Origin of the sequence: Streptomyces sp. LaBMicrA B280, assembly GCF_049222185.1 — a bacterium.
GTDB lineage: Bacteria > Actinomycetota > Actinomycetes > Streptomycetales > Streptomycetaceae > Streptomyces > Streptomyces murinus.
This window is the reverse complement of record NZ_JBMJCT010000058.1, coordinates 57,672-169,980: the sequence shown is the minus strand read 5'-3', so window position 1 is coordinate 169,980 and position 112,309 is coordinate 57,672. Positions and strand designations below refer to the sequence as shown.

Here is a 112,309-nt window from a genome sequence, read left to right as displayed (position 1 = left end):
GGAACCGCCGGTGAACGCGGCCACCGGGCGGCCCTGCTCCAGCAGGACGTAGGAGGTGTGGTGCGGGGTGTGGCCGGGGGTGGCGACCGCCCGCAGTTCGAGCGCGTCGTCCACCGTGACGGTGTCGCCGTCGGCCACCGGGACCCGCGCGAACGACACCCGCGCGCCGGCCGGTACCAGATAGGCGGCGCCCGTCACCCGGGCCAGTTCCAGCCCGCCGGTGACGTAGTCGTTGTGGACATGGGTCTCCACCACGTGGGTGATCCGTACGCCGCGTCGCACCGCCGCCGCCATCACCTGGTCGATGTCGCGCGGCGGGTCCACCGCCACGGCGGCCTGGCGGCCACCGGCCAGGTAGCTGCGGTTGCCGAGGCCCTCGAGCTCGATGGTGTCGATGAAGAACACGGGGACGTTCCCTTCGGTGATTACCCCCCGGGGTATGTATGGACCATAGCACGAGTACCCCGGGGGGTATTCCGTACGCGTGCCGGGGGTGTCAGAGGCGGCCGGTGAGCATGCCGCGCCAGTAGATCTGCGGCAGCAGGTACCGCTTGAAGACCCACATGTCGCGCCGTTCCTTGAAGGTGTCGATCAGCGGGAAGCTGGGCCGGGGCGTCAGGTCGTAGTCGAACTCGGCGAGCAGCATCCGGTCGCGGGCGGTCACCAGCGGACAGGAGGTGTAGCCGTCGTACCGGTGCGCGGGCGTCCGGCCCTTCATCACGTCGAGCAGGTTGGCGGCCACCACCGGAGCCTGCTTGCGCACCGCCGCGCCGGTCTTCGAGGTCGGCAGGTCGGCCACGTCGCCGAGTGTGAACACCTCCGGATACCGCGGGTGTTGCAGCGTGTACTGGTCGGCGGCGACGAAGCCCAGCGGGGCGGCGGGATCGGCGAGCGGGCTCCGCTTGACCCAGTCGGGCGCGCTCTGCGGGGGCACGGCGTGCAGCAGGTCGTATCCGATGGTCTCCGCGCGGCCGGTCGCATGGTCGGTGACGGTGATCTCGCGGCGGTCGCCGTCCACGGCGGTCATCTCCGAGCGCAGCCGCACCTCGATGCCGTACCGCTCGGCGACCCGCTCCAGGACACGGCCCCACTCGGGCACCTTGAACAGGGTGGCGTCCGGGATCACGAGGATGATCCGGATGCGGTCCAGGACCTTGCGCCTGCGCCAGTGGTCGGCGGCCAGGTAGGCGATCTTCTGCGGCGCCCCGCCGCACTTGAGCGGCGTGGCCGGGTGGGTGAAGATCGCCGTGCCGGAGCGCAGGTTCCTGATCAGCTCCCAGGTGCGCGGGGCGTACTCGGGCGCGTAGTTGCTGGCCACCCGGTCATGTCCCACCGCCTCGGCGAGACCCGGCACGGCGTCCCAGTCCAGTTGCAGCCCGGGGGCCATCACCAGGTGCTCGTAGGCGAGTTCGGCACCGCCGGAGAGGGCGATCGTCCGCGCGTCGGGGTCGACGGCGAGGGCGTGCCGGCGTATCCAGCGCACCCCGTCCGGGATGACGGACGCCTCGGCGCGGCGGGTGTCGCGCAGGGCCGCCTGACCGCCGCCGACCAGGGTCCACAGGGGCTGGTACCAGTGGCTGTCGGAGGGCTCGACGAGCGTGATGTCGGTGACGCCCGCGCGGCGCAGCCGGGCGGCGACGCTGATTCCCGCGCTGCCGCCGCCGACGACGGCGACCCGGTGCCGGCCGGTGATCTTCTCGGTGCCGGGTACGGGGCTCGCGACCATGGTGGGAGTCCTTCCTGCAGCGGTTTGGTTGTCCCCTCAAATACCCCGGGGGGTTTCCGTGACCGAAGCTATGACGGTCCCGCCGAGACGGTCAAATACCCCGCTGGGTATTTGCCTCGGAGGTAAATCCGGGTCCGGGCGGGCCTGCCGTGGACCCGTGCGAGGGGACGTGGCAGCGCGTCGCGTGGTGTGAACGCCCCGCTCCCGCGCGGACGTCGTAACGTCCGGGGCGTGCGTGTGCGGGGTGCGGAACCGAGACCGCCGACGAGCGCCCGGCCTGTCTGGACAGGTCTCCTCGTCGCCGCGCTCGTCTGCGCCGTCCTCACCGCCGCGCTCGGCGGCTGCCCCCGGATGCGGGCCCTGGCCGGGTCCGCCCTCGGCACGCCGCATCGGCCGTTCGCCACGGCGGCGCCCCGGGCCCTGGCCGGGCCCCGGGCCGTGGCCGCGTCCCGGTATACGGCCGCAGGAGTGCGGGAGGCGGCAGGCCCCAGGTGTCACGGTGGCCGCGCGGACGTCGCGGTGCCCCCGGCGCCTGCCCCGTCTCCGCGCGCCCACGCGTGCGCCTCGAACGGCACGGGCCAGGGCGCGCTGGTGAGCGCCCCGCCACCGCCCTCGGAGCCGCGAGTGCCCGGGCGGGTGCCCGACGGTCGTCCGGAACCGCCGCTCAGGGTCTAGGGAGTTCCCGGCCGCGGGCTGCCCGTACGGGGCGCCCGCTCGGCCGTCGCGCGCCCCCGAAACCTCCCGCGGCACACCAAGGAACTCCCATGCCCGCTCACGCTGCCCGTGGCGGCCGGACGTCCGGTTGGCTCCACCGGCGTCTCGGCCCCGCCGTCCTCCTCTGCTACCTGCTCGCCCTGCTCGTCCCCGGCCCCGGGGCCCGGCTGCGCGAAACCGCGCCCGGCCTCTTCGGCACGCGCCTCGACGCGTCGGCCGTCGCGCTGTTCGTCATCCTCTTCGCCGCCGCCTTCCAGGTGCCGCCGGGCCGCGTCCTGGCCGCCGTCCGGCAGCCGAAGGCCGTGCTCGCGGGCCTCGCCGCGCATCTGCTGACCCCCTTCGCCCTGGCGCCGGCCACCGCCCTGGTGCTGTACGGCGCCGGGCTGCGGGGACCGGCCGGCGGCCTGTCGACCGCCGTGGCGTTGATCGCGGCGGCGCCCGTGGCCGCCGCCGCGACGGTCTGGATCGGCCGGGACGGCGAGGTCACCGCCCTGCTGGCCGTCGTCCTGCTGTCCGCGCTGCTCAGCCCGCTGACCATGCCCACGACACTGGGCGTGCTGGGTCATGTCCTGCCGTCGGCGGGCCACACCCGGGCACTGGTGGACAGCGCGGCCGGGCAGGCGCGTGCGCTGCTCACCGGTGCCGTCGCCCTGCCCTGCGCGCTCGGCCTGCTCGCCCGGCGGTGCGTCCCCGCCGCCGTCTCCGGCCGCCTGCTCGCCGGGGCGCCGCTGGTGGCGATCGCGGCGATGCTCGCCCTGACGTACGTCAACGCCACCGCCGCGGTCCCGGTGCTGCACCGGGAGCCCTGGACGGCCGTCGCGCTCTGCGCCGTCGTGGGGTGGGGTGTGTGCCGGTCGGCCTTCCTCGTGGGTTCGCTCACCGCCCGCGCGCTGCGGGTGCCGCCCGGCGCCGGGGTCACGGTCACCCTGGCGTGCGGCATGAGCAATGTCAGCGTCAGCACGGTCGTCGTCGTACAGGCACTGCCCGGGCAGCCGCACGCGCTGCTCGTCGCCCTGGTGTACGGCCTGGCGCAGAAGGTCTCGGCCCGGCACGCCGTCACGAAGGGGGCCGCCGCGCCGTCCTACCGGACGGTCGGCGAGCGGCGTGCCGTTCCGTGACCCGACGGCCGACGCCGGGCGGGGCGGCGGAGAACTGGACGTCGACCGGACCCCGGCGGGGGGCCTCCCGTCGGTGCGGACGATGCCCGCGATCCCTGGCGGACGCGCCGGGGACTCTGGCATCATCCCCACGCACCACCTGCACAGCCACCCCATAAGTTGCCCGGCCTTTCGCAGGAGGCTCCCCCATGAAGGTCCGCTCGACCCTGACCGCGCTCGCGCTGGTCGTCGCTCCCGGTGTCGCCGTGCTCGGCACCGCGACGGACGCCTTCGCGGTCACCAAGATCAGCAACGCCACCGCGACCCAGATGTTCCGCGACGCGGGCATCACCTGGTCCTCCTCCGGCGGCTGCTCCGACCGCAACAACTCGACCTGTACGTCGTTCGACCAGCTCAACCTGACCACCGCCCAGGGCGCCGTGACCCTCAAGCACGCCAGCGGCTGCGCCCTGAACATCACCGGCGGCACCGAGACCGGACACGCCTCCGGCACGTACTCCCACTGGAACGGCTACAAGCTCGACTACGGCAAGAACACCTGCGTCACCAACTACATCAAGAACAACTTCACCTACTCCGGCCTGCGCGGCGACGGTTACCCGATGTGGACCGCGGCCTCCGGCAACGTCTACGCGGACGAGGGCACCCACTGGGACGCCCTGTACTACAGCTGCGGCGGCTGCTGACACCGTGCCGGCCGGTATCCGGGCGACCGCCGTCGTCCGGGTCCCGCACCCTCAACCTGGCGTCGGCTAAAGCCCGTTGGTGTCGTCCTGCGTCTCGGCCAGCAGGCCGAGGATCGCCTCGACGACGACCGCGGGAGCCGGACCCGCGTCCACGGCGCCGCCCCGCTCACCGGCCTCCAGCGGTTCCAGCGTCGCCTCCTGCGACTCCAGCAGCGCACGCGGCATGAAGTGGCCGGAACGCTCGCTCATCCGCCGCCCCACCTCCTCGTGCCGGGCCGTCAGATGCACGAAGAAGGCGTCCGGACAGGCCGCCCGCAGGACGTCCCGGTAGCGGCGGCGCAGCGCCGAGCAGGGCACCACACCGCCGGTCGCCGCGCGCTCGCGCTCGCGCAGCCAGCGGCCGATCGCCTCCAGCCAGGCCCCCCGGTCGGCGTCCGTCAGCGGCACGCCCGCCGACATCTTGGCGACGCTCTCGGGGGAGTGGAAGTCGTCCGCCTCCGCGAACGGAACACCCAGCCGCCGCGCGAGCAGCCGGGCCACGGTGGTCTTGCCGACCCCGGACACCCCGATCACGACGACGCACGGCGGCCGCCGCCCGGGGTCATGGTCCATCGGGCCGCCCATGCTCCTCACGACCGCCCGTCGTCCGCCGCCGTACCCAGGACCGTCTCCTCGTGCAGCAGGGCCTCCCTGGTCACCGGGCCGGGCCCGTACGCGTGCCGGGGCGCCGGTCCGTCCGAGCCCGCCGGGTACTCCTCCAGCGGGACGAGGTCCCGCTCCCACGCCGTGAGCACCGGGGTGAGCACCCGCCACGCCTCCTCCGCCTCGTCACCGCGGATCGACAGGGCCGGATCGCCCCGCAGCACGTCCAGCAACAGCCGTCCGTAGGCGGGCAGTTCGGCGGGCTCCAGCTCGGCCGTCAGCTCCAGCTCGGCGAGATGCCCGGCCCGCGCGCCGGTGCCCATCAGATCCAGGGTCAGGCCCTCCGGTTCCAGACCGAAGCGCAGCACATTGGGCTCCACCTCCCCGGTGTGCCCGAACGGCAGATGCGGCACCTGCCGGAACCGCACCGCCACCTCCTTGCGGTCCCCCCGCAGCCCCTTGCCGCTGCGCAGCCGGAACGTCGTGCCCGCCCAGCGCCAGTTGTCCAGCTCCAGCTCCACCTCGGCGAAGGTCTCGGTGCCGCGCCCGGGGTCCACGCCCTCCTCGTCGGCGTACGAGGGCACGTCGCGGTCCCCGATCCGGCCCGCGGCGTAGCGGGCGCGCCGGGTGCGGTGCACCACGTCGTACTCGGTCAGCAGCCGCACGGAGCGCAGCACATCGACCTTGCGGTCCCGCAGGTCCCGTTCGCCGAGGGTGACCGGCGGCTCCATGGCGACCAGGCAGAGCACCTGGAGCAGATGGTTCTGCACCATGTCCTTCAGGGCGCCGACCCGGTCGTAGTAACCGGCCCGGCCCTCCAGCGCGAGGCTCTCGTCCCAGACGATCTCCACCTCGGCGATATGGGTGCTGTTCCACAGGGGTTCCAGCACCCGGTTGGCGAGCCTGCTGCCCAGCACGTTCTGCACCGTGGTCATGGCCAGGAAGTGATCCACCCGGAACACCGCCTGCTCCGGCACCAGTTCGGCCAGCCGCGCGTTCAACTCGCGTGCGCTGTCCAGGTCTTCGCCGAACGGCTTCTCCAGTACGATCCTGCTCCCGGCCGGCAGTCCCGCCGAGCGCAGCGCGGAGACCACCCGGGGGAAGAGCGAGGGCGGCAGCGCCAGATACAGCGCCACGGGCTCGGCACCGCCGACGAGCGCCCGGACGTCCTCCTGGTCGGTGACATCGGCCCGCTGGTAGTGCGCCGACTCCACGACCGCCCGCCGGGCCCCGGCCGGAAGGCCGTCGCCCTGCCGGTCGAGCCAGTCGCCGATCCACTCCCGGAACCCCTGTGTGGTCAGTTCCTCGCGGCTCGCCCCGGTCAGCCGGAACCCCTCGCCGAGGTGCCCCGCGGCGTGCAGGGCGGCGAGCGCCGGCATGAGGAAGCGCCCGCTGAGATCCCCCGTCGCACCCAGGACGACCAGACGCTCGATCATCCGCGGCTCGCCGCCGTCGCCCGCTGGAGGTTCACGCCGCTCGCGATGATGCCGATATGGCTGAACGCCTGGGGGAAGTTGCCCATGAACTCTCCTGTGGTGGGGTGGATCTGCTCCGACAGCAGCCCGACCGTGCTGGCCCGCGCGCACAGGGACGCGTACAGCTCCCCGGCCTCCTCCAGGCGGCCCTGCCCGACCAGGTTGTCGACCAGCCAGAAGCTGCACAGCACGAACGCGCCCTCGTCACCCGCCAGTCCGTCCGGGGCCTCGTCGTGCAGATAGCGGTACAGCAGCCCGCCCCCGGCCGAGAGCCGCTGTGCGACGGCCTCCGCCGTGGCCACCATCCGCGGATGACCGGCCGGTACGACCTCACGCGTCGGCAGCGCCAGCAGGCTCGCGTCGAGGACACCGCCGCCGGACAGATGGGCGCTGAGGCTGCCCGACGTCTCGTCCCAGGACTCCTCCAGGATGGTGCGGCGCACCTTCTCGGCCGCCGCCCGCCACTGGTCGATCCGGCCGGGCAGGCCGTGCCGCTCCCCGATGCGCACGGCGCGGTCCAGGGCCACCTGGCACATCCCGGCTGAGTAGGTGAACGCCCGTCCCTCGCTGCGCACTTCCCAGATCCCCTGGTCGGGCTGGCGCCAGGCCCGCTCCGCCGCGTCGGCGAGTCCGGCCAGGCCCGCCCACAGCGCCGGCTGGATCTCCCCGCCCGAGAGCAGCCACTGGTCGGCGCAGTCGAGGATCTCGCCGTAGACGTCGTGCTGGCGCTGGTCGGTCGCCCCGTTGCCCCAGCGCACCGGGGCGGAACCGCGATAGCCCGCCAGCTCGCCGTCCTCCACCTCGTCCGGCACCGTGGCGCCCTGGAGGGTGTACATGATGCGCGGCTGCCGGCTGTGCTCGAAGGCGTCGAGGACCCAGCCGAGGAAGGAGTCGGCCTCGCCGTCGAAGCCGATGCGGCGCAGCGCGAACACGGCGTACGCCGCGTCCCGGATCCAGGTGTAGCGGTAGTCCCAGTTGCGGATGCCGCCGATCGGCGCGGGCAGCGAGGAGGTGGGCGCGGCCACCAGCGAACCGCTGCCCCAGTCGTCGCACATCTTCAGGGTGAGCGCGGCCCGTCGGACCAGGGCCGCCTGCGGACCGGCGTAGTCGCAGTGCCGCATCCAGCGGTGCCAGGCGTCGGCGGTGCCCTTGAGCATGGCGTCGGTGTCGAAGCGGTGGTGCCGGTGGAAGCGCCCCCAGGACAGCACCAGGTCGAGGCGGTCGCCCTGCCGGAGGTCGTGGGTGCTGCGCAGAGCGGTCAGGGGGCGGTTGGCGCGCAGATGCAGGCGCAGGCCCGGCTGCCGGTGGGGCCGTACCTCAAGACCGCTGAACAGCGCCTGCGCCTGCCCGCCGCCGCGCGGCTCCAGTTCGGCCCGCAGCCGTACGTGCCCGTCCAGGACGACGGCCGAGCGCACGAGTTCCGCCCGCCCGGCCGGCATGTCGTCGGTGAGGTCGGCGCCGGATCTGAGGGCGAGCGCGTCGGTGAGCCGCACCAGGCCGGTGCGCGAGCGCAGTTCGGTGACCAGCACCCCGGTGTCGGGCTGATAGTGCTGCCTGGCCTCCACCAGATCCTCGGGCGCCACGGTGAAGTGGCCGCCGCGCGCGTGGTCGAGGAGTTGGCAGAAGACGGCGTCCGAGTCGAAGCGGGGCAGGCACATCCAGGGGATGGAGCCGTCCAGGCCGACCAGCGCCGCCGTGGTGCCGTCGCCGATCAGGCCGAGGTCCTCCAGCGGGAGGTGGCCGTCCCGTCGGCGGACGGGCCGGAAGGGCGGATCGGGATCGTACATGCGGCCTCGCTCCTCGGACCTTCTCGGACCTGCTGTGAGCCGAACCGTGCTCCGGACGGTGCTCCGAACCGTGCTGCCGGACCGGGCCGCCTCACTCGTCGAAGGAGACCAGCACCTTCACGGTGTCCTCCAGCTTCTTGTCCGACACCTCGAAGGCCCGCTCCATCTCGCTGAAGGGGAAGCGGTGGGTGGTCAGCCGGGTCGGGTCGACGCGCTTGTTCCGCAGCACCCGCAGCAGCCGCTCCATGCGGAGCCGCCCGCCGGGGCACAGGCCGGTCGCGATCGTCTTGTCGGCCATGCCGACGCCCCATTCGACGCGCGGGATGTGCACGAACTCGCCCTGGCCGAAATAGCCGATGACGGAGATCGTGCCGCCCGGCTTGGTCACCTTGACCGCGGTCTGGAAGGTGACGTCCGCGCCGAGTGCCTCGATGGCGGTGTCCACGCCCTGCCCGTCGGTCAGTTCGTGGATCCGCTCGACGACGTCCTCCTTGGCGAAGTCCACGATCACGTCCGCGCCGTAGAACCGGGCGAGTTCCTGCCGGCTGGGCACCGACTCCACGCCGATGACGAGGCCCGCGCCCCGCAGCCGCGCCCCGGCCGTGGCCATCAGTCCGACCGGGCCCTGCGCCAGCACCGCCACGGTGCCGCCGATCGGGATGTCGCCGTGCTCGGCGCCCATGAAGCCGGTGGACAGCATGTCGGCGCAGTAGACCGCCACGTCGTCGGGGATGTCGTCGGGAATCCGCGCCAGGTTGGCGTCCGCGCCGCTGACATGGAAGTACTCGGCGAACACGCCGTCCTTGAGATTGGCGAACTTGAAGCCGCCGAGCGCTCCGCCGGACTGCGAGGGGTAGCCGTTCTGCGCGGCGAGGTCGCCCCAGTCGGGGGTGATGGCCCCGGCCAGCACCCGGTCGCCGGGCCGGAAGTCCCTGACCTCACCGCCCACCGCGTGCACCACGCCGACGCCCTCGTGACCGAGGGTCAGATTCGTCCGGGGGCCGATGCCGCCCTGCACGGTGTGCGAGTCGGAGGTGCAGATCAGCGCCTTGGTCGTGCGCACCACGGCGTCGGTGGGCCCCGGTTCGGGAACGGGCTTGTCCATGAAGCCGACGCTCCCGATCTCCTTCATCACGAATGCCTTCACCGGCTTCCGCCCTCCTGTCGGACGCCCGACCTCGCCTCACCGTATGGATCCCGCACCGCTTCCGGCGGCGGCCGGTGGCGGGCCCCGCACACCGCGATCACCGTCTCACGAGGCTCTGGGGAGCGCGCGGCGACCGGCGGCGGTGTTGATGCGTTCCGGTGAAAACGGGGCCACGTCGGGCGCCGGATCCGCCGTGCTCCGGCGCGGCGGCCGCATCGTGGTGACTCCGTCGTGCTGTGCGCGGGGCGGAGGGCGGAGGGTTCATGTCCGGCAGTGCCGCAGGGCGCGCCTTCATCGGTTCGTTCACGTCGGCGGGTGGGCCGGGGATCGTCGTGGCCGACATCGATCCGCGCACCGGGGCGCTGACCTGGGCGGGCGCCGTGAAGTCCGTCGCCGACCCGTCGTACCTCGCCGTCGGCCACGGGGAGGCGGGCCCGGTCCTCTACGCGGTCTCCGAGACGGTCGCGGGCGCGGTGGCCGCCTACGACGCCACCGGGGCGATGCCCCGCCCGCTCGGCGAGCCGGTGCGGGTCGGCGGCGACGAACCGACCCATCTCGCCCTGGCCCAGGGGTATCTGCTGACCGCCAACTACGGCTCGGGCAGTGTCAGCGCGCTGCCGCTGACCGCCGAGGGCGTGCCGCTGCCGCCGAGCGCGGTGCTGCACCACGAGGGCTCGGGACCGCACCCGGAACGCCAGCGGTCCCCGCACGCCCATCAGATCGTCCCCGATCCGTCGGGCCGCTGGGTGCTCGGCGTGGACCTCGGCACCGACTCCGTGCGGATCTGCGCACTGGACGAGCGCACGGGCGCACTGCGCCCGCACGGCGCGACCGCGCTGCCGCCGGGCACCGGACCCCGGCATCTCGCCTTCCACCCCGCGGGCGACCACGCCTACGTCCTCGGGGAACTCCGGCCGACGGTGACCGTGTGCCGCTGGGACGCCGCCGCCGGGGAGCTGCGCACGGTCGGTGAGACCCCGCTCTTCCCGGACGGCACGGATGTCCCGGTGCAGCCCTCGGCCCCGGTGGTGGCGGCGGACGGCCGGTATCTGTGGGCGGCGGTGCGCGGCACCGACACCGTGGCCGTCCTCGCCCTCGACGCCTCGGGCGAACGGGCGGCACTGGTGACGGCCGTGCCGTGCGGTGGCCGCTGGCCGCGCGACCTGGTGCTCGATCCGGCGGGCCGGCACCTGTACGTGGCCAACGAGCGCTCGGGCGAGGTGACCTGGCTCGACCTCGACACCGCGACCGGCGTCCCCAGCCCCGCCGGATCGCTGCCCGTGCCCGCCGCCAGCAGCGTTGCCTTCGGCTGAGGGCACTTCGTACGAGTCCGTACGACGACGAGGGAAGAGAACGAGGGAAGAGGATGGCCGAGCGACAGGGCGAGAGAGAACGCATCGTGGTCGGGGTGGACGGCTCGGAGGGCTCCAAGCAGGCCCTCAACTGGGCGGTGCGCCAGGCGGAACTCACCGGCGGCTGGGTGGAGGCGGTGATCGCCTGGGACGTCCCGCAGTTCCACGGCGCCCTCGGCTGGATGCCGCCCTCCAGCTCCGACGAGGCCGCCCTGGAGGGACGGGCCCAGAGCGAGGTGACCTCCGCGGTGGAGGAGGCCGTCGCGGCACACCCCACGGTGCAGGTCAGCACGGTGGCGCGCTACGGCACCCCCGCCAGTGTCCTCCTCGAAGCCTCCCGCGACGCCGCGCTGCTCGTGGTCGGCAGCCGGGGCCTCGGCGGCTTCAAGGGACTGCTCCTCGGCTCGGTCGCCCAGCACTGCGTCCAGCACGCCCACTGCCCGGTCCTCGTCCTCAGGGGGCAGGAGGAGTGAGGCGGGACGGGGCACCCGGGAGGCCAGTGGGCCACCGTCGGCGTGTTCCGCTCAGGCCGAGGGGAAGAGCTGGTCACGGACCCACGCGGGGTCGGGGTTGACGTACGGGCGGCCCGACACGACCACGGTCGGCACGGTCTCGTCGCCGCCGTTGGCCGCCCGTACCGCCGCCGCGCCGTCGGGGTCGCGCCAGATGTCGACCCAGTGGAGCCGGCGGGCGCCACGGCCCAGGCGCAGCCGCAGACGGAGGCAGTAGGTGCAGCCGGGACGCCAGTAGACGATGGGCCGGCCGTCGGTCTCACTGCGCCGTGCGGCTTCCGACGCGCTGATCGAACGCGGGTAGACCAAGGGGGAGTTCAGAGCGGCGAGGAGGACGAACACCGCCACGACGGCCACGCCGACGCCGGGGTCGCCCACCCGGAACGGCCCGGTCGCCGCGACGGCTCCGCAGAGCACCAGCAGAATCGGCAGGGTCCAAGGGCGCCTCATGGTGACGCAGACTATCCGCAGGGGGGAGGGGCGGGCGCGGCCTCTTCCGCGCCGCGGGGGGACGGCCCGAGGGGGCGGGCGGTGAACCTCGCTCGGATCCCGGATCCCGGATCCCGGCCCTCCCGGCACCCAGCCCCCGCCCGTCAGCCCTCGCCCCCCTCCTCGTCGTCGCGATGCACGACACCGTCCTCGTCGAGCCGCGGGTGGATGCGCTCGGGGCCGTGGTCGCTGGTGTCGGACGGGCGCGGGCCCTCGGGGCCGTCGGGCCCCCAGCGCAGCATGCGGCGGGTGCGGATGATCCGGTACGTGATGTCGAGGACCTCCAACTGGTTGACCCGGCCGGAGCGCAGCCGCTCGGAGGCCTCGGCGTAGGCGAACAGCACCGGGTCGGCGCCGGGGTCGGCGGCCGTCACGGTGCGGGCGTCGACGAGCCGGTCGGCCTCCACGGGGATCAGGCCGCGGGTGCGCGGTTCGAGCCAGGTCAGGTAGAAGTCCAGCGATTTACGGGCGCCGAGCGCGGTGGTGTGCGGACGGCTCGCGGGTTCCCAGCCCTTGCCGTCGCGTTCCGCGACCGTGAACGTGGTCGGCAGCAGGACGACGTCCGGGTGGGTCTTCCGGGCCCGGCGGGACTCGCGCAGCACGGCGTCGGGGAAGCGGGAGCCGACGTACACGAAGTCGCGCAGCGCCAGCCGCTCGGTGGCCCCTGCCGGGGTGAGGGGCGCGTCCGGGTCCAGGACCAGACCGGCGTCGACCTCGGGCTCCCGGCTGCCGTGGCTCCAGTCGGGGGAGAGGGGCTCCGGATCGGTCGGGCGCGGCAGTTCGATACCGCCCGCGCCGGAGCCGGCCCACTCCTCGGCGCGCACGATCCGGTAGCGCGTGTCCAGCACGGTGAGTTCGTCGACGGGCTCGGTCTCCAGCCGGGCGACCGCCGCGAGCAGGGCACGGCGCTCCGCCCTGTCCTTGGCCTCGTCCTTGGCGCGGAACCACAGCCGGGAGTACAGGCTGTCGCGTGAGATCTGCGGGAAGGGAGCGGTGATCGAGGTCACCGCCCGCCAGCGCTGCCCGTCCTCGGCGCGCTGGGCGACCACTCCGAACAGGGGCCCGCGCACGGCGACTTCGCCCGCGCTGAGCACGGCGTCGAGGGCGTCGGCCTCCATGGCGGCCTCGACCGGCTCCACCGGAACGCGCACGACCACCGGCCGAACCCCGTCCGGACTGACATTCCCAAGGTCCATGCCCCCATCCTGCCGAGCGGACGGTACGGCCAGCGCGGTTTTTGGTGAAATACCGCTCCCCGTGCGGAAAACCAGCCATCCGTGGGGGATCGGCCGCCGCGAAGTGACGGACCCCGGTCGCGTCGGCAGGGCCTGCCGGGAACTCCCCTCCCCGCAGGCCCCCTTCGGCCCCCGTTCGACGCCCGCCCGTCAGAACTGCTCGACGAAGTACGGCTCGACGGTCATCCAGCCGTTGCCCCGGGCCCCGTAATACGTGCCCTGGTTGCTCTGGGCCAGCGTGTACCAGGAGTCCACGTAGTCGGGGTCGTCGGTCCACCAGTCGTCCGGGATGGCGTCCAGGATCGCGTTCACCAGCGGGATGTAGGTGCCCTGGTCGGTGATGGTGAGCAGCGCCGTCGCGATCGCCTTGGCGAGGTCCCGGTAGTTGGTGCTGCCGTCCTCCTCCATCATCACGGCGTCGGCCAGGTTGTACTTGTAGTTCGACCAGTTGACCAGGATCTGGTTGGGCTTGTAGACGGTGCCGTCGTAGTCGAGGTACGGCATGTCCACGGGGTCGACACGGACCTTGCCGTCCTGGCCGAAGCCGCTGACCAGGGTGTAGATCTCGGCGGCGCCCTTGATCCAGGGCTCCTCGTCGTCGGACAGCTCGACCGCCGTGATCTTCGTGGTCCAGTAGCCCGCGGTGGCCGCGGCCTTCGGCGTGGCCGCGGTGCGCGCGGTGTCCACCGCGACGGGCGCCGCCGACCGCACACCGTCCTTGACCAGTTCCGCGCGCAGGACGTCCATTCCGGCCGCCAGCGCCTTGGAGCTGTCGACGTCGACGACGTACACCGGGTGCGCGGGGGTGGTACGGGCGTCCAGCCGGTGGGCGCGGCCCCGGTTGTCGTAGGCGGTCACGGTGGTGGCGTCGTCGTCCGAGACGGCCGCGGCCACCCAGGGGGCGGTGCCGGCCGCCAGCGCGGCGCGCATCGACGTGTCCCCGAGGCGCAGCTGGAGCAGCGGGCCGGTCTTCGCGTCCAGGCCCTTGGCCTGGGCGATCTGCCGGTCGGCGGCGGTGAGTTGGGACTTCAGCGTGCCGTCGGCGCGCTGGGTGACGGGCACCTCGTGCGCGTTCAGGGCGGCCGTGCGCAGCCGTGTGTTCCAGGAGGCGTCGCCGAGCGAACGCGCGATGGCGCGGGCTGCCCGGTCCTGGGCGGAGGTGACGGCGGACGCGGTGGCCGAGTGGGCGTGCGCGGCGCGGGCCGCCGCCGGGGCGGGGGCCGGGAGATCGGAAGAGCGTCGTGTAGGGGAAGTCGTGGACGGGGTGTGCGCGGAGGCCGACGGGCTGGAGATCGACGAGTCGCTGCTCACCGGTGAGGCCGACCCGGTGGTCAAGCGGCCAGGCGATCCGGTGATGTCCGGCAGCTTCGTGGCCGCGGCGGCGGTGAGGGTGCCGCGTCTTCGGGTGGGGCGAGGTCTCACGAGGATCGATCCTCCGGGTGGGGAGTGGTCGGTGACACGTGGTCGGGAGGTGGTGCCGGAACGGGGCCCGCAGAGGGTCTATGCGGGTAGATGATTCCCTCGTAATAATGACGGGGGCATGACACTCCGCACAAGGTTTTCACAGGCTGAACAGATGAACTTCCTTGCCGTACAAGCAATGTGATGAGACGTCAGGCAAGGCGATGGCTGCCTGGGCCTTGGCCTGCGGGCGTGGTCGGGCGGTCCTGCGGGTGGGTCAGCGGATCGGCCGCAGCATTTCGGCGCGGACCCGGAGGGTCTGCCGGGCGGCGTCCTCCAGGTCGACGTACGACGTGGTCATGTAGGCGACACGGGCCACGGTGTTGCCGTCGGCCCAGGCGCAGGCGGGGTAGGTGAGCGCCTGTCCGTCGGCCCAACTGCGGCTCAGGTACTCACAGCTGACCCCGGCGGGGGAGGCGGCCGGGGTGAGGTCCCTGGGCGGGGCGACCACTTTCACGGTGCTGGTCGTGGAGCCGCGCTCGGCGAGCAGACGGGCGCGCAGCGAGGCGGTGTTCCTGAACCGGCCGTACAGGCCGGTCACCACCACATCGTCGTAGTCGGCGCCCTTCAGTCGGTACGACGCGACGACGCCGCGTGCGGCTTCGGCGTCCAGGCTGAGCCGCCAGCTCCGCGCCATGGTCCGGCCGGCGGTCGCGGAGTCGTTCCGGCGCAGCTCGTACCGGCCGTCGAGCAGCGTGCGGGGAACCGTCAGCGTGGACGTGGCCCGTGGGAAACTCCGGTCGAAGACCTTCCCGGACAGCGCGACCGCCGCCAGGATCGCCACGATCAGCAGCAGGGCCCCGCCGATGGCCGCCGCCACGAGGGCGGCCGGTCTCTTCCGCGGCGGGGGCAGGGGCGGTGCGCCCCAGGGGTCGAGGGGCGCCGACCGCGGCGCCGAAGGCATGGACACGCCAGAAAGATACTCGATGTGATCATGGAGTCACGCGCGCCGGCCGGTGGAGCCGCGCCAGTGCCGGATCTCCAGCGCCGCCGCGACGTCGAGCGGATGCTCGGCGAGGGGGCGGGGGAGCAGCCGGTCGGCGCGGCTGAGGCGGCGCAGCAGGGTGTTGCGGTGGGTGAACAGCCGGGTGGCGGCCCGCGAGGCGTTGCACTGCTCGGCCAGGAAGGCGCGGACCGCGTCGGTGAGGTCGTCCGGGGCGTGCTCCAGATCCCCGAGGGTGCGCTGGACGAAGCGGTCGGCGCGCTCCAGGTCCTGGGAGAGCAGGGCGACGAGTTCGACCTCGTCGTGCGAGGCGAGGCGCTGGGCGGAGGCGAGCCGGGCGAGCATCCGCTGGGTGGTGAGGGCGTCCAGGTGGCTGCGGCGGAAGCCGTTGACGCCCAGCGCCGGTGACCCGAGCGCGACCCGCACCGCGGGCAGCCGGTCGAGCCCGGCCCGCACCCGGTCGGTGTCCGGCCGCCCGGTGAGCCACACCCAGCGGGTGGCGTCGCTCGCCATGACGCTGAGCAGGTGCGCGGGACCCGCCGCGGCGGCCAGAAGGTCGGCGGCGCGGTCGAGTTGGCGCAGCTCCGCCTCGGGGACGTCGGTCCAGACGACGGCGGCGGTATGGGTGGCGTCCAGCGGATAGCCGAGGCGGCCCTCGGCGCGCTGACGGGTCATGGGCGCGCCGTCCAGGAGCAGCGCGACGGTCTCCCGGCGCTCGGCGTGGGTGCCGCTGGTCAGCTCGGTCAGCTCGGTGTTCATGCGCGCGGACACGGCCGCGACGGTCCGGTCGACGAAGTCGGAGATGGAGCGCAGGGACACATCGAGCAGCTCGGCGAGTTCCTCGTGGTCGCCGGTGAGCGAGCAGGCGATGCGCGTCCACACGCGCACGGCCACGCTTTCGCCCGCGCGATAGGAGTCGAGCGCGGGCTCGGCCAGCCCGCGGCGCACGATGTCCCGGGCGATGGCGCGGGTCGCCTCGCTCTCATGGGCGGGCACGGGCGCGCCCGGCGCGTTGATGTTGGCGGCGGCCCAGTGCAGCAGATTGGCCCGGTTGGCCCGCCGGATGCCGGCCGAGAGCACCGGATCGTCGGCGATCGGCTTGCGCGGCTCACCGGCCAGGGTCGCCGCGTCCAGCTCGGCCAGCCACTCGGGCCGGGGGGTGAGGGCGATCTCGGCGCCCTGCCGGATCAGCTTCCGGATCCGGGGCGACGGCGGACTCCACGACATGGCAGGCAACGTAGCAGTGCACCATGCACAAGTGGAGGGCGAATCCTGGTGCGAACTGCCTCTAGGCGTGGGCCGTGTTCCTTCCGACCATGGAGCGATCCACCGCCGCTGTGAGGGAGCCGCCCATGTCCTGCGAAACCGACGCGCCCGCCGTCGAACACCTGGACGTCCTGATCGTCGGCGCCGGGATATCCGGCATCGGCGCCGGCCACCATCTGAGGACCGGGCTGCCGGACAAGAGCTTCGCGATCCTGGAGGCGCGCGCCGACCTCGGCGGCACCTGGGACCTGTTCCGCTACCCCGGCATCCGGTCGGACTCCGATCTGCACACCTTCGGCTACGAGTTCAAGCCGTGGCGGGACGCGGAGTCGATAGCCGACGCGCCGCAGATCCTCGCCTATCTGCGGGAGACCGTGCGCGAGAACCGCCTGGAGTCCCGCATCCGCTACCACCACAAGGTGCTCGGCGCCTCCTGGTCGAGCGAACGGGCGCGCTGGACGGTCGAGATCGAGCGCACGGACACCGGCGAGCGGACGACGCTGACCTGCGGCTGGTTCTTCTGCGCGATGGGCTACTACCGTTACGACGCCGGGTTCACCCCGCACTTCGAGGGGCGGGAACGTTTCCGCGGGGCGATCGTGCACCCCCAGCAGTGGCCCGAGGACCTCGATCACGCGGGCAAGCGCGTCGTGGTCATCGGCAGCGGCGCCACGGCGGTCACCCTCGTGCCGTCGCTGGCCCGCACCGCCGCCCGGGTGACGATGGTCCAGCGCACCCCCTCGTACATCATGCCGGTGCCCCGCAAGGACCTGATCGCCAACGCGCTGCGCGGGCTCCTCGGCGACCGTCGGGGATACGCGCTCGCCCGGCGCAAGAACATCGCCCGGCAGCGCGCCGTCTGGTCCTTCTGCAAGCGGCACCCGAAGGCGGCGCGCCGGATCATCCGCTGGGTCAACACCCGGCAACTGCCCGCGGGCTACCCTGTCGACGAGCACTTCAGCCCGCCGTACGACCCCTGGGACCAGCGGCTGTGCGCGACCCCGGACGGCGACCTCTTCAAGGCCATCAGGAACGGCAGCGCCTCGATCGTGACCGACCGGATCAGCACCTTCACCGAGCAGGGCGTCCTGCTGCGGTCGGGCCGGGAGATCGAGGCCGACATCATCGTCACCGCCACCGGACTGAACGTGCGGGCGCTGGGCGGCATCCCGCTGACCGTCGACGGAGCCGCCGTACAACTGCCCGACACCATCGCCTACAAGGGCATGATGCTCTCCGGCGTCCCCAACCTCGCCTACGCCATCGGCTACACCAACTCCTCCTGGACCCTGAAGGTCGGCCTGCTGTGCGAGCACTTCTGCCGCCTGCTGGCCCACATGAGCACGCACGGCTACGACAGCTGCCGCCCCGAACCGGCCGACCCCGCCATGCCGACCCGGCCGTTCCTCGACTTCGAGGCCGGTTACATCCGGCGCGCCGTCGACCAACTGCCCCGGCAGGGCGACCGGATGCCCTGGCTGACCTCCACCGGCTACACCGACGACGTCCGGCTGCTGCGCTCCGAGGACGTCACCGATCCCGAACTGCGCTTCGCCCGGGTCGCCGCCACCGAGCACCGCGCGGCGGCCCGATGAGCGACACCGAGGACCACTTCCCCACCAGCCGGCCGCGGCCGACGGCGGACGCCTTCACCGGCAGCGGCTCGGCGCGGGAGCGGGTCCGGGACCGCGCGGTGGGGGAACGCGGCCGGGACGCCGAGGGCGTCGCCCGCCGGCTCGGCGCCGTCCGGGCATCCGGCGACCGCGCCGCCGGACTGCGCCGGATCACCGCACCCACCGCGGTCGCGCACGGCACCCGGAACCCCCTGGCGCACCCGAGCGGCGGCCGCGCCACCGACGTCCCCGGCGCCCGGCACGCGGAGACCACCGGCACGGGCCACCCTCCCGCCCCCGGGCCCTCGATCGCCTCGTCGGACCGGCCACCCGCCTCGCCCGCGGCCAAGGCGCCCCCGTCACCCGCACCCGGACAGAGGAAGCCGCATGAGCACCGTCACCGGCAAGGTCGCCGTCGTCACCGGCGCGGGCTCCGGCATCGGCCGGCATCTCGCGGCCGAACTCGCCCGCCGGGGCGCCCGGCTCGCCCTCAGCGACATCGACGAGGCCGGGCTCGCCGGGACCGCCGCCCAGGTCGGGTCCCTCGGCGCCGAGGCGCACACCGCGCGGCTCGACGTCAGCGACCGCGCGGCCGTCGAGAGCTATGCCAGGTCCGTCGCCGAGCACTTCGGGGTCGTCCACCAGGTGTACAACAACGCCGGTGTCGGCGGAGGCGGCGGCACCGTCCTGGAGACCGACTGGAGCGTCTACGACCGTACGATCGCGATCGATCTCCTCGGGGTCGTCCACGGCACCAAGGCGTTCCTGCCCCATCTGATCGCCTCGGGGTACGGACACGTCGTCAACGTCTCCAGCCTCAACGGGATCATGGCGCAGCCCACGCTCAGCGCCTACTGCGCCGCCAAGTTCGGGGTGCGCGGGTTCACCGAGGCGCTGCGCACGGAGATGCTCGCGGGGCGCCTTCCCGTACGGGTCAGCGTCGTCCACCCCGGCGGGGTCAGGACCAACATCGCCACCGCGGCCCTCGACGCGGCCCGCGGGCAGGGCATCGAGATCCCCGCCCGGCAGCTGGCCCGCGCCCGCACCTACAACGAGAAGCTCCTGAAGATGCCCGCCCGGCAGGCCGCCACGATCATCGTCGACGGGGTGGAGGCCGGCCGGCCGCGCATCATGGTGGGCCGGGACGCCCAGGTCGCCGATCTCCTCGTCCGGCTCTTCCCGCGCCTGTCACCGAAGCTGACCGTGCTGTTCGAACGCAGGCTCTTCGGCAAGGAATGAGGGGCGGCGCCCCCGGCTGGGCGCGGGAGTACGGCCGACCGGTCCTGGCCGCCGACGCCGGACCCGCCGCATCCGAGGGGCCGGCTCCTCAGGACGGTCGACGCCCCGAGAGGGCTGCAAGGAGCCGGTCCGCCGGAAGGGCCCGCAGGGTGTGGCCCGCGTGGCCCGTGGTGGTCGTCGCGGCGAGCAGGGAGTTGAGGACGGCCTCCTCGACGGCGTCCAGGACGGCCTCGAACAGCGGGCTCAGCCCGGCGTCCGGCACCAGGGCGCCGGAGTCCGGGCGGGTGCTGAAGGCGAGCGCGTAGTCGCCGCTGCCATGGCTGTAGGCGGCGCCGACGCGGGCCAGCGCGAACACGGCGCGGCGCGCCACGCGGGTGAGGCGGCGGGCGTCGAGCGGGGCGTCTGTGGCGACCACGATCATGCAGGAACCGGTCTCCGCCGCCGGTCCCGGCGCGCCGCCCAGTCCGAGGGAGCGCGGGGTGACCGTCCGGCCCAGCACCCGCAGCGTGCCACCGAAGTTCGCCTGCACCAGGGCCCCGACGATGTACGGCCGGCCGCCCAGGTCGGTCGTGCGCGAGGACGTGCCGATGCCCGCCTTGAAGCCCAGGGCGCCGGTGCCGGTGCCCGCGCCGACACAGCCCTCGGCCACCGGGCCGCCGGAGGCCGAGTCCAGCGCGGCCCGCACATGCTCCTCGCGCACCGGGCGGGCGCGGATGTCGGACAGCCAGCCGTCGTTGCACTCGCCCACGACCGGGTTGAGGCTCTGTACGCCGGAGCAGTCGGGCCGCTCCAGCAGCCAGCCGACGAGGGCGTCCGCGACCCGGAACGCGGACAGGGTCGAGGTCAGCAGGACCGGGGTCTCCAGCGATCCGAGTTCGGTGAGCTGGGTCGTGCCGATGAGCTTGCCGTAGCCGTTGCCGGTGAACACCCCGGCGGGCAGCGGCGTGCGGGGGCCGACGGTGTCCGGCACGACGGCGGTCACCCCGCTGTGCACATCGGGCGGGCGGCGGACGGTGGCGTGCCCGACCCGGACGCCCGGCACATCGGTGATCGCGTCGAGCGGCCCGGGGGCGAACTCCCCGACGACGATGCCGAGATCACGGGCCCGGGGTGGTGCCGGGTGCGGGTGAGCGGAGGATTCCATACCGGAGGATTCCATACCGCTGGACGGTACCGCCGCCACGGGGGAACTCGGTCACGTCGGGAGAGGGAGCGGCGGCAGGGGCGACGGCCCCCGTGGCCGCCACCCCGACGCATGATCGTGCTACGGACGGAAACGCACGGACAACGATCGTTTCCGGCTAGTCGTTCGATCGTTGATTCCCCATGTCAGCGCCCGTTGCCCCCGGCGATCCCCGAGGCCCCCGCCACCGCGATGCTGACCCTGCGGCTGTACCGCTGCAGCGCCAGCTGGCCGTCGTGCGGCTCGCCCGGGTAGCCGTCCAGCATGGAGCCCAGTCCGGCGACCCGCAGGGCGCCCGCGCGGAAGAACTCGGTGGCGACGGGGACGGTGTGGTCGGCCGCGGTGTGCAGGCCCACGGTCTGGAGGTAGCGGCGCATCGGATGCAGGACGCGCACGATGTCCTCGCGCGGGAGGGGTTTGACCCAGACGGTGCCGAACAAGGGAGAGGCGGTGAGTCCGGGGCGCCTGTCCGCGAGGACGTGCCAGCGGCCGTCCGGGTCGCTGAACGTCCGGGTGAGGCCCAGGTGTTCCTCGAGACGGGCGACCGTGACGACGTTCGTGACCTCCGCCTGCTCGGCCGTCTCCCTCGGCAGCTCGGGGAACGCGTCCGCCTCGGCGGCCAGCGCGTCGGCGAGCGCGCGGGCCTCGGTGAACAGCACCTCCGTGTCGTCCGTGTCGACATAGACGACCTGGGGGCTCGTGCAGGTGCGCTGGCCGTTGCGCAGGATGTCCCGGGCCAGTGCCCGCAGCGCCCGCCCGTCCCGGCGCCGACCCGTGCGGTCGAGATAGGCGAGGGATATCTTCGGCCCCCACTCGACCAGCCGGCACCCGGACGGCAGGAACCGCGCGACCCCCTCGACCGCCTCCTCCGTCCCCCAGACCGCCACCGCGTCGGCCGGGCGGCACAGTCGGCGCAGCCACTCCGTGTCACGGGAGGAGAACCGCAGCACCACGAGCCGGGCGCGCACCTGACCCGACGGATCGGCGTCGGCGAGCGCCGCCAGCGCGTGCTGGGTGAACAGGCTCTCCCCGCCACTGGTCTTGACAACGTTGACATTGCCCGCGAGCAGGCCCTCGACGACGCTGAGGACGCCCGCGACGGCCACGTTGCGCGGAGCGATGTGCACCAATGTGCCGATCGGCTGCCACAGTTCCGCCGCACCGCCCGCGAACGCCGCCGGTGCGGGCCGGTGCGGAGCCGTGCCGCCGAGCTCCGCCGTCAACTGGGCGGCCAGCAGCCCCCGGTCGAGGGCCGCGGCGAGCCCCGCGAGGGCCGCCCGCGCGTCGGCGGCGGGAAGCGCCGTCGTGGCCGGATCGGTCAGATCGGCGAACAGCCGCTCGTACACTGGGCCGTCCCGGTCGGTGAGCGTCGCGGCGAACTTCTCGCAGGCGCCCAGGACGTGTTCGACGTCCAGCGGACCGGACAGGGCGGGCAGGACGGAGCCGAGCCGGCCGAGCCGACGCCCGGCCTCCTCCTCGTCGACCCATTCCCCCTGCCAGTAGTAGGGCGTGGTCATGGTCTGCGCGACGGTCGTCATCGAACCCCCAGAAGCTCCGCCGCGGCGACGGCGCACGTACGGTTACGGCGCACACCCGCGCGCCCATGGACCTCGAACCACGGCGTGGCGATCCCGCAGTCAGCCGGCGGACGCAGGGTGCCGAGATCGGCCATCAGGATGCTGTGGGCGGGCAGCGCCGTGATGAACGGCGACACGAACTGGAGATAGCCCAACTCGCCGTACCCCACCGGCTCCAGGGTGCGCACGTCCCGCACGACGCACCGCGCCCACACCGGCACATGGAAGTGGTGCGCCGCGCACTCGATGTACGGCAGGCAGTGCTCGACCGAGCCGTAGCAGTCCCGGATCCGCTCGCCCGGGATGCCGAGCCGCCCCTCGATCCCCTCCCGGAACTCCGCGCGCCCGATGGCCCGGTCGGCGTGGCTCTTCCAGCCACCGCCGGTCAGCACCACGGAACCCGCGGGAAGGCGCAGCGGCGGCACCCCCATCGTCCCCATCCGCTCCAGCACGGAGTGCAGCAGCGCGGGGAACCCGACGATCCGCACCGGCTCCTCGCGCGCCGCGAACTCCAGCAGCGCGTCGACACAGCCCATGGGGTCGAACTCATGGCCGACGCCGGTGTTGCGCAGCGCGTGCCGGACGGCGGCGACGGGCGCGAAGTCGCACAGCTCGTTCAGCCCGTGCGCGGCGCCCATGGTGAGCCGCGGATCCGGCTCGTACCCGAGGACGAGGTAGTTGGCGGGACGCTCGACGTCGATCAGCCCCAGCGCCTTCATCGTCCAGGCGTCCATCCGCTGCGCGGCCCCGATGGACCACGCGTCGAACCCGATCTCCGTCTTCTCACCACCCGTCCCGGACGACGTCAGCCGCAGCGCCACGGCATCGTCCTCGATCGAGCTCAGAGCGTGCCTCTTGAACAAGTTCACGTGAATATAGGGTAGTTCGGCGACCTGCTCCACCCTGTCCGGATCCGGTGCCCCCGCCTCCTTCCACAGCGCCCCGTACAGCGGGTTGCGCACGGCGTGCCAGGCGTTGATCTCCCGCATGGCCGCGACGAACAGCTCGTCGGCGGCCGCGTCGGCGCGAAAGGGGTCGGAGACGTCGCACAGCTCCTGCACCCGTGGCAGCTCCGCGGGTTCCGGCACCTCCAGGGGGCGGAAGTACTTGGCGAGGGAATCGAGTTGACGTACGAGCTCGGCGTCAGGGGTCGACGCGGTGGTCATAGCACTCCTTGGTGATCACTACGTGTGCGGACCAGAGTGAACCCGCCGAGTCTTAAATCCCGGACGCCCCCCGATGAGTTTGAGCCAGCCGCGCGTGATCTCCCCGACGCACCGGCGAAGGCCGGTTCGGGAGCCGGGCCGTTAGGGTCGGGATCATGATGCCGACCTCTGCCAGCACCGCATTCGACTCGCTCCGCCTCGACGCCGTGTCCGACCAGGAGACGCTGCGCCGGGTCTACGAACTGCCGAGCGCCGCGGCCGTGCGCAAGCAGATGACCGAACTCACCGAGGAGACCCGCCGGTTGATCGGCTGCTCGGCGCTGGTCCTGGTCGCCAGCGCGGACGCCGAGGGCAACTGCGACGTCTCCCCGCGCGGCGGGCCCGCCGGGTTCGTCTCCGTCCTGGACGACCGGACGGTGGCGATACCGGACGCGACCGGCAACAAGCGCCTGGACACCCTGCAGAACGTCATCGAAACCGGCCGCGCCGGGCTGCTGTTCGTCATCCCGGGGCGCACCACGACGCTCCGGGTCAACGGCCGGGCCTGCGTCTCCACCCGCCCCGACCTGCTGTCGCAGCTCACCGCCGTGGGAAAGCCGCCGGCCAGCGCGCTGGTCGTGGGCATCGAGGAGGTCTACCCGCACTGCCCCAAGTCACTGCTGCGCAGCGGCGCCTGGAAGCCGGAGCAGTGGCTGGCGGCGGGCGCCCAGCCGACCTCCGCCGAGGTGACACTGGCCCAGCTGCGGATGCCGGAACTGACGATCGCCGACATCGAACAGGCCGAGGCGGACGCGCTGAAGTACCGGTACGAGTAGGAAGGGCTTTACATGACGGACGATCGGACCGGCGCACCGGACAGCACCGCGGTGCGTACCGCCCTCTGGCGGGCGATGCACCTCCGGGTCGACCCGCCGCCGCACGTACTGGAGGACGAGATCGGCCTGCGGCTCGCCGCCCCCGGCGACGGCTGGCGCGAGCGGCCGGACATGGACCCGGACACCACCAGGGCGTTCCGGGCGGCCATGGTCTCCCGGGCCCGCTTCGTCGAGGACCTGGTCACCGAGCAGGCCGCCCTGGGTGTCACCCAGTACGTCATCCTGGGCGCCGGCCTGGACACCTTCGCCCAGCGCCGGCCCGGACTCGCCTCCCGGCTGGAGATCTTCGAGGTCGACCGGCCCGGCCCGCAGGCATGGAAACGCCGCCGTCTGGCCGAACTCGGCTACGGCGTCCCCGACCGGCTGCACCTCGTACCGGTCGACTTCGAGGCAGGCGCGTCCTGGTGGGAGCGGCTGACCGACGCCGGGTTCGACAGCCACCGCCCGGCGGTCGTCGTCTCCACCGGCGTCAGCATGTACCTCACCAAGGACGCCACCGCGGCCACGCTGCGCCGGGCCGCCGCGCTCGCCCCCGGTTCCACGCTCGCCATGAGCTTCCTGCTGCCCTCCGACCTCCTCGACGCCGCGGACCGCCCCGGTTTTCACGCGAGCGAGAGGGGCGCACGGTCGTCCGGGACGCCGTTCATCAGCTTCTACCCGCCCGAGGAGATGCTGGCCCTGGCCCGCGAAGCGGGTCTCGCGGACGCCCGGCACGTCCCGGGGACCTCGCTCGGCGACCGCTACTTCGCGGGCCGCGCCGATGGGCTGCGCCCGTCGAGCGGCGAGGACCTGCTGGTGGCCGCGGTCAGCGGGTCGAGATCTCGTTGACGGACAGATTGCCCCAGGTGTGGTTCGCGGCCTTCACCACGAGGCGGACGCCGGTGGTGGAGACCGCGGCCGGCAGGGGCAGCGCGGCGAGTTCGACACGCGCGTCGTCGCTCGCCCAGTCGATCGTGGCGTCGGCCGACCGGGTCGTCCACGCCGTGCCGTCCCAGGTCTGGACGTCGAGCCTGGTGATGCCCTGGCCCTGGCCGTAGTGCGTGGCCAGGACGACCTCCGAGACCGCGCGCGGACTCGGGAAGGTCAAGGTGATGGTTCCCGGGTAGGCGACACCCGTGCCGGGGCTGGCCCAAGTCGCCTGGTCCGAGCCGTCGGTGAGCGCGGCGGGCGACGTCGACTGGCCGTCGCCGAAGCTCGTGGCGGCCGTCGGGGCGGCCTCGTCGCGGCCGGTGCCCGCGGTGCGCTGGAGCCCGCCGAGGTCGGGCATGCCGGCCGGGAGCGCCGTACCGACCGCGTCCCGGCCGCCGTCGTGGGCGATGTCCAGCCCCCGCCCCAGCACAGGGGAGTCGGCCGTCGGCAGATATCCGGAGAGGTCGTCGAGCGAGGTGGCGGTGCCCGGCGCGGTCAGCCGCGCGTCGCCGGTGAGCGGCGCCTTGTCCGCCGAGGGGACCGGGCCGTCCTGGTAGAGATTGCGGTCGTAGGCGACGGCACCCGAGCCGTCGTACGGCAGCCGGGCCCCGTCGTAGATGACGTTGTTGCGGAACCTGACCCCCTGGACCGTACCGCTCCACACCTTGACCAGGCTGAACGACGCCCGGTCGGGGTTGTTCGCGATGAACGGGGTCAACGGCACCCAGACCGTGTTGTTGTAGACATCGATGTTCCTGGCATTGGTCGAGAGCGCGAACACCTGATTGGCGTCGCCCTGGCTGACGTTGTAGCGCACCGTCGCCTCGGCCGGGGCGCTCCCGGTCGACACCGCGATGAAGAAGCCGCCCTCGTTGTCGTGGCTGAAGTTGTACTGCACCAGGCTGCGATGCACGGAGGCGTCGGCGTCGAAGGCGGTGCCGTCGCTCGACAGCCCCCAGTACTTCGTGCCCGACACCTCGTTGAACCGCACCACCGTGTCGTCCGCCCCGGCCCACCAGATGCCGACATTGCCGTGGTTCTGCGCGGCCCGCGCCACCCGGTTGTGCTCGATCAGCGCGCCGCTCGCCTGCATGACCGTGATGCCGCCCGCCGAGACGTCGTGCACGGAGTTGCCCCGCACGACCACCCCGGTGCTCGGCGTCCACGGCCGGAAGTCACCGGCCGGGATGCCCATGAGGTCGGGCCACAGGGAGTTCCAGCCCTCCCGCCGCATCCACTGCGACCAGGTGACGATGCCGTAGGACCGGGTGTCGTAGACCTCGTTGTCCTCGATGGCCAGGTTCTCGTAGTACGTGGGCGTCCGCGTGCCCCGGGCGCTGACGATGATCCCACCGGCGGAGGGATTGGACGCCTGACCGCCCGACGACGCGCCCTGGATCGCGTGCACCAGGTTGTCGCGTACGACGACGCCGGTGACGGTACCCATGTCGGTGGCGCTGACCCCGATACCGATCCGGGGGGTCGTACCGGAGCCGGAGTTGGTGACCTCGAAGCCGGTCACGACGATGTCGTGCTCGTCGCTGACGCTGATCGCGGCGTCCACCGTTCCGCCGCCCTCGATCAGCGGTTTCGCGCCGCTGCCGTAGGAGGTCAGCACTACGGGGTCGGCGGCGGTGCCCGAGCCCTTCGGGCTGAGCCGCCCGGACCAGCGGCCGCCCGCCCTGAACCGCACGGTGTCCCCGGGCAGCAGGGTCTGCGCGTCGACCTTGGCCAGGCTCCGCCACGCCGTCGCCGGGGTGCGGCCGTCCGCGGTGTCGCTGCCGTCCGGGTCCACGTAGTACGACGTTCCCGCCGCGGCCGCGGCGGGGTGGGCCGGAGAGGGCGCGGGGGAGGCCAGGGCCGGGGGAGCGGCGATGCCGGTGCCCGCGCACAGCAGGACGGCCACGAGGGCCGCCCCGGGGAAGCGTCGGCCATGTGCCATGGGGGCTCCTTGGAAGCGGAGGCGGCGGAGAGGGCAGGATTTGAACCTGCGTGGACCCCCTGGGGGGTCCGACCTTGAGACACGCTCAGTGGTCCCCGATAAGCCGCTCCGGGCACCTCTCCTCGTTCCCGGCTCCGGGGCGGTGCCCCTCGCCGTTCACAGGGAAGAGACTGCCGGACCGCGCTGACGGAGCGCTGACGAGGAGCTGACGGTGCCTCTGTTCCGTCCCGGTTCCGGCCCGTTGATATGTGTAATGGCCACGAGTGTCACAGGAATGTCTCAGGGCCGGGTGCCGGGCAACCGGGCCGGCCGGGCCTCTGTCTCGATAGGCGCAAGGCCCGCTCACCGGGAGCGGGACCCGTCCCCAGGGGGAACTGATGCGCGTCCAGAAGATCTCGATGCTCGCTGTCGCCGGTGTTGCGCTCGGCCTGTCGCTCACGGCCTGCGGCGGCAGCGGCTCCGACAGCGCCTCGCCCTCCTCGGCCGCGTCGTCCACCGCCACGAGCACCACGCGCCCCAGCTCCTCCGCCTCCTCCTCGGCCTCCACCTCCGTCTCGGCCTCCACCGCGTCCTCCACCCCCACCTCCGCCTCCGGCCAGGGCTCCGCCCGCACCACGTCGGCGGCCACTGCCAAGAAGTCCGGGGTGAGCTGCACCAACCAGATCGACTACGCCGGTGACCCGCGGTCGAACGCGGAGATCAACAGCATCGGTGAGCGGACGGGTCACTGCCCCGCCCCGGAGAAGGGCGGCAAGCCCTCCGGCACGCCGAAGAAGCCCGGCGTCAGCTGCACCAACCAGATCGACTACGCCGGTGACCCCCGCTCCAACGCCGAGATCAACTCCATCGGCGAGGACACCGGCTACTGCCCGCCGGTCCAGCACTGAATTCCCCGGCCCTGACCCGAGCGGAACCGCCACGACGACGACCGCCGCCCCTCGCGGGCGGCGGTCGTCGTCGTTTCCGTGCGCCCCGATGCCCATGGAAATCAAGGGAGTCGGAGCACGTGAGGAGGTGTGTGGCCGAATCTGACGTCAACTCCGTTTGACCGCATCGCCGATTCAGGTGCTTGCGACAGCTTCTGCGCTTATCCGGTGTTCCGGAAGAAAATAATCAACTCAACGCAGCGCCCGCGTCTCCACCTGAGTCACGGCCGTCCGCCCTCGCCACACCCGCTTCCACACCTTGGAGAACCTGCGCACATGGCCGCCGAACTCGTCGTCATGGGGCTGGGGCACGTCGGGCTGCCGCTCTCCCGAGCCGCGGTCTCGGCCGGCCTGGCGACCGCGGGATACGACGTGTCCCGCCCGGTGGTGCACGGCCTCGCCGACGGCCGCTCGCACGTCGGCGGGGTCGACGACGCCGACGTCGCGGCCATGCTCCGCGCGGGCTTCCACGCCACGGACGACCCCGCGGTCCTGGACGGCGCGCAGACCGTCGTGATCTGCGTACCCACCGGACTCACGGACAAGGGCCTGCCCGACCTCTCCGCGGTCGAGGACGCGGCCGCGGTCGTCGCCGCCCACCTGCACCCCGGCATGCTCGTCGTCCTGGAGTCCACCAGCTACCCGGGCACCACCGAGGACGTCGTACGACCCCTGCTGGAGCGCGGCAGCGGACTGCGGGCCGGTGAGGACTTCCACCTCGCGTACTCCCCGCAGCGCATCGACCCCGGCAACCCGACCTGGGACGTCCGCAACACCCCGAAGATCGTGAGCGGCCGCACCGCGCTGTGCGCGAAACACGCCGTGGCGTTCTACTCCCGGTTCGTGGACCAGCTCGTCGTCGCCCGGGGCACCCGCGAGGCGGAGATGGCCAAGCTCCTGGAGAACACCTACCGCTACGTCAACATCGCCCTGGTCGACGAGGTCGCCCTGTTCTGCCATGAGACGGGCATCGACATCTGGGACGTCCTGCACTGCGCGGCGTCCAAACCGTTCGGCTTCGCGCCGTTCAGCCCCGGACCCGGCGTCGGCGGCCACTGCATCCCCGTCGACCCCCGCTATCTCGCCGCCCGCGCGGAGTCCCAGGGCTTCGCCTTCCGCACCCTCGCCGCCGCCCAGGACGTACTGAGCCGCATGCCGGACCATGTCGTGGACCGCGCGCTGACCATCCTCACCAAGACCGCGGGACGTCCCGAGGGGGCGAGAGCCCTGCTGCTCGGCGTCACCTACAAACCCGATGTGGCGGACATCCGCGAGACACCGGCACGCCAGGTGGCCGCGGGCCTGCTCGCCGCCGGAGTCGAGGTGTCGTACCACGACCCCTACGTCCCCGAGTTCACCGTCGGCGGCACACCACTGCCCCGCACCGAGAACCTGCGGGACGCCCTGGACCGGGCCCATGTGGCCATCCTGCTCCAGGACCACGCCTGTTACGCGAGAGAGACGCTGGGCCAGGCCCGCTGCGCCCTGCTGGACACCCGCGGCAAGGCCGTGGGCAGCAGAGTGACCCTTCTCTGACCTCGCACCCCCGCCGGCCCCGTCCGGCACACCCCTCCGGCCGGTCCCGCACCGGCCCCCAGAGCCCGCGCACCGGCACCGCCGTGCGTGGATGCGGCCCTGCCCGGGCGCCGCAGTTCAGCACCGCCGTAACACCATCACCATCAAGGAGAAACTTATGAGCACCGCTGCCGCCAACGAGCGTCTGGTGAAGCGTTTCGAGAAGTGGGACACCGACGGCAACGGGGTCCTCGACGCCGCCGACTTCCAGAGCGAGGCCCGGCGTATCGCCCAGAACCTGGGCAAGGACGCCGACGCGCCGGAGGTACGGGAACTCCAGGGCGCCTTCACGGGTCTGTACGAGTACCTCGCCGAGAAGGCCGGTGTCGAGGCGGGCGGCGCCATCAACCGCCAGCAGTTCCTCGACGCCACCGGGGACATGCTCTTCAATGAGGGCGAGGCCAGCTTCAACCGCGCCCTGTCGCCCATCGTGAAGGCGCTCGTCCGGCTGTGCGACGAGGACCACGACGGCCAGATCGACGCCCGCGAGTTCCAGGCGTGGCTGTCCGGTGTCGGCGTGCCGCTGTCCGATGCCGGGCTGGCGTTCCAGAAGGTCGACAAGGACGGCGACGGACGGCTGTCCGAGGACGAACTCCTGGAGGTCGTCCGCGACTTCCACTTCGGCCGCCTCGAGGTCGAACTGCTCGGCTGACCTGCCGGACCGCCCCCGGTGACACGGGGTGGCGCCGCCGGGCTCAGCGGCCGGCGCCACCGCGTGCGCGACGACACCGGTGAGGAGGCGGACGCCGGACCCGTACGGGTCCGGCCACGCAGGGGCCCCTGCACCCGACTCCGGGTACAGGGGCCCACTCGCGCGGTCAGGAACCCTGAGGGAGGCCAGGACCCTGGGTGAAGGTGACGGCCTGCTCGGGCAGCAGCTCCAGATCACGGCCGCTGACCGAACACTCGGCATGGATCAGGATGTTGTAGTGGTTCGGCAGATGGCAGGCGTCGAAACCGAGCACCGTGCCGACCACCGTGTCCCCGACACACACCAGGTCACCCCGGTCGATCACCCCGCCGCACCCCAGCTCCACGAAGCCGAGGAAGCCCACCCGGTCGATCCGGGCACCGGGGTACGGCTCCCACTGGTCCGTGCTGACCAACTCGTGCACCTCACCGCGGCGTACACAGCGCGCCGCGTGCTCCGCCACCCGCATGCCCCGGTCCGTGCGCCGGTGCACCAGCACCTTCACCAGGGTGCCGCGCACCACCCGCTTCGGGCCGTCCTCCGCCGGGTTCACCGCCCCACCCCGTGCGCGGCGGACAGGGCGCGGCCGTAGGCAGCCTCCACCAACTCCAGCGCGCCCAGCCCGCCATGCGCCCCCGCGTCGGCCGTGCCGCGCCCGGCCACGAGCTGCGCGAACTCGCCGAGAATCGCCTCGTACTCATGCCAGAGCGACCCCTTGAACGCGGTGTGCCCGGCCAGCATGTCCGCGCCCAGCACCTCCCCGTCCGCCAACTCCACCTCGATGTCCTTGAGTTCACCGGGGTACGACCAGTCAAGCTCGACCGATGCCATCGCCCCGCCACGGCCGCGCAGCCGGATCACCGCCCGGCGATCGATGCCCCGGCCGTCGCGTTCGATCGCGCACCCGGTGACGGTGAGGTCGCCGAGCAGCAGCCGTACCAGGTCGAAGGCGTTGGGACCGTTGTCGGCCAGACAGCCCCCACCGCAGCGATCGGGTTCCAAGTACCAGTCCTCGCCGCCGAGATGCTCCTCGATGCGCTCCAGGTAGCGCACCCGGACCGAACGGATCTCCCGGCCCGCGATCCGGTCCGCCAGTTCGCGGACGGCCGTGTTGTAGCGGCGGTGGAACGCCGTCATCAGCGGGACCTCACCCGCGCGCGCCAACTCCACCAGCAGGCGCCCCTCGGCCGCGGTCAGGGCCAGCGGCTTCTCCACGCACACCGGGACCCCGGCGCGCAACGCGTCCCGGCACACGGGCAGATGGACATCATTGGGGACGGCCACGACCAAGGCGTCCGGCCGGCCCTCGGCCAGCAGCACCCGATGGTCGGTGAAACGCGCCGCAGGACCGGAGAACGCCTCCAGGGTCTCCGCGCGGGCGTCGCACACGGCGGTCAGCTCCCACTCGGGGAGCCGGTCGGCGGCGGCCAGATAGTAGGGGGAGATGGCGCCGAGGCCGATGACCCCGAGGCGCAGCGGCCGGTTCATCGGCGCCCCCCGAACAGCCCGAGCCGGGCCAGCTCCTCGTACAGGTGCGGCGGCAGCGGGATGCCGTCGCGGCGGCGTTCGGCCGCGAGTTCCGCCTCCCACCAGCCCGGATAGCGCACCGGTTCGCCGTCGCGCAGCGGCGGGCAGTCGGTGAGCGCGCCGAACAGGGACCGGGTCGTGCCCGCGATGTCCGCGCCGGGACGCAGCACGCCCGGGGCGACGGCGAGGAGGAAGAAGCCGATGTCGTCGTCGCTGCCGTGCGGCCGGCCGTCCCCTTCCAGCGCCGCGGGGGCGGGCCCCACGGCCGCGCCGGAGACCACGGCGGCCAGCAGCTCCACGGCGATGCCGAGCCCGAAGCCCTTGTGGACGCCGGTCCGCGCGCTCCCGCCGAGCCAGCGCAGGAACGCCTCGCCGCGGTCGAAGGCGGCCGGGTCGGTCACCGGCTCGCCCGCCGCGTCCTCCAGCCAGCCCGCGGGCACCGGCTCGCCGCGCCGGGCGGCGACCCGCACCTTTCCGGTGGGTGCGACCGTGGTGCTCATGTCCAGCAGGAAGGGATGCCCGTCGAGGGCGGGCGCGGCGACGCTGAGCGGGTTGGTGCCGAGCATCGCGACCGCGCCGCCCGGGGGCCGTGCGATGCGCTGGCCACCGCAGTTGCTCGCGACCACACCGATCATCCCGGCGTGCGCGGCGCGCGCCGCGTGGAAACCGGCGCACCCGAAATGAGTCGCGCCGCGGACCGACACCAGGCCGATCCCGTGCCGGGAGGCCCGCGCCACGGCGTCGTCCATGGCCTCGGCCGCCGCCCACAGGCCGAGCGCCCGGCGGGCGTCCACGACCGCGCAGGCGCCCAGGTCCGTGACGGTCTCCGGTTCGGCGCGGGGATCGCAGCGGCCGGTGGCGAGCAACGGCACATAGAGGCGGCCGAGGTTGAACACACCGTGGGAGTCGAGCCCGGTCAGATCGCCGTGGCAGAGCGCGTCCGCGGCGAGCCGGGCCCGCGCGGCCGGGATGCCATGGCCGGTGAACAGGTCGGTGAGCGCGGTGTGCAGCTCGGCGTGGTCGACCAGGACGGGGGTGCGCCCGGTCGCGGCTCGGGGGGCGGGGGGTGCCGTCATCCGGATTCCTTAGGGGATGGGGGTCGGTTCTCGTACGGGTCGGTTCTCTTCGGAGCGGCTCATCGCGGGCCGGTGGCCCGGCGGCCGGCTCGCGCCACCGCCGGACGCTCCCCGTCCGCGAAGGACGTGACGAGCCGCCGTACCACCCGGGCGAAGTCCTCCAGGTCGGCGAGGTCCACGAACTCGCCCGGCGCGTGCGCGCGGTTGGCGGCGAGATCGCCGGGGCCCAGCACCACGGTGAACGCGTCCGCCAGGCCCGCCGCCCAGACGGCGTCGCAGGTGAAGCCGGGGTCGTCGGCCGGGGGCCGGGCGCCCGCCCGGGCCAGGAGCGCCTCGGCCCATGGGTCGCGGTTGTCCAGCGCGGGCAGCCCCTGCTTGTCCCAGCCGAGCCGGGTGACGCGGGCCGCGTCCCGCGCGGTGCGGGCGAACTCTCGTGCCGCGCCGAACAGTTCGGTGAAGCGGTCGAGGCCGTCGGCGAGCTGACGGGCGACCGCGGTCTTCAGCAGGTCGCCGTCGGCGGTGGTGCGGTACGACAGGTTCAGCAGCAGGGTGCCCGTGCCGTGGACGCGGTTGTGGGTGTGTCCGGTGTGCAGCCCGGCGACACACACCCGGGCACCGGGCACGGCCCCGTCCAGGCGGGCGGCGAGATGCTGGGCGAGGAAGCCGAGCAGCACGGTCGCGTTGTGCCCGGCGTCCGGGTGGTCGTCCACCGCGTCCGCGCCGACCACGGTGATCCGCGCGGTCATGGCGGCGGTCGCCCGGGGCAGCGCGCGCAGCCCGGTCGGCTCGCAGAACACATTGAGCCGCCCGTGGTGCCCGGCCTCCAGCAGCGGCCGGGTGCCATAGGTGCCGAGCGCGCCGCCCTCCTCCCCGGCGACGGCCTGGACCAGAACAGTGACGTCCCGCCCGACCGCGGGATGTCCGGCGGCGGCCGCCAGCCCGGCGAGCAGGGCGACCGCGGGCCCCTTGGCGTCGACCGCGCCCCGCCCGGTGAACCGGGTGCCGTCCCATTCCGGCGGGGTGTGACCGGCGACGGTGTCCAGGTGCACGTTGAACATCACCGTGTCCGCGCGGGCGCGTTCGGGTCCCAGGCGCAGCAGCAGACTGGGCTGAGCGGCGAGGAAGCGCGGGTCCCGGGCGGCGGCGCGCACCGTGGCCGGTACGCCGGGCCTGTCCAGGCAGTCGGCGGGCGGCGCGGCGAGCCGTACCGTGGGGAACCCGGCCTCGGCGGCGGCCGCCGCGTACCGCTCCAGGAGCTCCGGCAGCCGGGACGGCGGGTCGTCCGGGCCGGTCTCCAGCGGGCTGACGCTCGGCAGGCGCAGCAGATCGAGGAGGAGCCGGCGGTACCGGTCGGTGAACAGCGCGCTCACGCCGGGCCGTCCCCGAGGTCCCGCAGCAGCGCGACGAGCGACTGTCCGGCCCGTACGAAGAGATCGGCGGCGTCCGCACCGGCCCGGGTCAGGCCCTCGTGGGGCCGTACGGCGAGATGCGGTTCGAGGGAGAGCGCCCCCCGGTAGCCGTGGGCGGCCAGGATCCGCAGGCACTCGGCCACCCCGGCGGCGCCCTCACCGGGCAGCGTGTAGGCGGTGGAGCCGTCCGGCAGGCGCACGGCGTCCTTGATGTGCACGTGTTCCACGTACGGCGCGAGGTCGCGCAGCATGGCCGGGGCGTCGTACCCGTGGGGGACGCCGTTGCCGGTGTCGAACAGCAGCCGCAGGGCGGGGCTGTCGACGGCGCGCAGCAGGCGCAGCGCCCGGTCGGCACGGTCCCCGGCCCAGCCCGCGCAGTTCTCGTGCGCCAGCACCAGGCCCGCCCGCGCGGCACGGTCCGCGAGGACGGCGGTGCGGGTCAGCACGCGGTCGGCCCATTCCCCTTCCGGCAGGCCGTCGTTGGGGTACGACATGATCCGCAGCAGTCGGCAGCCGAGGGCGGCGCACCGCTCGGCCAGCACATCGAGTTCGGCGAGGTCCGGGCCGATGTCGCCGGTGACCGGACGCGACCAGTTCCCGATCCGGGACGCCACGGCGACCACGGTGACGCCCTCGTCCGCGAGGCGCCGGGCGAGCGCCTCGAACGCGGTGGGGGAGAGGTCGGCGAGCGCGGTGCCGTCGACATCGCGCAGCTCGACGGAGTTCCAGCCCAGCCGTCGTAGCGCGGCCAGTTGACCGTCCGCGCCGGGCGCGGCCTCGTCCCCGATGCCGGTCAGCGGTCCAAAGAGGGGGGTGCCGAGGTGTTCCGGAGGCATGTCAGCGGCTCCCGGCATGGGCCTGGTGAACTCCGCCCTCCGGTAGTGGAGTTGGGGCTACGGCGGCTGGTGTCACGGCAGTTGGCGGCACGGTGTCCGGCCGTGCCACGACGGCACAGCGCTCGCGCGCCACGCACAGCAGCCGTGCCGTCGCGCACGCGAGCGCGAAGTTCATGGCACCGGCCGCCCCCGCGGCGAAGCCCCGGTAGGCGCCCTCCAGGAAGTCGGTCAGGGCGTCGTCGCGGAAGACATGGTGCTCGGCCTCGGGGCCCGGGCCGTGGACGATGAGCTGGGCGTGGTCGTCGTCCTCGCTCAGCGGGAAGTGCGCCGTGGCCGTGCCGTCCTCGAACGCGCAGACCACGCTGCGCTGCCGGACCGCCGCGCCGAGATCGGAGCGCAGCAGGGTCGTCACCCCGGACCGGTGATCCAGCTCTACGTGGGCACCACCGAGGCCGGGCAGCACCCGGTCCGCGCAGCGCAGGTCCCAGCCGCGTGCCGCCCGGAGTTCGGCCGGACCGGCCAGGTCCAGGGCGAGCGCCAGGGAGTGGGGGATCTCCACGTCCAGCGCGGTCGGGTGCCCGTCGGTGGTCAGCGAGCGCAGGAAGCGGGGCTTGTGCTGGTCCACGGTGATACGGCGCAGGGGGCCGAGCGGCTCGTCGCGGACCAGCCGCCGCAGTCGGCCGGTGAGCCGGGAGCCGGTCCAGTGCGAGACGACCACCACGTCCAGGTCGGCCCGCTCGCGAAGCCGTACCAGGGCGTCGAGTTCACCCAAGGACGCGGCGAGGGGCTTCTCCACGACGAACCGCCGCACCCCGTGTCCGGCCAGCCGCGCGATCACGTCGTACCGCAGCCGGGGCGGGGTGCACACATGGGCCACCGCCGTGGCGGGGTCGATCCGGGCCAGGGCCTCGTCCAGTGTGCCGACGGCCGTGAGGTCACCGGGCGCGCCCGCGCTCTCCCGTGCCTCGGCGCGCGGGTCGCAGCCGACCACGGGCAGGGCGAGGAGGGGATCGCCCGTGGCCGCGGTGCGCCGGGCCAGCCGGGCGAGGGTCTTCAGATGCAGTCCGGATCCGGAGCGGCCGAGCCCGACCACGAGGGGCTGCAGCACAGGGCCTCCTGGGGAGAGAGGGAGCGAGAGGCGAACGGCATTCGCGGGACGCCCGGTTCGCCGGGCGGCGCGCACAACTCCGGCGCGCCGCCCGACTATTGCCGTTCGGCGAGGAAAGGGTCAAGCGAACCGGAACGGCGTTACCCACAAAGTGTGAAGATGATCCTTTCCTTTCTCCGTCTGCGGGAAGATCCGACTAGCGTGGCCGTTTAACAGAAACGACGGGACGGATGAGAGTTTGCCTTCCAGTGGACAGCTTCGGACGCCGGCCGGGGGCGTGACGCCGACCCCTCCGGGGACGGCCGAATCGATTCCCTTCTTCTCCCAGGCCGCCATTTTCGAACAATTGTGGCCGTCCATCGAAAAGGCGTTGGGTGACGTTTTCGACAGCGGCAAATTCAGCCATGGAAAACAGGTCGGGCAACTCGAGTCGGAACTCGCGCACTACACCGGAGCCCGCCATGTGATCGGCGTCAACAGCGGTACCGACGCGCTGGTGCTGCTGCTGCGCGCCTGCGGGCTGCGGCCCGGTGACGGGGTCCTGGTGCCGGCGTACTCGTTCTTCGCCACCGCCTCGGCCGTCGTACTCGCGGGCGGGCGCCCGCAGTTCGTGGACATCGACCCGCGCACGTACGCGCTGGACCCCGAGGCGCTCGCCGCCGCCGTCACCTCCCGCAGCCGGTTCGTGATGCCGGTGCATCTGTTCCACACCATGGCGGACATGGCGGCCGTCGGCGCCGTCGCCCGGCGGCACGGCCTGACCGTCGTCGAGGACAGCGCCGAGGCGATCGGCATGCGGCGGGGCGGGGTGCACGCGGGACTGCACGGCCGGGGCGGCGTCCTGTCGTTCTTCCCCTCGAAGACGCTCGGCGCGATCGGCGACGCCGGAGCCGTCCTCACCGACGACCCGGAGATCGCGGACACCGTCGCGGCCCTGCGCCACCACGGCAGGGGCGGCCGTACGCTGAACGACTTCCCGGCCATCTCCACCGAGAGCGCGCTGCCGGGCGCGAACAGCAAGATGGACGACATCCAGGCGGCCGTCCTGCTCGCCAAACTGCCCCTCCTGGAGGAGCACATCGCGCGCCGCGCCGAACTGGCCGCCGCCTACACCGCCCGGCTGCGGGACCTGCCCGGCATCCTCCGCCTGCCGCGGGCCCTCGCCCGGACCCCGGACGACCGCGACGTGCACTACGTCTATCTGATCGAGACCGAGCACCGCGACGCCCTGGTCGACCACCTCGAACGCCAGGGCATCGGCACCGAGGTCTACTACCCGCTGCCGCTGCCCCACCAGCCCGTCTTCGGCCACCTCGGCCACCGGCCCGGCGACTTCCCGCACGCGGAGGCCGCCGCCCGCCGCGCCGTGGCCCTGCCCTTCCACCCCGATCTGCCCCCCGGCGACCTGGACCGCGTCTGCGACACCATCGGCTCCTTCCTCGCCACGACGAGGACCACCGCATGACCACGACACCCGCCACCGCCGTCCCCTTCTTCCCGCCCGCCCTGTTCGAGGCCGACCGCGCCGAACTGATCGGCCTGGTCCGGGAGGTGGGCCTCGATCCGGAGCAACGTTTCATCCTGGGCGCACGCACCGCCGCCTTCGAGGAACTGCTGCGCGCCGACCTCGGCGCCGCCGACGTGGTCGCCTGCTCCAGCGGCACCTCCGCGCTCTCGCTTGTGCTGCGGGCCATGGACATCGGCCCCGGCGACGAGGTGATCGTCCCCGCCTTCGGCTGCGCGCCCCTGGCCTCCTCGGTCGTCGCCGTCGGGGCCGTCCCGGTCTTCGCCGACATCCGCCCGGACACCATGACCATGGACCCGGACGCCGCCGAACGGCTCGTCACCGAGCGGACCAGGGCGGTGATGCCTGCCCATATGTTCTCCGTGATGGCCGACATGCCCCGCTTCGCCGAGCTGGCCCGGCGGCACGGGCTGCGCCTGGTGGAGGACTCGGCGGTCGCCCAGGGCGGCGTGCTGCGCGGAGTGCCGGCCGGGCTGTGGGGCGAGGCGGGCGTCTACTCCTTCGTGCAGGTCAAGACGTGCGGCATGCCGGGCGAGGGCGGCGTGGTGATCACCCGGGACCCGGCGCTCGGCGAGCGGGTGCGGGTGCTGCGCAACCACGGCCAGCGGCCCGGGCGGCGGTTCGTCCACCACGCGGTCGGCGTCAACAGCCGCTTCGACGAGATCCAGGCGGCCTTCCAGACGCACCGCTACGCCGGTTTCCCGGCGCGCCTCGCCCGCCGGGCCGAGATCGCCGCGTACTACACCGAGCGCTTCACCCCGCTCGCCGACCGCGGTGTGACCCCGCCGCCGCGCGACCGCGACGGCCGCTGCTTCTACGTGTACACGGTCCTCGCCGACGCCCGGGACGCCCTCGCGGCCCGGCTGGCCGAGCACGGCGTGGCCAGCCATGTCTACTACCCGAGCCCCCTGCCCGCGCACCCCGCCTTCGCCCCGTACGCGCCACCCGGCGTCCACTGGCCCGCCGCGCAGGAGGCGGCCCGCCGCCATCTGGCGCTGCCGGTGCACCACTTGCTGACCGACGCCCAGGTCCGGCAGGTGGCCGATCTCGTGTGCGCCTTCGCCAGGGCGCACGGCTGACGGACGGCGGCCACCGGTACGCAGCGCCGGTCCCCCCGCTGCCGGCACACGGTCGGCCGCGGGCACCGGCGACACCCAGGGGTGCCGGGTACGGCCCGTACCGCACCCCCGCCCGCACCCCCCGGCCCGCCCACCCCAGATCACCCATCCCCGCGCGCCCCGCCCCCCTCGGGCGCCGACCACCCCTCCGACAGACCGACCTGAAAAGGCTCCATGACCGACAGCATCGTGGCCGGCCGTCCCACGGCCGCCACCCACGCTCCCGGCAGGCTGCGCACCTACGCGCGGCTCGGCAAGCTGGACGTGTACGACTACTACCTCGGCGTCTTCCTCGCCCTGGCCGCCGCCCTGTTCCCGCTCGACGCCTTCACCGCCCGCAAGGCGCTGGTGCTGGCGCTGTTCCTGGTCGGGGAGATCGCCGTCCTGATGGCGATGGTCGCCCTGGACGACGTCACCGGGTTCCGCGACGGCAGCGACCTCGCCAACTACGGCCCCGACAACCCCCTGCGCAGCAAGGCACGCAAGCCCCTGGTCGCCGGGGCGCTGACGGTGCCCCAGGCGCTGCGCTTCGCCTGGACCTGCGCGATGGCGGGCGCCCTGCTGTGGACGGCCGCCTCCGCGCTCGCCCCGCACCGCCCGCTGTGGGCGCTGGTCGCCGCGGGAGCGCTGTTCGTGGTGTCACTCCAGTACTCGTACGGTCTGAAGATCAGCTATCACGGTTTCCAGGAGGCGTTCCTGGTCGCCCTCGGCGCCGTGCTCGTGATCGTCCCCTACGGGCTGCTGACGGGGGAGTTCGCCGGCTTCCTGATGGTGCAGGCGGTGCTGTTCGGGTTCGGTCCGCTGATGTTCGGGGTCTACTCCAACACCAACGACGTCGAGGGCGACCGGGCCGTGGGCCGTCCCACCGTGGCCGCGCTGGTCTCCGAGCGGGGCAACGCCGTCTTCATCGGGGTGCTGTCGGCCGCCGAGTTCCTCATCGGCGCGCTCGCCTCGGCCACCGGCACGGCCCCCTGGTGGTTCGTGCTGCTGATGCTCCCCGCGACCGCGCTGCGCACCCGCCAGTACCTGACCGGGTTCGTCCGCGGCGACATCATGACGGCCCGAAGGACCGGCTTCACGGTGCACCGGCTCGGCGTGGTCCTGATGACCGCGGCCAACGTCCTCGTCGGCTGGGGGGCCACCCGATGACCCCCGAACTGGACGTCGCCGTCGTCGGCGCGGGCATCGCCGGACTGACCGCAGCCCATGAACTGCGCCGCGCCGGACTCTCCGTCCGCGTCTACGAGCAACTCCCGCACGTGGGCGGCCGGATGCGCAGCCTGCGCCACCAGGGCTGGACCGTGGACACGGGCGCCGAACAGGTCGCCTCCCGCGGCTACCGCGCCACCTGGGAACTGCTGCGCCGCCTCGGCGTCACCCCGGCCGACGTGCCCCGGGTCGGCGGCGGGGTGGCCGTCTGGCGCGGCGGCCGCGCCCAAATCGGAAGAGCGTCGTGTAGGGGCCGGACTGTCCGTCCGCGCCCGCCGCGACCTGGCCGCCTTCTCCGCCTGGTCCGGCCGCCGCGCCGCCGGTTTCGACGGCGACCGCCCCGAGCGCACCCCGCTCGGCGCCACCACCGTCCGCGAGGCGAGCGCGCGCTACCACCGCGATCTGCACGACTACCTCTTCCAGCCGGTCGCGGGCTGCTTCTTCGGCTGGGACACCGGGCGCTCGGCCGCCGCCCCGCTGGTCAGCCTGCTGCTGGAGGCCGGTGCCCCGAGCAGCTGGCGCACCTACCGCACCGGTATGGACCTCCTCGCCCGGCGGCTCGCCGCCGACACCGAGATGGTCACCGGGCGCACCGTGCGCGAGGTGGTCGACGCGGGCGGGCACGCCGTCCTGCGCTGCGAGGACGGCGAGGTCAGGGCGCGGGCCGCGGTGCTCGCCGTACCCGCACCCGCCGCGCTGGCCCTGCGCCCCGAAGTCCCCGCCGACGAACGGCCGTTCCTCACCGCCTGCACCTTCACCCCGATGCTGAAGGTCAGCTGCCTGCTGGACCGCCCGCTCGCCCCGGCCGCGCGCCGCCCGGTGCACATCCTGCTCACCCCGGCCACCGAGGAACAACTGCTGTCCGGCGTCGTCGTGGACCACGCCAAGGACCCCGGCCGCGCCCCCGAAGGCCGCGGCCTCATCACCCTCGTGGCCGCCCCGCGCCAGGTTCCCGAACTCCTGGACGCCGACCCGGACGAGGCCGCCGACCTGCTGGTCCACGCGGCCGAACGCTATGTCCCCGGCATCGGCGCCGCCCGCCGCCACCACTTCGCGCACACCTTCCGCGACGGCCTGCCCGAAGCCACCCCGGCGGCCCTCGCCGAACGCGCCGCCTTCCTGGACCGGCCGGTGCGCGCGGTGGAGTACGCCGGTGACTGGGTGATGCTCCGTCCCGCGTCCGAGGGCGCCGTGCGCGCGGGCGCGCTCGCCGCGTCCCGCGTCCTGAGCAGGCTCGGCCGGCCCCGCCCGGGCGGCCCCGATCGTCTGGAGAAGTCCGTTGCGACCGCATGACATGGGCACCCTGTTCGACGAGGCCGCGGCGGGCGGCGCCCGCACCGTGTTCCACCTCGACCGGCCCCTCGACATCGCCCCGGACGCCGGAACCCGCTGGAGCGTCCCGGAACTCGCCGACCTCGTCCGGGTCACCGCCGCCCGGCTCGCCGCCGCCGGAGTACGGCCCGGGGACCGGGTGGCGATCGTCAAGGACAACCACTGGGACTACGACCTGCTCGCCTGCGCCGCCGTCCGCGTCGGCGCCGTCCCCGCGCTGCTGTCCGCCCGACTGGAGCCGGAGACCCTGCGCACCCTGCTGGAGCGACTGCGCCCGGCCGCGCTCGTCACCACCTGCGCGCTGCTCGCCCGCTGCCGGGCCGCGAGCCCACCGGTGCGCGTCACCCTCGACGCCGAGGCGCCCGGCGCCGTCCACCTCGCCGCCCTGGACGCGGGCCGGCCTTGCCCACCGGTACGGCGGTCCGACGGCGACCCCCTCGTCATCCACCACACCTCGGGCACCACCGGGGTACCCAAGCTGGTCGTCCACTCCACCCGCACCCTCGTGCACAAACTCGCCCGCTTCGAGGCGGTGCGCTACCCGGGCATCGGCATCCGCCGGGACGACGTCCTGCTCAACGCCAGCGCCTACGCCCACGGCCGGACCTTCTGCTGGACGGCGGTGGTCCTGTCGACCCCGCCCGCCGAGGTCGTCCTGCTCACCGGCGACGACCCGGACACCGCCGACCCGCTGCTGCGCGCCCACCCGCCCACCGTCGTCGAGGCGCTGCCCGCCACCTATGTGCGGATGCGGCCGCTCACCACCCGCCTGGACCACCCCTTCCGGCGCGTCCGCCTCTACATCAGCACCTACGACGCCGTCCACCCGCCCGCCCTGCGCGCCTACCTGACCGCGACCCGCCACCCCCGCCCGCTGTGGATGCAAGGGTGGGGCCAGACCGAGACCGGCCCGCTGACCTTCCGCTTCCACACCCGGCGCGGCACGCTCGCCCCGGACGCGGAGACCACGGCGCGCCGCCTCGGCCGCCCGGTACCCGGCCGGACCCGGCTGCGCGCGGTCGACCCGGACACCCTGCGCCCCGTGCCGCGCGGCCGCCCCGGACTGCTCCTGGTGCGCACCGCCGCCCTCGCCCTCGGCTACCTCACCGAGGACGAACGCTGGGACGCCAAACGCGTCGGCGACTGGTGGTCCACGGGTGACATCGGCGTGCACCACCGCGACGGCAGCGTCAGCGTCCTGGACCGCGAGGTCGACAGCATGCCCGGCCTGAGCTGTCTGCGGACCGAGGACCTCCTGGAGGAACGGCTGCCCGAGGCCCTGGAATGCGTCGTCCTCGGCGCCGCCGACGGCGATCCGCTGCCCGTCGTGATCACCGCCGACGGCCGACTCGACCCGGGCGCCTGGAAAGAGGCCACGAACGGCCTACCGGCACTGCGTGAACCGGCCGTCCTCACCTGGGACGATGTGCCCCGCACCGGCACCGGCAAGGTCCGCCGCGCCGCCCTGGCGCGCCGCCTGACCGGCACCGGGCCCGCGGGCACCGGCCGCTGGACCTGACGGACGGCGCCTCCGGCCTCGCGCGTCAACCCCCTTTTCCCACGGCCGCGTTGTGACCGGCCGACCCCCTCGATGAAAGGAACCACCCGCATGGCACCGCCGGCCCCCGCCCGCGCGGTCTTCGGCAACGGCACCGCGCACAGCCGCGACCAGCACCGCCAACTGGAGGCCGCCTACGACCCGGTGACCCTGCCCCGGCTGGCCGCCGCGGGCGTCGGTCCGGGCTGGCACTGCCTGGAGATCGGCGCGGGCGGCGGCAGCATCGCCCGCTGGCTGGCGAGGCGGGTCGCACCGGGCGGCTCGGTCCTCGCCACCGACCGCGACCCCCGCGACCTCGTCCCCGGCCCGCGACTGGAGGTCGCCGCACTCGACGTGGCCCGCGACCCGCTGCCCGAGGCGGTCTACGACCTGATCGTGGCGCGCCTGGTGCTCCAGCACGTGCCCTCCCGCGCCGCCGTCCTGCCCCGGCTCGTACGCGCCCTGCGGCCCGGCGGACTGCTCCAGATCGACGAGATCGACGCCTCCTACGAGCCCCCGCTGCTGACCCCGGACGCGGCGGCCGAGGCGCTGTACCTCCGCTTCCTGCGGGCCAAGTCGGCCGCGATGCGCGCCGCGGGCGGCGACCCGCACTGGGGACGCGCCGTGCCCGCCGCCCTGCGCGCGGCGGGACTGACCGCCGTCGACGTCCATCTGCACATCGGCGTCCGCCACGCCCAGGACCCCGGCCTGGGGCTCCAGGCGAACCACACCCGCAACCTCCGCGACCGGCTGGTGGAGCAGGGCATGACCGACGAAGAGCTGGACCGGGTAAGGCAGTTGATGCGCGATCCCGGCTTCCGCGCCGCCTCCAGCGTCTTCTACTCGGTGCAGGGCCGGCGGCCCGGCGGGGAGGGCAGGTGAGTCCTCGTACCGCCGTACGGCCGCTGGTCGCCGCCGCCGTCGCCGACCGGTTGCTCCGGCACACCGCACCGGGTGTGCCGAAGGTGCGCCCCACGCTCGACTGGGCCGGTCCGGTCGGCATGGAACTGCCGGACGAGCGTGCCGTACAGGCCGCCTGCGGGCTCATGCACCTCCACGGCCGGGCCACCGGCGGCCCGGCCCCGCTCGCCGTCGACTACGCCTCGGTGGTGGCCGGGGTCCTCGCCGCCCAGGGCGTCACCGCCGCCGGGCTCGGGCGGGCCCGCGGACTGGACCTGCGCGCGGTGCGGACCTCGGTCGCGCAGGGGGCGCTGCTGGCGGCCGCCCAGTACCTCGCCGCCGCGACGGCCCGCGAAGGTGACGGCCCGCCCTCGGCGGCGGAGCCGGAGCCGTGCGCGGCCGGTCTCGCGACCCTGGAGACGTCCGACGGCGCCCGTGTGGAGCTGGAGACCCTCGACCCGCTGGCCTGGCGGGAGTTCTGGGCCCGGCTCGGCGCCCCGCCCGCCCTCGCGGGCCGCGGCTGGCTGCCCTTCCAGCAGCGGTTCGCCACCGCCGTATGCCCGTTGCCCGACGAACTGCGCGCCGCCGCCCGCCGCCGGACCCTGCCGGACCTGGTGGCCGCCGCGTCCGACACCGGCGTCAGCCTCCTCACCCTCGGCACCGACCCCGCCCCGGCCGTCCACCCCGAACCCTGGCGCCTCACCCCCGCACCGGCCGCCCACCCTGAACACCGGCTGCCCGCACCGGCCGTCACCCCGGCTCCCGGGCGCCGGACGTCCGGATCCGCGCACCCGGCTCCCGATATGCCGGTCCCGCCCCTGCCGCTCGCGGGCCTGCGGGTGGTGGAGTCCACGCGCCGGGTGCAGGGCCCCCTCGCCGGACACGTCCTCGGGATGCTGGGCGCCGAGGTGATCCGGATCGAGCCCCCGGGCGGCGACCCGATGCGCTGGCTGCCCCCGCTGGCCGGGGACACCTCGGCCCGGTTCACGGCCCTCAACGCGGGCAAGCGCGTCGTCGAGGCCGATCTGACGACGGCGCAGGGGCGGGAGACGGTACGCGCGCTGGCCGCCGAGGCCGACGCCTTCGTGCACAACTGGGCCCCCGGCAAGGCCGCCAGGCTCGGCCTGGACGCCGCCGACCTGCTGTCCGCCCGTCCCGCCCTGGTGTACGCCTGGGCCTCCGGCTTCGGCGACACCCTCGGCGACCGGCCGCCCCTCGGCACCGACTACCTCGCCCAGGCGCACAGCGGACTCGCCGCCGCCGTACGCCCGGCCGACGAACCCCCGGCCCCCTCCCTGATGACCCTCACCGACGTCCTCGGCGGACTGGTGTGCGCCCAGGGCGTGCTGGCCGCGCTGGCACAGCGGGAGGGGACCGGGCGGGGCGGCCGCGTCGACTCCAGCCTGGTCTCCGCCGCCGCCCTGATCCCGCGCCCCGCGCACCGGGCACGCTGGACGGCACTGGACCGCCCCGTGCGCACCGCGGACGGCCATCTGTACCTCGGCCCCGAGGCCCGCGCGCGTCCCGAGGCGGTGCGCCGGCTGCTGGACCGCGCCGGCCCGTCGGCCCTCACCACCGGCGAGTGGACGCACCGCCTGGCCGAAGCGGGCCTGACCGCCACCCCCGTCCACACCGACCTGGCCGCCCTGGCCGACGACCCCGCCTTCAAGGCGGCCGTCGCCCCACCGGACCCGCTCATCGGCCACGCCCGACCGCACGCGCCTTGGGAGTTCGCATGACCGTCGCCCCCGCCACCCTCCCCGCGGCCCGGGGCGGACACCTGGCGTGGACCTCACGCGCCGGTGTGCCCTTCCCCGACCTGGTGCCCCGGGCCCGCCGCCTGGCCTGGGTGTCCGAGGGCCTGTGCCCGGACACCGACCTGTACACGCTGTTCACCGCCCGGGTCCGCGAACACCCGGACCGCGCCGCCCTGGTGGACGCCGCCGGGACGCTGACCTACGCGGCCCTGGGCGCCGAAGTCCGCCGTGTCGCCGCCCTGTTCGCCGGATCGGGCCTCGCCGCCGGGGACGTGGTCGCGCTGCGGCTGCCCGACGGACGCGACGCGGTGGCCGCCGAACTCGCCGTGTACGCGCTCGGCGCGGTCGCCCTGCCCCTGCCCCCGGGCGGCGACGACCGCGACACCCGGGCCCTGCTGGCCCGCTCCCGGGCCCGCGCCGCCGTGCTCGCCTCCGCCCACCAGATCCGGGCGCTCGCGGACCTGCCCCACCTGGTCACCCGGTACGTCCCCGGCCCGGACCGCACCGGCGCGCTCGGCCTGCACCCGCCCCGGACCCGAGCCCCCGAGCCCTGGCGGCCGGGGCCCGTCGACCCCTACGGGCCCGCCCGCATCCTGGTGTCGTCCGGCTCCGAGACCGAGCCCAAGATGGTCGCCTACAGCCATCACGCCCTCGCAGGCGGCCGGGCCCGCTACGTCCGCGCCCTGCACCCGGACCCCGCGGTGCCGCCCCGCCACCTCGTCCTGGTCCCGCTGGCCTCCTCCTTCGGCTCCCTCGGCACCCCGGTCACCCTCGCCGTGCTCGGCGGCACCCTGATCGTGCCGTCGCGGTTCGACCCGGCGGACACGCTGCGACTGATCGCCGAGCACCGGCCCACCCATCTGTTCGCGGTGCCCACCATGCTGCGCCGCATCGCCGACCTTCCGGCCCGGCCGGGCGAGGACACCTCGTCGTTGCGCGCCGTCGTCTCCAGCGGCGCCGCCCTGCCACCGGCCGTCGCGAAGGCGTGCCGCCGCCGCTTCGGCCGCCCGGTGGTGACCGTCTACGGCTCCTCGGACGGCGTCAACTGCCATACGGCGGGGGAGAGCCGGCCCACGGGCGACAGCGTCGGCACCCCCGACCCCGGGGTCGCCCGCATCCGGATCACCGGCCCCGACGGCGGCCCGCTGCCCACCGGACAGCGCGGCCAGATCGAGGCATTGGGCCCGATGACGCCCCTGTGCTACGTCAACTCGCCCGAGCTGAACGCCCGTTACCGCACCCCCGACGGCTGGGTGCGCACGGGCGACCTGGGCCGCCTGGACGAGCACGGCAGGCTGCACGTCCTGGGCCGGCTCAAGCGCATCGTCGTACGCGGCGGCCTCAACATCAGCCTCGCCGAGGTGGAACACGAACTGGGCGGCCATCCCTGCGTCGCCGAGGCGGTGTGCGTCCCGGTGCCCGACCCCGACCTCGGGGAACGCCTGTGCGCCTGCGTCCGCCCGGCCCCCGGCACACCGGCGCCCACGCCTGCCGACCTCACCGAACATCTGCTGTCCCGTGGCCTGGGCCGCCGGAAACACCCCGAACTCCTGCTGCTGGTGGACGAGATGCCGCTCGGCCCCACCGGCAAGATCTGCTACCAGACACTGACCGCGTGGGCGGCCCGGCAGGAGAGGAACCGGTCCCTGGAGCCACCGTGATCGGGGGCTCGGTGCCCGGGCGCGGTGCCGGGGTGCGCGGGAGGCGTAGCCCATCCGGCTTCTCGGAGCCGCCGTACGCGCAGCACGGCCCTCGCCGCCTTGCGGCGGCGAGGGCCGTCCGGGATGCCGAGCGGCGGTGGATCACAGCGCCGAGGTCGTGCCCTCCCCGGAGGCGCTGCCCGCGAGCCACTGGGTCCAGTCCAGGTTGAAGTCCGCGTAGCCGTTGTCGGGGTCCGCCTTGGCGCGGGACGAGCCGGTGATGGTGACCGGGTCGCCCTGCTTGACCTGCCCGTAGAACCACTTGGCGTCCGACAGGGACAGATGGACGCAGCCGTGCGAGCCGCGCGCGCTGCCGCCGCCCGGCGTGGGGTCACCGGTCGAGTAGTGGACGTACGTACCGCTCTGGGTCAGGTGCACGTCCCAGGGCAGCGTGAGGTCGTAGTAGTTGGGGCTGCCCTTGTCACAGCTGATGCCGACGCTGCAGGAGGTCATGTGGACCTTCTCCTGCTTGTCGATGACGGCCATGATGCCGTTCCACGTCGGGTACTGGGGGCTGCCCGCGTTGATGGACAGGGTGCGCACCAGCTTGCCGTCGCGGGTCACCTTCATGGTGTGGCCGGTGACCGAGACGTCCGCGCGGACGTCGTCGCCGATCGTGAAGGTGTGCGTGTAGTCGTGCACGCCGTAGCGTCCCGCGCCGTTGCTGACGCCCTGCATGTCGGCGTCGATCTTCACCTTCGTGCCGGAGGGCCAGTAGTCCTTCGGCCGCCAGTCGGCGCGCTTGTCGCCGAACCAGTGCCAGGCGCCGGCCACCGGCTGGGAGGTGCTGACCTTCATGTGCTTCTCCACCGTGGCCCGCGCCTTGGCCGCCACGGGGTCGGTGAAGACCACCGAGATCGGCATGGCCACGCCCACGGTGGTGCCGTTCTGCGGGGTGATCGTGTCCAGCAGCATCGGCGGACCCGCGGGCTTCGTCGGCGAAGCGGAGGCGCTCGGGGCCGACTTGCCCGGCGCCTTCGCGTCACCGCCGACCGTGTTGGAGCCACTGCCGCCGCCGCAGGCGCTCGCACCCATCAGCACGGCACCCGTGACCAGTGCGATCCCTATGCTGCCCTTGCGCCGTCCCACTGCCTACCCCGCTCTCTCGTACCTTCGGCCCTGACGGGCCCGACTCCCTGCCAGACAAGGAGAAGGCGGACCTCAGTTGCGTGTCCCGCGCAAAGAGTGTCCCAAACTCCTGTGGGCCGTCCGACGGGGGAGCGGTGCCCTGCGCCCCCGTCGTCGACCCGCCGATCCCTGCCCCGGCCCGCGCCCCGCCAACCGCGCCCGCACACAGGGACGTTGGACCCTGGTACCGGAGCCCTTCGGCCTCCGGCCCCGGGTGGTGCGCGCCGGGAAAGTGGAGGCGTCAACGAAAACAGGACCTGGGCATGCCAGAGGGGACCACCATCATGGCCGTGCACGAGCACTCCCACCGCCACCCGGGCTCGCGCCTGTCGTTCCGGAAGGACCGGACCGCAACCCCGCTCGCCGTGTCGGCGGGCATCGACACGCACACCGGGCGGGCGCGCGCGCTCGCGTCCCTGCGCATCCTGACCGGGTTCGTCTTCCTGTGGGCGTTCCTCGACAAGACCTTCGGCCTCGGCTACGCCACGGCGTCCGGCAAGGCGTGGATCGACGGGGTGTCCCCGACGAAGGGGTTCCTCGGCTCCGTCGCCGTGGGCCCCCTGCGGTCGACGTTCCACGCGTGGGCCGGTGCCGGCTGGGCCGACTGGCTGTTCATGCTGGGCATGCTCGGCATCGGCACGGCCGTGACGATCGGCCTGCCACTACGGCCGGCCGCGGTCGCGGGCACCGCCATGATGGCCCTGATGTGGGCCGCCGAATGGCCGCCCGCCCGGCATCTGGCCGACGGCTCGCCGAGCATGTCGACGAATCCGTTCGCCGACTACCACCTGATCTACGCGGTGGCGCTGATCGCCGTGGCGGCCGTCGGCGCGGGCACCACCTGGGGCCTGGGCCGCTGGTGGGCCGGACTGCCGGTCGTACGCGACCACGCGTGGCTGCGCTGACCTCGGCCGCGCGTCGGCCCGGGACACTCAGCAGCCGTCCCGCTCCGGCTCGATCGTCACCTTGCTGTGGAACCTGAGCACCTGGGTGTCCGTATAGGTGTTCCTGCTGACCCGGTACCAGACACGGTCCCGCGAGCGCTTGCCGCCCACATCGTCCAGCATGACGCACCAGCGCTCCTGGCGGACCACTCGGCGGTAGGTCTCGGTGCCCCGCCGCACCTTGGTGCACACGGTCGTCGACCTGGTCGTGTACCAGGTGCGCTTCTTGCCGCCGTGCCCGGACGTGTGCCGCACCCGCTTGGATCCGGAGTGGCATTGCCTGACCAGGTGCGGCCGCGTCGCGAGCCTGCTCGTCGCCGGAACCCGCCGGGTGGTGTCCAGCAGTCCCGACACCTTCCGCGGCTGGCCGGAACAGCCCCCGAGCGCGGCCGCGACGACCAGGACCACCGCGACGAGCGCCGTCCGGCGTATGTGCTGCTGCACGTTCCTCCTCCATTCGCCCCCCGGGAGAGGACGACCGCCTGGCGCCCCCGGCCGGTGTGAGCCCCCGGGAGTATGACCGACCACCGCCAAGATTCCGAAACCCGCCCGCGGCGCACGGGCGACGACGCCGGGACGCCGGGACGCCGGGACGGGCACGGCGGGGCGGGCGCGGTGGGGCGGGCACGGTGGGGCGGGCCGTAATCCGCTTGAACGACTGTCGGACGAACGGACAGGCTTACGCGGTGAACAGCACCCTGAACCCCCGCCACCTGGACTGGGCCGATGTGGACCCCGCCCGCCACCCCTTCGACAGGGCCTCGGTATCGCGGGTGGTGCGGTCGCTCGGTCCCGCCCTCAGGGTGCCCAGCCGCCCCGACGGCTTCGCCACCGGCCCGGCGACGCGCGACTGGAGCTGGGACGTGGCCGATCCCTGGGCCGACGCCATGGCGCACGCCCTCGCCGAGCACTACGGCCACTGGACCGCGGGCTGGCGCTGGGCGCACGACGAGGGCGACTACGACGGGGGACCGGTCGGAAGCTGGTGCTGCCCGCGGCACTCGATCACCACCCCGCGGGAGACCCTCGACCGCGTCGTCGCGGCGCTGTGCGAATGGCGCGAGTGGCTGGAGAGCCTCGCCCGGTGGTTCGAGCCGTACCCGCTGGACCTGGCCGATGTCGAGGACCAGCGGATCCTGTGGGAGCGCGCCGCGCGGAACCTGATCCTCCAGGTGACCGACCGCACCGGCTGCGGCAGCGGCTGGTACGGACACTGCCGACAGGTCCTCGGCTGGTTCCTCAGCCGCTGGGACGTGGCGCCCGAAGTCGCGGACGAACTGGTCGACGAGGCGATCGGGGGACGGTTCGAGAGCTGGACCGGCCCCGCCCCGGCCCTGGTCGAGGACGTCGCGGACCGGCTCGCCGGCTCGCTGCGGCCGGAGGACCGCGCACGGCCCGCCGCCGCTCCCGTACCGGATCACCTCGAACGATGGCTCGTCGTACGCCGGTCCGTGCCCTGGCGGGACGCTTCGGACGAGGGGGAGAAGGGACCCCTGACCCCGCTGCGCGACCGCGTGGCGGAGGACATCCGGGCCTTCGACGGCGCCCTGGACCCGACCCGCGCCCAGGGCCTGCTCACCGCCCTCGAACTGCTCCGCGCCGATGCCGCGCGCGGCGCCACGTTCGACTTCGCCCTGCTCCAGAGCTGGCAGCGACATGTCCTGGGCACACCGGGTCCACCGCCGCTGCGCACCCTGCCGGCCTTCGCCAAACGAGGCCGGGAACGCTACGGCATCGCCCCGGACATCCGCGCCCGCCTCGACGCCTGCCTGGCCGAGAGCGCCCGGGAGACCGGGAGTGCCCGGGAGGCCGGGAGTGTCCGGGAGGCCGGGAGTGCCCGGGACGCCGGGAGTGCCCGGGACGCCGAGAGCCCGCTCCCTCTCACCGCCCGAGCCGCCCGCGCCCATCTCGACGTCTGCTTCTTCCACCCCTTCGACGACGGCAACGCCCGCGCCGCCCTCCTCGCCCTGCTCTTCGTCCTCGCCCGCGAAGGCGTCGTACCCGACGGCGTCGGCCTGATCCGCCGTCGCACCTACCGGGCCGACGATCCCGAGGACGCGCTGTCCCTCGCCGGGTCCATCGGCTTCCACCTCGCGGACACCCGACGCAAGGTGCGCGCCGCCGACCCGACCGCCTGATCCCCGGGCACCACCGACTCTCCTCCGGGTCCTGGACGGCCGGCGGCGCCACGTCCTCGGCATCCCCGACGGCCGCCGCCGGCCGGTCCTCACCTGAGGATCCCGGCCCGGTCTCCGGCATGGAATCGAACACCGGTGGCCGTTCCTCGACGCGTCCTGGCTTGATCAGGTACGGGCGCGACGCGGTGATCGTCTTGTGCGGCCCGCCGCGTGGCGCCCCGGCCCCTGCGAAGGTGGCGCAATGCCATCCATCGGCCCGATAAACCGTGTTCAATTTTTTATCACTGCTTCGAAGTAAGCGCGTCGGCATTCCGGAGGCACGGCCTGACCGGCCATTACGGTCCTCTGCGTGGGCGGATCCCCGAGATCCTCCCCTTCACCATTCCTCCCTTTCGCGGTCGGCGCCCCGTGCGCGTCGACCGCCCTGTCACGCAAGGAGAGGCCCACCCCGATGACCGTCGACAGCAGCCCGGAGCCCCGGACCGTATCGGCCGCACCGCAGCAGTCCCTGAGCACCGCCGCCGCCCGCAACCTCGCCACCACCACCAAGTCCGCCCCGCAGATGCAGGAGATCACCTCCCGCTGGTTGCTGCGGATGCTCCCCTGGGTCGAGACCAAGGGCGGCGCCTACCGGGTCAACCGGCGGCTGCGCCACACCCTGGGCGACGGACGCATCGAGTTCGTCCAAGAGGGCGCCACGGTCCGGGTGATCCCCCGCGAACTCGGTGAACTGGCCCTGCTGCGGGGCTTCGAGGACCTCGACGCCCTCACCGCCCTCGCCGACCGCTGCACCCAGCGCGACTTCGCCGCCGGCGAGGTCCTCGTCGAACGCGGCACGCCCGCCGACCGCATCCACATGATCGCCCACGGCCGCGTCAGCCAGACCGGCCACGGCCAGTACGGCACGGAAGTCGCCCTGGCGGTCCTCGCGGACGGCGAGCACTTCGGCGAGGAAGCCCTCCTGGACGGCGACTCCCACCACGCCTACACGGCCATCGCCCAGACCTCCGGCACCCTCCTCACCCTCTCCCGGGCCGACTTCGCCGCCGTGCACGACTCCGCACCGAGCCTGCGGACCCACATCGAACGGTTCAGCTCCGCCACCCGCAAACGGCAGAACAAGTACGGCGAGGCCGAGATCGCCATGTCGGCCGGTCACGTCGGCGAGGCCGAACTGCCGCACACCTTCGTCGACTACGAGCTGAACCCGCGCGAGTACGAGCTCTCCGTCGCCCAGACCATCCTGCGCGTCCACACCCGGGTCGCCGACCTCTACAACGGGCCGATGAACCAGACGGAGGAGCAACTCCGGCTCACCGTCGAGGCGTTGCGGGAGCGCCAGGAGCACGAGCTCATCAACAACCCCGAGTTCGGGCTGCTGCACAACGCCGACTTCAAGCAGCGCATCCAGCCCCACTCCGGGCCGCCGACCCCGGACGACATGGACGAGCTGCTCACCCGCCGCCGGGGCACCAAGTTCTTCCTCGCGCACCCGAGGACGATCGCCGCGATCGGCCGCGGCTTCACCGCCTGCGGCCTCTACCCGGACCACGTCGACGTCGGCGGACAGACCGTCCCGGCCTGGCGCGGGGTCCCGATCCTGCCCTGCAACAAGATCCCGATCAGCGAGGAGCAGACCAGCTCCATCATCGCGATGCGCACGGGCGAGGAGAACCAGGGAGTCGTCGGCCTGTGGCAGACGGGCCTGATGGAGGAGCACGAGCCGGGCCTGTCGGTGCGCTTCATGGGGATCAACGAGCAGGCGGTCACCTCCTACCTCGTCAGCACGTACTACTCCGCCGCGGTCCTCGTCCCCGACGCGCTCGGCGTGCTGGAGAACGTGCACATCGCCCGCAGGCGGGACTAGGGCCTCCCGTTCGGATCACGCCGGGCTCGCGGGCCCTGACACCGTGCCTCGGCACTGGACCCCGCTCCCTGATCCGGCCTGATCCCGACGAAGGACCCCAGAGGAACCGTTTCGCGCAGGAGGCCGCCAACCCGTCCCCACGCGGCGCGGGTTCGCCCTCCGCCGCCGCAGCAAGGAGTCGCAGATGCCCGCACCCGGGCCCCTCGGACCAACCGCCCCCGCGCAGCAGCCGCCCACTCCCTCGATCCGGGCGGCCGTCGCCACGTCCACGGAACCGGTCACCCCGCCCGCCCTCGCCGTCGGCCCCGGCCTCCGGCGGATCCTCGGCGGACCGACCGGCCTGGGCACGTCCTCGCTCTCCCTGGCCCGCGCCCTCAAACCACCGGCCCCGGACGCCAACCCGGCCCCGGACCCCAACCCGGCAGCGACACCGCACCCGGCACCGGAATCGGACCAGGTACCCCCCGTGGCCCCCGCCCTCGCCTCGGAGGCCGCCGCCTCCTCCTCCGAAGGCCCCGTCGTCCCCGGCCTCTACCACCACCCCGTCCCGGAGCCCGACCCCGTCCGTGTCGAGGAGGTGAGCCGCCGGATCAAGCGCTGGGCCGAGGACGAGGTCCAGCTCTATCCCGAGGAGTGGGAGGGCCAGTTCGACGGCTTCTCCGTCGGCCGCTACATGGTCGCCTGCCACCCCGACGCCCCCGGCATCGACCATCTGATGCTCGCCACCCGGCTGATGGTCGCGGAGAACGCCGTCGACGACTGCTACTGCGAGGACCACGGCGGCTCGCCCATCGGCCTCGGCGGCCGTATCCTCCTCGCGCACACCACGCTCGACCCCCTCCACACCACACCGGAGTACGCCCCGGCGTGGGCGGAGTCGCTCGGCTCCGACGCGCCACGGCGCGCGTACCGCAGCGCGATGGACTACTTCGTCCGCGCCGCCACGCCCTCCCAGTCCGACCGCTACCGGCACGACATGGCCCGGCTGCACATGGGCTACCTGGCCGAGGCCGCGTGGGCGCAGACCGAGTACGTGCCGGAGGTGTGGGAGTACCTGGCGATGCGCCAGTTCAACAACTTCCGCCCCTGCCCGACCATCACCGACACCGTCGGCGGCTATGAACTGCCGGCCGATCTGCACGCCCTGCCGAAGATGCAGCGGGCCATCGCCCTCGCCGGCAACGCGGCCACCATCGTCAACGACCTCTACTCCTACACCAAGGAACTCGACAGCCCCGGCCTGCACCTGAACCTGCCGGTGGTGATCGCGAAGCGCGAGCAACTCCGCGAGCGAGAGGCGTACTTGAAGGCCGTCGAGGTCCACAACCAGCTCATGCACGCCTTCGAGGCCGCCGCGGCCGAGGTCGCGGCGGAGTGCCCCCTGCCCAACGTGCTGCGCTTCCTCAAGGGCGTGGCCACCTGGGTCGACGGCAACCACGACTGGCACCGCACCAACACCTTCCGCTACAGCCTGCCCGACTTCTGGTAAAGAACGGATATTCCTGTGACCACGGAAACCACCCCCGCCCTCTCCGCGACGATCCCGGCCCCGGCGACCCCCTACCAGGAGGACATCGCCCGGTACTGGAACAACGAGGCGCGGCCGGTGAACCTGCGCCTCGGTGACGTGGACGGCCTCTACCACCACCACTACGGCATCGGCGCCGTCGACCACGCCGCGCTCGGCGACCCGGAGCACCGCGAGTACGAGAAGAAGCTCATCGCCGAGCTGCACCGGCTGGAGTCCGCCCAGGCGGAGCTGCTCCTGGACCATCTCGGTGCCATCACGGGCGACGACACCCTCGTGGACGCCGGCTGCGGGCGCGGCGGCTCCATGGTGATGGCCCACCGCCGCTTCGGCTGCCGGGTGCAGGGCGTCACCCTGTCCGAGACGCAGGCCGAGTTCGGCAACGGGCGCGCGCGGGACCTCCGTATCCAGGACCATGTCCGCTCCCATGTCTGCAACATGCTCGACACCCCCTTCGAGAAGGGCAGCGTCGCCGCCTCGTGGAACAACGAGTCCACGATGTACGTCGACCTGCACGACCTGTTCGCCGAGCACTCCCGCTTCCTGGAGGTCGGCGGCCGCTATGTGACGATCACCGGCTGCTGGAACCCGCGTTACGGCCAGCCGTCCAAGTGGGTCTCCCAGATCAACGCCCACTTCGAGTGCAACATCCACTCCCGCCGGGAGTACCTGCGCGCCATGGCCGACAACCGGCTCGTGCCCCAGACCATCATCGACCTGACCCCCGACACCCTGCCCTACTGGGAGCTGCGGGCCACCTCCTCCCTGGTCACCGGCATCGAGGAGGCCTTCATCGAGTCCTACCGCGACGGCTCCTTCCAGTACGTCCTGATCGCCGCCGACCGCGTCTGACACCCGGCCGACTGCACAGCCGCCCAGGCGGTCAGGGCCGCGCCCCCCACCTCCGGGCCCCGCCCTGACCGCCTCCGCGCTCGTCGTGTCCTTGTGACGGCCCCGCTGATCTCCTGCTCCGGTGGGCCGGCTGCACTTCGCGGCATGGACGCAGGGCCACCCCGAGGACTACCGTTCAACGGCGTCGAAGCGGACAACGACGACCTGAAGCTGCCCGCGCGGGCCAACTACGCGCATTTCACGTCCATGCAGGCACGCGACGGGGCGGTCCGCGGCCTGGACCTGCATCTGAAGCGGCTGGACGACAGCACCCGGGAGCTGTTCGGCACCGGCCTGGACCCCGATCGCGTACGCGCCTGCCTGCGGCACGCCCTGCGCGCCTCCCCGGACGCGGTGACCGCCCGGGTGACCGTCTTCAGCCGCCGCCAGGACGCCGTCCTGCGCGGCGAGCACACGGAACCGGACCTGGCCGTGACGACGACCGCGCCCCTGGACGCGCGAACCTCACCGGTACGGCTGCGGACGACGACGTACGAGCGGGACCTTCCCCACGTCAAGCACTCCGGCACCTTCGGACTCAGCCTCCGCCGCCGGGCGGTCCTCGACGGCTACGACGATGTCCTGTTCACCGACCGCGACGGCCGGATCAGCGAGGCCTCGATCTCCCCGGCCGTCCCGGTCGCGCGCATCGACGAGACGGCGCTGACCGTCGATCCCGACGTCACTGCACTACTCGTGAAGTGCTACGAGTCCAACCCCTGGCAGCCCCTCTAGCACCGCGCTAAGGACCGCCGACGGTCTTCCGCGACACCTTCCGGGCCGTCTGTTTGGCAAGCTGGCCGTATGAACAGTGCTGGTGAGCGGGGCTGCGCGGCAAGGATCCTGGTCGTCGACGACGAGCCCGAGGTGCGGTACGCCGTCGAGGACGGCCTCGCGGTGGAGGGCTACGACGTCCGCGGGGCGCAGGACGGGCCCGGCGCGCTGTCCGCCGTGACCGAGTGGGAACCCGACGCCGTGGTCCTCGACGTGATGCTGCCGGGCCTCGACGGACTCGCGGTCTGCCGACGGCTGCGGAACCTGGGCGACCGCACCCCGGTCCTGGTCCTCACCGCCCTCGGCTCGGTGCGCGAACGGGTCGACGGCCTCGACGCGGGCGCCGACGACTACCTGGTCAAACCCTTCGCCCTGGACGAGCTGGTGGCACGCGTGCGGGCCCTGCTGCGCCGCTCCACGCCCGCCGGGCCCGCGGCCGGGACGGAGCTGTCGTTCGCCGACCTCGTCGTCGACCCGGTCACCCGCACCGGGCGGCGCGGCGCCCGCGCCGTCGAGTTCAGCCGCACCGAGTTCTCCCTGCTGGAGCTGCTGCTCCGGCACCCCGGGCAGGTGCTGCCGAGGAGCGTGATCCTGGACCGCGTGTGGGGCCACGACTTCGGACCGGAGTCCAACTCGCTCGCCGTGTACGTCGGTTACCTGCGGCGCAAGCTGGAGGCCGGGGGCGAACCCCGGCTGGTGCACACCGTGCACGGCGTCGGCTACCGGCTGGACCTGCCATGAGGGGCCTGCCGCGGCGCCGCGGCGGAGGGCCGGGCGGCGGACGGCCGGGCGGCGGGTGGGGGCCGGGCGGCGGACGGCCGGGCGGCGGGTGGCCGCGCCACCGGCTGCGCACCCGGCTGACCCTCGCGGCCTCGGCCGCCGTCGCCGTCGTCGTGGTGGGGGTCTGCGCCGCCGCGTTCCTCGTGATCCGCCAGCAACTGCTGCACCAGCTCGACCTGCATCTGACCCAGTCCGCCCGGCTGGCCGCCCAGCAGTACCGGCGAGAACCGCCGGGCGTCGTCCAGGGGGAATGCCGGTACCTCGCCGCCCCGGCCTGCACCCAACTGGTGCCCGCCCGCACCGGCGACGATCCGGCAGGCCCCTATCTGCTGCCCGTCACCGCCGCCACCCGCCAAGTGGCCGCCGGTACCCGCGGCCCCTACTACAGCGAACTCCGCCTCGCCGGGCACCGCGCCCGGATGCTGACCACTCCCCTCGGGGCGGGCCGCGCCCTCCAGGTCGCGGTGCGCGCCGACACCGTGGACCAAGGGGTGCGGCGGGCCGCCGGACTGCTCGGTGCCGTCGGCGCGGCCGGGGTGGTCCTGGCCGGGGTGCTCGGCTCCTGGGTCTCCCGTACCGGCCTCGCCCCCGTCGCCCGGCTGACCGCGACCGCGGAACGCATCGCCGCCACCCGCGACGCCCGCCACCGCATCGAGCTGCCCCCGGAGCGGGCGGACGGCGACGACGAGATCACCCGGCTCGCCGCCGCCTTCAACACCATGCTCGGAGAACTGGAGAAGTCCGTGACCGCCCAGCGCCGGCTGGTGGCCGACGCCTCCCACGAACTGCGCACCCCGCTCACCGCGCTGCGCGCCAACGCCGACCTGCTCGTCCGCTCCGACCGGCTGACCGGGGCGCAGCGCGAACGGGCGGCCGGTGCGCTCGGCCGTCAGCTGCGCGAGGTCACCGTCCTCGTCAACGATCTGATCGAACTGGCCCGCGAGGAGGAGCCGGACCCGCTGGTGGAGGACGTCCGCCTGGCCTCGGTCGTCGGCCACGCGGTCGACGCGGCCCGCGACCACTGGCCCGACGTCCCCTTCCGGCTGCGGATCGCCCATGGCACGGAGCCCGTGACGGTGGCGGGCGTACCCGCGCGGCTGTCCCGGCTGCTGTCGAGCCTGCTCGACAACGCGGCCAAGTTCAGTCCGCCCGGCCGCCCCGTCGAGGTCACCCTGGCCCCGGCGACGGGAGGCGTGGTCCTGGAGATCCGCGACCACGGGCCCGGCATCGCCGCCGAGGACCTGCCCTACGTCTTCGACCGCTTCTACCGGGCCCGCACGGCCCGCGCCCTGCCCGGCTCCGGGCTGGGTCTCGCCATGGCCCGCCAGATCGCCCGCGCGCACCACGCCGACCTCACCGCGGATCAGGCGCCCGGCGGCGGCGCGCTCTTCCGGCTGCGGATACCGGACTCCGCCGCGCCCGACGGCCTCTCACAAGTCTCTTATCCCTGAGCACCACAGTGACGGACCATGAAGGCGAGGAAGATCAGGAAGACCAGGAAGAAGGTCGTCGCGCTGAGCGGCGCCCTCGCGGTGCTCGGCGTGGTCGGCACGGCCACCGCGTTCGGTGACGGCACCGCTGACCGGCAGCGCGTCGAGGTGCACGGAGGCCGGGTGACCGTGCCCGTGGCCGGCGGCCGCACGACGGTGGACACCGCGTCGCTGGCCGTGCGCGCACAGGCCGACGACGGCCGCGGCTGGCAGCTCTCGGCGCCCGCGGCGGACGGCCTGGGCCCCGCAGGGAAGGTGTCGGTGCACGGGGGCGAGGCCACCTGGCGCTATCCGTCGACGGGCTTCACCGTGACCGCGGCCGCCCGCGACGGACGCCTCGCGGTGTCGGTGCGCTCCGACCGCGATGCCACGCTGAACTGGCCGGTGACCGGCGCCGACCCGGCCACCCGGGAGCTGCAACTACCGCGCGGCGAGGGCCTGTCGGTGCCGGTGGCCGACCGGTGGTGGAACTCGTCGAAGGCCGGGCTCATCGGCAGCGAGGCGGGCCTCTCCGACGGCCTGACCATGCCGTTCTGGGGCACCAGCCTCGCCGGACGGCACGGGTCGAGCTACATCGCCGAGTCCGACATCGGCAGCACGCTGACGTTCGCCTCCACCGGCGGCCGGCTGCGCACCGAGGCGCGGCACACGTTCTCGGCGCGGGAGGACACCGGGGACTACAAGATCACCTTCGCGCTCACCGACGGCTCCCCGGTGGCCGCCGCCCGCGACTACCGCGCCTGGCTGCTCGGCCACGGCGGCATCACCACCCTGCGCGCGAAGATCGCCGCGAACCCCGCGGTGGGCAAGCTGGTGGGCGCCTTCCACGCCTACACCTGGGGACAGGCCCGCACCGTCGAGGGGGTGCGCCGACTGCGGGACCTCGGCATCGACCGGATGTGGCTCGGCTACGACGCCGACGGCTCGCCCATGGACGCCGAGGCCGTCGCCCTCGCCGAACGCTCCGGCTACCTCGTGGGGCCGTACGACTCCTGGGCCAACGCCCAGGATCCGGACTCGGCCGACACCCCGGTCTCGAAGTGGCCGTCCCCGGTGTGGCCGGACGCCTGCGTACGGGACGCGGACGGCAAGCCGGTCACCGGTTTCGGCGGGCGCGGCTGCTACGTCAGCTCCGAGGCGCTCCGGCGCGCCGAGCCGTCGAAGCACTATCTCGCCGACCGGACGCGGGAGATGACCGCCAACGGCGCCGACAGCTACTTCCTCGACGTGGACGCGGCCGGTGAGCTGTTCACCGACCGGTCCCCGGCGCACCCGATGTCCCAGGCACGGGACCGCCGGAACCGGCTGGAGCGCATGGCAGGGCTGTCCGGCGACCGGAAGCTGGTCCTCGGTTCGGAGAGCGCCGGTTCCTGGGCGAACGGGGTGGTGTCCTTCAGCCACGGCTCCGGCACACCCGTCACCGACGGACTGTGGGCGCTGGAGCGGGACCGGGCCACCTGGGGCGGTTACGCGCCCGTCGGCGCGCCCGGGGTCTACTTCAAGCCCGTCCACCTGCCGGACGACCTCGCCAAGGCGATGTACGACCCGAGGTACCGGGTGCCGCTGTACCAGACGGTGCTGCACGACTCGGTGATCAGCACCGAGCGCTGGGAGCTGTCCTGGTCGAAGCTGCCGGACCAGAGCCGCACCCGCGCGCTGCTGGCGATGCTGTACAACGTGCCGCTCAACCTGGTGCTCGACCAGTCCGAACTGGACCGGCACGGCAAGCAGATCGCCGCGCTGCAGAAGTACTTCGAGCCGCTGCACCGGGCCGCGGCCACCCTGCCGATGACCGACTTCCGCCGCCTGACGCCGGACGGCCTGGTGCAGCGGACGGCCTTCGGCGACGGCGCCCTGACCATGACCGCCAACTTCTCCACCGCGACCCACGACGGGCTGCCCGGCGGATGCGTCGACGCGGTGCTCAAGGGCGGCAAGGTCCGGCGCATGTGTCCGCCGGGACTGTGACCGCCCGAGTCCGCCGGGCCGTTGTGGCCCGGCGGCCCGGCGGGCGGCCGAACACCAGCCGTCCGGGCCGGAGTTGATCAGCAGGTGCGGAAGGTGTAGTCCTCCGAGCCGCGGACCGAGACGTCCAGATCGCGGCGGACGATGCCGAGCTTCGGGCCGAAGCCCGAGCAGGCGCGGCTGAAGCCGCTGGCCTTGTACTCGATCACGAAGACCCGGTCGGCGTACGCCTTGGCGTACGCGCCGCACTCGTTGTACTGCCCGCACTCCTCGGCGACGGCGAAGTCGAAGCCGATCTTCGTGCGGTCCGAGAGCAGGTCGGCCGTGTTCTTCTGCCCGATGGCGAGACCGTCGGCGTGCGCGCGGTCGGCCAGCAGCTTCGCGAAGGCCGCGTTGTCCGCCTTCGTCAGCCGGCCGCCGGAACGCTCGTAGGAGTCCAGGTTGTCCGGCTCGACGGCCTGGAAACCGCTCTTGGCACAGCCGTCGATCCAGGCGCCGACGACCGTGGCGAGACGGGAGCGCTTGTCGGCCGTGGACGTGTCCAGGAGCGCCTCGTCCCAGTTCTGGTCGATCACCACACGCTTGCCCTTGTCCCGCAGGACCAGGTCGGGATGGTTCTTCGACCACCAGCTCAGCGCGTCGGGCTGGGCCTGGAACGCGTTCACGTAGCACACGTTGTAGAGGCCCTCGGCGGGCTTGGCGGACCGGTCGCGGGAGACGGCGGTGACGCCCTTGGCCGGGGTGTACGGGCCGCCGATCTGGTAGTCGAACGTGGCGTTCGCCGCGGGGAGCACCACCTTCGGCGCCGCCTTCGCGGCCGGGGTGTCCGCGAAGACGTCGGACAGCGTCAGCCCCGTCCCGAGAGCGGCGGCGACCCCGACCGCACCGGCGACGACCGTGCTTCTGCGGCGGATGAAAGGTACAGCGGAGTGCTTCGACACACGGACTCCTGTGCAAAGGTCGTACTGACCCGCACATCCTGAGCCGCCGACCATGAGGATTTCATGAAGTGCGCGGTGTCCGGCGGTGCCCGGCCGACCGCTGGAGCGGTCCCAGCGTCAGCACGAAGGCCGAACCGCCGCCCGGCCTGCGCCGCACCGTCACCTCCCCGCCGTGCGCGGCGGCGACCTCCCGCACCAGCGACAGCCCGATGCCCGTGCCCCCGCCCGCGGAGCGGAACCGCTCCAGCAGGCCGGGCAGCTCCTCCGGGTCCACCCCGGCGCCCCGGTCCGCCACCGTCACCGCCGTACCGCGCACCATGACGTCCACCTCGGCGCGGTCCCGCGGATCGCCCGGCGTCCGCCCGTGCCGCAGGGCGTTGGCCAGCAGATTGCGTACCGCGATCCGCACCAGCGCCGGATCCGCCGTCGCCACCGACGCCTCCAGACGGGTCGTCACCAGGTGCCGGGAGACCGGCAGTTCCTCGCAGACCTGCTCGACCAGCTGGTCGAGGCGCAGCGGCACCGGCCGGAAGGTGTCCGCCGCCTGGAGCCGGCCGCGGGTGAGGATGTTGTCGACCACGTCCGTCATCCGGTCCGCGGCCCGCCGCAGCCGCGGCAGATGCGAGTGCAGGCCGCCCGGATCGGCGTCCGCGATGTCCACCGAGCCGCGCATCACCGCCACCGGGGTGCGCAGCTCGTGCGCCGCGTCCGCGAGCAGTCGCTCCTGCGCGTCCAGCGCCTCCCAGGCGGGCCGCATGCTCCGCCCGGACAGCACGTAACCGGTCGCCGCCGACAGCAGGACCAGCAGGCCCGAACCGGACAGCACCGCCACCGCCAGCCGCTGGTGCTCGGCCCGCCCCTTCCCCGGGGCGCCGACCACCACCACCGCCCCGGCCGTCTTCTGCGACTGGTCCTGGTAGTACGGCAGCGCCAGCAGATACACGGAGTCGCCTGCGCCGGTACGGACCCGCGCGCTCACGGTGTCGTCGTCGCTCATCGCCCGGTGCGCGATCCGGTCGACCGCGCCCGCCTCGACGTCCGTGCCGGGGCCGCGCGAGGTGAACAGCCGCCGCAGCCGTCCCCCGTGCGACTGGAGCACGATCACCCGCGCGCCCGCGCTGGTCGCCTCGTCGTCGTACAGGCCGTCCAGCTGGATGCCCGCGTCGGTGTAGTAGATCAGCGACACGGCCACCGCCGCCCGCCGGTGCAGGTCCTCGTACTCGGCGGACTGCCAGGACCGCGCGTCCGTGCGGATCACCAGCCACGACAGCGCGCCCACCCCGGCCAGGGTGATGAGCGTGTACGCCAGCGTCAGCCGCCACTGGAGCCGGCCGAGGCGGCGGCGAGCCGGGGACGGGGTGCGCCGCTCTTCGGCGGTCCGGGCGTCCCGCCGGGGGAGGAGCCGGGTCAGGAGTCCGCGCCGCGGCGCCCGGCGCGGACGGCTCTCCGCGGACCGCTGCTCTTCGTGGCCGCCCGTCACACCGGATCCGCGCTGCCGGAGAACCGGAATCCGTGGCCGCGCACGGTCTGGATCGGCGAGGGCGGTCCGAGCTTGCGCCGCAACCCCGCGACGACGGCGTCCACCACGTTCGAGACGGGGTCGGCCATCTCGTCCCAGCAGTGCTCGATCAGCGTCGAGCGGGTGACGACCTCCTCGGGGCGCAGAAGCAGCCGGCGCAGCACCGCGTACTCCTTGGGCGTCAGGGACAGCAGGATCCCGGCCCTGCGCACCTCACGGCGGGCCTCGTCCATCTCGACGTCGCCGTGGCGCAGGTGCACGGGCGTCCGCTCCGGCGCCCGGCGGACCAGACTGCCCACCCGTACCACCAGCTCCGCCATCGCGAACGGCTTCGCCAGGTAGTCGTCGGCCCCGGCGTGGAAGCCGTCCACCCGGTCCGGGACCTCGTTCATCGCCGTCAGGCACAGCACCGGAGTCGTCCACCCCCGACGCCTCCGCTCCCGGAGCGCGTACAGGGTGTCCCCGGACGGCACCATGCGGTCCAGGACCACGCAGCCGTACGGCGCGAGGTCAAGCAGCACGTCCGCGTCCGGCCAGTCGGGGACGGCGTCCACGGCGTACCCGGCGCCCCGCAGTCCCGCCTCGATGACATGCCGGAGATCTTCTTCGTCCTCGACCAGGAGCACGCGCATGGTTCTGACTCGTCCTTGGGGCTCGGGCGGCACGGGGGGAGAGGGCCGCGCCGGTTCGCCGGAGGGGTGTGGGGGTCGGCGAGGACGACATAGTAGGCACCTGGCGAGAATCCGGCGCCGCCCGGGTGGCTGAGCCGACAGGGGGCTCCCCACGCCGTTGTCCCTGTCGCACCGCCCATTGGTAGCGTGGTCCGGTTCGTGAGGCGATGGATCGGAGGGTGCGATGGCCACGGAGGTTGTCGTCAGGGCGGGGCTCAGGTACGGGCCCAGTGGCAAGCTCCTGGACATATACCGGCCTGCCGGCATCTCGGAGCCGGCGCCCGCGGTGCTGCTCTGGCACGGCCAGGGCCCCGACGAACGGGACGTCCTCGGCACGGTCGCCCGAGCCGCCGCGCAGCGGGGCGTCATCGCGCTGGTGCCGGACTGGCGTCCCGACGCCCCGGACGACGGCCGTGCCCACCTTGAGGAGTCGGCCGACTTCGTACGGCGGAACGTCGCCGATCTCGGCGGCGACCCGGAGCGGATCGTGCTCGCCGGCTGGTCCCGGGGCGCCAAAGCGGCGGTCGGCGTCGCGCTGAACCCTGCGGGGTTCGGCAACTGGAGGCCGCGCGCCGTCGTGGGGATCGCGGGCGCGTACGTCACGGCGGCCCCGAGCACCGGGACCGTCCCCCTGGAGGACCTCCGCCGCGACAGCGGCTCTCTGGTGCCCCTGCCCGTGTGGCTGGTGCACGGCACCACGGACCCGGTGGTGGACGTCGAGCGCTCCCGCGAACTGCACACGGCCCTGGACGAACACGGCTGGCCGACCTCCCTCGACGAGGTCGCGACCGATCACGCCGGTGTCATCATGACCGAGTTCGTGCCCGAGCGTCAGCGCTGCCTGCCGAGCACCGCCGACCACGCGGTCGAGGCGGGATCGCGGACCGCCGACGTACTGGCCCGCGCCGCCGGAATCGCCGTCCCGTGACCGTCCGGGCCCCGTTTGCCGCGCCGCGACGGGGAGTTCAGCGATGGCCGGTGGGCGGCGGATGGCCGAATGGCGCCGCCGCCGACGGCCCGAACGGCAGAGTGGCCCCATGACGACACCCGATGCCAAGGCCGATCTCCGCGAATACCTCCAGTCCGCCCGTGACGCCCTGCTGTGGAAGCTCGAAGGGCTCTCGGAGTACGACGCGCGCCGCCCGCTCACCCCGACCGGTACCAATCTCCTCGGCCTGGTGAAGCACGTCGCCAGCATGGAACTCGGCTACCTGGGCGACGTTTTCGGACGACCGTCCGGTGAACCGCTGCCCTGGCTGGCCGAGGACGCCGAGCTGAACGCGGACATGTGGGCCACCGCCGACGAGTCACGCGCGTTCGTGGTGGAGCTCTACCACCGCGCATGGGCGCACGCGGACGCGACGATCGAGGCGCTGGCGCTCGACGCGACCGGCAAGGTGCCGTGGTGGCCGGACGGCAAGAACGAGGTGACGTTGCACCGTGCCGTCATCCATGTGATCGCCGAGACGGAACGGCACGCCGGACACGCCGACATCGTCCGGGAACTCATCGACGGCGACACCGGGCTGCGCGAGAACCACGCCAACATGGCGTCGGACGACCCGGCGTGGTGGGAGGACTACCGCAGCCGCCTGGAGCAGGCGGCACGGGACGCCGACCGGGACACTTCACCGCGGACCTGAGGGGACGGACGGCCGACGCCACGCGAGAGGGGGCGGCCGTCGACCGGCGGGCCGCCGCGCCCTCGACCCCGTCAGCCGACCGGGCCCTTGTTGACCGTCCGCTCCAGGACGACCAGGCCTGCTGGCGAGTGCGGCGAGGTGGTGCGCGATCCGCACGCCGCCCTCGACCGGGTGGAGCGCGGCCTTGGCCAGCCCGCCGCCGTCACCCTCGGCAGCATCGGACCGCCGCCGCCCCGGGGGCCCCTGGTGCAGGGCCTGACCCGCCACTGAGCGGCGAGCCCCACGCGGGGTCGTGCCAGACGCTCCCCGCCGCGTGCTCCAGCAGATGCTCCGCCGTCAGCGCGGCGGCCTCCGGCGCGACTCCCACCGCGACGAGCCCGCCCTCGACCGGCAGCCGGAAGACCGGTCACCGCTCGGGGCCGACCTGGTCCGCTCACCGGCTGAGCCGGGCGGTGCGGGTGGCGGAGAGGGCAGGATTTGAACCTGCGTGGACCCCCTGGGGGGTCCGACCTCGAGGCATGCTCGCTGGTCCCCGATAAGCCACTCCGGGCACCTCTCCTCGCTCCCGGCTCCCGGTCGTTCCCGAGTGCCGTTCACAGGAACAACAGTCGCAGGGGCCCCTGATGCGCGGCTGATACACCCCTGACAGGGGTCCGCCGATCGCTCGTCACCGGGACGGGGACACGGGCCGGTCGAGGTCCTCCTCGCCGGGTGCTCCGGTGACGACGGAGAGGGCGCGCCGCAACGCGTCGGCCAGCTCGCCCGCCTGCTCGTGTGTGTACCAGGCGCGCGGCTGGATCAGGTCCAGGCAGATCGCCTCCCGGTGGCGGGTGACGAAGAGGGTCGGGAGGGGGCCCGGCGGGATGGTGATGACGTACGGGCGCTCGGCGGTCAGACCGTCCGGCAGGGTCGGCGCGGCGCAGTGGTGGGAGACGTTGCTGACGGCCAGCGTGATGGCCGCGGTGGCCAGCCGGGTGAGCATGCGCGAGGTGGCCAGGTACTCCAGCTCGGCGTGACCGGCGTCCAGGGACGCGCGCACCTGTCGGCTGATCTCCGGTGCGGTGACGTCGAGTTCGGTGTCGGGACCGACGAGGGCGGTCGCGGAGGTGGTGGACGCCGCGAAGGCGAACTCGTCGGACGGCAGCGGTGGTCGCAGCCGTGACCGTACGTCGACCGGGACCAGACAGGTCAGTTGCACCGGTCCGTCCTCGCGGGGCAGCAGCTCGCGCACGGCCCTCATCGCCAGGGCGCAGACGACACTGTTGACGGTCGCCCCCCAGCGGTGTGCCTGCCGCACCAGCGAACGCGTCTGCTCGGCGGACAGCGCGAGCCGGTGGCGGTGCGCCCCCTGCCCCGGCCCGGGCCCGCCGTCACGGGCGGCGCGCGGCACGAGAACGGCCGGCTGCGCCGCGTCCAGCCGCGCGGACCAACTGGCGGCGTATGCGGCGACGTCCGAGGCGCCGTACCGAGCCCGAAGCAGCTCCTCCACCGGCCGGGGCAACTCCCCGTCAGGGACGGAAGCCACCGTACCGGCTCCTCCCTCGGCCGGACCCCGGTAGATCTCCCACAACCGCCGATGCAGCGCCATCAGACAGGCACCGTCGCTGACCGCGTGCCAGGCGAGCAGCGCCAGACCGTGCCGGTCCGGTCCCTCGCGGCGCAGCAGGACACGCAGCACCCGCTCACCCGGCCGCAGGAAGGCCGCATCCCCCGGCGCCCAGCCGTCGGGTACGAACTCCAGCTCGACGGACGCGTCGACGCGATCACGCCGCAGCACCGGCCCATCGGGGCCCTCGACGACACGAGCCGCGAGCACGGGCATCCGACGCGACAACTCCCTTACGGCGGCCCCCAGAAGCTCGATGTCCAGGCTCCCGTGAACCGTCCAGCCGACGACGACGGGACCACCGGCCATGCCCGATGGTCCCATCATGGGCACGGACCCACCTGACGTACGAGAGATTCGTGGCCAAGAAGGAACCACCGAATCGAGCACCCGCCCCACCCATCCGCCCGATCGATACGATCAGTGGATGATCCGGGTGCGCCCCATGTGTGAAGAAGACATCCACGGCGTCTCGACGGTGCGGGTGAAGGGCTGGCAAGCCGCCTACGCGGGCATGGTGCCGCAGGACTACCTGGACGCGCTGACGGTGACGGAGGACGCCCGCCGCCGACGCGACATGTTCGAACGCGCCGCGGGCACCGTGCTGAACCTCGTCGCCGAGGAGAACGGCACCGTCGTCGGCTGGGCGGCGCTGGGTCCCTCCCGCGAAGCGGACCGCCGACCTCGGGACGGCGAACTCCTCGCCCTCTACGCCGCGCCCGACCGCCTCGGCACCGGCAGGGCCCTGATGCGGCAGACACTCACCGCCGCCCGGGAACGCTCCTTCCGCCGCCTCATCCTCTGGGTGCTCGCCGCCAACGCCAGGGCCCGACGGTTCTACGAACATGCCGGCTTCCTGCCGGACGGCGGCTCGACGGACTGGCCGGTCAACGGCGTCGTGGTACCGGAGGTCCGGTACAGCGCGGACTTGGCGCAGCTGAACCCGGCCATCTCACAGCGGCCGACCGCCGATTGACCTGCCGCCGCCGCATCAGCCCTGTACCGAAAGGGAGTTCAGATCCGCGACCTCGCTCTCCGAGAGGCGGATCCCACCGGCCGCCACGTTCTGCGCGAGGTGGTCGATGTCGCCGGTGCCGGGGATCGCGAGGACATGCGCGCCCTGGTGGAGGGTCCACGCGAGCCGGATCTGGGCCGCGCTCGCCCCGTGGGCGCGGGCGATGGTGCGCAGGGCGCTGTTGTGGTGGTCGGTGCCGGTCGCTCCGGCCGTCCGGCCGGAGCCCGCGATGGAGTAGAACGGCACGAAGGCGATGCCCTGTTCGCCGCAGGTGCGCACAAGCCGCGACTGTTCGGGCGAGGCCCCGACGCCGTGCGTGTTCTGGACGCAGACCACGGGGGCGATGGCCTGGGCCTCGGCGAGATGACGGGCCTGGATGTTGGACAGGCCCAGGTGGCGGATGAGCCCCGCGTCCCGCAGGTCGGCCAGCGCGCCGAATCGCTCCGCTATCGAATCGGTGCCCACGATCCGCAGGTTCACCACGTCCAGGTGGTCGCGCCCGAGCTGGCGCAGGTTCTCCTCGACCTGCCCACGCAGTTGCCGCGGGGACCTGGCATGGGGCACCCACTCTCCCGAGGGGTCCCGGCCCGGTCCGACCTTGGTGACGATGACGAGGTCGTCGCCGTACGGGTACAGCGCCTGGTTGATGAGCTCGTTGGCCGACCGCAGCGGCGAGAAGTAGAACGCGGCGGTGTCGATGTGGTTCACACCGAGCTCGATCGCGCGCCGCAGTACCCGGATCGCCTGATCGCGGTCGCGCGGTACCGCGTCGGGCACCAGCGCCTCGCCGTGCTGCGGCAACCGCATCGTGCCGAAGCCGAGGCGGTTGACCACGAGATCGCCGAGCGTCCAGGTGCCCGAGGCCGCCGCGCCGATCGTGTCGGAGGTGATGTGTGACGTCATGCCGGAATGATCTACACCCGATGGCGTGACCGCCATTGATTCGAACATGTGTGAATCCTCGGGGGTGTCCGTCATGGCCGAACTGGCCTTCTCGGCCGGTGATCTGGCACAGGTACGGTTCGTCGTCTCACCGATGTGGCAGGTGGTGACCAGCTTCCGGCTGCTGTCGAACCACGCCGACCGCACCCTCGTCTCCCCGGCGCGGATGGCTCGCCGGGCTGATCCCGTCGGCCGGTTTCTGCCCCTACTTCCTCAACCCCGCCCCTCCCGGCGCGGCCCCGACCTCCGTCTGCGATCGCTGCGCCATGACCCGGATACCCGCCTGGCCCGTCTCACCGAGGAGATCCACACCTACTGGGAGCCGGCCATCGCCCCCTACTGGGCACGCATCCGGGCGACGCTGGACACCGACGTCTTCCACCGCGCCCACCAGGTCGCCGAGCACGGCGCGGGCCACGCCCTCAACGGCCCCCGCGTACCGACCCGGATCGCACCCCCCGAACCACCGCAACTCGTCTACCCGGCCCACGGCACCGCGGCGATCTGGACGCCGCGCCCCACGACCGGCACCGACGCCCTCGCCGCCGTACTCGGCCGCTCACGGACCCGCCTGCTGACCGAACTGGACACCCTGGCCTTCACCACCCAACTGGCGCGCCCACCGAGCCGGGCGTTCCGTCCTCTACGCCCGCACCGCCGCCTCCGCCCGTCGGTGCACCGGTATGAGGAAGGCTTGCGTGAGGGCCTCGGCCAGGGCGGTGTGCCGGGTGGCCTCGCCGATCAAGGCCCGCATCAGTCGGCCGCCCTCGCCGGTCAGCGTGGCAGCCTCGGCCCCGCGCGCCGACCTCGGCAAGAGCGCCGTCGAGGCGTACGCCGCCGAGACCGGCTTCACGATCAAGGAGATCGACCACACCCTCCGTCATCTGGACCAGTGGCCGCGCCCCCGCGACCGGGATCAGGGCGAGCGGGCCGCTGCCGGTGGCTGCCGCCCGAGGCACCCTTTCCTGCCGGCATTCACGGCTATACGCTGCGGTCTACTCACGCGCCGGGGAGGAGTCGGCCTTTGCGGGACCAGGGGCAGGCATTCACCGTCCGGTCGTATCGCGGTGCGTATGACGTTCGACGGATCTCGCTGATGCGTGCCCTTCCGACGGGGCTGTCCGCGTCGGACCGGCTCGTCGTCGACGCCACCGTGCTGGCGGGACACCCAGAAGTCGGAACACTCGCGTGTACCGCCCCCACGCTGCCGGTCGTGGCCGAGGAAGACCTCAAGTCGCTCGAAGGCGCCCTGCTGGTCGTGACGTGGCTTCTCGATTCCGGCTTCGACCGCGGCGGCACGCTGTACGTGATCGGCGGTGGAACGGTTCAGGACGCCGCCGCGTTCGCAGCCTCCATCGTCCACCGCGGCGCCCGCTGGGTGTTCGTGCCGACCACTCTCCTGGCACAGGGCGACAGCTGCATCGGCGGCAAGTCGTCGATCAATCACCGGGGTTACAAGAATCAGCTCGGCACCTTCCACCCGCCGGCCGAAGTCATTGTCGACGACGCGTTCCTGGGCACTCTGGCGCCGCGCGAGGTCCGGTCCGGCATCGGCGAGATGCTTCACTACGCCGCCCTGGGCGGCGACACGGTATGGGCGGCCTTCGAGGCGGAACTGTCCGGCGGTTGGGAGCGGCTCGGCACAGCGGACATGTCCGCCCTGGCCATGCGGGCCATGACGGTCAAGAAGGACTTCGTCGAAACCGATGAATTCGACACCGGACTCCGTAAGAACCTCAACTTCGGGCACACTTTCGGCCACGGGATCGAATACGCGTCGAAGGGCCGCATTCCCCATGGGATCGCGGTGGCCTACGGCATGGAGTGCGCGAACGCCTACGCCGAGAAGCTCGGCATCCTGGCCCCGGAGGTCCGCGCACGTATCGGGCTGATCATCCGCGGCCTGGTGGACGGAAGCGAACTCGGGGAGGTCCCCGCCTCCCAGATCGTGAGCGGCATGGCGCAGGACAAGAAGAGGGTGGGTGATCAAGCCGAGCTGATCCTCCTGGAGGACCTGGGGCGGCCGGTCAAGGTGAGCGCACGGCTGGACGGACACCTCGAACGGTTCCTCGAACACGTTCTTGACACCTGGTGAGCCGAGCGGGCCATGCCCGGTACCGCCGGCAGTCGCGGAAACGGAGTGCCCGTGGACCGTTACGTCGCTTCTCACGCCTCCTACGCCCGGGCCGGGCGTTCACTGGCCCGGGGCGTTTCGTCGGCCATGAAGGCGACACAGGCGCCTGTGCCCATCACCGTCAGCCGGGGCGCGGGCAGCCGCATCTGGGACGTCGACGGAAACGAATACGTGGACTTCGCGCTCTCCTTCGGCCCCATGCTCCTTGGCCAGTCCCCGGACGTGGTCAAGGACGCGGTTCGGGGCCAGCTGGACCGCGGTATCGGGTTCGGCGCGGGAAACCAGCACGAGGCGCCGTTGGCCGAACTCCTCTGCGAGGTCGTGCCCTCGGCCGAGCTCGTGATCTTCAGCAACACGGGCACGGAGGCGGTCCAGGCGGCGTTGCGCGTCGCCCGGGCGGCGACGAGGCGGAGCCGGGTCGTCAAGTTCCGCGGTCACTACCACGGATGGCTCGACTCCATGCACGTCGCCGTCCCGGGACTGCCAGGGGACGGCCCGGGCACCGCCGGACAGGACCCCCTTGCCGCGCGGCAGGTGACGATCTGCCCGTGGAACGACACCAGGGCACTCGCCGCCGTGCTGGCCGACGACGTGGCCGCCGTCATCATGGAGCCCCTCAACATCAACGGTGGCTGTTTCGCGCCCGAGCCCGGATACCTCGAAGAGGTCAGGCGGTTGACCCGGGAGGCCGGCGCTCTGCTGATCTTCGATGAGGTGATCACCGGTTTCCGAGTGGCGCTGGGCGGGGCGCAGGAACTCTTCGGAGTCGTACCGGACCTGACGGTCCTGGGCAAGGCCCTCGGCTCCGGGTTCCCGATCAGTGCCGTGTGCGGGTCCCGAGACGTCATGTCGGTGGTCGCTACAGGTACCGTCGCGCACATGGGCAACTTCAACGGCAGCCCGCTCGCCGCCGCGGCCGGACTCGCCGGGGTCAGTCACCTGCGCGAGCACCGTGAAGAGGTCTATCCGAGGCTGGAGTCGGCGATGAAGGTGATCGCCGGAGCGTTCGAGCGGGCCAACTCCGAGCATGGACTGCCTGTCCGGTTCAACCACACGGTCGGCGCCGGCTTCGGCTTCGTCGCGGAGCGACCGGTGCGCGGGCACGGCGACCGCCTCCTGTCCGACGCTCAGGCCTACGGCAGGTTCGCGGCCCGTCTGCTCGACAAGGGCGTGTTCGTTCCGGCGCGGGGGCTCTGGTACGTCTCGACGGAGCACTCCGCGGAGGACCTTGCACGCGCCGCCGAAGCCGTACTGGCCGTCGCCGCCGAGTGCACCGACATGAGCGGAGACGACCTGTGAAGGCCGTGGTCGCGACAGCGCCCGGGCCCGACCGGGTGGCTCTGCTGGATGTCGAGGAGGTGACCTGCCGGCCCGGGCACGTCGTCGTGCAGGTGGCGGCGGTAGGCATCTGCGGGAGCGAGATCCACACCCAGCAGGGCGACGTCTCCTGGGACATGGCCTACCCGGTCACCCTCGGCCACGAGTTCTCCGGAGTGGTCGTCGAGGCGGGTCCGGGGGTGACTTCGTTCGCGGTGGGCGACCGCGTCGTCTCCGAGACGGCCGCCGAGGTGGACGCCGCGTCCGAATGGGCTCGGACCGGTGCCTACAACCTCGATCCGCACCGTCGCGGTTTCGGCGCACGTGCGGACGGAGGCATGGCCGAACGGGTGGTCGTTCCCGAGCGGTGTCTGCACCGGCTTCCGGACAATGTCTCCTTCAAGCAGGGGGCTCTGACCGAGCCGGCGTGCGTGGCCTATCAGGCGACCTGTGTCCGCACGGAGATCCGTCCCGGTGATGCCGTTGCCGTCGTCGGGGCCGGAACCATCGGGCTGCTCAGCGCGTGGCTCGCCACCCGCAATGGGGCCGGCCCCGTGGTCGTGGTGGGGCTGCCTGGAGACGCCTGGAGAGCCCCGACGATGCGGGCGATGGGGCCGATACGGTTCGCCGCGTCCGTCGAGGAGGCGCGCGCTGCCCTGGAGCGCCCCGGTCGGCCGGGAGCCGACGCTGTCATCGATGCCGCCGGGGCCAGCGAGGCGCTCCATACCGCTCTGGAACTGGCACGGCCCTTGGGCCAGGTCACGAAGGTGGGGTGGGGGCCGCAACCCTATGCGCACTCGCTCGATCCGCTCGTCGCCAAGCAACTCACCCTTCGTGGGAGCTTTTCGCACACATGGGCCGTGTGGGAGCGGGTGCTGACGCTTCTGGCGGACGGCGCCGGCGAGGTGGTCGAGCGGATGGTCGGCTGGGAGGGAACTCTGGACGACTGGGCGACCGGCTTCGCACTCCAGGCCGAAGGAGCTGTGATCAAAGGGATGCTTCTCCCTCGGTCCTGCCCGGCGGGGTGACTGCCGGGCAGGCGCTCAGCGGCCGCCGGCCACGTCCAGAACCGAGCCGACGCAGTACGAGGCGGCGTCACTGAGCAGCCACAGCACCGCCTCCGCGACCTCATGGGGCGCCGCGGCGCGACCGAGCGGGATCAGTGGCTCCATGGCGCGGACCCGTGCCGACTGCCCGTTGCGCTCGTGAATCTCCGTCGATGTCGTGCCCGGCCGGACCGCGTTCACTCGAATCCCCTCGGCCGCGACCTCGCGGGAGAGGCCGGTCACGAGGCTGTCCACGGCGCCTTTGCTGGCCGCGTAGTCGACGTACTCGCCGGCGGCACCGATGCGGCTGGCCGCCGAGGAGACCAGCACGATGGAGCCCCCGGCGTGACCGTCCGCCGTGGACATCCTGCGTACGGCCTCACGGCAGCACAGAATGGTGCCGAGCACGTTCACGTCCAGGACGCGCCGAACCCGCTCCGCGGTGAAGTCCCGCAGCCGCGACGGCGGGGCGACAACGGCCGCGTTCGCGACCAGTCCGCGGACGGGGCCGAGAACGTCCGCCGCGCGGAAGAGCGCCAGGACGTCGGGCTCCCGCGCGATGTCCGCCCGTACGGCGACCGCCCGCCCACCGGACCTGCGCACGTCGGCCAGCAGGGCGTCGGCTCGGTCCTCCGCCTCGACGTAGCTGAAGCAGACGTCCCAGCCGCTCGCCACCGCGCGACGGACGGTCTCCGCGCCGATGCCGCGGCTGCCGCCGGTCACGACCAGGACGCCCCGCTCAGTGGGCACTGCTGAACCCCTCGGGCAGGCTCGGCGATCCCTCGTACATGAAGGAGCAGTACATGGCGTGCATAACGGCCGAGGCCACGTCTTCCGCGATGCCGGGTTCAGCCGATCCGAGCAGGACCGGGTGGTCCGCCAGCCGGGCGGCGGTGCTCCCGGGCGTCCCCACGAGGGCAACGACCGGCATGTCGGCTGCCCCGGCCACGGCGATCGCCTGGTTGACGTTGGCGCTCTCACCGGACACCGTGAACGCGCACAGGACGTCGCCGGTACGCCCGTTGCACTCCAGCAACGCACTGAGGGCGTCACGGGGGCCGAAGTCGTTGACGGCTGCGCTGAGCGCGGCGGCGTCCGCGCTCAGGGACACCGCCCGGAACGGCCTGCCTCCCGAGCGCCGGGTGTTCAACGTCAGTCCGATCGCCAGATGCGAGGCCAGAGCGCCACAGCCGCCGTTGCCCACCGTCCATACCGTCGCGTCGCGCTCCCTGGCCGCGGCCAGCACCTCCACGGCCCGCTCCACCGCCGTGACGTCGACGGTCTCCGCCACGCGCAGCCACGCATCGATGTATTTCGCCGCGAAACTCACAAGCGCTGCCCCCTGGCCCCCGTCCCCGTCGCCCCGGACACCGCAGGACCGGAGACAGTCATGTTAACCACTGATCAGATTCGCGGGCGGGAGTCCTTGAACTGACCGAACAGCATGACCGAACACACAGCCGCCGCGTAGGGTTGGCGGAGCTTCTCGTAAGCGGCGCGGAGGACACCCTCCGGGTCCCGGGTGCTACGGAAGAGGACGCGAGATGGCGGCACGCGACATCTACGTTCCGCCTCAGCGCATCGGTATCAGGGCGCTCGACGCTTCCGAGGCGGCGCACGCGAACTCCCTTGCCCGTTCGGCCATCGCCGCATTCGAGCTGGACGGCTACACCGTCGCAGACCTGGTCAGGCATTCGAATGTGACGGCCCGGCTGGTGTCGGCCACGGGCCCCACGCTCGCGCTCCGCCTGCGAAGGGGGCCGAGCGTCGACAGCAGGACCGAGCTGGCTTGGCTGAGCGCCGTGCGACAAGGCACCGGGGTGCGGGTTCTGGAGCCCTACGCCGAGGAGTTCGACCGGAACACCCGTACCGTCGCGCACCGCGACGGGACGCCCGTCGAGTGCAGCCTGTTCCTCTGGGCGGACGGGCGACCGCTCGCCGCCGACCTGACCCGGCTCAACTACTGCGAGCTTGGCCGGATGACCGCGCAACTCCATGAATTCGCGGCCAGTTGGCAGCCCGCCCCGGGCCTCAAGCCGCTGGTGTGGGACCGGACCATGTACTACGCGGGCACGCGGCTCGTGATCACGGATCCCCGCTACGCCGAGTTCGTCCCGGCCCGGCACGCGAGAGCGGTCGAATCCGTGATCGCCGAGGCCGATGCCGAGCTGGGCCGACTCACCCGTGCTCCCGACCGCATGTTCCTCCACGGCAACATCGAAATGTGGAACGTGCTCTCCACCGGCCCCGGCGAGCTGCGACTGCTCGACTTCGAGGACGTGATGGTGGGGCCCCCGGTGCTCGATGTCGCGATCACCCTGTTCTACGGCCGTGAGCGACCGGACTACACCGCCCTGGCCGAGGCGTACGAGGCCGGTTACCGCAGCGTCCGCCCCTGGCCCGTGCGCGACTCCCGGCAACTGGCCCTCCTCACCGCCGCCAGGGCGGCGATGCTGCTGAACCACGCGCTGCTGACCGAACCGGACAGGCAGTCGGTGACCGACCGGCTCCTCCCGCTGATCCTCGGTGCGGCCCGGTGAAGACCAGTGCGAGACCCTCCAAAGAGCACTGTGCAGAACAGCCCGCGGCGCGCACCGTGCGGGCATCCCCCCATGCCTCACCGCTCGCCGGCGCCGACGGAGCCCTTGTCATGGTCCCTCGACTCCGCCCTTGTGCTCGCCGCGAGGAAGTCGACGACCTGACGGGCGGTGGCGTCGGACGGCGGCACCCCGCTGTCGGTCATCCTCGCCCAGGCCACGGTCCAGGAGGCAGCACTGGTGAGGTCGAGACGGTGCTCCCAGCGCAGCAATCTCGCGGCACGCCCTCCGTCAAGCCGCAGAACCGGCTCCTCGGGGAAGTCGACCTCATCTCGGCCGTCACTCACGAGAGCGCCGGGACCCCACTCGCGGGCCAGCTCGGCAACGAGTTCACCCGCCGAGCTCGCCATGCCCGGGGGAGCGAAGTTCAGCGCGCGGCCACTGTCGATCCGGCGGAGGAGCAGACAGGACGCAAGCCTGGCCAGCCCCCACACAACGTCGAGCACATGCTGGAAAGGCCGTTCAGCCGCCGGATCGCGTAGGCGGAACGCCGTGCCCGAACGAAACGCCCGCAGCGCGTTCGGCACCAGCCGGTCCGCTTCGTCGCCGCCGCCGATGACGTTCCCCAGCCGCACCGACACGATCGACGAATCTGCCGGGACCAGCGCGCGAAACTCGTTGAACAGCGCCTCAGCCATCCACTTCGACGCCGGATACGGCCCCGCTCCGCCGAGCCGTGACACCTCGGTGAGGGGCGGCGCGCCCGCGCCGACGGGCGCATAGCACTTGTCGGAGGTGACATGCACCAAGGCCCGAACGGCGCCCAGGCGGACGGTCTCGAGGACGGACAGCGATCCGTTGAGGTTCACGTCGAACGTCAGGTGCGGTTCCGTGAACCCGCGGCCGAGAAGGGGCTGAGCAGCCAGGTGGACCACGACGTCGGGCTCGAAGGCGCGGGCCGCCGCGAGGACCGAGTCGAGGTCGCGGACATCACCCCGGACATCGGTCACTCCCAGAAGCGTGAGCCACTGGGCGCGCGCGGCGCCGACGGGGTCCTCGGACAGGGAGTAGCCGACCACATCGGCCCCGAACGCGACCAACAGGGAGCAGAGCCACGATCCGATGAAGCCGGAGTGCCCGGTGACAAGGACGGTGCGTCCGCGCAAGGCGTCCAGATCGCCTACCACCCCCGCGATCCGTCCGCTGAGCGCGCGTGGCGTTCATCCAGACGAGAGGGCCGCAGCAGCCAGTCCGCCGTGCCGGCGCTCCAGCCGACGATCCAGGCGAGTTCGCCGAGAACGCCGAGGCGACCACCCTGACGCATGCGCCTGGCCCGGCGCCTGAGCGCGTGGACGAGTTTCCACACCATGAACCAGTCCCCGCGGGCGAGGTACTTGCCGTAATAGCCGCCTTGGCCCCGGCCGTAGGCGAAGCGGACAGCCAGGTAGTTCCGCTCGGTCCGCCAGGCACGGTGGTGGACGAGCGCCGCCGGCTCAAACACGATGGAGTACCCCGCCAGCAGCAGGCGATAGCCGTAGTCGTTGTCCTCCGAGGACGGGAACCGGGTGCCGGGGCCGATCCGGGAGTCGAAGGGCCCGATCTCGGTGAAAGTCTCCGCGTACAACGCGAAGTTGAAGGTTGCCAGCGGATCGGTGGTGATCCGGCCGGTGAACTCGGCCGCTTGGTCATCGGTGTGCAGCGAGGGCGCGAAAGCACCCTGCTCCTCGGCCGCTCCGGCGAGGACCCGGCCCGTCACCACCGCTCTGGGTCCGGCCTGGAGCAGTGCTCGCACGATCACCTCCAGCCAGTCCTTCGCCACGAGGCAGTCGTCGTCGATGACGACGATGACCGGATGGGAGGCGTATCCGAAAGCCAGGTTGCGGCTCCTGCTGATTCCTCTGGTGTCCGACGTGATGTAGCGGAACACGACGGTGTCCGGCGTCCGCAAGCTTGCCAGGGCCTCGTTCGGCGCGTCGCTTTGATCGACGACGACGATCTCGTCCGGCAGCGTCGAGCCGTCAAGCACCGACCGAACCGCGTCGTACAGGAGCCGTGGGCGATTGCGCGAGCTGATCAGCAGGCTCACCAACGGTCGCTCCATCGTTGCCCCCTCATTGGCCGCTGGCACAGGGTAACGCCGGCAGGCGCCTGAGTAACGGCGGACAGCCAACGAGGGGGGCGCGGTAACGCGGCGGGTGGCGGGTTCCGGGGCGTAGCGGGTCCTTGAGGCCGGTGATCCATGGGCCCGTTCGTTCCTCTCCTCGACAAGCCGCTGTGGCCGGACACCCCGCGCCTGGCGTTTCATGTGACTCCTGCGGATGCCCCCCGGATACGACCGACCGGTGCGGCGGGCCGCTTTCCGGGTTGAGGCGGGGAGGGATTAGGGTCACAGACGATCGTCAACTCCTCGGAAATTCCCAGGAGTTCATGGCATCGGGGGGAGACGGCGTGCCGAGATCCGAGACCGAGGCGCCGCCACTGTGGCGGAACCGGGACTACAACCTGTGGTGGGGCGGCTCGGCCGTCTCTCAACTGGGCAGCGGAGTAAGCCAACTCGCCTATCCACTGCTGATCCTGGGCGTCGCCGACTCCGCGTCCGCCGCGGGAATCGTCGCGGCCTGCGCGAACATCGGCTACCTCGGCGCCTCCATACCGGCCGGGGTGGCGGCCGACCGCGTCTCCCGGCGTGCGCTGCTGATCGTCTCCTCGGTGGTGCAGCTGGTCCTCATGGCGGCCGTGGGGCTCGCCGTGGCAGGCGGGCATGTGTGGGTGCCGCAGATGGCCGTCACCGCACTGGTGCAGGGCGTCATGTCGGCGATGCACCAGGCGGCGACGACTCCGGCCCTGCGCCGCATCGTTGCGCCCGCGCAACTCAAGGTGGCCTTCGCCCGGGAACAGGCGCGTGACATGGGGACGCAGCTGGCGGGTTCGCCGCTCGGCGGACTGCTGTTCGGCCTGGCGCGGTGGATCCCGTTCGCATTCGACGCGGTGTCCTACCTCTTCGTCACCCTGGCCGCGCTGTTCATCCGGGGCCCGCTGGGACCTGACCGAGCGGAGGAGAAGACGGCCGAGCCGACTTCCGTACGGCAGGACGTGGCGGAGGGGCTCCAGTTCCTGCGGCGGGACTCCTTCCTCCGATTCCTGCTGCTCTGGGCGGCGCTGTCGAACTGCACGCTGGCCGGCCTGGCGTTCATGTTCGTGGTGGCGCTACGGCACCACGGCGCGTCGGCGTCGGTCATCGGAACCTCGGAATCGATCGTCATGGCGTGCGGTCTGCTGGGCGCGCTGGCCGCGGGCAGGATCGTGCGGCGGGTGTCGGGCTTCCAGATCGTCGTCACGATGTCCTGGCTCATGGTCGCCGGCACGCTCGGCATCGCCGCGCTCGCTGCCCGGCCCTGGCCGGCCGCGCTGTGCTTCGGCAGCCTGGTGTTCTTCATGACTCCGCTGAACGTCACCTTCCAGGCACGCATGGCGGCGACCGTCCCCGACCGGATCGCCGGTCGGGTGATGACGACGACGTCGATGGCCGCCCAGTCCCTGAAATGGCTCGCCCCACTGGTCTGCGGCGCGCTGGCCGACCACTTCTCCCCGACCGTGCCCGTGCTCGCCCTCGCCGCCGTGTTCGCCCTGCTGGCGGTGGCCATCCACCTGACCCCGGCCCTCCGCGGATTCGACGACGGCTCCCGCGCCGAGGGTGCCGGCCTCGCCGCCCCGGACGCCGTACCGGAACCGACGACGCCCGAGAAGACCGGACGCGACGCGGAACCCGCTCGATGAGCCGAGCCGAGCCGAGCCGGGCCGGGCCGAGCCGGACGGGCACCGGGCGTCGTACACCGCCTGATCACCGACGCGAGTTCGATTCCCCGTCGGCTCTAGACGCCGGTGGCGGATGAGTGCGGCGGCGATGCGTAGCTCTCGACGACGCGCCGATGAACCTCTCCCGGTCCCGGGCGTCCGGTGCCTCCTGCTCCGTACGGCACGTGGCAATTTCCTCCGGCGGGGATACATGAGGAACCCCCGGGCCGATGGACGACGCCGAGGAAAAGGCTTTACGGGCACCGCTGTTGCGGGCCCGGTTACCGGCCGCGGACTCCGCGCGAGGTGCGCGAACGGATGGCGTACGCGCGGCGCGGCGGCACGCCGGTCGCCGAGGCGCTCGTACGGGGTGATCCGCCCTGGCCGCGCCCACCGGCGCTCCCGCCCCCGGGGCCGGGTCTCAGCGGGGCGTGAGCCGTGCGACCGTTCCGATCTCCAGGGCGGTCCAGACCGTACCGTCCGGTGCCACGGTGATGCCGTGTGGCTCGGAGGACGGGCTGGGGAGGTCGTGTTCGTCGATCCGGCCGTCGGGGGTGATCCGGCCGATGCGGTTGGCGCCCCATTCGGTGAACCAGCAGTTTCCGTCGGCGTCGGCTGTGATGGCGTGCGGGCGTGAGTCGCGGTCGGGCAGGGCGAATTCGTCGATCTTCCCGTCCGGCGTGATCCGTCCGATCTGACCGGCGCCGATCTCGACGAACCACAGGGCGCCGTCGGCACCCGCGGTGATGCCGACCGGGGCGCAGGCAGGCGTGGGCAGCGGGTTGACGGTGACCACACCGTCGACCCCGATGGCGCCGATCGCGTTCGCCTGGTTCATGGTGAACCACAGACGGCCGTCGGGGCCGTTGGCGATGGCCGAGGGGAAGGCTCCCGAGAGGGGGAGAGGGAACTCGGTGATGTCACCGCCGGGCGTGATGCGGCCGATCCGGTCGGCGCCCGCCTCGGTGAACCACAGTGCTTCGTCCGGGCCGACGGTGATGCCGAACGGCCCGGCGTCCGGCGTCGGCAGCGGGAACGAGGTGATGGTCCCGGTCGTGGTGATGCGACCGATCCGGTGGCCCCGGAACTCGGTGAACCACAGAGCGCCGTCGGGCCCCGTCGTGATGACCGACGGCCCGCCGGAAGCGAGTTCGAGCTGGTGGACGGTGACGTCGCCGTCCGGGGTGAGGCGGCCGATCCGTCCGTGATGGACCAGGGTGAACCACAGCGCGTCGTCGGGGCCGCAGGTGATGCCATAGGGACCGGCCTCCCTGTCGGACACGGGGAACTCCGCGATCAGAGGGGTCGGGCGGCGCGGCATGGGGCGGTTCCTCAGCGGTGGGGGGGGAGTGGAGTTCGGCGACTGCGGATGCTATCCGAAGGGCTCCCTGGCCGCCTCCGGTTATTGCTGCCGCGCGAGGCGAGGCGAGGCGAGGCGACGCGACGCGGCCTGGCCTCGGCCGACGGGCGGTCCGGGCGCACTTGTGCCGCGTCCTCGTGCAGCCGCTCTCCGCTGACTGATGCCCCGAACCGTGGCCGTACCGGCCCCCGCCGGAGTCCGGGTCGCCTGCGGGGGTGTCGGTGGTGGCCACGGTGACGCCGCGGTAGCTGCCCGGGAATCGGGGATCCCACGTCGAGCAGACGAGGTCGGGAAACGGGATGGGTGTCATGGGCCGGCATGGCATCCGCCGGTCCAGGTCACCGCCGCCGTACGACGCGCACCGTCTTCAGACGCTGGTCGGCGGCGTCGGGGAGGAACATGCCGGCCGCGACTCCGGTGGTCAGGTAGTCGAGGACGGGCTGGGTGAGGCGTTCGCCGGGCAGGACGACAGGGATGCCGGGCGGGTACGGGGTGATCATCTCCGCGGCGATCCTGCCGACTGCTTCGTCCGTGGGCACCTGCTCGTGCCCGGTGAAGTAGGCGTCGCGCGGCAGTTGGGCCTGCTCCATCCGCAGGTCGGCGGGGGAGGGGACGGTGACACGAGGGGCATCTCGCAGATCCCCGGCGTGGGCCGCCAGTTCGCGCAGGGCGGTGAGCAGGCGCTGGGCGGTCTCGGTGTTGTCGGCGTGGGTGAGCTGTGCGCTGATACGGCGGTGATCGAAGAGGTGGGTGTCGATGTGATGGTGTCTCCGGAGCCAGTCGGCCGCCCGGTATCCGCTCGTGCCCAGGTCGTGGATGTCCATCACGACCGGCAGAGGGGCGAAGTCGGCGGCGAGGCCGGGACCGCAGAAGTCGGCGGCGTCGTTGACGTGGATGCCGTCGATCGACTCGATGTCCGTGCGGACGCGGTCGGCCAGGTGCAGCGCGTGGCCGATGAGTTCGCGGCCGTGCTGGACCATCTGCCGGCGCCAGGCGTCGATGCCCGCGTACAGCAGGACGTTGGGGCTGGTCGTGCCGAGCAGGTCCGCACGTGAGGCCAGTTCGGCGGGATCGATGAGGTCGCCCTGGAGATGGAAGACGGACCCTTGTTCCAGGCCGCTGCCCATCTTGTGGATGCTGGTCACGCAGACGTCGGCGCCCGCGTCCATCGCCCAGGCCGGGAGCGCGTCGTGGAAGGGGAGGTGCGCTCCCCATGCCTCGTCCACGATGAGTGGTTTGCCGCGGCGGTGACAGACGTCGGCGATGTCCCGGAGGGCTGCCGCCGTTCCGTAGGGGGTCGGGCTGGTGACGAGGGCTCCGTCGGCGTCGGGGTACCGGGCGAAAGCCTCTTCGAAGGCGGCGGGGGAGGGCGGGTGGGCGAGGTGCCGGGCGGCATCCCATCGGGGTTCCACCCATACCGGTTCGACGCCCGACAGGATCAGCCCGGCGACGACGGACTTGTGCGCGTCGCGGCCGACGAGGAGTCGGCTGCCCGGACAGGTCACCGTCAGCATGGCCGCCTTCACCGACAAGGAACTGCCGCAGGTCGAGAAGAACGTGTGCTCGGCATGCACCGCGTCGGCCATCAGCTGCTCCGCGCGTTCCAGCACCCGGCTGCGGGCCAGCCGGTCGTCCAGACCCCCGTTGGCCAGCACGTCACCGTAGAAGACGGCGTCCCCCAGCACGGCACGCGCACGCGGGTCCGCGCCCCGCGCCTGCTTGTGACCCGGCGGTGTGAAGCCCAGCTCGTCGGCATCGCGGTACCGGGCGAGTGCGTCAAGGACAGGTGCTTCGTCGTGATTCGACCCCATACCCGTCCGGTGTTCCCCCGACCTCGAAGGCCATACCTTCCGGACCTTCCGGCAGGGCGGACGGCCCCGCTGATCCAGAGGCCGGTCGAACCGGTGAAGAAGCGGCAGGGGGCTGTTCCGGGACGGCGCCTCCCGCACGTCACGGGCCTCATGGGTGGGTCGTGGTCTTCGTGGCCCGTTTCGTCCGAAACGCGGGTGGGGACCCGACAGGGGCGGCAGTGCCCGCTTGTCCGTCGTCCGGTGGGTAGGACCGCCGGGGAAGGAAGGGAGTGATCATGAAGGCCGCGGTATACGAAGGACCGCGTACGGTGACCGTCAAGGACGTGCCGGACGCGAAGATCGAGCACCCCTGCGACATCCTTGTCAAGATCACGACCACCAACATCTGCGGTTCGGACCTGCACATGTACGAGGGACGCACGTCGTTCGAAACGGGCCGGAGCCTCGGGCACGAGAACCTCGGCGAGGTGGTGGAGATCGGCTCCGCGGTCAGCAAGGTGAAGGTCGGCGACTACGTCGTACTGCCGTTCAACATCGCCTGCGGATTCTGCAAGCAGTGCGAGAAGGGCCTGACCAGCTACTGCCTGACCATGCAGCCGGAACCCGCGCTGGCCGGAGCCGCCTACGGCTTCGCCGAGATGGGGCCGTACCAGGGCGGTCAGGCCGAGTACCTGCGTGTTCCCTACGGCGACTTCAACGCCCTGCGCCTGGGCGAGGACGCGGTGGAGCGGCAGAAGGACTACGTGATGCTCGCCGACGTCTTCCCGACGGGCTACCACGCCACCGAGATGGCCGCTGTCGGTCCGGGAGACCAGACCATCGTCTACGGCGCCGGGCCCGTCGGTCTCATGGCCGCGTACTCGGCGATCCTCAGGGGAGCCGGAAGGGTGTGGGTGGCCGACCACCAGCAGGACCGCCTTCGCAAGGCCGAAGAGATCGGCGCCATCGCGATCGACACGACCCGGGATGATCCGGCCGAGGTCGTCAAGGAGGCGACCCTCGGGCTCGGTGCCGACAACGGCTGCGAGTGCGTCGGCTACCAGGCCCATGATCCCGGAGGTCACGAAGACGCCGCCCTCACGCTGAACGGCCTCATCGACAGCGTCCGCTTCACCGGGTCGCTGGGCGTGGTCGGGGTGTTCCTGCCCGAGGACCCGGGCGGCGCCAAGGCGCAGGGCAAGCTGGAGGCCAAGGGCAAGATTCCCTTCGACTACGGCCTGATGTGGTTCAAGGGCCAGCGCATGGGCACCGGCCAGGCACCCGTGAAGCGGTACAACCGCGCCCTGCGCGACCTGATCGCCGGCGGCCGGGCCGAGCCCGGCTTCATCGTCTCCCACGAACTCCCCCTGGACGAGGCGGCGTCGGCGTACGAGCACTTCGACAACCGGGACGACGGCTGGACCAAGGTGATCCTGCACCCCGACGGCCGGCGCTGAACCAGTTCAGCGGGTGGCGCCGGCGAGGTGAGCGCGAACCCGGTCCGCCGCGTCCAGGTGCGCCTCGCGGACGACGTAGCGGGTGATTCCCCAGCGGCGCCGGTGCTCGGCCATCGCGGCGGCGATCTCCTTCACCGTGCCGACCCAGACGTAGGGCGAGGCGAGGACATCGGCCGCGGCGCACTGGAAGCGAGCGGCGATCCGGTGCGCCGCGGCCTCGGCGTCGTCGGTGATCTCCGCCACCTGGATCAACGCCTCGCGGGCCGGGGCTGCGGCTCGGGCGGCGGCGCCCTGTTCGATGAGGGAGACCTGCTGGTCGATGTCCTCGCCGTTCCAGCGCGCCTCGTGGGTATGGCCGTCGGACAGGGTGCGCCCGAGCCCGCTCAGCCCCACCACGTCCGCGTGCGCCCCGGCCCAGCGCAGCAGGGCGGTGTTACCGCCGCCGAAGGTGAACGGCACCCGGTGCTGGACCGGGCGCGGGCCGGTGAGCCGGGCTTCGCGGGCTCGTGCCTCGGGACCGTCGAGGGTGACCGTCTCACCCGCGAGGAGCGCGCGGCATGCCTCGGCCACGGCCCGGAAACGCCGTACGCGCCCCGCCACGTCGGGCCGTGTTCCGCCCAGCATCTCCCACTCGGCCGGGGTGTGGCCGGCGCCCAGGGCCAGCCGCGCCCGTCCGCCGGAGACCAGATCCAGGGTGGCGACGTCCGACGCGAGCAGCAGCGGCTCACGGACGCCCGCGTGGGAGACATAGGAACCCACGCCGAGGCGTTCGGTGACCGCCGCCGCGGCGGCCAGTGCGACGAACGGGGAGGCGGCGGTGCCCGGGTGGTCGGCCACGAGCAGCGCGTCGTACCCCGCTGTCTCCAGGCGCCGGGCCAGAGCGGTCCAGGAGGCGGCGTCCCGCGGCTGGGCCTGTACGGACATGATCGGTATCTGCATGTCGGCAGGCTAGGACGCGCATGAGCCGGGCGGAGCCCATTGCGCGTGCGGCGAAACCGACCGCGACGGGCAGCTGCCGGCACCCCCCCCGCGAACAGGGCTGGTAAGCGGTACAGGTGACTCTGCGGGCACGCCGCGCCGCGGTGGCGACGGATCCGGCGGACGATCGCGGAAGGCGGGGACTCGGCGGGAGAGCTGCGAAGGGCTGACGGTGCAACACGACGTACTCGGTATCTATTTGAACGACCATCTGGCCGGAGCCACGCTCGGTGCCGACCTCTCACGGCGCCTGGCCCACCGGCACCGGCGTGGTGTCCGTGCCGCGGTCCTGGAACGCGTCGCCGACGAGATCGCCCAGGACCGGCGGAGCCTCTTGAGGATCATGGGCGGGCTCGGCGTGCCCGCCCACCGCTACAAAGTACTCGCGGGCTGGGCCGCGGAGAGGGTCCGACGACTGAAACCCAACGGCGTCCTGCGTCGGCACGCAGGCCTCGACACGGTCCTGGAACTGGAGACTCTGCGTCTGGGGATCGAAGGAAAGTCCCTGCTCTGGCTCACCCTCATCGCGCTGGCACCGGAACGGACCGCTCTGGACGCGGCACAGCTGCACGCGTTGCTCGACCGCGCACGCGCCCAGCTCGACGTGGTGGAGGATCTGCGCCGCACGGCGGCAGCCGCCGTCTTCTAGACGTACCGACGTACCGACAGCGGCTGGAGGGGTGTTCGGCGGTCAGGGGCGCGCTCCTGGGGAGCCGGGGGGGGGATCCTCGGGGGCGGGGGAGCGGTCCTCGTCCGGTGGCGGGCAGGCGACTCACCGCGTGGAGTCGCCCGGCAGGGCTGATCGCCCGTCGAGCGGTCAGCGGCCGGTAAGACGGGCCGTCAGGCGGGACAGCAGGGCGACGGACTCGCCGAGCCGCCGCTTTTCGTCGGGGTCGAAGGTCTCGCGAATGGCGGCGCCGAGGGCGCCCGCGCGCAGGGTGCGTTCCCGCTGGAGGCGGGAACGGCCGGCGTCGGTGAGGTGCAGCAGGAGCTTCCGGCCGTCCTCGGGGTGCGGCTCACCGCGGACCAGACCGTCGGCGGAGAGGTCCTTGACCGACTTGGCGGCCGACTGGTGCGTGACGCCACGCAGCCGGGCAAGGTCCGCCGTGGTCAAGGGGCCACTGCGGTCGAGGAATCCGAGGACCGCCGCCTCACCGGGCGGCATGGTGTCCACGGTCCGCACCGCCCGGACCAGCTCGCCGAGCGACCGTCGCAGCTCCTCGGCCAGCGCGTCTTCGTTCATGGGGCCATCCTAGCCGCCTATCTCACACCTAGTTGTACAGTTAAGTTGTACAACTAGGTTCAATGGTGATGGTGACGGAAGGATGTGCCGGTCATGGAGCTCACCAAGTTCGGTCATGCGTGTGTGCGGCTGGAGAAGGAAGGGCGCCGCCTGGTCATCGACCCGGGCGGTCTGACCGACCCGAGGGCGCTGGAAGGCGCCGACGCCGTGCTTGTGACGCATGAGCACTTCGACCACTTCTCGGAGGAGGCGCTGCGCCGGGCCGCCGCGGCGCACCCCGGTCTGCGCATCTGGACCAACCCCTCCGTCGCCAAGCGCCTCGACGGCCTGGGCACGCGGGTCACCGCCACCGGGGACGGGGACGCCTTCGGCGCGGCGGGCTTCGACATCACGGTTCACGGGGCCTGGCACGCGGTCATCCACCCGGATGTCCCGCGCGTCCCCAACGTGGGCTTCCTGGTGGACGGGACTCTCTTCCACCCCGGCGACGCCCTGACCGTCCCCGGAACTCCGGTCGGCACCTTGCTGCTGCCGGTGCACGCCCCCTGGTCCACGGTCGGCGATCTGATCGACTACCTGCGCGAGGTCGCCCCCCGCGACGCCTACGCCGTGCACGACGGCGCCCTCAACGACATCGGCACCGCCATGGTCGACGGCTTCCTCGGTGAGCGGGGCCCCGGGATCCCGGCCCGTTACCACCGGCTGGCCCCGGACACGAGCGTCCGCATCGGCTGAGGGCCGCCGTCACCGGCGACGGCGGCGCCGCCTCACCCGCCGCCCCCGGCCCTGTTTCCACCGACCTTCACCGGCTCACCCGCCCGACGGTCAGGCGCGGGCGTGGTGGCGGAGCCCGCGGAAGAACGCGGTGATGTCGTCGGCGAGCAGGCCGGGTTCCTCGTGGGCGGCGAAGTGCCCGCCGCGGGGCATGTGCGTGTAGCGCGTGAGGCGGTAGGTGCGCTCGGCCCAGCTTCGTGGCGGTCGGGCGAGGTCCGCGGGGAACAGGGCGAGGGCGGTGGGGACCTCCACCCGCCGTACCCGCCGCGTCAGGTGGTGCGCGTACTCGTAGTACGGGCGGAAGGACGTGGAGATCGTGCCGGTGAACCAGTAGAGGGACGCCTGGGTGAGGAGGAAGTCGTCGCTGAAGCGCGTGGACAGGTCGCCTCCGCAGTCGCTCCACGCCCGGTATTTCTCCAGTACCCAGGACAGCAGTCCGGCGGGTGAGTCGCTCAGGGCGGGAGCGAGGGTGAGCGGGCGGGTGTTCTGCTGGTGCATATAGCCCCCCTCCTCCGCCAGCCAGGCGGTGGCGGAGCCGAGATGCGCCTCCTCCTCGGGCGTCAGCGACGCGGGATCGGGCTCGGCGGGGGCCGCTACGGCGAGCAGGTGGATGCCCACGACGGACTCCGGGTGCGTCTCGGCGAGCCGCGAGGTGACACCGGCGCCCAGGTCCCCGCCGTGAGCCGCGTAGTGCCGGAAGCCGAGGTGGTCGTGCATCAGCCGGTGCCAGAGCTCGTGGGTCTGCTCCGTGCCGTCGAGAGTGGGCCGCTGGGGGCTGAAGGGAAAGCCGGGCAGGGAGGGGACGATCACGGTGAAGGCGTCCCGGGCGTCGCGGCCATGGCGGGAGGGAGCGGCCAGTCGCTCGGCGAGTGCCGTGAGTTCCAGGACCGTACTCGGCCAGCCATGGGTGAGGACGATCGGCAGGGCATCCGGGCGCTCGGCGTCGTAGCGGAGGTAGTGCACCGGCGTGCCGTCGATGTCGGCGAAGTGGGACGGCAGGGCGTTGACGGCGGCTTCGTGCGTCCGCCACGCGTAGTCGGTGGCCCAGTACCTGACGAGGCGGCGGAGTTCGGCGGCGTCGGTCCCCGCCCGCCAGCCGTCGACCGGCCAGGGCTCGGGCCACCGGGTGGCGCGCAGTCGGGCGCGCAGGTCCGCCAGATCGGCGTCACCGACCTCGATGAGCGGGGCGTTTCTCGGCACGGTGTGCTCCTTGATGCGGGTACTCATGCGGGTACTCAGTGGGCGAGGCCGGGGGCGACTGGGGCGCCGTCGGCCGCTTCAGGAGCCGGACAGGGGCGGCGTCACGGGCTCGCGCATGGGTGCACGGGCTCGCGGTAGGGACGTTCATGCGCCTGATCCGGTGGCCGGGCCGAGTGTCTGCACGATGGCCGCACGGGTCTCCGCACGCGGTTCTCGCTCCGTGGAGAGCAGCGCCTGCATGATCATTCCTTCCAGGAGGGCGTCCAGGCGGGCCGCTGTTTCGACGCCGGTGAAGCGGGCCAGCACCGCCCGGCTGGACCTGGTCCACTCCTGGGTCAGCGCGCGCAGCGCGGGATCGCGCAACGCGGCCAGGTGCAGCTCGAATCCGAGGACCGCGCTGCGGTGCCGGGCCGGTCCGCCCCGGACCAACTCCACCAGGACGTCGACCAGGTCCTCGCGCGAGGTCACCTCGGCGAAGAGCGCCTCGTACTCGGTGCTCCGCCGCTCGACGTACCGGGCGAACGCCCGCGCGCACAGTTCGGTCAGGCTCGCGAAGTGATAGGTGACGGAGCCCAGCGGCACGTCCGCACGGGCGGCGACCTTGCGGTGCGTGATCCCGGCGACCCCGTCCTCGACGAGCACCTCGAGCGCGGCGTCGAGCACGCGTTCCCCGCGCAGTGGATCGTGGCGGCGCGTACGTCGCCCCTCGCCGCGCGCCGCCTCTTGCTTCTCAGGTGCTGCCCGCTCGCCCATAAGAACAAATGTACACCTCATAAGAACGGACGTTCTTATGAGGTGTACCGAGCACGGCGCCCGGTGCGGCGACTGCGGGGCTACCCGCCGCCACCTCCTCCGCCACCGCCGCCTGTATCGGGGGCGTGGGCGGGGCAGTGATGGCCGCAGCCGGTCATCTCGTCGAGGGCCCATGTGGCGGCCGCGACTCCTCCGAAGACGATGCACAACAGGCCGATGAACACGCCGACGACGAGCGCGTACTCGCGTGCGGTACGTGACCGTGATCTCGCCACGAGCCTCCTCCCGGTGCGGAGCTGTGAGGAAGAGTCTCCCGCTGCGCGGCGGCGGCTGTCACTACCGGGTGCCGTCCAGGAATATGCGCCAAGAGCGTTGTCGGCACGGGCATCTGACGTCCCGAGAGCCCGCTTCAGCCGGTCGACGGAGGCGAGTTGGCCGACGACGACCACTCGGGTGCCGGACGCCACCCCCACCCCGGCGATCCGGGCCTCGCGGCGCAGCCACCCGCAGCCACCCGCACGGGCACCGGCACGGGTACCGGTACCGGCACCCCAGAGTGCTCAGCCGCCCCAGATCGACCAGGACGTGGCTCCGTGGACGGATGCCAGGACGGCGAACACGACCAGGTCGGCGATGCCGAGCCCCAGTCCGAGCAGTGCCCGGAAGCGGCGGGGCGTGTCCCGGCGCAGGGCGATGACGGCGAGCACGATGGCGATCGGGCCGAGGACCAGGTTGAGGACGAGCAGTCCGAGCAGCCCCAGCACGAAGGAGGCCACCGCCATGCCCTCGGTGTCCCGTCGGCCCGTGCGCGCGGAGGGCGGTGCGGTCAGCCGCATGGTCAGGCCCTCCTCGTCCGGCCACGCCGACGCCGCTCGCGTCCGGCGAACACGACGAGCCAGCCGACGATCACGGCACCGACCACCAATGTGACGGGCCAGGGAAGGTAGGCGGCGGAGCCCAGGATGATGCCCAGCATGAGCAGGGCGACGACCAGGAACAGCACGTCTACCTCCTCGGTCGGGCAGTGCCGGTGATGGACGACGGTTCGCCGTTCTGTCCGTACGGCGACCTCTGCGGCCGATTCCTCAACACGTTCATGACATCGCCGTTACCCCCGGGTACGCGTCTCACGCGCGGCGAAATCGGCCCCCGGCACCGGAGGTGGCCGACCACGCCCCGCGCATCCGTCGGTCCAGCACCCGACGATCCCGTACGGCTGTACGGTCCGGGTCCGCTCCTTCAGCCCAGTTGCTCGGCCAGCCCGACGATGATGCCCTCCGGGCCGCGCACGTAGCAGAGCAGATAGCTGTCCTCGAACCGGGCGATCTCACCCACGAGTTCGGCGCCGTGAGGGCGCAGACGGGCAACGGTGTCCTCGATGTCGTCGACGGCGAACATGACGCGGTGCGTGCCCGGAATGTTGTGCGGCCGGTTGCGCGGCCCCGCGCTGATCGCCTCCGGGCTGCGGTACTTCGCCAGTTCGAGCCGGCTGGTGCCGTCGGGCGTCCGGACCATCGCGATGTCACAGCGGACGCCGTCGAGCCCCGTGCACCGATCGGCGAAGAGGCCCTCGATCTCCGCCCTGCCCTCCAGTTCCATACCGAGTTCCATGAAGAACGCGATGGCGGCGTCCATGTCCTCGACGACGATGCCGACATTGTCCATCCGCAGGATCGCCATGATGGTTTCTCCTTCTCCCTCGCCGGGCCGACCTGTCTCTGCGAGCATCCTCGGCCGATCTCCGACCGCCGACCTCCGACCGCCGACATGCGGCTACGAGACGGACGGCGACGGACGACGACGGACGACGACTCGTGCTCACCGGCCAGGTGCAGCGCCCGGCCCGCAAGCTCCTGTGACTGAGCATGGCGGATGGTGGGCCGGAACACCTTCGACCGAGCGCGGACAGAGTCATCGCCGCCACGGCGGACGCCGCCTTCGGCGGTATCTCAGTCGGCGATCAGGACGCGTGCGACCCGGGCGGGGTCGGGCCCGAGGTGCGTACCGGCGGCGAGTTCGGTGCGGAAGCGGTCGTAGCGATCGGTGAAGAACGCGTGGGCCGGGTGGTCGGGTTCGGCCGCGGCGAGGTCGACGAAGAGCTTGACCAGGCCGGGCGTGGCGGCGTTCCGCGCCAGCAGGTCGGCGTACCCGGCGCCGGGCCGGTCGAGCAGGCGGCTCGGCCCGTTGCTCGCCGTCACCCATCTGAGCTGGATGTTCCCGGCCGCCGCTACGCTCACCCGGCTCCAGGCGCGACGGAACAGCTCGACGAGGCGAGCAAAGTCTCCCGCTTCGCCGTGCTGGCCGCCGTCGACGGCTTCGCCCGCTTCGCCGAGGCCGCCGCCCCGGTCCACACCGAGGACGTCGAGCGCGTCTGCACCCTCAACGAGCCCAACATGATCGCCGCCCTCCTGCCCCTCCTCACCCAGACCCACCGCCGCGCCGTCGAGGTGGTCAAGTCCCGCGCCCCGCACGTCCGCACGGGCTGGTCGGTGGCCGTCCAGGCGATCGAGGCCCGGCCCGGCGGGGAACGGGTCGCCGAGGAGTACGGCCGATCGCGCCAGGACGTCTTCCTGCACGCCGCGCAGGGCGACGACTGGCTCGGCATCCAGACCTGCACCCGGGTCCTGGTGGGCCTGGACGGCGCGCTGCCCGTTCCCGACGGCGCCGAACGCACCCTCACCGGACGGGAGTTCCACCCGGGGGCACTCGGCGCGACGCTGCGCCGGGCTGCCGCGCTTGCCCCTGGCAGGCCGCCCGTCGTGACGGAGAACGGCATCGCCACCGACGACGACACCCGCCGCGTCGCCGACACCGCCGAGGCTCTGACCGGCCTTGTCGGTGCGATGGCCGACGGCGTCGACGTCCGCGGATACTTCCACTGGAGCGCCCTCGACACCTACGAATGGGGCAGCTACCGGCCCACGTTCGGCCTCGTCGCCGTCGACCGCACCACCTTCGTCCGCACCACCTTCGTCCGCACCACGAAGCCCTCCGCCGCCCGGCCCACAGCTTGACCGGCGGGCCGGACGGGCGCACTTCCTCGCGGGTCCGCTGATCCACAAGAGACGGCCTAGGCTGGAGTGAGATCGATCAAGGAGCTGGGCAGTGCGGACAGAGCGTCACCACATTGACGAGGCGGCGGTGTCGGCGGCACGCGAGGACTTCACGCACCGCATCGGGGGCCAGGTGCGGTCCATGTCGAGGGGTGGCCGGATGACCGCCTACGAGTGGCAGGCGATCGCGGACGAGTTCCTGGACTACCTGGGCGCCCTCTCCGTCGCGACCCCCGACCTCGGCACCTCGGAGGCCCAGGCCGCTCTCAAGGACGCCTCCGAAGCCGCGGTCGGCGCCGTCGCCTACGCCGCCTACCACCCGCACTGCGGTTTCCAGGTCTTCCTGGAGTACGTGAACTTCGGCATGAGCTACGACCCCGGAGACGACCATCCCGCGGAGAGCGTCACGCCCGCACAGTGGATCGACGCGCTCTGCATCGCCGTACTCAGAGGCAAGGCCGAGCGGCACGGCGAGGCCTTCCACTTCGCCCGGGAGAAATTCGCCGCGCGGACCGAAGGCACGCCCCTCGGCGAACTCGCCACCGGGCTGATGGCCGTGGTCCTCGACGACACCGGCGACGACACCGGCGGCGACGAGGAGTACCCGCCGAGCGCGCAGGCCAAGCTCGCCGCCGTCGACGCGGCCCTCGACCGCGTCCGTGCCCGCCGGGGAGACCGGCGAGCCCCTCCTGGACCGGCCGGAGAGCGCGGCGCTGCGCACGCTGCGCGCCCTGGCCGCCGGGGACCGGGAGGCCTTCGACGCCGGGCTGGCCGGTCTCCTGGCCGAGCACGCCGCCCGGCACGGCCGTACGGCCTCCCCGAAGACCCTTCTGCCGCTCGTCCCCGTCGCCCTCGCCGCTCTCGCGTACCGGACGCTGGGCTGGGCGCCCGCCGTCCGGGGCGGCTACCTCCCGCACGCGCTGATCACCGGCTTCGAGACGCGAGGACCGCGCGTCGCGGCGTTCGGCCGCGACCGGCGGCCGGACGCGGTCGCCGCGCTCGCCGCGGGCCCGCTGGTGGTGGAGCGGCCGGGTTGCGAGCGGACCGTGCACCCGCAGACCGAGGCCCTGTACGAGAAGGGGGTCGAGGAGGCGTTCACGGCCATCGACGGAGAACTCCTCCCCGTCTGGCGGCTCGACAGCGTCATGGGTGACCAGGAGCGTCTGTTCAAGTGGCGCGCAGGAGATCCCGGCGGTCCCACCGATGCCCAGCTCGCCGCGCTGCGGCTGGCCGCCGGGGCGGGGGCGGCCCTGTTCCGCGTCGCCCTCGCCGAGCCGGGAACCGAGGTCGAGGTGACCGTCGACGGTCGCACGCTGCGCTACCCGGCCGAGCGGGGTGAGGAGGCCGGCGCCCACAACTGGCAGCGGGCGGTCGCCTTCGCCCTGATCACCGGAGCCCGCGAGGACCTCGCCCCACTGGTCCTCACCGGCCCCGCCTTCACCCGCCCGGACGGCTCCGCCTTCAGCGCCTACCGCGAAGCCCTGCACGCCTACCTGACGGGCACCGATCCCGAGAAGGCCGTACGACGCGCGCTCCAGCAGGACGAGCGGGCCGGGGACCGGGGCTTCGCCACGCCGCCGACCGTGCTGCTGTCGCAGCTCGTGGAGGGCGACGAGGAGAGCTTCAACCTCGCCCTGGCCGACGCTCTCGAAGCCCACCGCGCCCACTACGCGGTCGCCGACCGCGCCGACGATCCGGATGCGTCGATCAACCTGGACGTCCTCGCCCTGGCCTGCCATGCCCGCCGCCGGGGTTGGGCCATCCGCGTCGAGTCCCGCTACCTTCCGCCGGGCCTTCTGCTGTCCGCCCAACCCTTTTAGGGGAGGAGGCCGCGCGCACCACCTCAAGACGGCGTGGCCCTCGGGGACCGGCCGCGCCCTCGGCGCCTGCGTGGTCGCGGAGCAACGACCGCTCCTCGCCCCCTGACCCGATGCCGGCCCATGAAACGCTGGCGACATCGATCAGCCCCACCGCAGGAGCCACGCATGTCCAGGACCGCCGACATCGACCTCGTGTTCGCACATGCCGTCACCGTGGACGCCGTAGTACGAGCTCTGGCCGGTGCGGGATGGTCGATGCACGAGCCGCTCGGTATCTCCTACATGGTCAACGACGACGGCCTGTTCGACTGGCAGTCGGCTTCGACCGACCGCGCGGCCGACGTTCTGGCCATGGTGGATGCACCGGGCACAATCGGCCACCAGGTCGGCGTCTGCGTCTATCACACAACCGCGGAAACCGGTGGCCAGCTCCTTTTCCACGCCGACCGCTCGCACTGTTCCTTCATCCCGACGATCGACCGCCGAACACTCGCCGGAGCACCGGCCCTGACCGACATGGCGTGGTACCTGAACGCACTGGTACCGCCCCTCCTCGCCGTGGGGCTGGCCGGCTACGAAGCGAGAGACAGTGCCGACTGAGACATGCCCGGGAGCAGACCCGGAGCTTGTCCCTCAACCCCGGTCAGCGGATCCTCACTCGGTCCTGGAGTCGACGAAGAGCAGCAAGGCGCTTCCCGACCCCCACACGAACAACTTGCCCAGGCGTTCGTACGACTCCAGAGTGAGACTCACGGCCGCCCCCTTCGGGCGACCTCTGGTCGCCGTGCCGGGGACCGGCTGATTCACCGTAGGGCTGATCCCGCGGGAACGAAGTCCGTGTTCTTGCGCGGCGTGCCAGTCCAGGAGCCATTGAACGTTCTCCGGCATTACGCCCCTTGCTGCCACAGCCGAACGAGTCGTCGGACTTGATCGTACGGACGGCGTTCCCCGGATGCCGGAGCGCCCTTCGTCTTGATCACTTGCTCCGGGCAGACGCACTGACCGAGGCGAAATGGCCGCCCTCGATCACGGCCGAGTGGCCCGGTCTGCGGGAGTACGAAGCCGGTCGCCGCGCCGACCGCCGGCACGGGCGCGATGCCGCTCAGCGGCGCCAGGATCAGGCCGGTCGCGCCGAGCATTTCGACGGCCCCCAGCGCCCTGACGGCGGGCCGGGGTATGTGGTCCGCCCAGGCCATCATCGGCCGCAGCTGATCGCGGCTGCGGATCACCTTCGGCGCGCCCGCGTAGGCGTAGAAGACGGCGAGCGGCCCCGTCCTGTGCCGTCGGCGTCAGGCGGGATCGGTGGCGGGCTCGGTCGCATAGCGGCTCATCGCGTCGATGTTGGCCTGGGGCGTCAGCGGCCGGCCGGCGGCGAGCGCTTCCTGGAGGTCCCGGAAGTACTGCACGTACAGATCGGGGGTGAACGTGCTGAGCATGACGGCGGGTTGGCCGGTCCGGTTGGCGAAGGTGTGCGGGGTACCGGGCGGAACCATCACGAGCGTGCCCGCGCCGACGTCGTGGTCCTCGTCCCCGACGGTGAACCGAACAGTGCCCGACAGGACGTAGAAGCCCTCGTCGTGCCGGGCGTGGCGGTGCTGCGGCGGCCCCTGGGTGTGCGGGGCGAGGACGGACTCGGCGATCGCGAGGCGGTGCCCGGTGCGGCTGCCGTCCTCCAGGACGCGCATGCGCGTGGTGCCCAGGACGATCACCTCGCCTTCGCCGGGACCCGTCACCGATACGGCCGGGCGGGGCTGCGGTTCGCTGGTCTTCGCTTCTTCGGTCATGCCACGAGTTCACCGCCGGGAGACCGGGGCTGTCCAAGACCTGTCCCGCGACGCCGATACCGCACGGGTATCGTCGCAGCGTGGAGCTACGGACCTTGCGTTACTTCGTGGCGGTCGCCGAGGAACTCCATTTCGGCCGGGCCGCCACCCGGCTGCACATGAGTCAGCCGCCGCTGAGCCGGGCGATCAAGCAGCTGGAGGCCGATGTCGGGGCCCCGCTCCTCGCCCGCTCGCCTGCCGGGGTCACGCTCACTCCGGTGGGCGCGGTGCTGCTCGACGAGGCGCGGGCCCTGCTCGACCATGCCGACCGCGTCCGGGTACGCGTCAGCGCGGCGGCCGGCGTCGCGACCCTCACCGTCGGCATCCTGGGCGACGGCACCGACCCGGGAGTGGCCAGGCTGGCCGCCGCCTACGGCCGACACCACCCGGGCATCGACATCCGCATCCGGGACACGGATCTGACGGACCCCACCTGCGGACTGAGCGCCGGACTGGTCGACATCGCGCTGACCAGGGCGCCGTTCGACGTGACCGCTCTGACGGTGCGCGCACTGCGGACCGACCCGGTCGGCGTGGTCCTGCGCGCCGACGACCCACTGGCCCGCCGCGAGGGGCTGCTGCTGGCCGAGCTGAGCGATCGCCGCTGGTTCCAGTTCCCGCCGGGCACCGACCCCGTCTGGCAGTCGTACTGGAACGGTGGCAGGCCGCGCGAGGGCCCCGTGGTGCGCACCGTCCAGGAATGCCTGCAAGCCGTGCTGTGGAACGGCACGGTCGGCCTGGCCCCGCTGGGACACGACCTGCCCGCGGAGCTGGCCGTGGTACCGCTGACCGACATGCCGCCGAGCCGAGTGGTGGCGGTGTGGAACGAGGGTGACACCAACCCGATGATCCGATCCTTCATCGAGATCGCGACGACGGCGTACCGCCGCTGAGCACCGCACCGGCGACCGGCGCTGCCGCGACCCGCGAACCATTCGAACGCCACGGCCGGATCGGCCCGGCGACGACGGGGCCGCGCATGGCAGGCGCATCGTGGACGGGATCGCGGTCGCGGTGGGCTGTGGCAGAAGCGCCGCGACGATGCGCCTGCACCGGGCACGCGACCGCCTCAGGCCCGAGACCAACCGGATGCGGCCCGCACCCCGTCTCGGCGCGGGCCTGTGCCGACCTGGTCCGTCGCCCACAGCACCGACTTCGGCGACGGACCCCGCGACCCGTGTGCCGAACACATGCTCCGGCAGCTGCCGTACGAGGACCGCACGCGCCGCCGCTCCCGGGCCGTACCCCACGACCCCGTCCGGCCCGGGGCCTCGCCGTCGATGTCGCCCTGCATCAGCCGGACGACCTGCCCGCGGAGCTGGAGCGACGTCCCGCCGAAGGCGGCTGCCGGGCACCTCGAATTCGTACAGCCTTCGCCCGTGGTGGGCGATCTGAGGGGGCGATCGGATGACCGGACCCGTCCGCGTCGAAGTAGATCCACCGAAGGAGCAGCGTGCCGAGACCCCTGCCCGCCACGCCTGCCGGTCCGGACCAACCGTGCCCATCAACATGATGCCGGCGCCCACAAAAAGGTGAGGCCGACGGGGATGAACTGGAACGCTCGGCGGCACGGCAAGTCCTCGGCCCCCGCTGATCCCCTGGCTCCGCGAGCCCGGGTCGGCAGGCGGTCAGCGCCCGGGAGCCAGGACGGTCAGCACGCCCGATGGGATCCCCAACTGGCCCAATCGGGACAGAAGGGCTGCTTCCTGTTCTTGCGTTACCTCGATCCACAGGGACGTTCCCGAGTCGCTGGCGCTGAAGACCAGCCGACCGTCCGTCCAGCCTTCCGCGTGGATCGTGTAGGGAGCCAAGTCCGAGAGCACCGTGAAGTGCCCGTCGTCTCGGACATCAAGGTCGATCCCCATACCAGGATCGCAGCGCCTGGAGCGGGTACCGCTCACGACCGCCTCCCGGGCCAGTGCCAAGGCACGTTCGTATGAGTCCAGGCATTCGGGCGGCCAGATGTCATCGCTGTAGGCATCGATGTGGGCTGCGTCGATGACCGGACGCAGCACGTGGAGAGCTTCGCGATGGACACGTACGGAGTCCGCGGGGCGCACTCCGTTCGCGAGTACGAGCTCGCGGACTCCGGCGTCATTCTGACTGATCACATGCTGCATCCTCCCAGGGGCAGCCAGCCGATTCCACGGAGAAAAGCCTCCTCGGCATTCTCGATGATCACCGGATGGACGGTCAGCCGGAACTCGTCGACGAGGCCCGTGCTGCATGAGCGTCTGGACGAGGTCGCCACTGCCCACGACGTTGATGCCGCCGCCATCGGACGCTCTCAACTCGCGTACGGCATCGACGATGACGCCCTCCAACGTCAGCAACGTGCACATGGTGATCTCGCGCCGCGGCGGCAGGCATCGGCTCGATGCCCTTGCCCCTGGCCGAGTTCCGTCCGAGCGAACGAGTGGTGGAGGGGGGAGGGTGTCTGGTCTGCGCCCGGCAAGTTCGGTCGGTGAGGGCACCGCGATTTTGGCCTATATTGGTAATATTTTATGAGGACTTGATGGTTATTCTTCCTGAGTCTTGATCAATTCCCGCAACGGCGGGAGACCTTCGGGGGTGGAGAGTGGCCGAGTTTGCTCCGGGGCTCGTAGGGAGAACGATCGTGGTGCTCGCGTTGGCGGTCTCCCTGTCAGGGGTCGGCGACAGCGCGTATGCCGGCGCGGCGGGGGCGGATGTCTGCGAACTGGACGAAGGGCAGCTGACGATCAGCGATCTTCCGGCCGGCTCCTCCGTGATCGAATGCGGTGCGGTGGGACGGGTCGTCACGTACGACGAGACGGGCGTGACGGTCCCCGAGCCGGGCACCGCGGTCAGCGTCGACGCGTTGACCACAGATGGCTCCACCCATGGGTTCACGCTGGAGGTCGCGGCCGACGGCACCGTGTCCTACGACTTGTCCGAGTCCAGTACGGACTCCTCCACTGCGGGCTCGGACACGCCGGACGTCCTGAGCAACCCGGTGCGCACGGCGGGTGACCTCTCGCAGGAGGCGGACGGCACGGACGCGGACGCCTCCGACGTCGGCGACGGGACCGAGGTGGCGGACGTGGACGCCCTCACTTCGCGTTCCGCGTGCGGTGATGGCGCCTACACGACGGCCGACCGCAAGGAGTACGGCACCTACAACTGGTACATCGGCGACGGTGGTATGCCCGGAGGGCTTTCCCGGACCGACGCCAAGTGGGCCTTCTACGACGCCATCGACAACATCACCGACAGCTACAACAACTGCGGCTACGGCGACACCGTCGGGGCGAAGGCGAACTTCCTCTCCGAAACCAGCTACGAGGCAGACATCAACGCCAGCGCCCACTGCACCGACCGGGACGGGCTGAGCACCTGGGATGCGGGAGACCTCAAGAGCGGTGTCGTCGCGACGACCTGTTCATGGACCTGGCCCATGCCCGGGGTCAAGAACGACCTGCGGGAGGCCGACGTCCGGTTCAACACCCACGACTACGACTTCACGAACAAGCCGACCAGCAGCTGCTCGAACAAATATGACATCCGCTCCGTCGGTACTCATGAGGCGGGACACGTCTTCGGGCTGGGACACGTCGGTTCGGGCCACGAGAACCTCACGATGTACACGAACTCGTTCACGTGCAGGACGATCGCCAGGACCCTCGGCAAGGGCGACGTTCTGGCACTCCGCAGCATCTACTAGGAGGACGTTGTGAACTGGGCGGGGCGAACGGCCGGCTTGCCAATGATGGCGGCCATGCTGATGTCAGCTGTGGCATGCGCGTCCGGAGCCGGCAGCGACGGCGGCGAAGGCGCGGCATCCTGCGCCTACCGGGTCCAGTACGAGGACCGGACGTACCGGGACGTGGCCAATGTGAAATTCGTAGCCGGAAAGGAACTCGGCACCGCCACCGTCCCGCCCTGTGACGACACCGGGGATCGGACCGGGAAGGGGGACACGGAGACCGCGTACGAAGTCGACGGCATCTCCCCGGCGGTGGCCATCGCGGTCGGCGGCACCGCACGTGAGGCGAAGTTCGTCGCCGCGTATTCGGGCAACGAGCTTCCGCCCGAGATCCAGAAGTTGATCGACGGTTCGTGACGCCGTACGGCAGGCGCCGTCGTCCTCGGACGGTGGTGCCTGCCGCGGACGGACTCCGGATGGTTCACCGTGCTCCCGCATACGTCGGGGCAGCGGGCGGCGAGCATCGCAGGCCGGTGCGGGACGGGCTGATCGTCGCTGTCTTCCGGGCGGGAGGGCCGCGCCGGTGCTTTTCGGCCGAGCTGGGCAACTTTCCCCCTTGCTCACATCGGCTACCGCTACGGTGGCCGACAGCCGCAAGGAGGTTGAGTGCCTACAACCGTTGTCGGGTTCCGGCTCGGGTCCGACAGACAGGGCCGTCAGGTGACGGTCGTGCTGACACAAGCTGGTGTCCTGCACCGCTGCAATGGCCCGATGGGCGCGGCCCTCAAGCCGACCAGAAAGCCCTCCGTGCCCGTGCCCGGGGACCCCCATCCGGTGCCGCGGCAAGCCGCGAGGCTCCGGGAGATCCACGCGGAGATGACCGAGAAGGGCTACGGCCGTGTGCTGGTCGCGCCCGCCTGCGTACGGCTGAAGGTCACCGAGCACCCCCTTCATCCACACCCCTACGGGCCGAATGCCCTCGGCACACACCCGGAGCTGCTGGAGGAGTTCATCGGCCTCGCGCCGTCCGCCCCCCGGGACCTTGACGAGGCGCTGCGCGACTTCTACGTGGCCGTCGGCCTGCCGACACGCCCCAAGCACCTCGTCCGCGCCGGGCACACGCCGACGGCCCTTCCCTCACGGGCCGACGGAGCGCTTCGCGTTCTCGCCCGCGGTTCCGCCCTCACCTCGCCGAAACGTCGGTCGATCGGCTGGAGGGTCACCGCCGATGACGTACGCCTTCATGTAGGGGCCGGCGGCGAGGCTCTCTCGCACGGTGAGGTCATCGAACTCCAGGCCGCCCTGACGGCGTGGCTCCGCCTGAACCCGGCCCCCGGCAGCACCGCCACCCCGAAACGCTGATCGAGAGGGAGTGCCGCGAGCGCTGCTGCTGCGAGAGCGAGGTCTGCCGCGTGGGTGGAGCTGGTGAGGGACGACTCCCTGCGACGGCCCGGCCTCGCCAACGATGAGGCGACGCCGTGGGGTGCCCTGGCGTACATCGACTCAGTCCTGTACGACGACCGGCCGCCTCTTCCAGGAGGGCGGCCTCTGGCGGCGATGGTTCCGGGCCACGCCCCACCCGCATGGCGACGACGGCATCTCCACCTACCCCGGCGGCACGATCCGTCGGCAGCCGAGCGGCGGGTGATCCGCTGTCTGCTGAGCCCGCTGGAGGCGGTCACCGCCGCCGGGATTCCGGACGCCGACGTCGCCGGACAAGGCGGGCGGAAGACGGCCGTGTCCATCCCGTTGACCGAGGACGAGGAGGCAGCCGTCGAGGACGGCCACGCGGCCCTGGACCGGCTGGCCCGGGGCGCCCGCACCCCGCCCACATCATGAAGGGGCCCGACATCGACGGCTACCCCTACTCCTGGAACGGGCTGCGACTGGTGGTCACGCTGCGGCCCGTCAGCGGCATCTGGATCGGCCTCTGGCCTGGTTCGACCGCCGAACTCCCGCCGCTCGTCCTGCCCGATTCCGAGTCATTCGAGGCCACCGTGCTCCGCGAGGACCTCATCACCGCCCTCGACACCGCCGACTGCCGCCACGACGTCAACCCTGTCCTGACCTTCGGCGAGCAGTCGAGCATCCTGACCCAACCGGCCGAGGTCTGCGCCGTGTTCAGCCTGCCCGGCCGGGACCACCACGTTCCGCACCGCGATCGGCACCACCTCGACGTGATGCACAAGCACACGAGTTGACATCACCGGCCGCTCAGGCGGCGGGCCGCCCGTGCTGGAACAGGTCGCCGGTGGGGCCGTCGGGGCCCAGCGTGGCGGCCCAGGCGATGTCCAGGGCGCCTTCCGCGGCGGAGCGGTCGTTGGCGTCGTCGCCGCGTTCGGGGTGGGTGGCGATGTCACCGGGGTCTACGGCGTTGACCAGGATCGGGGTGTCGGCCAGGGCGCGGCCCAGGACGGCGGTCAGGGCGTTGAGCGTGTACTTGGCCATCGAGTAGGCCGGGGAGCGCAGCGGGGCGCCGAGGTCGAGGCCGGTGGCGATCTGCTGGGCGCAGAGGCTGGAGACATTCACGATCCGGGCCGCGGGGGCGGCGGTCAGCAGCGGCAGCAGGGCCTGGGTCAGGGCCCAGGGGCCGAGCAGCGAGACCTCCATGGCCGCGCGGACCTGGTCCATGTCGGCGTCCAGGGCGGACAGGGTGCCGAAGTCGGGCATGGTGCTGGCGTTGTTGACCAGGACGTCCAGGTGCGCGAATGCGCGGGTGAGTCGATCGGCGGCGGCGTCGATGGAGGCGCGGTCGGCCAGGTCCAGGGGCAGGGCGGTGACGGCGTGGCCTTCTTGGCGTAACTGCCGGGTCAGCGGCTCGAGCGCGGTGAGGTCGCGGGCGGTGAGGATCACGTGGTGGCCGAGCTCGGCCAGGCGGCGGGCGACGGCGAAGCCGAGTCCGGCCTCGCGGCTGGCCCCGGTGATCAGGGCGGTCTTGAGCGTCATGGCGAAGGTGTCCTTGTCCGGTGGACGGATGGGTGGGTGGGTGGGGGGGTAGGTGGTCGCGACCCAAGAGCGGGGTGCGGATGACGCCACGCATCAGGTGAACTTAGTTCAGAACATTCTGAACTAAGTTCTACGGTGAGAACTTAGTTCAGGTCAAGTTAAAATGTGGCTCATGGCCACCGATCCCAAGCAGTACCGGGCCGCCCGGCACGCCCAGCCCGCAACGCCCCCCGCGAGCGCGGCGCCGCGACGGACGCCGATCACCGTCGAGCGGATCACCGACGCCGCCCTTCAGGTCGTGGCCGACGAGGGCTATGACGCGCTGACGGTGCGCGCCATCACGAAGGTGCTGGGCACCAGCCCGTCCTCCATCTACGCCCACATCGTCAACATGGCCGACCTCGACGACCTCCTCGTCGGACGGCTGTGTTCGCGCGTCGTGCTGCCCGAACCCGACCCGGAGAACTGGCGCGAGCAGATCCACGACGTCTGCGCCCAACTGCGCGACCAGTACCTCCGCTACCCCGGCAGCTCCCGCGCCGCGCTCGCCATCGTCTCGACCAACCTGGAAGCTCTGCGCGTCAGCGAGGGCATGCTCGCCATCCTGCTCGCCGGGGGCATCGAAGCCCGCACCGCGGCCTGGGCCATCGACGCCCTCGCTCTGTACGTCGCCGGATACGCCTTGGAGGCGTCCATGGTCCAGCGGCGCCGCAAGCATCCCGACGACACCTGGGTCGAGAGCCGCGAGGAACTCCTGCGCCGCTTCCGTGCCTTGCCCGAAGCCACCTACCCCAACACCCGCCGACACGCCGACCACCTGACCTCCGGCGACGGCCATCAGCGCTTCGACTTCGCTCTCGGACTGCTCATCGACAACCTGCCGACCGGCCCGGACCACGGCGTCACGCGGACCGCCGCACGCTGACCCCCGGGCCACGGGCGCACGAACGTACGGACCGAGAATTCCCCGACTCCGCGGCTCCCCTCAGGCGGCGAACCTGCCGCAGAGCCAGTTGCCCGGCTCCGCAGGGTCGTCGCTCGTCCAGAACTGGCGCCACAGCAGCGCGAACTCCTCGCGGTCGAGATGGCCGTCGCCGTCGGGGTCGAGCAGTTCGAAGACGCCCGTCAGGTCCACCGGCCGCCCGTTCCAGGTCTCGACGAGTTGCCGGTGCTCCCGCGGGCTGATGCGGTTGTCCCCGTCGGCGTCCACGGCGTCGAAGACCGTGTTCGCCGTGGCGGTGACCTCCGCCGCCATCGTGGGCAACGAGTCGACCACTGTGAGCAGTTCGCGCAGGTCGACCGTCCCGCTTCCCCGGGCGCCCCCGGCCTCGCGCAGTGCCGACCACCACCCCATCAGCAGGGTCTCGACCCGCGCGCGCAGTTCCGTCCCCGGGCCCACCGCGGGCAGCCGGCTCCAGCGGGCGACCAGCGCCCTGAAGTCCTCCTCGCGCAGACAGCCGTCCCCGTCGGCGTCGAACGCGGCGAACATCCCCCTGAGCTTGCGCTCCTGAAACTCGCTGGCCATGAACGGCCTCCCTCGGCACCGAACGAACCGCGGACCCCCGGCGAACACCCCGCGAAGCGGCGGTGGACCACCGGTCACTGTAGGAGGCGGGCCGCACGCTCCCCAATAGGCACATGTGTACGAGCGATCGGGGTCTCGTGGTCCGGCCCCGCGCGTCCCCAAGCGCCGCCCTCCGGCGGCCAGTTCAAGTATTCGCAAAGGGTGCGTGCCGCGCACCGGTCCGCATGAAAAAGGTCCTTTTGGTGTGGCCAACCATCGCTTATGGAATCGGGGTGACATGTGACCACCGTCTCCGCTCCGCCGGGAACCAGGAGGGGTGTGAATTCGTCACCTCCGGGTCGACCGGCCAACCCCCTTGCCTGAAAGGCGCGTTGATGCAAGGCCGTCCCGAATGGTGAGATACGATGAGTGGCGCCGGTCGATAAAGTCGATAAAACGGTCCCCCGGCCCGACCTCCGGGGTGGACCGAATCCTCCGTAACCCCGTCGTGCCCATGAGCCGCCGACGGACACCTCTCTTCGAGCAGGAATTGATGCCCGTTCAATCATTGGCGGAGCTGATACGCTTCGCGCGCCTCAACTCGCCCTTCTACCAACAGCTTTACTCGCACCTTCCCGACCGGGTCACCCAGCTCACGGACCTGCCGGTCGTGCCCCAGGCGGAATTCTGGCGGGCCAACTCACCCCGCGAGAACAGGCTGCTGACGGCCCCGCTTGAGGAAGCGGTCGTCTTTCGCAGCGGCGGAACCACGGGTTCTCCGAAGTTCTCCTTCTACACACGCACGGAATGGCGGGAATTCACCTCCGCTTTTGGCGCCGGACTTGTCAACGCCGGTCTGCGGCCGGGTCATCGAGTGGCCGATCTGTTCTACGCCGGTGACCTGTACGCGAGTTTCAGCTTCATCCTGGATTCACTGCACCGCTCTCCGGTGGCCAACGTACGGCTTCCGCTGGGCGGCGCGACGCCCTGGGAATCCACCGCGGCCACCCTGGAGGAGTTCCGCGTCGAGGTGGTCGCCGGAACCCCGACCACCCTGTGCGCGCTCGCCGAACGCCTCACCGCGGCCGGCCGGACCCTGCCCGACGTCGAACTCCTCTTCTTCGGCGGGGAATGCCTCTTCGGCGACCAACTCCCGCTGCTCGGCAAGGCGTTCCCGAACGCCGAGGCCCGCTCGCTGGGCTATGCGAGCGTGGACGCCGGCCTCCTCGGCGAGGCCGTGCCCGGCGGCGACCCACGGGTGCACCGCGCCTTCGTCCCGCACACGGCCGTGGAGATCCTCGACGACGAGGACGCGCCGGTCGAGGACACCGGCGTCCCCGGACGGCTGGTCGTCACGGATCTGCGCCGCCGACTGATGCCGGTGCTGCGCTACCCGGCCGGCGACCGCGCGGAGTGGGTGGACCGGGACGCGGGCGTCTTCCGCATCCTCGGCCGCGCCGAGGAGGGCGTACGGATCGGCCCCGTCTCCCTCTACACCGAGGACGTGCACGACATCGTGCGCGGCGCCGACGCGGCGGACGAGATCACCGGGCTCCAGCTCGTGATCCGCCGCCGGGACGGCCGCGACGGCCTCGTACTGCGCCTCGCCACCGGCGAACCCACCGACCGGCACGGCGCGTTGGGAGCCGCCGTGGCCGCGGCCGTCCTCGCTCAGCGGCCGGCCTACACCGGCGCGGCGGACGCCGGACACGTGAACCCGCTCACCGTCGAGTGGGCACGGCACCAGGATCTCGCCGTCAACTCCCGCTCCGGGAAACTGGTCCGGGTCGTCGACGAACGGCCGCATTCATGAGCGCGGACGCCCCGCGCGGCCGGCGTCTGCCGCTGGTGCTGCGCAACCCCTCCTTCGGCCGGGTGTGGACCGCCCAGCTCCTCACCCAGGCCGCGGGCCGGATGTTCCAGGTGGGCGCGGTCTGGTGGCTCGTCGGCTTCGCCGGGGGCGAGCGGCGCGGTCTGGAATCGGGCCTCTTCCTGATGGTGAGCACCCTCCCCGCGGTGGCACTCGCCCCCGTGGTCGCCCGGGTCGTGGCGCGCCACGCGCACCGCACGGTGCTGGCCGCCGCCGCGGCCGTGGCGGGCGCCGTCGCCGTCCCGGTGGCGCTCTGGGCGTACGCCGGTGACCTGCCCATGGCCGCGGTGTACGCGGTGGGCCTGGCCCTGGCCGCCTGCCAGGCGGTGTTCGACCCGTGTCTGACGACGTCGGTGCCCGAACTGGTCGAGGACGCCGACATCGAGGCCGCCACCGGCTTCGAACTGTCCACCCAGTCGCTGGCCGGACTCGGCGGCGGCCTGCTCGGACCGCTCCTGGTCGACGCGGGCGGCCTCCCGGCGGTCGTGGCCGTCTGCGGCGCCGCCTACCTGCTCGCCGCGCCGCTGGTCGCCTCGGCCCGTTTCCGCCACGCGACCGGCACGTACGACTCACCGCAGGACGCGCAGGAGCCGCAGGACGCGTCCGACGGCCTTACGGCCGGAGGCGGAGGGCACGGCACGCCACCCGCGCGCCGGACGCTGCGCCAGATCCTGGCCGGGCTCCCGTTCATCCGCCGCGTGCTCCTCTGCTTCGCCGCCGCGAACCTGTTCACCACCGCCGTCTACGTCGTCATGCCGCTGTACACCCGCGGGGTGCTGCACTCCACCGGGACCACCGTCGCCGCCCTGGAGGCCGCGCTCGGCGCGGGCACCCTCGTCGGCTCCTTCACGGGGGCGCGCGTACCCGGGCGGCCGGTCGCCGTCGGCAGCGCCTGCCTGGCCGTGATGGCCGCGGCGCTCGGACTGCCGGGCCTGTGGGCCGGGCACGCGACGGCGATCGGCGCGCTGGCCGTCGCCGGATGGTGCGTCGGCGTGATCGGCGTCCGCTTCGTGGCACTGTTCCAGCGCCTCGTGCCCACGGCCGACAAACCCGGCTTCTTCGCGGTCATGCAGGCCCTCCTCGGAGCCACCTTCCCGCTGTCCTCCCTCGTCTTCGGCGCGCTCGGCGACCACCTGGGCGCACGTGCGCTCTGCCTCGTCCAGGGCGCCGGGCTGGTCCCGGTCGCGCTCGCGCTGTGGTGGCTCGGCGGCCGTGCGCGGCCCGACGCGCCGCGCACCTCCCCGGGCGACACGGCGACGGCGGCGCGCCTCACCCCGGCGGGAGAGACGTCATGACCGTCGTCCTCGCCCCGGCGGCGGTCCAGGACATCGCCGAACTGCGGCAGTTGTACTTCGACGTGTACGGGCACGGCTACCCGGTGCCGCTCGGCAGCGACCCGGCCGTGATGCGCCGGATGATCACCGACGGCTCCGCGCACTGGCTCACCGCCCGTACGCCCCGCGGGGAACTCGTCGGCTCCGCCGTCGTGCAGACCGACGCGGGCAGCCGCGTCGGCAAGCTCCTCGGGCTCGCCGTGCATCCCGGGCACCGCGGCGGCGGGCTGGCCTCCCGGCTGACCGGCGCGGTCTGCGAGGCGGCCCTCGCCACCGGCATTCCCGACTCGCTCTACGCCACCGTGCGCGTCGTCACCGAGGGCCCCCAGCACGTCGTCGTACGCAACGGCTTCCGGCCCCTCGGCCTGCTGCCCAACGCCGTCGAGGTCGACGGCTGCGAGAGCCTCGCGCTCTTCGCCCGCTACGCCGACGGCGTGCTGGAGCGGCGGGCACCCGTGGACCGCGTGCCCGAGCGCCTCACGGGGCTGCTGGCCGCCGCGTCCGCGGGCATCGGCATCGACTGCGCGGGCACGGCGCGGACCGTCGCCCTCGAGAACGCGCCGCGCCGGTCCGCAGAGGCCGAGCCGATCGAGCTGATCCCCGCCCCGGCCTTCGTACGCCGCCGCTTCCTCGAACGGTTCCCCCGGCCCGCCGACCGCTTCTTCCCCCTGCACACCCCCAACGCGCTGCTGGTCGCGGCCGACGGCGGCTTCGAGGCGTACGCCGACCTCGACCCGGTGGCGGGCAGCTGCGCGCTCGTCGCCGTCCACCCGCGCCCCGCGGCGCTGACCGGCGCCCTGGAAGCGCTGATGGCCACGGTCACCCGGGCCGGCGCCGACTACGCCGAGACCCTGCTGCCGCTGGCCGACACCGAGGCCCTGGAGATCTTCCTGGCCTCCGGGTTCGTACCGAGCGCGGTCTACCCGGCGATGCGGCGCGTCGGCGACCGGCTGCACGACTACGTGGTGCTCTCCCGCACCAGCCGGCAGATCGACTTCCGTACGACGGCCGTGAGTTCGCTGCTCCAGCCCTACCTCGGCGCCTATCTGAGCGCCTGGACCTCCACCTATCTGCCCCTTCACGAGGTGTCCCGATGAACCCCCATCTCGCTCCCGTCGAGGTCCCCGACCCGGCGGCGCTCGGCCAGGTGCAGCGGCTGTGCGACCTGGCGGACCCGTACGCGACCGGCGCCGACGCCGACGAGCTGTTCGCCGCAGCCATGGCCGAGACCAACGCCTGGCACGCCGCACGGTCCCCGTTCTTCGCCGCCCTGCTCCAGGACCCGCCCGAGAGCCCGGCGCCCACCGTCGGCGACGACGTACGCACACCCCTGGTGCCGGCCGCGTTCTTCAAGCGCCACGAGGTGCTCTCCGTCCCCCGCGACGAGGTGTTCCTGCACCTGACCTCCTCGGGCACCACCGGCCAGAAGTCCCAGATGTTCTTCGACCGGTGGACGATCCGCTCGGCCCAGCGGATGGTGGCCCGGATCTTCGACCACTACGGCTGGATCACCCCCGACCGGCCGGTCAACTACCTGCTCTACAGCTACGAGCCCGCGCCCTCGCTGAAACTGGGCACCTCGTTCACCGACAACTACCTGTGCGACTTCGCCCCCGCCCGGCACACCACGCACGCGCTGCGGCACACCGGCTCCGGCCACGAGTTCGACGTGCACGGCTGCATCGCCGCGCTCCAGCGCTACGCCGACGAGGACGCGCCGGTACGCATCCTCGGCTTCCCGGCGTTCCTGTACTTCACTCTGGAGCGGATGAAGGCGATGGGCATGGCCCCGCTGCGGCTGCCCGAAGGGTCACTGGTGGTGCTCGGCGGCGGCTGGAAGGGCCACGCCGACCGGCAGATCGGCAAGGGCGAGTTCCGCGCCGCGGTCACCGAACGCCTCGGCATCCCCGCCGAGTCCGTCCGCGACACCTTCGGCTCCGTCGAGCACTGCGTGCCGTACGTCGAGTGCGCGCACCACAGGCTGCACGTCCCCGTGTGGTCCCGCGCCGCGGTCCGCGACCCGGGGACGCTTCGCCCGCTTCCGTACGGGGAGCCCGGCTTCCTGCACCTGGTCAGCCCGTACATCACCTCCGTACCGGCGCAGAGCGTCGTCATGGGCGACCTCGCCTCGCTGCACCCGGGCGAGGAGTGCCCCTGCCCGCTGTCCACCGACTGGTTCACCGTGCTCGGCCGTGCCGGGGTGAGCCGCAACCGCAGCTGCGCGGTCGCCGCCGCCGAAATGATGAAGGGAATGTCGTGACCGCTTCCGTACCCGCACCCGTACTCCACCTCTGGCAGGGCGAGTTCGTCGACGACGCCGAGGCAGGGCGGCGGCTGGCCGGACTGCCGGAGGCGGCCGCCCGCGTCCTGGAGCGCCCGCTGCCCACCGACGTCGTGCTCGGCGCCTGCGCGGCGGTCGGCGCGGACCTGGCCGACCCCGGCTCCGCCCTCCACACCCGGCTGGCGGCCCACCTGCCCGCCGCGGACGCCGGATCCACCCTGGCCGAACTGGCGGGCGCGCTCACCCGGCAGGCGCTGGAGCGCAAGCTGCGCCGGGAACTGGGCGGCCTGCGCCCGGAACGGCTGACCCGGCCCGACGGCCGCGAGACCGTGTTCGAGTCGTGGGCGCCGGTGGGACTCCTGGTGCACATCGCGCCCGGCAACGCGGCCGCGGTCGCCCCGCTGAGCGTCGTGGAGGGCCTGCTCGCGGGCAATGTCAACGTCCTGAAGACGAGCGGCTCCGACCCGGCGCTCGCCCTCGACCTGCTCGCCGCGCTCGCGGCGGCCGACCCGAGCGGACTGATCGCCGAGCGGGTGATCGCCCTGCGCTTCCCCTCCGCGCGCCGTGACTGGCTGGAAACCCTGTGCGGGCAGGCCGACGCCATCGCGGTCTGGGGCGGCGAGGAGGCGGAGGGCGCGGTGCGTGAACTGGCGCCGCCCGGCTGCCGCGTCGTCGCGTGGGGCCATCGGATCTCCTTCGCCTACCTGACCCGGGCGGCGGCGGCCGAGGACGGCCTGCTGGACGCGCTGGCCGAGGACGTCTGCCGCGTCGAGCAGCAGGCCTGCTCCAGCCCGCAGGTGGTCTATCTCGACACCGACGACACCGAGGAGGTCTTCGCGTTCGCCGGCCGGTTCGCCGAGCGGCTCGCGAAGGTCTCCGGCGCCCGCCCCGCGCCCCGGCCCGGCCCGGCCGAGCGGGCGGAGATCACCACCGTGCAGCAACTCGCCCGGCTCGAAGAGCACTTGGGCCTCACCCGGGTGTTCACCGGTGAGGACGGCTCCTGGCGGGTGCTGGCGGACACCCGCCCCGCGCTCGCGGCCTCCCCGCTGCACCGCAGCGTCTGGGTCAAGCCGCTGCCCCGGCACCGGATCACCGGGACGCTGCGGCCCATGCGCCGCTACCTCCAGACCGCGGCCGTGGGCGGCGGGCGGGCGGACGTGGCCGCGCTGGCCCGCGCCCTGTTCGCCGCGGGCGTCACCCGGGTCACCCCGGTCGGCTCCATGCTGGAGGGCTACGAGGGCGAGCCGCACGACGGCGTGTACGCGCTCCAGCGCTACAGCCGCCGGGTCAGCGTCCGGGCGGCGGACGCGGAGTTCGGGCCGGTGGCCTGCCTGGACGACCTGGTGTCCGCCCCGGTCCTGCCCCCGGTCCCGGACGCGCCGCTGCTCGGCAAGGAGGGCGTGCAGCGCGCGCTGGCCGAACTGGACGCGCGCCACGCCCACCTGTACTTCCGCAGCGGCGGTTCCACGGGCGCGCCCGCGCTGTCGGTGTTCACCGTCGACGACTACGACAACCAGATGCGGGCCGCGGCCGACGGGCTGCTCGCCGCCGGCTTCGACCCGGCGCGGGACCGCGCGGCCAACCTGTTCTACTGCGGCGGGATGTACGGGAGTTTCATCAGCTTCTTCTCCATCCTGGAGCGGCTGAACGCCACCCAGCTGCCGATGGCGGCCGGGCCCGACCACGCCACGGTCGCCGAGGCACTGGTCACCCACCGGGCGGACACCGTGTTCGGCATGCCGTCCTACCTGTGGCAGCTGTTCCACGCCGAGGCCGACCGGCTGCGCGCGTACGGCGGCATCCGGACGGTGTTCTACGGCGGCGAGCACTTCACCGGCGAGCAACGCCGCGTCCTCATGGAGGAGTTCGGCGTCGAGGTGATCCGGTCCGCCGCGTACGGCAGCACCGACCTCGGGCCGCTCGGCTACCAGTGCGCCTCCTCCGACGGCTCCATCCACCATGTGCTGACCGATCTGCACACCCTGGAGATCCTCGACCCGGGGGCCGACCGGCCGGTGGCACCCGGCGAGCCCGGACGGCTGGTGTTCACCTCCCGGGCGCGCGCGGGCCAGCGGCTGGAACGCTACGAGATCGGTGACCTGGGGCGCGCCGTCGAGGGCCCGTGCGGCTGCGGCAGTCATGTGCCCCGGCTGGAACTGCTCGGCCGCTACGGCGACGTCGTGCGCGTCGGCACGTACTTCGTCAACTACCGGCGCGTCGTCGCCGCGGCGCAGGAACGGCTCGCCTACCACGGCGAGTTGCAGCTCGTGATCCGCTCCGGCGCGGGCCGCGAGGAGCTGACGATCCGCCTGGACGAGCAGTACGCCCATGACCCCGGGGCGGCGCACCGCGCTCTGGTGGCGGCGGTGCCGGAGCTGGCCTCCGCCGAGGCGGAGGGCCTGCTGGCCCTCACCGTGGAGACGGTGCCGAGGGAGGCGTTCGAGCGCACCGCGACCAGCGGGAAGCTGCGCACGGTCATCGACCTGCGCGCGGCCTAGCCGGGGG

101 protein-coding genes and 4 pseudogenes (1 of these 105 running past the window's edge) are annotated in these 112,309 nt (G+C 72.7%); 56 read left to right on the top strand and 49 right to left on the bottom strand.

Annotated elements, in window-relative coordinates; genetic code table 11:
• Both ACLF5H_RS32305 and ACLF5H_RS32300 read right to left on the bottom strand, forming a co-directional pair.
• Positions 1–405, bottom strand: the 5' end (the start) of a protein-coding gene (locus tag ACLF5H_RS32305) for an MBL fold metallo-hydrolase (RefSeq protein ID WP_421679565.1). It extends 954 nt beyond the left edge of the window; 405 of the gene's 1,359 nt are visible here — the first part of the coding sequence; it begins with the start codon at positions 403–405; its stop codon lies off the left edge, out of view.
• Positions 406–496: 91 nt separating this feature from the next.
• Positions 497–1,726 (bottom strand): FAD-dependent oxidoreductase, encoded by a 1,230-nt coding sequence (locus ACLF5H_RS32300; protein ID WP_421679564.1) that lies wholly within the window; start codon positions 1,724–1,726, stop codon positions 497–499.
• A 764-nt stretch (positions 1,727–2,490) separates the two neighbouring features.
• Here ACLF5H_RS32300 and ACLF5H_RS32295 point away from each other — a divergent pair.
• Together ACLF5H_RS32295 and ACLF5H_RS32290 are read left to right on the top strand one after the other, a co-directional pair.
• Positions 2,491–3,558, top strand: coding sequence for a sodium-dependent transporter (locus ACLF5H_RS32295; RefSeq protein ID WP_421679563.1), 1,068 nt, complete (start codon positions 2,491–2,493; stop codon positions 3,556–3,558).
• Positions 3,559–3,746: 188 nt separating this feature from the next.
• Positions 3,747–4,244: a hypothetical protein gene (locus ACLF5H_RS32290; protein ID WP_085568214.1), complete on the top strand. Its 498-nt coding sequence runs from the start codon at positions 3,747–3,749 to the stop codon at positions 4,242–4,244.
• Positions 4,245–4,310: 66 nt separating this feature from the next.
• Here the strand turns inward: ACLF5H_RS32290 and ACLF5H_RS32285 are convergent, their stop codons facing one another.
• The 4 genes from ACLF5H_RS32285 to ACLF5H_RS32270 all read right to left on the bottom strand — a co-directional run bounded on the left by ACLF5H_RS32285 (position 4,311) and on the right by ACLF5H_RS32270 (position 9,295).
• Positions 4,311–4,856 carry a gluconokinase gene (locus ACLF5H_RS32285; RefSeq protein ID WP_421679562.1) on the bottom strand — a complete coding sequence of 182 codons (546 nt, stop codon included), beginning with the start codon at positions 4,854–4,856 and terminating at the stop codon, positions 4,311–4,313.
• Between the two features lie 17 nt (positions 4,857–4,873).
• A complete protein-coding gene (locus ACLF5H_RS32280; RefSeq protein ID WP_421679561.1) occupies positions 4,874–6,322 on the bottom strand; it encodes a glucose-6-phosphate dehydrogenase in 1,449 nt (482 codons plus the stop codon).
• The gene (locus tag ACLF5H_RS32275; protein WP_421679560.1) at positions 6,319–8,148 is read right to left on the bottom strand and encodes a glycoside hydrolase family 15 protein; all 1,830 of its coding nucleotides are present in this window, start codon (positions 8,146–8,148) and stop codon (positions 6,319–6,321) included. The genes ACLF5H_RS32280 and ACLF5H_RS32275 overlap by 4 nt, the downstream gene beginning before the upstream one ends.
• 91 nt (positions 8,149–8,239) lie before the next feature.
• On the bottom strand, positions 8,240–9,295 hold the full coding sequence (locus tag ACLF5H_RS32270; RefSeq protein WP_421679559.1) for an NAD(P)-dependent alcohol dehydrogenase: 1,056 nt from the start codon (positions 9,293–9,295) through the stop codon (positions 8,240–8,242).
• 263 nt (positions 9,296–9,558) lie between these two features.
• Between ACLF5H_RS32270 and ACLF5H_RS32265 the strand changes: the two genes are divergently transcribed.
• The gene (locus tag ACLF5H_RS32265) at positions 9,559–10,608 is read left to right on the top strand and encodes a lactonase family protein (RefSeq protein ID WP_421679558.1); all 1,050 of its coding nucleotides are present in this window, start codon (positions 9,559–9,561) and stop codon (positions 10,606–10,608) included.
• A 53-nt stretch (positions 10,609–10,661) separates the two neighbouring features.
• Positions 10,662–11,120, top strand: a complete 459-nt coding sequence (locus ACLF5H_RS32260; RefSeq protein WP_421679557.1) for a universal stress protein — start codon at positions 10,662–10,664, stop codon at positions 11,118–11,120.
• Between the two features lie 51 nt (positions 11,121–11,171).
• Here the strand turns inward: ACLF5H_RS32260 and ACLF5H_RS32255 are convergent, their stop codons facing one another.
• From ACLF5H_RS32255 to ACLF5H_RS32245, 3 genes are all read right to left on the bottom strand, one after another.
• Positions 11,172–11,609 carry a glutaredoxin domain-containing protein gene (locus ACLF5H_RS32255; protein ID WP_421679556.1) on the bottom strand — a complete coding sequence of 146 codons (438 nt, stop codon included), beginning with the start codon at positions 11,607–11,609 and terminating at the stop codon, positions 11,172–11,174.
• A gap of 143 nt (positions 11,610–11,752) precedes the next feature.
• A complete protein-coding gene (locus tag ACLF5H_RS32250; RefSeq protein ID WP_421679555.1) occupies positions 11,753–12,844 on the bottom strand; it encodes a DUF5954 family protein in 1,092 nt (363 codons plus the stop codon).
• A 189-nt stretch (positions 12,845–13,033) separates the two neighbouring features.
• Entirely contained in the window at positions 13,034–14,194 is a 1,161-nt protein-coding gene (locus ACLF5H_RS32245; RefSeq protein ID WP_421679554.1) for a DUF3103 family protein, read from the bottom strand.
• Here ACLF5H_RS32245 and ACLF5H_RS32240 point away from each other — a divergent pair.
• Positions 14,136–14,297, top strand: a pseudogene (locus ACLF5H_RS32240) (hypothetical protein); the annotation flags it as partial. The gene ACLF5H_RS32245 and the pseudogene ACLF5H_RS32240 overlap by 59 nt on opposite strands.
• Positions 14,298–14,561: 264 nt before the next feature.
• On the opposite strand, the gene ACLF5H_RS32235 reads toward ACLF5H_RS32240, so the two are convergent.
• Positions 14,562–15,254 (bottom strand): hypothetical protein, encoded by a 693-nt coding sequence (locus tag ACLF5H_RS32235; protein WP_421679553.1) that lies wholly within the window; start codon positions 15,252–15,254, stop codon positions 14,562–14,564.
• 30 nt (positions 15,255–15,284) lie between these two features.
• Positions 15,285–16,514 carry a PucR family transcriptional regulator gene (locus ACLF5H_RS32230; protein ID WP_421679552.1) on the bottom strand — a complete coding sequence of 410 codons (1,230 nt, stop codon included), beginning with the start codon at positions 16,512–16,514 and terminating at the stop codon, positions 15,285–15,287.
• Between the two features lie 125 nt (positions 16,515–16,639).
• Between ACLF5H_RS32230 and ACLF5H_RS32225 the strand changes: the two genes are divergently transcribed.
• Together ACLF5H_RS32225 and ACLF5H_RS32220 are read left to right on the top strand one after the other, a co-directional pair.
• Positions 16,640–18,148, top strand: a complete 1,509-nt coding sequence (locus ACLF5H_RS32225; protein ID WP_421679551.1) for a flavin-containing monooxygenase — start codon at positions 16,640–16,642, stop codon at positions 18,146–18,148.
• 405 nt (positions 18,149–18,553) lie between these two features.
• Positions 18,554–19,405: an SDR family NAD(P)-dependent oxidoreductase gene (locus tag ACLF5H_RS32220; protein ID WP_421679550.1), complete on the top strand. Its 852-nt coding sequence runs from the start codon at positions 18,554–18,556 to the stop codon at positions 19,403–19,405.
• An 88-nt stretch (positions 19,406–19,493) separates the two neighbouring features.
• Here the strand turns inward: ACLF5H_RS32220 and ACLF5H_RS32215 are convergent, their stop codons facing one another.
• The 3 genes from ACLF5H_RS32215 to ACLF5H_RS32205 form a co-directional block, all read right to left on the bottom strand.
• Positions 19,494–20,549 carry a P1 family peptidase gene (locus tag ACLF5H_RS32215; RefSeq protein ID WP_421679549.1) on the bottom strand — a complete coding sequence of 352 codons (1,056 nt, stop codon included), beginning with the start codon at positions 20,547–20,549 and terminating at the stop codon, positions 19,494–19,496.
• 185 nt (positions 20,550–20,734) lie between these two features.
• Positions 20,735–22,126, bottom strand: coding sequence for an acyl-CoA reductase (locus tag ACLF5H_RS32210; protein ID WP_421679548.1), 1,392 nt, complete (start codon positions 22,124–22,126; stop codon positions 20,735–20,737).
• Positions 22,123–23,331, bottom strand: coding sequence for an acyl-protein synthase (locus tag ACLF5H_RS32205; protein WP_421679547.1), 1,209 nt, complete (start codon positions 23,329–23,331; stop codon positions 22,123–22,125). The genes ACLF5H_RS32210 and ACLF5H_RS32205 overlap by 4 nt, the downstream gene beginning before the upstream one ends.
• A 155-nt stretch (positions 23,332–23,486) precedes the next feature.
• On the opposite strand from ACLF5H_RS32205, the gene ACLF5H_RS32200 reads away from it, so the two are divergent.
• Entirely contained in the window at positions 23,487–24,146 is a 660-nt protein-coding gene (locus ACLF5H_RS32200; protein WP_421679546.1) for an MSMEG_1061 family FMN-dependent PPOX-type flavoprotein, read from the top strand.
• 12 nt (positions 24,147–24,158) lie between these two features.
• Positions 24,159–25,034 carry a class I SAM-dependent methyltransferase gene (locus tag ACLF5H_RS32195; protein ID WP_421679545.1) on the top strand — a complete coding sequence of 292 codons (876 nt, stop codon included), beginning with the start codon at positions 24,159–24,161 and terminating at the stop codon, positions 25,032–25,034.
• Here ACLF5H_RS32195 and ACLF5H_RS32190 read toward each other — a convergent pair.
• Complete coding sequence (locus tag ACLF5H_RS32190; protein WP_421679544.1) at positions 25,012–27,057, bottom strand: right-handed parallel beta-helix repeat-containing protein; 2,046 nt, start codon at positions 27,055–27,057, stop codon at positions 25,012–25,014. The genes ACLF5H_RS32195 and ACLF5H_RS32190 overlap by 23 nt on opposite strands.
• Before the next feature lie 25 nt (positions 27,058–27,082).
• Positions 27,083–27,179: pseudogene (locus tag ACLF5H_RS32185) on the bottom strand.
• A 255-nt stretch (positions 27,180–27,434) separates the two neighbouring features.
• Here ACLF5H_RS32185 and ACLF5H_RS32180 point away from each other — a divergent pair.
• The 3 genes from ACLF5H_RS32180 (at position 27,435) to ACLF5H_RS32170 (ending at position 30,210) form a co-directional block, all read left to right on the top strand.
• Positions 27,435–27,944 (top strand): hypothetical protein, encoded by a 510-nt coding sequence (locus ACLF5H_RS32180; RefSeq protein WP_421679543.1) that lies wholly within the window; start codon positions 27,435–27,437, stop codon positions 27,942–27,944.
• A 315-nt stretch (positions 27,945–28,259) separates the two neighbouring features.
• A complete protein-coding gene (locus tag ACLF5H_RS32175) occupies positions 28,260–29,519 on the top strand; it encodes a nucleotide sugar dehydrogenase (protein ID WP_421679542.1) in 1,260 nt (419 codons plus the stop codon).
• 157 nt (positions 29,520–29,676) lie between these two features.
• The gene (locus ACLF5H_RS32170; protein ID WP_421679541.1) at positions 29,677–30,210 is read left to right on the top strand and encodes an EF-hand domain-containing protein; all 534 of its coding nucleotides are present in this window, start codon (positions 29,677–29,679) and stop codon (positions 30,208–30,210) included.
• A gap of 166 nt (positions 30,211–30,376) precedes the next feature.
• Here the strand turns inward: ACLF5H_RS32170 and ACLF5H_RS32165 are convergent, their stop codons facing one another.
• Genes ACLF5H_RS32165 through ACLF5H_RS32140 form a run of 6 tightly spaced genes read right to left on the bottom strand, consistent with a single transcriptional unit; the run spans position 30,377 to position 36,205 of the window.
• On the bottom strand, positions 30,377–30,802 hold the full coding sequence (locus ACLF5H_RS32165) for a DUF6917 domain-containing protein (protein ID WP_421679540.1): 426 nt from the start codon (positions 30,800–30,802) through the stop codon (positions 30,377–30,379).
• A complete protein-coding gene (locus ACLF5H_RS32160; protein ID WP_421679539.1) occupies positions 30,799–31,737 on the bottom strand; it encodes a Gfo/Idh/MocA family protein in 939 nt (312 codons plus the stop codon). Before ACLF5H_RS32160 ends, ACLF5H_RS32165 begins: the two co-directional genes overlap by 4 nt.
• Positions 31,734–32,852: an Ldh family oxidoreductase gene (locus ACLF5H_RS32155; RefSeq protein WP_421679538.1), complete on the bottom strand. Its 1,119-nt coding sequence runs from the start codon at positions 32,850–32,852 to the stop codon at positions 31,734–31,736. The genes ACLF5H_RS32160 and ACLF5H_RS32155 overlap by 4 nt, the downstream gene beginning before the upstream one ends.
• Before the next feature lie 59 nt (positions 32,853–32,911).
• The gene (locus tag ACLF5H_RS32150) at positions 32,912–34,222 is read right to left on the bottom strand and encodes a M20/M25/M40 family metallo-hydrolase (RefSeq protein ID WP_421679537.1); all 1,311 of its coding nucleotides are present in this window, start codon (positions 34,220–34,222) and stop codon (positions 32,912–32,914) included.
• Positions 34,219–35,097, bottom strand: coding sequence for a sugar phosphate isomerase/epimerase family protein (locus ACLF5H_RS32145; RefSeq protein WP_421679536.1), 879 nt, complete (start codon positions 35,095–35,097; stop codon positions 34,219–34,221). The genes ACLF5H_RS32150 and ACLF5H_RS32145 overlap by 4 nt, the downstream gene beginning before the upstream one ends.
• 1 nt (position 35,098) lies before the next feature.
• Positions 35,099–36,205, bottom strand: coding sequence for a Gfo/Idh/MocA family oxidoreductase (locus ACLF5H_RS32140; protein WP_421679535.1), 1,107 nt, complete (start codon positions 36,203–36,205; stop codon positions 35,099–35,101).
• A gap of 370 nt (positions 36,206–36,575) precedes the next feature.
• On the opposite strand from ACLF5H_RS32140, the gene ACLF5H_RS32135 reads away from it, so the two are divergent.
• The 8 genes from ACLF5H_RS32135 (at position 36,576) to ACLF5H_RS32100 (ending at position 47,244) form a co-directional block, all read left to right on the top strand.
• Positions 36,576–37,670: a DegT/DnrJ/EryC1/StrS family aminotransferase gene (locus ACLF5H_RS32135; protein WP_421679534.1), complete on the top strand. Its 1,095-nt coding sequence runs from the start codon at positions 36,576–36,578 to the stop codon at positions 37,668–37,670.
• Positions 37,667–38,809, top strand: coding sequence for a DegT/DnrJ/EryC1/StrS family aminotransferase (locus ACLF5H_RS32130; RefSeq protein ID WP_421679533.1), 1,143 nt, complete (start codon positions 37,667–37,669; stop codon positions 38,807–38,809). Before ACLF5H_RS32135 ends, ACLF5H_RS32130 begins: the two co-directional genes overlap by 4 nt.
• A gap of 213 nt (positions 38,810–39,022) precedes the next feature.
• Positions 39,023–39,997 (top strand): UbiA family prenyltransferase, encoded by a 975-nt coding sequence (locus tag ACLF5H_RS32125; RefSeq protein ID WP_421679532.1) that lies wholly within the window; start codon positions 39,023–39,025, stop codon positions 39,995–39,997.
• A complete protein-coding gene (locus ACLF5H_RS32120) occupies positions 39,994–41,214 on the top strand; it encodes an FAD-dependent oxidoreductase (protein ID WP_421679674.1) in 1,221 nt (406 codons plus the stop codon). The genes ACLF5H_RS32125 and ACLF5H_RS32120 overlap by 4 nt, the downstream gene beginning before the upstream one ends.
• 122 nt (positions 41,215–41,336) lie before the next feature.
• Positions 41,337–42,908, top strand: coding sequence for a class I adenylate-forming enzyme family protein (locus ACLF5H_RS32115; RefSeq protein WP_421679531.1), 1,572 nt, complete (start codon positions 41,337–41,339; stop codon positions 42,906–42,908).
• Positions 42,909–42,998: 90 nt separating this feature from the next.
• Positions 42,999–43,808, top strand: coding sequence for a class I SAM-dependent methyltransferase (locus ACLF5H_RS32110; protein ID WP_421679530.1), 810 nt, complete (start codon positions 42,999–43,001; stop codon positions 43,806–43,808).
• The gene (locus tag ACLF5H_RS32105) at positions 43,805–45,565 is read left to right on the top strand and encodes a CoA transferase (protein ID WP_421679529.1); all 1,761 of its coding nucleotides are present in this window, start codon (positions 43,805–43,807) and stop codon (positions 45,563–45,565) included. The genes ACLF5H_RS32110 and ACLF5H_RS32105 overlap by 4 nt, the downstream gene beginning before the upstream one ends.
• Positions 45,562–47,244 (top strand): class I adenylate-forming enzyme family protein, encoded by a 1,683-nt coding sequence (locus tag ACLF5H_RS32100; protein ID WP_421679528.1) that lies wholly within the window; start codon positions 45,562–45,564, stop codon positions 47,242–47,244. Before ACLF5H_RS32105 ends, ACLF5H_RS32100 begins: the two co-directional genes overlap by 4 nt.
• A gap of 141 nt (positions 47,245–47,385) precedes the next feature.
• Here the strand turns inward: ACLF5H_RS32100 and ACLF5H_RS32095 are convergent, their stop codons facing one another.
• Complete coding sequence (locus ACLF5H_RS32095; RefSeq protein ID WP_421679527.1) at positions 47,386–48,318, bottom strand: L,D-transpeptidase; 933 nt, start codon at positions 48,316–48,318, stop codon at positions 47,386–47,388.
• A gap of 377 nt (positions 48,319–48,695) precedes the next feature.
• On the opposite strand from ACLF5H_RS32095, the gene ACLF5H_RS32090 reads away from it, so the two are divergent.
• A complete protein-coding gene (locus ACLF5H_RS32090) occupies positions 48,696–49,316 on the top strand; it encodes a hypothetical protein (protein ID WP_421679673.1) in 621 nt (206 codons plus the stop codon).
• Positions 49,317–49,343: 27 nt separating this feature from the next.
• On the opposite strand, the gene ACLF5H_RS32085 is transcribed toward ACLF5H_RS32090, so the two are convergent.
• Positions 49,344–49,799 carry a hypothetical protein gene (locus tag ACLF5H_RS32085; protein ID WP_421679526.1) on the bottom strand — a complete coding sequence of 152 codons (456 nt, stop codon included), beginning with the start codon at positions 49,797–49,799 and terminating at the stop codon, positions 49,344–49,346.
• A 242-nt stretch (positions 49,800–50,041) separates the two neighbouring features.
• Here ACLF5H_RS32085 and ACLF5H_RS32080 point away from each other — a divergent pair, with 242 nt between their 5' ends.
• The 8 genes from ACLF5H_RS32080 (at position 50,042) to ACLF5H_RS32045 (ending at position 60,791) form a co-directional block, all read left to right on the top strand.
• Positions 50,042–51,493 (top strand): Fic family protein, encoded by a 1,452-nt coding sequence (locus ACLF5H_RS32080; protein WP_421679525.1) that lies wholly within the window; start codon positions 50,042–50,044, stop codon positions 51,491–51,493.
• A 451-nt stretch (positions 51,494–51,944) separates the two neighbouring features.
• Positions 51,945–53,360: a family 2B encapsulin nanocompartment shell protein gene (locus ACLF5H_RS32075; protein WP_421679524.1), complete on the top strand. Its 1,416-nt coding sequence runs from the start codon at positions 51,945–51,947 to the stop codon at positions 53,358–53,360.
• A gap of 184 nt (positions 53,361–53,544) precedes the next feature.
• Positions 53,545–54,849: a family 2 encapsulin nanocompartment cargo protein terpene cyclase gene (locus ACLF5H_RS32070; protein ID WP_421679523.1), complete on the top strand. Its 1,305-nt coding sequence runs from the start codon at positions 53,545–53,547 to the stop codon at positions 54,847–54,849.
• 15 nt (positions 54,850–54,864) lie between these two features.
• Positions 54,865–55,740 carry a geranyl diphosphate 2-C-methyltransferase gene (locus tag ACLF5H_RS32065; RefSeq protein ID WP_421679522.1) on the top strand — a complete coding sequence of 292 codons (876 nt, stop codon included), beginning with the start codon at positions 54,865–54,867 and terminating at the stop codon, positions 55,738–55,740.
• Positions 55,741–55,884: 144 nt separating this feature from the next.
• Positions 55,885–56,514, top strand: coding sequence for an aminotransferase class IV (locus tag ACLF5H_RS32060; protein ID WP_421679521.1), 630 nt, complete (start codon positions 55,885–55,887; stop codon positions 56,512–56,514).
• Between the two features lie 69 nt (positions 56,515–56,583).
• Positions 56,584–57,294 (top strand): response regulator transcription factor, encoded by a 711-nt coding sequence (locus ACLF5H_RS32055; protein WP_421679520.1) that lies wholly within the window; start codon positions 56,584–56,586, stop codon positions 57,292–57,294.
• The gene (locus ACLF5H_RS32050) at positions 57,291–58,784 is read left to right on the top strand and encodes a sensor histidine kinase (protein ID WP_421679519.1); all 1,494 of its coding nucleotides are present in this window, start codon (positions 57,291–57,293) and stop codon (positions 58,782–58,784) included. The genes ACLF5H_RS32055 and ACLF5H_RS32050 overlap by 4 nt, the downstream gene beginning before the upstream one ends.
• Positions 58,785–58,802: 18 nt before the next feature.
• Positions 58,803–60,791, top strand: a complete 1,989-nt coding sequence (locus ACLF5H_RS32045; RefSeq protein ID WP_421679518.1) for a glycoside hydrolase — start codon at positions 58,803–58,805, stop codon at positions 60,789–60,791.
• Between the two features lie 77 nt (positions 60,792–60,868).
• Here the strand turns inward: ACLF5H_RS32045 and ACLF5H_RS32040 are convergent, their stop codons facing one another.
• The 3 genes from ACLF5H_RS32040 to ACLF5H_RS32030 form a co-directional block, all read right to left on the bottom strand.
• A complete protein-coding gene (locus tag ACLF5H_RS32040) occupies positions 60,869–61,729 on the bottom strand; it encodes an endo alpha-1,4 polygalactosaminidase (RefSeq protein WP_421679517.1) in 861 nt (286 codons plus the stop codon).
• Between the two features lie 61 nt (positions 61,730–61,790).
• Entirely contained in the window at positions 61,791–63,209 is a 1,419-nt protein-coding gene (locus tag ACLF5H_RS32035; RefSeq protein WP_421679516.1) for a sensor histidine kinase, read from the bottom strand.
• Positions 63,206–63,880 (bottom strand): winged helix-turn-helix domain-containing protein, encoded by a 675-nt coding sequence (locus tag ACLF5H_RS32030; RefSeq protein ID WP_421679515.1) that lies wholly within the window; start codon positions 63,878–63,880, stop codon positions 63,206–63,208. The genes ACLF5H_RS32035 and ACLF5H_RS32030 overlap by 4 nt, the downstream gene beginning before the upstream one ends.
• 223 nt (positions 63,881–64,103) lie before the next feature.
• On the opposite strand from ACLF5H_RS32030, the gene ACLF5H_RS32025 reads away from it, so the two are divergent.
• From ACLF5H_RS32025 to ACLF5H_RS32015, 3 genes are all read left to right on the top strand, one after another.
• Positions 64,104–64,847: an alpha/beta hydrolase gene (locus ACLF5H_RS32025; protein ID WP_421679514.1), complete on the top strand. Its 744-nt coding sequence runs from the start codon at positions 64,104–64,106 to the stop codon at positions 64,845–64,847.
• Positions 64,848–64,956: 109 nt separating this feature from the next.
• On the top strand, positions 64,957–65,562 hold the full coding sequence (locus ACLF5H_RS32020) for a DinB family protein (RefSeq protein WP_421679513.1): 606 nt from the start codon (positions 64,957–64,959) through the stop codon (positions 65,560–65,562).
• Between the two features lie 141 nt (positions 65,563–65,703).
• The gene (locus ACLF5H_RS32015; protein WP_421679512.1) at positions 65,704–65,832 is read left to right on the top strand and encodes a hypothetical protein; all 129 of its coding nucleotides are present in this window, start codon (positions 65,704–65,706) and stop codon (positions 65,830–65,832) included.
• 397 nt (positions 65,833–66,229) lie between these two features.
• Here ACLF5H_RS32015 and ACLF5H_RS32010 read toward each other — a convergent pair whose 3' ends face one another.
• Complete coding sequence (locus ACLF5H_RS32010; RefSeq protein ID WP_421679511.1) at positions 66,230–67,495, bottom strand: phthiocerol/phthiodiolone dimycocerosyl transferase family protein; 1,266 nt, start codon at positions 67,493–67,495, stop codon at positions 66,230–66,232.
• Between the two features lie 118 nt (positions 67,496–67,613).
• Between ACLF5H_RS32010 and ACLF5H_RS32005 the strand changes: the two genes are divergently transcribed.
• On the top strand, positions 67,614–68,144 hold the full coding sequence (locus tag ACLF5H_RS32005) for a GNAT family N-acetyltransferase (protein WP_421679510.1): 531 nt from the start codon (positions 67,614–67,616) through the stop codon (positions 68,142–68,144).
• Between the two features lie 15 nt (positions 68,145–68,159).
• Here the strand turns inward: ACLF5H_RS32005 and ACLF5H_RS32000 are convergent, their stop codons facing one another.
• Positions 68,160–69,086: an aldo/keto reductase gene (locus ACLF5H_RS32000; protein ID WP_421679509.1), complete on the bottom strand. Its 927-nt coding sequence runs from the start codon at positions 69,084–69,086 to the stop codon at positions 68,160–68,162.
• A 73-nt stretch (positions 69,087–69,159) separates the two neighbouring features.
• Here ACLF5H_RS32000 and ACLF5H_RS31995 point away from each other — a divergent pair, with 73 nt between their 5' ends.
• From ACLF5H_RS31995 to ACLF5H_RS31985, 3 genes are read left to right on the top strand one after another with little or no spacing between them, the layout of a single operon-like run.
• On the top strand, positions 69,160–71,220 hold the full coding sequence (locus ACLF5H_RS31995; protein WP_421679508.1) for a 3-dehydroquinate synthase family protein: 2,061 nt from the start codon (positions 69,160–69,162) through the stop codon (positions 71,218–71,220).
• 12 nt (positions 71,221–71,232) lie between these two features.
• The gene (locus ACLF5H_RS31990; RefSeq protein ID WP_421679507.1) at positions 71,233–72,558 is read left to right on the top strand and encodes an aspartate aminotransferase family protein; all 1,326 of its coding nucleotides are present in this window, start codon (positions 71,233–71,235) and stop codon (positions 72,556–72,558) included.
• Entirely contained in the window at positions 72,555–73,604 is a 1,050-nt protein-coding gene (locus ACLF5H_RS31985) for an alcohol dehydrogenase catalytic domain-containing protein (protein ID WP_421679506.1), read from the top strand. Before ACLF5H_RS31990 ends, ACLF5H_RS31985 begins: the two co-directional genes overlap by 4 nt.
• Positions 73,605–73,619: 15 nt before the next feature.
• On the opposite strand, the gene ACLF5H_RS31980 is transcribed toward ACLF5H_RS31985, so the two are convergent.
• Positions 73,620–74,372 (bottom strand): SDR family oxidoreductase, encoded by a 753-nt coding sequence (locus ACLF5H_RS31980; RefSeq protein ID WP_421679505.1) that lies wholly within the window; start codon positions 74,370–74,372, stop codon positions 73,620–73,622.
• Complete coding sequence (locus tag ACLF5H_RS31975) at positions 74,362–74,952, bottom strand: SIS domain-containing protein (RefSeq protein WP_421679504.1); 591 nt, start codon at positions 74,950–74,952, stop codon at positions 74,362–74,364. Before ACLF5H_RS31975 ends, ACLF5H_RS31980 begins: the two co-directional genes overlap by 11 nt.
• Before the next feature lie 214 nt (positions 74,953–75,166).
• Here ACLF5H_RS31975 and ACLF5H_RS31970 point away from each other — a divergent pair, with 214 nt between their 5' ends.
• Entirely contained in the window at positions 75,167–76,162 is a 996-nt protein-coding gene (locus tag ACLF5H_RS31970) for a phosphotransferase enzyme family protein (protein WP_421679503.1), read from the top strand.
• A gap of 77 nt (positions 76,163–76,239) precedes the next feature.
• On the opposite strand, the gene ACLF5H_RS31965 is transcribed toward ACLF5H_RS31970, so the two are convergent.
• Together ACLF5H_RS31965 and ACLF5H_RS31960 are read right to left on the bottom strand one after the other, a co-directional pair.
• On the bottom strand, positions 76,240–77,346 hold the full coding sequence (locus tag ACLF5H_RS31965; RefSeq protein WP_421679502.1) for an NAD-dependent epimerase/dehydratase family protein: 1,107 nt from the start codon (positions 77,344–77,346) through the stop codon (positions 76,240–76,242).
• Positions 77,340–78,245, bottom strand: coding sequence for a glycosyltransferase family 2 protein (locus ACLF5H_RS31960; protein WP_421679501.1), 906 nt, complete (start codon positions 78,243–78,245; stop codon positions 77,340–77,342). Before ACLF5H_RS31960 ends, ACLF5H_RS31965 begins: the two co-directional genes overlap by 7 nt.
• A 362-nt stretch (positions 78,246–78,607) precedes the next feature.
• On the opposite strand from ACLF5H_RS31960, the gene ACLF5H_RS31955 reads away from it, so the two are divergent.
• Positions 78,608–79,936 carry an MFS transporter gene (locus tag ACLF5H_RS31955; RefSeq protein ID WP_421679500.1) on the top strand — a complete coding sequence of 443 codons (1,329 nt, stop codon included), beginning with the start codon at positions 78,608–78,610 and terminating at the stop codon, positions 79,934–79,936.
• Between the two features lie 439 nt (positions 79,937–80,375).
• Here the strand turns inward: ACLF5H_RS31955 and ACLF5H_RS31950 are convergent, their stop codons facing one another.
• Together ACLF5H_RS31950 and ACLF5H_RS31945 are read right to left on the bottom strand one after the other, a co-directional pair.
• Entirely contained in the window at positions 80,376–81,275 is a 900-nt protein-coding gene (locus ACLF5H_RS31950; RefSeq protein ID WP_421679499.1) for a virginiamycin B lyase family protein, read from the bottom strand.
• A gap of 377 nt (positions 81,276–81,652) precedes the next feature.
• On the bottom strand, positions 81,653–83,125 hold the full coding sequence (locus tag ACLF5H_RS31945) for an aminotransferase class I/II-fold pyridoxal phosphate-dependent enzyme (protein WP_421679498.1): 1,473 nt from the start codon (positions 83,123–83,125) through the stop codon (positions 81,653–81,655).
• A 275-nt stretch (positions 83,126–83,400) separates the two neighbouring features.
• Here ACLF5H_RS31945 and ACLF5H_RS31940 point away from each other — a divergent pair, with 275 nt between their 5' ends.
• Positions 83,401–84,561, top strand: coding sequence for a glutathione-independent formaldehyde dehydrogenase (locus ACLF5H_RS31940; protein ID WP_421679497.1), 1,161 nt, complete (start codon positions 83,401–83,403; stop codon positions 84,559–84,561).
• Between the two features lie 6 nt (positions 84,562–84,567).
• Here the strand turns inward: ACLF5H_RS31940 and ACLF5H_RS31935 are convergent, their stop codons facing one another.
• Positions 84,568–85,500: an LLM class flavin-dependent oxidoreductase gene (locus ACLF5H_RS31935; protein WP_421679496.1), complete on the bottom strand. Its 933-nt coding sequence runs from the start codon at positions 85,498–85,500 to the stop codon at positions 84,568–84,570.
• Positions 85,501–85,711: 211 nt separating this feature from the next.
• Here ACLF5H_RS31935 and ACLF5H_RS31930 point away from each other — a divergent pair, with 211 nt between their 5' ends.
• Positions 85,712–86,188: a hypothetical protein gene (locus ACLF5H_RS31930; RefSeq protein ID WP_421679495.1), complete on the top strand. Its 477-nt coding sequence runs from the start codon at positions 85,712–85,714 to the stop codon at positions 86,186–86,188.
• Positions 86,189–86,356: 168 nt separating this feature from the next.
• Here ACLF5H_RS31930 and ACLF5H_RS31925 read toward each other — a convergent pair whose 3' ends face one another.
• Positions 86,357–86,782 (bottom strand): MarR family winged helix-turn-helix transcriptional regulator, encoded by a 426-nt coding sequence (locus tag ACLF5H_RS31925; RefSeq protein ID WP_421679494.1) that lies wholly within the window; start codon positions 86,780–86,782, stop codon positions 86,357–86,359.
• Positions 86,783–86,875: 93 nt separating this feature from the next.
• Here ACLF5H_RS31925 and ACLF5H_RS31920 point away from each other — a divergent pair, with 93 nt between their 5' ends.
• On the top strand, positions 86,876–87,517 hold the full coding sequence (locus ACLF5H_RS31920; RefSeq protein ID WP_421679493.1) for an MBL fold metallo-hydrolase: 642 nt from the start codon (positions 86,876–86,878) through the stop codon (positions 87,515–87,517).
• A gap of 90 nt (positions 87,518–87,607) precedes the next feature.
• Here ACLF5H_RS31920 and ACLF5H_RS31915 read toward each other — a convergent pair whose 3' ends face one another.
• The 6 genes from ACLF5H_RS31915 to ACLF5H_RS31890 all read right to left on the bottom strand — a co-directional run bounded on the left by ACLF5H_RS31915 (position 87,608) and on the right by ACLF5H_RS31890 (position 91,746).
• Positions 87,608–88,783 carry an epoxide hydrolase family protein gene (locus ACLF5H_RS31915; protein ID WP_421679492.1) on the bottom strand — a complete coding sequence of 392 codons (1,176 nt, stop codon included), beginning with the start codon at positions 88,781–88,783 and terminating at the stop codon, positions 87,608–87,610.
• A 117-nt stretch (positions 88,784–88,900) separates the two neighbouring features.
• Entirely contained in the window at positions 88,901–89,509 is a 609-nt protein-coding gene (locus tag ACLF5H_RS31910) for a TetR/AcrR family transcriptional regulator (protein ID WP_421679491.1), read from the bottom strand.
• 560 nt (positions 89,510–90,069) lie between these two features.
• On the bottom strand, positions 90,070–90,345 hold the full coding sequence (locus tag ACLF5H_RS31905; protein WP_361682167.1) for a DUF4190 domain-containing protein: 276 nt from the start codon (positions 90,343–90,345) through the stop codon (positions 90,070–90,072).
• A 2-nt stretch (positions 90,346–90,347) separates the two neighbouring features.
• Positions 90,348–90,512, bottom strand: a complete 165-nt coding sequence (locus ACLF5H_RS31900; RefSeq protein WP_421679490.1) for a hypothetical protein — start codon at positions 90,510–90,512, stop codon at positions 90,348–90,350.
• Between the two features lie 236 nt (positions 90,513–90,748).
• Positions 90,749–91,189 carry a VOC family protein gene (locus ACLF5H_RS31895; protein WP_421679489.1) on the bottom strand — a complete coding sequence of 147 codons (441 nt, stop codon included), beginning with the start codon at positions 91,187–91,189 and terminating at the stop codon, positions 90,749–90,751.
• Positions 91,190–91,458: 269 nt separating this feature from the next.
• A complete protein-coding gene (locus ACLF5H_RS31890) occupies positions 91,459–91,746 on the bottom strand; it encodes a hypothetical protein (RefSeq protein ID WP_421679488.1) in 288 nt (95 codons plus the stop codon).
• A 57-nt stretch (positions 91,747–91,803) separates the two neighbouring features.
• Between ACLF5H_RS31890 and ACLF5H_RS31885 the strand changes: the two genes are divergently transcribed.
• The 3 genes from ACLF5H_RS31885 to ACLF5H_RS31875 all read left to right on the top strand — a co-directional run bounded on the left by ACLF5H_RS31885 (position 91,804) and on the right by ACLF5H_RS31875 (position 94,982).
• On the top strand, positions 91,804–92,523 hold the full coding sequence (locus tag ACLF5H_RS31885) for a family 1 glycosylhydrolase (protein ID WP_421679487.1): 720 nt from the start codon (positions 91,804–91,806) through the stop codon (positions 92,521–92,523).
• A 698-nt stretch (positions 92,524–93,221) separates the two neighbouring features.
• Entirely contained in the window at positions 93,222–94,382 is a 1,161-nt protein-coding gene (locus ACLF5H_RS31880; RefSeq protein WP_421679486.1) for an Imm49 family immunity protein, read from the top strand.
• A gap of 165 nt (positions 94,383–94,547) precedes the next feature.
• The gene (locus ACLF5H_RS31875) at positions 94,548–94,982 is read left to right on the top strand and encodes a hypothetical protein (RefSeq protein ID WP_421679485.1); all 435 of its coding nucleotides are present in this window, start codon (positions 94,548–94,550) and stop codon (positions 94,980–94,982) included.
• Positions 94,983–95,269: 287 nt separating this feature from the next.
• On the opposite strand, the pseudogene ACLF5H_RS31870 reads toward ACLF5H_RS31875, so the two are convergent.
• A pseudogene (locus ACLF5H_RS31870) lies at positions 95,270–95,653 on the bottom strand (DoxX family protein); the annotation flags it as partial.
• 18 nt (positions 95,654–95,671) lie between these two features.
• Positions 95,672–96,166 carry a cupin domain-containing protein gene (locus ACLF5H_RS31865; protein WP_421679484.1) on the bottom strand — a complete coding sequence of 165 codons (495 nt, stop codon included), beginning with the start codon at positions 96,164–96,166 and terminating at the stop codon, positions 95,672–95,674.
• An 80-nt stretch (positions 96,167–96,246) separates the two neighbouring features.
• On the opposite strand from ACLF5H_RS31865, the gene ACLF5H_RS31860 reads away from it, so the two are divergent.
• Positions 96,247–97,098, top strand: coding sequence for a LysR family transcriptional regulator (locus ACLF5H_RS31860; protein WP_421679483.1), 852 nt, complete (start codon positions 96,247–96,249; stop codon positions 97,096–97,098).
• Positions 97,099–97,833: 735 nt separating this feature from the next.
• Here ACLF5H_RS31860 and ACLF5H_RS31855 read toward each other — a convergent pair.
• A complete protein-coding gene (locus ACLF5H_RS31855) occupies positions 97,834–98,220 on the bottom strand; it encodes a hypothetical protein (protein WP_421679482.1) in 387 nt (128 codons plus the stop codon).
• A gap of 128 nt (positions 98,221–98,348) precedes the next feature.
• Positions 98,349–98,529, bottom strand: a pseudogene (locus tag ACLF5H_RS31850) (dihydrofolate reductase family protein); the annotation flags it as partial.
• A gap of 293 nt (positions 98,530–98,822) precedes the next feature.
• Between ACLF5H_RS31850 and ACLF5H_RS31845 the strand changes: the two are divergent.
• From ACLF5H_RS31845 to ACLF5H_RS31825, 5 genes are all read left to right on the top strand, one after another.
• Positions 98,823–99,887 carry a matrixin family metalloprotease gene (locus ACLF5H_RS31845; protein ID WP_421679481.1) on the top strand — a complete coding sequence of 355 codons (1,065 nt, stop codon included), beginning with the start codon at positions 98,823–98,825 and terminating at the stop codon, positions 99,885–99,887.
• 9 nt (positions 99,888–99,896) lie between these two features.
• A complete protein-coding gene (locus ACLF5H_RS31840; RefSeq protein WP_421679480.1) occupies positions 99,897–100,286 on the top strand; it encodes a DUF6281 family protein in 390 nt (129 codons plus the stop codon).
• 312 nt (positions 100,287–100,598) lie between these two features.
• On the top strand, positions 100,599–101,231 hold the full coding sequence (locus ACLF5H_RS31835; protein ID WP_421679479.1) for a hypothetical protein: 633 nt from the start codon (positions 100,599–100,601) through the stop codon (positions 101,229–101,231).
• Between the two features lie 282 nt (positions 101,232–101,513).
• On the top strand, positions 101,514–101,708 hold the full coding sequence (locus tag ACLF5H_RS31830) for a hypothetical protein (RefSeq protein ID WP_421679478.1): 195 nt from the start codon (positions 101,514–101,516) through the stop codon (positions 101,706–101,708).
• Positions 101,705–102,070 carry a hypothetical protein gene (locus ACLF5H_RS31825; protein WP_421679477.1) on the top strand — a complete coding sequence of 122 codons (366 nt, stop codon included), beginning with the start codon at positions 101,705–101,707 and terminating at the stop codon, positions 102,068–102,070. The genes ACLF5H_RS31830 and ACLF5H_RS31825 overlap by 4 nt, the downstream gene beginning before the upstream one ends.
• A gap of 13 nt (positions 102,071–102,083) precedes the next feature.
• Here ACLF5H_RS31825 and ACLF5H_RS31820 read toward each other — a convergent pair whose 3' ends face one another.
• Positions 102,084–102,815 (bottom strand): SDR family NAD(P)-dependent oxidoreductase, encoded by a 732-nt coding sequence (locus ACLF5H_RS31820; protein ID WP_421679476.1) that lies wholly within the window; start codon positions 102,813–102,815, stop codon positions 102,084–102,086.
• A 172-nt stretch (positions 102,816–102,987) separates the two neighbouring features.
• On the opposite strand from ACLF5H_RS31820, the gene ACLF5H_RS31815 reads away from it, so the two are divergent.
• On the top strand, positions 102,988–103,740 hold the full coding sequence (locus ACLF5H_RS31815) for a TetR/AcrR family transcriptional regulator (RefSeq protein ID WP_421679475.1): 753 nt from the start codon (positions 102,988–102,990) through the stop codon (positions 103,738–103,740).
• A gap of 60 nt (positions 103,741–103,800) precedes the next feature.
• Here the strand turns inward: ACLF5H_RS31815 and ACLF5H_RS31810 are convergent, their stop codons facing one another.
• On the bottom strand, positions 103,801–104,340 hold the full coding sequence (locus ACLF5H_RS31810; protein ID WP_421679474.1) for an EF-hand domain-containing protein: 540 nt from the start codon (positions 104,338–104,340) through the stop codon (positions 103,801–103,803).
• Positions 104,341–104,872: 532 nt separating this feature from the next.
• On the opposite strand from ACLF5H_RS31810, the gene ACLF5H_RS31805 reads away from it, so the two are divergent.
• Genes ACLF5H_RS31805 through ACLF5H_RS31785 form a run of 5 tightly spaced genes read left to right on the top strand, consistent with a single transcriptional unit; the run spans position 104,873 to position 112,302 of the window.
• Positions 104,873–106,132: a phenylacetate--CoA ligase family protein gene (locus ACLF5H_RS31805; protein ID WP_421679473.1), complete on the top strand. Its 1,260-nt coding sequence runs from the start codon at positions 104,873–104,875 to the stop codon at positions 106,130–106,132.
• Positions 106,129–107,484, top strand: a complete 1,356-nt coding sequence (locus ACLF5H_RS31800) for an MFS transporter (protein WP_421679472.1) — start codon at positions 106,129–106,131, stop codon at positions 107,482–107,484. The genes ACLF5H_RS31805 and ACLF5H_RS31800 overlap by 4 nt, the downstream gene beginning before the upstream one ends.
• Complete coding sequence (locus tag ACLF5H_RS31795) at positions 107,481–108,620, top strand: GNAT family N-acetyltransferase (protein WP_421679471.1); 1,140 nt, start codon at positions 107,481–107,483, stop codon at positions 108,618–108,620. The genes ACLF5H_RS31800 and ACLF5H_RS31795 overlap by 4 nt, the downstream gene beginning before the upstream one ends.
• Positions 108,617–109,783: an acyl-protein synthase gene (locus ACLF5H_RS31790; protein WP_421679470.1), complete on the top strand. Its 1,167-nt coding sequence runs from the start codon at positions 108,617–108,619 to the stop codon at positions 109,781–109,783. Before ACLF5H_RS31795 ends, ACLF5H_RS31790 begins: the two co-directional genes overlap by 4 nt.
• Positions 109,780–112,302, top strand: a complete 2,523-nt coding sequence (locus tag ACLF5H_RS31785; protein ID WP_421679469.1) for an acyl-CoA reductase — start codon at positions 109,780–109,782, stop codon at positions 112,300–112,302. The genes ACLF5H_RS31790 and ACLF5H_RS31785 overlap by 4 nt, the downstream gene beginning before the upstream one ends.
• Positions 112,303–112,309 lie beyond the last annotated feature (7 nt).

What these genes read in the sequence shown, in the direction of transcription:
- ACLF5H_RS32220 (WP_421679550.1), top strand. Translation starts at nt 18,554, where the DNA reads ATGAGCACCGTCACCGGCAAGGTCGCCGTCGTCACCGGCGCGGGCTCC.
- ACLF5H_RS32200 (WP_421679546.1), top strand. Translation starts at nt 23,487, where the DNA reads ATGATGCCGACCTCTGCCAGCACCGCATTCGACTCGCTCCGCCTCGAC.
- ACLF5H_RS32250 (WP_421679555.1), bottom strand. Translation starts at nt 12,844, where the DNA reads ATGGACCTTGGGAATGTCAGTCCGGACGGGGTTCGGCCGGTGGTCGTG.
- ACLF5H_RS31970 (WP_421679503.1), top strand. Translation starts at nt 75,167, where the DNA reads ATGGCGGCACGCGACATCTACGTTCCGCCTCAGCGCATCGGTATCAGG.
- ACLF5H_RS32180 (WP_421679543.1), top strand. Translation starts at nt 27,435, where the DNA reads ATGCGCGTCCAGAAGATCTCGATGCTCGCTGTCGCCGGTGTTGCGCTC.
- ACLF5H_RS32000 (WP_421679509.1), bottom strand. Translation starts at nt 69,086, where the DNA reads ATGACGTCACACATCACCTCCGACACGATCGGCGCGGCGGCCTCGGGC.
- ACLF5H_RS32145 (WP_421679536.1), bottom strand. Translation starts at nt 35,097, where the DNA reads ATGCCTCCGGAACACCTCGGCACCCCCCTCTTTGGACCGCTGACCGGC.
- ACLF5H_RS31920 (WP_421679493.1), top strand. Translation starts at nt 86,876, where the DNA reads ATGGAGCTCACCAAGTTCGGTCATGCGTGTGTGCGGCTGGAGAAGGAA.
- ACLF5H_RS31895 (WP_421679489.1), bottom strand. Translation starts at nt 91,189, where the DNA reads ATGGCGATCCTGCGGATGGACAATGTCGGCATCGTCGTCGAGGACATG.
- ACLF5H_RS32295 (WP_421679563.1), top strand. Translation starts at nt 2,491, where the DNA reads ATGCCCGCTCACGCTGCCCGTGGCGGCCGGACGTCCGGTTGGCTCCAC.
- ACLF5H_RS31875 (WP_421679485.1), top strand. Translation starts at nt 94,548, where the DNA reads ATGTCCAGGACCGCCGACATCGACCTCGTGTTCGCACATGCCGTCACC.
- ACLF5H_RS32170 (WP_421679541.1), top strand. Translation starts at nt 29,677, where the DNA reads ATGAGCACCGCTGCCGCCAACGAGCGTCTGGTGAAGCGTTTCGAGAAG.
- ACLF5H_RS32090 (WP_421679673.1), top strand. Translation starts at nt 48,696, where the DNA reads ATGGCCGTGCACGAGCACTCCCACCGCCACCCGGGCTCGCGCCTGTCG.
- ACLF5H_RS32055 (WP_421679520.1), top strand. Translation starts at nt 56,584, where the DNA reads ATGAACAGTGCTGGTGAGCGGGGCTGCGCGGCAAGGATCCTGGTCGTC.
- ACLF5H_RS32025 (WP_421679514.1), top strand. Translation starts at nt 64,104, where the DNA reads ATGGCCACGGAGGTTGTCGTCAGGGCGGGGCTCAGGTACGGGCCCAGT.
- ACLF5H_RS31915 (WP_421679492.1), bottom strand. Translation starts at nt 88,783, where the DNA reads ATGAGTACCCGCATCAAGGAGCACACCGTGCCGAGAAACGCCCCGCTC.
- ACLF5H_RS32050 (WP_421679519.1), top strand. Translation starts at nt 57,291, where the DNA reads ATGAGGGGCCTGCCGCGGCGCCGCGGCGGAGGGCCGGGCGGCGGACGG.
- ACLF5H_RS32045 (WP_421679518.1), top strand. Translation starts at nt 58,803, where the DNA reads ATGAAGGCGAGGAAGATCAGGAAGACCAGGAAGAAGGTCGTCGCGCTG.
- ACLF5H_RS32280 (WP_421679561.1), bottom strand. Translation starts at nt 6,322, where the DNA reads ATGATCGAGCGTCTGGTCGTCCTGGGTGCGACGGGGGATCTCAGCGGG.
- ACLF5H_RS32005 (WP_421679510.1), top strand. Translation starts at nt 67,614, where the DNA reads ATGTGTGAAGAAGACATCCACGGCGTCTCGACGGTGCGGGTGAAGGGC.
- ACLF5H_RS32100 (WP_421679528.1), top strand. Translation starts at nt 45,562, where the DNA reads ATGACCGTCGCCCCCGCCACCCTCCCCGCGGCCCGGGGCGGACACCTG.
- ACLF5H_RS31925 (WP_421679494.1), bottom strand. Translation starts at nt 86,782, where the DNA reads ATGAACGAAGACGCGCTGGCCGAGGAGCTGCGACGGTCGCTCGGCGAG.
- ACLF5H_RS31810 (WP_421679474.1), bottom strand. Translation starts at nt 104,340, where the DNA reads ATGGCCAGCGAGTTTCAGGAGCGCAAGCTCAGGGGGATGTTCGCCGCG.
- ACLF5H_RS32010 (WP_421679511.1), bottom strand. Translation starts at nt 67,495, where the DNA reads ATGATGGGACCATCGGGCATGGCCGGTGGTCCCGTCGTCGTCGGCTGG.
- ACLF5H_RS32290 (WP_085568214.1), top strand. Translation starts at nt 3,747, where the DNA reads ATGAAGGTCCGCTCGACCCTGACCGCGCTCGCGCTGGTCGTCGCTCCC.
- ACLF5H_RS32285 (WP_421679562.1), bottom strand. Translation starts at nt 4,856, where the DNA reads ATGGACCATGACCCCGGGCGGCGGCCGCCGTGCGTCGTCGTGATCGGG.
- ACLF5H_RS31945 (WP_421679498.1), bottom strand. Translation starts at nt 83,125, where the DNA reads ATGGGGTCGAATCACGACGAAGCACCTGTCCTTGACGCACTCGCCCGG.
- ACLF5H_RS32130 (WP_421679533.1), top strand. Translation starts at nt 37,667, where the DNA reads ATGACCACGACACCCGCCACCGCCGTCCCCTTCTTCCCGCCCGCCCTG.
- ACLF5H_RS31950 (WP_421679499.1), bottom strand. Translation starts at nt 81,275, where the DNA reads ATGCCGCGCCGCCCGACCCCTCTGATCGCGGAGTTCCCCGTGTCCGAC.
- ACLF5H_RS31825 (WP_421679477.1), top strand. Translation starts at nt 101,705, where the DNA reads ATGAAGGGGCCCGACATCGACGGCTACCCCTACTCCTGGAACGGGCTG.
- ACLF5H_RS32255 (WP_421679556.1), bottom strand. Translation starts at nt 11,609, where the DNA reads ATGAGGCGCCCTTGGACCCTGCCGATTCTGCTGGTGCTCTGCGGAGCC.
- ACLF5H_RS32070 (WP_421679523.1), top strand. Translation starts at nt 53,545, where the DNA reads ATGCCCGCACCCGGGCCCCTCGGACCAACCGCCCCCGCGCAGCAGCCG.
- ACLF5H_RS32030 (WP_421679515.1), bottom strand. Translation starts at nt 63,880, where the DNA reads ATGCGCGTGCTCCTGGTCGAGGACGAAGAAGATCTCCGGCATGTCATC.
- ACLF5H_RS32260 (WP_421679557.1), top strand. Translation starts at nt 10,662, where the DNA reads ATGGCCGAGCGACAGGGCGAGAGAGAACGCATCGTGGTCGGGGTGGAC.
- ACLF5H_RS32265 (WP_421679558.1), top strand. Translation starts at nt 9,559, where the DNA reads ATGTCCGGCAGTGCCGCAGGGCGCGCCTTCATCGGTTCGTTCACGTCG.
- ACLF5H_RS32175 (WP_421679542.1), top strand. Translation starts at nt 28,260, where the DNA reads ATGGCCGCCGAACTCGTCGTCATGGGGCTGGGGCACGTCGGGCTGCCG.
- ACLF5H_RS32110 (WP_421679530.1), top strand. Translation starts at nt 42,999, where the DNA reads ATGGCACCGCCGGCCCCCGCCCGCGCGGTCTTCGGCAACGGCACCGCG.
- ACLF5H_RS31990 (WP_421679507.1), top strand. Translation starts at nt 71,233, where the DNA reads ATGCCCGGTACCGCCGGCAGTCGCGGAAACGGAGTGCCCGTGGACCGT.
- ACLF5H_RS32120 (WP_421679674.1), top strand. Translation starts at nt 39,994, where the DNA reads ATGACCCCCGAACTGGACGTCGCCGTCGTCGGCGCGGGCATCGCCGGA.
- ACLF5H_RS32020 (WP_421679513.1), top strand. Translation starts at nt 64,957, where the DNA reads ATGACGACACCCGATGCCAAGGCCGATCTCCGCGAATACCTCCAGTCC.
- ACLF5H_RS32230 (WP_421679552.1), bottom strand. Translation starts at nt 16,514, where the DNA reads ATGTCGTGGAGTCCGCCGTCGCCCCGGATCCGGAAGCTGATCCGGCAG.
- ACLF5H_RS31790 (WP_421679470.1), top strand. Translation starts at nt 108,617, where the DNA reads ATGAACCCCCATCTCGCTCCCGTCGAGGTCCCCGACCCGGCGGCGCTC.
- ACLF5H_RS32225 (WP_421679551.1), top strand. Translation starts at nt 16,640, where the DNA reads ATGTCCTGCGAAACCGACGCGCCCGCCGTCGAACACCTGGACGTCCTG.
- ACLF5H_RS32095 (WP_421679527.1), bottom strand. Translation starts at nt 48,318, where the DNA reads ATGGGTGCGAGCGCCTGCGGCGGCGGCAGTGGCTCCAACACGGTCGGC.
- ACLF5H_RS32210 (WP_421679548.1), bottom strand. Translation starts at nt 22,126, where the DNA reads ATGACGACCGTCGCGCAGACCATGACCACGCCCTACTACTGGCAGGGG.
- ACLF5H_RS31865 (WP_421679484.1), bottom strand. Translation starts at nt 96,166, where the DNA reads ATGACCGAAGAAGCGAAGACCAGCGAACCGCAGCCCCGCCCGGCCGTA.
- ACLF5H_RS32275 (WP_421679560.1), bottom strand. Translation starts at nt 8,148, where the DNA reads ATGTACGATCCCGATCCGCCCTTCCGGCCCGTCCGCCGACGGGACGGC.
- ACLF5H_RS31805 (WP_421679473.1), top strand. Translation starts at nt 104,873, where the DNA reads ATGCCCGTTCAATCATTGGCGGAGCTGATACGCTTCGCGCGCCTCAAC.
- ACLF5H_RS31800 (WP_421679472.1), top strand. Translation starts at nt 106,129, where the DNA reads ATGAGCGCGGACGCCCCGCGCGGCCGGCGTCTGCCGCTGGTGCTGCGC.
- ACLF5H_RS31905 (WP_361682167.1), bottom strand. Translation starts at nt 90,345, where the DNA reads ATGCGGCTGACCGCACCGCCCTCCGCGCGCACGGGCCGACGGGACACC.
- ACLF5H_RS31795 (WP_421679471.1), top strand. Translation starts at nt 107,481, where the DNA reads ATGACCGTCGTCCTCGCCCCGGCGGCGGTCCAGGACATCGCCGAACTG.
- ACLF5H_RS32215 (WP_421679549.1), bottom strand. Translation starts at nt 20,549, where the DNA reads ATGGAATCCTCCGCTCACCCGCACCCGGCACCACCCCGGGCCCGTGAT.
- ACLF5H_RS32155 (WP_421679538.1), bottom strand. Translation starts at nt 32,852, where the DNA reads ATGACGGCACCCCCCGCCCCCCGAGCCGCGACCGGGCGCACCCCCGTC.
- ACLF5H_RS32195 (WP_421679545.1), top strand. Translation starts at nt 24,159, where the DNA reads ATGACGGACGATCGGACCGGCGCACCGGACAGCACCGCGGTGCGTACC.
- ACLF5H_RS31820 (WP_421679476.1), bottom strand. Translation starts at nt 102,815, where the DNA reads ATGACGCTCAAGACCGCCCTGATCACCGGGGCCAGCCGCGAGGCCGGA.
- ACLF5H_RS32125 (WP_421679532.1), top strand. Translation starts at nt 39,023, where the DNA reads ATGACCGACAGCATCGTGGCCGGCCGTCCCACGGCCGCCACCCACGCT.
- ACLF5H_RS32060 (WP_421679521.1), top strand. Translation starts at nt 55,885, where the DNA reads ATGGACGCAGGGCCACCCCGAGGACTACCGTTCAACGGCGTCGAAGCG.
- ACLF5H_RS32205 (WP_421679547.1), bottom strand. Translation starts at nt 23,331, where the DNA reads ATGACCACCGCGTCGACCCCTGACGCCGAGCTCGTACGTCAACTCGAT.
- ACLF5H_RS32190 (WP_421679544.1), bottom strand. Translation starts at nt 27,057, where the DNA reads ATGGCACATGGCCGACGCTTCCCCGGGGCGGCCCTCGTGGCCGTCCTG.
- ACLF5H_RS31815 (WP_421679475.1), top strand. Translation starts at nt 102,988, where the DNA reads ATGGCCACCGATCCCAAGCAGTACCGGGCCGCCCGGCACGCCCAGCCC.
- ACLF5H_RS32075 (WP_421679524.1), top strand. Translation starts at nt 51,945, where the DNA reads ATGACCGTCGACAGCAGCCCGGAGCCCCGGACCGTATCGGCCGCACCG.
- ACLF5H_RS32160 (WP_421679539.1), bottom strand. Translation starts at nt 31,737, where the DNA reads ATGAACCGGCCGCTGCGCCTCGGGGTCATCGGCCTCGGCGCCATCTCC.
- ACLF5H_RS31995 (WP_421679508.1), top strand. Translation starts at nt 69,160, where the DNA reads ATGGCCGAACTGGCCTTCTCGGCCGGTGATCTGGCACAGGTACGGTTC.
- ACLF5H_RS31935 (WP_421679496.1), bottom strand. Translation starts at nt 85,500, where the DNA reads ATGCAGATACCGATCATGTCCGTACAGGCCCAGCCGCGGGACGCCGCC.
- ACLF5H_RS31940 (WP_421679497.1), top strand. Translation starts at nt 83,401, where the DNA reads ATGAAGGCCGCGGTATACGAAGGACCGCGTACGGTGACCGTCAAGGAC.
- ACLF5H_RS31910 (WP_421679491.1), bottom strand. Translation starts at nt 89,509, where the DNA reads ATGGGCGAGCGGGCAGCACCTGAGAAGCAAGAGGCGGCGCGCGGCGAG.
- ACLF5H_RS32300 (WP_421679564.1), bottom strand. Translation starts at nt 1,726, where the DNA reads ATGGTCGCGAGCCCCGTACCCGGCACCGAGAAGATCACCGGCCGGCAC.